The sequence below is a fragment of the Coriobacteriia bacterium genome (assembly GCA_016649875.1).
Lineage (GTDB): Bacteria > Actinomycetota > Coriobacteriia > WRKU01 > JAENWW01 > JAENWW01.
Window position 1 is genome coordinate 57,672 of sequence record JAENWW010000001.1, and the last position, 115,343, is coordinate 173,014.

108 protein-coding genes and 1 tRNA gene (1 of these 109 only partly in view) are annotated in these 115,343 nt (G+C 53.6%); 13 read left to right on the top strand and 96 right to left on the bottom strand.

What is annotated here, in order from left to right; all coding sequences use genetic code 11:
* Positions 1–76: 76 nt before the first annotated feature.
* On the top strand, positions 77–301 hold the full coding sequence (locus JJE36_00285) for a hypothetical protein (protein MBK5210756.1): 225 nt from the start codon (positions 77–79) through the stop codon (positions 299–301).
* Between the two features lie 74 nt (positions 302–375).
* Here JJE36_00285 and xerD read toward each other — a convergent pair whose 3' ends face one another.
* From xerD to JJE36_00315, 6 genes are all read right to left on the bottom strand, one after another.
* The gene (gene xerD, locus JJE36_00290) at positions 376–1,308 is read right to left on the bottom strand and encodes a site-specific tyrosine recombinase XerD (GenBank protein ID MBK5210757.1); all 933 of its coding nucleotides are present in this window, start codon (positions 1,306–1,308) and stop codon (positions 376–378) included.
* 129 nt (positions 1,309–1,437) lie between these two features.
* Positions 1,438–2,550: an alanine dehydrogenase gene (gene ald, locus JJE36_00295; GenBank protein ID MBK5210758.1), complete on the bottom strand. Its 1,113-nt coding sequence runs from the start codon at positions 2,548–2,550 to the stop codon at positions 1,438–1,440.
* Between the two features lie 109 nt (positions 2,551–2,659).
* A complete protein-coding gene (locus JJE36_00300; GenBank protein ID MBK5210759.1) occupies positions 2,660–3,823 on the bottom strand; it encodes a DUF3866 family protein in 1,164 nt (387 codons plus the stop codon).
* A 37-nt stretch (positions 3,824–3,860) separates the two neighbouring features.
* Positions 3,861–5,471 (bottom strand): CTP synthase, encoded by a 1,611-nt coding sequence (locus JJE36_00305; GenBank protein ID MBK5210760.1) that lies wholly within the window; start codon positions 5,469–5,471, stop codon positions 3,861–3,863.
* 36 nt (positions 5,472–5,507) lie between these two features.
* Positions 5,508–6,473: a hypothetical protein gene (locus JJE36_00310; protein MBK5210761.1), complete on the bottom strand. Its 966-nt coding sequence runs from the start codon at positions 6,471–6,473 to the stop codon at positions 5,508–5,510.
* Positions 6,463–8,817 carry a hypothetical protein gene (locus JJE36_00315; GenBank protein ID MBK5210762.1) on the bottom strand — a complete coding sequence of 785 codons (2,355 nt, stop codon included), beginning with the start codon at positions 8,815–8,817 and terminating at the stop codon, positions 6,463–6,465. Before JJE36_00315 ends, JJE36_00310 begins: the two co-directional genes overlap by 11 nt.
* 154 nt (positions 8,818–8,971) lie before the next feature.
* Here JJE36_00315 and murJ point away from each other — a divergent pair, with 154 nt between their 5' ends.
* Positions 8,972–10,561 (top strand): murein biosynthesis integral membrane protein MurJ, encoded by a 1,590-nt coding sequence (gene murJ, locus JJE36_00320; protein MBK5210763.1) that lies wholly within the window; start codon positions 8,972–8,974, stop codon positions 10,559–10,561.
* Between the two features lie 5 nt (positions 10,562–10,566).
* Positions 10,567–11,241: a glycosyltransferase family 2 protein gene (locus JJE36_00325; GenBank protein ID MBK5210764.1), complete on the top strand. Its 675-nt coding sequence runs from the start codon at positions 10,567–10,569 to the stop codon at positions 11,239–11,241.
* A 6-nt stretch (positions 11,242–11,247) separates the two neighbouring features.
* Here JJE36_00325 and JJE36_00330 read toward each other — a convergent pair whose 3' ends face one another.
* From JJE36_00330 to JJE36_00450, 25 genes are all read right to left on the bottom strand, one after another.
* Complete coding sequence (locus tag JJE36_00330; protein ID MBK5210765.1) at positions 11,248–12,129, bottom strand: copper transporter; 882 nt, start codon at positions 12,127–12,129, stop codon at positions 11,248–11,250.
* 24 nt (positions 12,130–12,153) lie between these two features.
* A complete protein-coding gene (locus tag JJE36_00335; GenBank protein MBK5210766.1) occupies positions 12,154–13,281 on the bottom strand; it encodes a hypothetical protein in 1,128 nt (375 codons plus the stop codon).
* Positions 13,282–13,343: 62 nt separating this feature from the next.
* Positions 13,344–14,963: a DNA repair protein RecN gene (locus JJE36_00340; protein MBK5210767.1), complete on the bottom strand. Its 1,620-nt coding sequence runs from the start codon at positions 14,961–14,963 to the stop codon at positions 13,344–13,346.
* A 12-nt stretch (positions 14,964–14,975) separates the two neighbouring features.
* Positions 14,976–15,833, bottom strand: coding sequence for an NAD(+)/NADH kinase (locus JJE36_00345; protein ID MBK5210768.1), 858 nt, complete (start codon positions 15,831–15,833; stop codon positions 14,976–14,978).
* A gap of 75 nt (positions 15,834–15,908) precedes the next feature.
* Positions 15,909–16,721, bottom strand: a complete 813-nt coding sequence (locus JJE36_00350; protein ID MBK5210769.1) for a TlyA family RNA methyltransferase — start codon at positions 16,719–16,721, stop codon at positions 15,909–15,911.
* A gap of 27 nt (positions 16,722–16,748) precedes the next feature.
* The gene (locus JJE36_00355; protein MBK5210770.1) at positions 16,749–18,590 is read right to left on the bottom strand and encodes a 1-deoxy-D-xylulose-5-phosphate synthase; all 1,842 of its coding nucleotides are present in this window, start codon (positions 18,588–18,590) and stop codon (positions 16,749–16,751) included.
* Positions 18,591–18,639: 49 nt separating this feature from the next.
* Positions 18,640–18,894 (bottom strand): exodeoxyribonuclease VII small subunit, encoded by a 255-nt coding sequence (gene xseB / locus JJE36_00360; protein MBK5210771.1) that lies wholly within the window; start codon positions 18,892–18,894, stop codon positions 18,640–18,642.
* Entirely contained in the window at positions 18,894–19,529 is a 636-nt protein-coding gene (gene nusB, locus JJE36_00365; protein MBK5210772.1) for a transcription antitermination factor NusB, read from the bottom strand. Before nusB ends, xseB begins: the two co-directional genes overlap by 1 nt.
* Before the next feature lie 195 nt (positions 19,530–19,724).
* Positions 19,725–20,057 (bottom strand): Asp23/Gls24 family envelope stress response protein, encoded by a 333-nt coding sequence (locus JJE36_00370; GenBank protein ID MBK5210773.1) that lies wholly within the window; start codon positions 20,055–20,057, stop codon positions 19,725–19,727.
* Between the two features lie 32 nt (positions 20,058–20,089).
* Entirely contained in the window at positions 20,090–21,445 is a 1,356-nt protein-coding gene (gene accC / locus JJE36_00375; protein ID MBK5210774.1) for an acetyl-CoA carboxylase biotin carboxylase subunit, read from the bottom strand.
* Between the two features lie 15 nt (positions 21,446–21,460).
* Complete coding sequence (accB, locus tag JJE36_00380) at positions 21,461–23,320, bottom strand: acetyl-CoA carboxylase biotin carboxyl carrier protein (protein ID MBK5210775.1); 1,860 nt, start codon at positions 23,318–23,320, stop codon at positions 21,461–21,463.
* A gap of 135 nt (positions 23,321–23,455) precedes the next feature.
* Positions 23,456–24,016, bottom strand: coding sequence for an elongation factor P (gene efp, locus JJE36_00385; GenBank protein ID MBK5210776.1), 561 nt, complete (start codon positions 24,014–24,016; stop codon positions 23,456–23,458).
* Positions 24,017–24,066: 50 nt separating this feature from the next.
* Positions 24,067–25,158 (bottom strand): aminopeptidase P family protein, encoded by a 1,092-nt coding sequence (locus JJE36_00390; GenBank protein MBK5210777.1) that lies wholly within the window; start codon positions 25,156–25,158, stop codon positions 24,067–24,069.
* On the bottom strand, positions 25,158–25,592 hold the full coding sequence (locus JJE36_00395) for a 3-dehydroquinate dehydratase (protein MBK5210778.1): 435 nt from the start codon (positions 25,590–25,592) through the stop codon (positions 25,158–25,160). The genes JJE36_00390 and JJE36_00395 overlap by 1 nt, the downstream gene beginning before the upstream one ends.
* Positions 25,589–26,734, bottom strand: coding sequence for a 3-dehydroquinate synthase (gene aroB, locus JJE36_00400; GenBank protein ID MBK5210779.1), 1,146 nt, complete (start codon positions 26,732–26,734; stop codon positions 25,589–25,591). The genes JJE36_00395 and aroB overlap by 4 nt, the downstream gene beginning before the upstream one ends.
* Positions 26,712–27,254 (bottom strand): shikimate kinase, encoded by a 543-nt coding sequence (locus JJE36_00405; GenBank protein MBK5210780.1) that lies wholly within the window; start codon positions 27,252–27,254, stop codon positions 26,712–26,714. The genes aroB and JJE36_00405 overlap by 23 nt, the downstream gene beginning before the upstream one ends.
* A gap of 5 nt (positions 27,255–27,259) precedes the next feature.
* The gene (locus tag JJE36_00410; protein ID MBK5210781.1) at positions 27,260–28,159 is read right to left on the bottom strand and encodes a shikimate dehydrogenase; all 900 of its coding nucleotides are present in this window, start codon (positions 28,157–28,159) and stop codon (positions 27,260–27,262) included.
* Between the two features lie 3 nt (positions 28,160–28,162).
* Positions 28,163–28,657 carry a YqeG family HAD IIIA-type phosphatase gene (locus JJE36_00415; protein ID MBK5210782.1) on the bottom strand — a complete coding sequence of 165 codons (495 nt, stop codon included), beginning with the start codon at positions 28,655–28,657 and terminating at the stop codon, positions 28,163–28,165.
* The gene (mltG, locus tag JJE36_00420; protein MBK5210783.1) at positions 28,657–29,742 is read right to left on the bottom strand and encodes an endolytic transglycosylase MltG; all 1,086 of its coding nucleotides are present in this window, start codon (positions 29,740–29,742) and stop codon (positions 28,657–28,659) included. The genes JJE36_00415 and mltG overlap by 1 nt, the downstream gene beginning before the upstream one ends.
* A 3-nt stretch (positions 29,743–29,745) precedes the next feature.
* Positions 29,746–30,207, bottom strand: coding sequence for a Holliday junction resolvase RuvX (gene ruvX, locus JJE36_00425; protein MBK5210784.1), 462 nt, complete (start codon positions 30,205–30,207; stop codon positions 29,746–29,748).
* A 48-nt stretch (positions 30,208–30,255) separates the two neighbouring features.
* Positions 30,256–32,898, bottom strand: coding sequence for an alanine--tRNA ligase (gene alaS, locus JJE36_00430; GenBank protein ID MBK5210785.1), 2,643 nt, complete (start codon positions 32,896–32,898; stop codon positions 30,256–30,258).
* A gap of 111 nt (positions 32,899–33,009) precedes the next feature.
* Positions 33,010–33,522 (bottom strand): hypothetical protein, encoded by a 513-nt coding sequence (locus JJE36_00435; GenBank protein MBK5210786.1) that lies wholly within the window; start codon positions 33,520–33,522, stop codon positions 33,010–33,012.
* A 52-nt stretch (positions 33,523–33,574) separates the two neighbouring features.
* Positions 33,575–34,879 (bottom strand): replication-associated recombination protein A, encoded by a 1,305-nt coding sequence (locus JJE36_00440; GenBank protein MBK5210787.1) that lies wholly within the window; start codon positions 34,877–34,879, stop codon positions 33,575–33,577.
* A 384-nt stretch (positions 34,880–35,263) separates the two neighbouring features.
* Positions 35,264–37,033 carry an aspartate--tRNA ligase gene (gene aspS / locus JJE36_00445; protein MBK5210788.1) on the bottom strand — a complete coding sequence of 590 codons (1,770 nt, stop codon included), beginning with the start codon at positions 37,031–37,033 and terminating at the stop codon, positions 35,264–35,266.
* Positions 37,034–37,115: 82 nt separating this feature from the next.
* Positions 37,116–38,432 carry a histidine--tRNA ligase gene (locus JJE36_00450; protein MBK5210789.1) on the bottom strand — a complete coding sequence of 439 codons (1,317 nt, stop codon included), beginning with the start codon at positions 38,430–38,432 and terminating at the stop codon, positions 37,116–37,118.
* Between the two features lie 196 nt (positions 38,433–38,628).
* Between JJE36_00450 and JJE36_00455 the strand changes: the two genes are divergently transcribed.
* Positions 38,629–39,894 carry a L,D-transpeptidase/peptidoglycan binding protein gene (locus tag JJE36_00455; protein ID MBK5210790.1) on the top strand — a complete coding sequence of 422 codons (1,266 nt, stop codon included), beginning with the start codon at positions 38,629–38,631 and terminating at the stop codon, positions 39,892–39,894.
* Here JJE36_00455 and JJE36_00460 read toward each other — a convergent pair.
* The 11 genes from JJE36_00460 to folD all read right to left on the bottom strand — a co-directional run bounded on the left by JJE36_00460 (position 39,847) and on the right by folD (position 54,703).
* Entirely contained in the window at positions 39,847–41,172 is a 1,326-nt protein-coding gene (locus tag JJE36_00460) for an aminoacetone oxidase family FAD-binding enzyme (protein MBK5210791.1), read from the bottom strand. The genes JJE36_00455 and JJE36_00460 overlap by 48 nt on opposite strands.
* A 5-nt stretch (positions 41,173–41,177) precedes the next feature.
* On the bottom strand, positions 41,178–41,822 hold the full coding sequence (locus JJE36_00465; protein ID MBK5210792.1) for an MBL fold metallo-hydrolase: 645 nt from the start codon (positions 41,820–41,822) through the stop codon (positions 41,178–41,180).
* 11 nt (positions 41,823–41,833) lie between these two features.
* Positions 41,834–44,062: a bifunctional (p)ppGpp synthetase/guanosine-3',5'-bis(diphosphate) 3'-pyrophosphohydrolase gene (locus tag JJE36_00470; protein MBK5210793.1), complete on the bottom strand. Its 2,229-nt coding sequence runs from the start codon at positions 44,060–44,062 to the stop codon at positions 41,834–41,836.
* A 41-nt stretch (positions 44,063–44,103) separates the two neighbouring features.
* Positions 44,104–47,787, bottom strand: coding sequence for a single-stranded-DNA-specific exonuclease RecJ (recJ, locus tag JJE36_00475; GenBank protein ID MBK5210794.1), 3,684 nt, complete (start codon positions 47,785–47,787; stop codon positions 44,104–44,106).
* 107 nt (positions 47,788–47,894) lie between these two features.
* Positions 47,895–48,818 carry a protein translocase subunit SecF gene (gene secF / locus JJE36_00480; GenBank protein ID MBK5210795.1) on the bottom strand — a complete coding sequence of 308 codons (924 nt, stop codon included), beginning with the start codon at positions 48,816–48,818 and terminating at the stop codon, positions 47,895–47,897.
* The gene (secD, locus tag JJE36_00485) at positions 48,811–50,160 is read right to left on the bottom strand and encodes a protein translocase subunit SecD (protein ID MBK5210796.1); all 1,350 of its coding nucleotides are present in this window, start codon (positions 50,158–50,160) and stop codon (positions 48,811–48,813) included. Before secD ends, secF begins: the two co-directional genes overlap by 8 nt.
* 91 nt (positions 50,161–50,251) lie before the next feature.
* Entirely contained in the window at positions 50,252–51,373 is a 1,122-nt protein-coding gene (tgt, locus tag JJE36_00490) for a tRNA guanosine(34) transglycosylase Tgt (protein MBK5210797.1), read from the bottom strand.
* A 58-nt stretch (positions 51,374–51,431) separates the two neighbouring features.
* On the bottom strand, positions 51,432–52,463 hold the full coding sequence (queA, locus tag JJE36_00495) for a tRNA preQ1(34) S-adenosylmethionine ribosyltransferase-isomerase QueA (GenBank protein ID MBK5210798.1): 1,032 nt from the start codon (positions 52,461–52,463) through the stop codon (positions 51,432–51,434).
* The gene (locus JJE36_00500) at positions 52,450–53,052 is read right to left on the bottom strand and encodes an epoxyqueuosine reductase QueH (GenBank protein ID MBK5210799.1); all 603 of its coding nucleotides are present in this window, start codon (positions 53,050–53,052) and stop codon (positions 52,450–52,452) included. Before JJE36_00500 ends, queA begins: the two co-directional genes overlap by 14 nt.
* Positions 53,053–53,143: 91 nt before the next feature.
* Complete coding sequence (locus JJE36_00505; protein MBK5210800.1) at positions 53,144–53,812, bottom strand: TMEM165/GDT1 family protein; 669 nt, start codon at positions 53,810–53,812, stop codon at positions 53,144–53,146.
* 33 nt (positions 53,813–53,845) lie between these two features.
* Positions 53,846–54,703, bottom strand: coding sequence for a bifunctional methylenetetrahydrofolate dehydrogenase/methenyltetrahydrofolate cyclohydrolase FolD (gene folD, locus JJE36_00510; GenBank protein ID MBK5210801.1), 858 nt, complete (start codon positions 54,701–54,703; stop codon positions 53,846–53,848).
* Positions 54,704–54,845: 142 nt separating this feature from the next.
* Here folD and JJE36_00515 point away from each other — a divergent pair, with 142 nt between their 5' ends.
* The gene (locus JJE36_00515) at positions 54,846–55,205 is read left to right on the top strand and encodes a hypothetical protein (GenBank protein MBK5210802.1); all 360 of its coding nucleotides are present in this window, start codon (positions 54,846–54,848) and stop codon (positions 55,203–55,205) included.
* A 97-nt stretch (positions 55,206–55,302) separates the two neighbouring features.
* Here the strand turns inward: JJE36_00515 and JJE36_00520 are convergent, their stop codons facing one another.
* The 11 genes from JJE36_00520 to JJE36_00570 all read right to left on the bottom strand — a co-directional run bounded on the left by JJE36_00520 (position 55,303) and on the right by JJE36_00570 (position 63,269).
* Entirely contained in the window at positions 55,303–55,506 is a 204-nt protein-coding gene (locus JJE36_00520; GenBank protein MBK5210803.1) for a cold-shock protein, read from the bottom strand.
* 164 nt (positions 55,507–55,670) lie between these two features.
* Complete coding sequence (gene ruvB, locus JJE36_00525; GenBank protein ID MBK5210804.1) at positions 55,671–56,594, bottom strand: Holliday junction branch migration DNA helicase RuvB; 924 nt, start codon at positions 56,592–56,594, stop codon at positions 55,671–55,673.
* Between the two features lie 138 nt (positions 56,595–56,732).
* Positions 56,733–57,335: a Holliday junction branch migration protein RuvA gene (ruvA, locus tag JJE36_00530; protein MBK5210805.1), complete on the bottom strand. Its 603-nt coding sequence runs from the start codon at positions 57,333–57,335 to the stop codon at positions 56,733–56,735.
* A 12-nt stretch (positions 57,336–57,347) separates the two neighbouring features.
* The gene (gene ruvC / locus JJE36_00535; GenBank protein ID MBK5210806.1) at positions 57,348–57,821 is read right to left on the bottom strand and encodes a crossover junction endodeoxyribonuclease RuvC; all 474 of its coding nucleotides are present in this window, start codon (positions 57,819–57,821) and stop codon (positions 57,348–57,350) included.
* Between the two features lie 107 nt (positions 57,822–57,928).
* The gene (locus tag JJE36_00540; GenBank protein MBK5210807.1) at positions 57,929–58,687 is read right to left on the bottom strand and encodes a YebC/PmpR family DNA-binding transcriptional regulator; all 759 of its coding nucleotides are present in this window, start codon (positions 58,685–58,687) and stop codon (positions 57,929–57,931) included.
* Positions 58,688–58,702: 15 nt separating this feature from the next.
* The gene (gene pdxT, locus JJE36_00545; protein ID MBK5210808.1) at positions 58,703–59,269 is read right to left on the bottom strand and encodes a pyridoxal 5'-phosphate synthase glutaminase subunit PdxT; all 567 of its coding nucleotides are present in this window, start codon (positions 59,267–59,269) and stop codon (positions 58,703–58,705) included.
* Positions 59,270–59,272: 3 nt separating this feature from the next.
* A complete protein-coding gene (gene pdxS / locus JJE36_00550) occupies positions 59,273–60,163 on the bottom strand; it encodes a pyridoxal 5'-phosphate synthase lyase subunit PdxS (protein MBK5210809.1) in 891 nt (296 codons plus the stop codon).
* 94 nt (positions 60,164–60,257) lie between these two features.
* On the bottom strand, positions 60,258–61,310 hold the full coding sequence (locus JJE36_00555) for a DUF3048 domain-containing protein (protein MBK5210810.1): 1,053 nt from the start codon (positions 61,308–61,310) through the stop codon (positions 60,258–60,260).
* Between the two features lie 71 nt (positions 61,311–61,381).
* Positions 61,382–62,203, bottom strand: coding sequence for a prolipoprotein diacylglyceryl transferase (locus tag JJE36_00560; protein ID MBK5210811.1), 822 nt, complete (start codon positions 62,201–62,203; stop codon positions 61,382–61,384).
* A 12-nt stretch (positions 62,204–62,215) separates the two neighbouring features.
* Positions 62,216–62,773: a LemA family protein gene (locus JJE36_00565; protein MBK5210812.1), complete on the bottom strand. Its 558-nt coding sequence runs from the start codon at positions 62,771–62,773 to the stop codon at positions 62,216–62,218.
* Positions 62,774–62,804: 31 nt separating this feature from the next.
* Positions 62,805–63,269 (bottom strand): hypothetical protein, encoded by a 465-nt coding sequence (locus JJE36_00570; GenBank protein MBK5210813.1) that lies wholly within the window; start codon positions 63,267–63,269, stop codon positions 62,805–62,807.
* A 117-nt stretch (positions 63,270–63,386) separates the two neighbouring features.
* On the opposite strand from JJE36_00570, the gene JJE36_00575 reads away from it, so the two are divergent.
* Together JJE36_00575 and JJE36_00580 are read left to right on the top strand one after the other, a co-directional pair.
* Positions 63,387–64,205, top strand: a complete 819-nt coding sequence (locus JJE36_00575; protein MBK5210814.1) for an AzlC family ABC transporter permease — start codon at positions 63,387–63,389, stop codon at positions 64,203–64,205.
* Positions 64,205–64,561, top strand: a complete 357-nt coding sequence (locus tag JJE36_00580; GenBank protein MBK5210815.1) for an AzlD domain-containing protein — start codon at positions 64,205–64,207, stop codon at positions 64,559–64,561. The genes JJE36_00575 and JJE36_00580 overlap by 1 nt, the downstream gene beginning before the upstream one ends.
* A gap of 5 nt (positions 64,562–64,566) precedes the next feature.
* Here JJE36_00580 and JJE36_00585 read toward each other — a convergent pair whose 3' ends face one another.
* The 11 genes from JJE36_00585 to JJE36_00635 form a co-directional block, all read right to left on the bottom strand.
* Entirely contained in the window at positions 64,567–64,812 is a 246-nt protein-coding gene (locus JJE36_00585; protein ID MBK5210816.1) for a hypothetical protein, read from the bottom strand.
* 50 nt (positions 64,813–64,862) lie between these two features.
* Positions 64,863–65,420: a dCTP deaminase gene (locus JJE36_00590; GenBank protein ID MBK5210817.1), complete on the bottom strand. Its 558-nt coding sequence runs from the start codon at positions 65,418–65,420 to the stop codon at positions 64,863–64,865.
* Positions 65,421–65,502: 82 nt separating this feature from the next.
* On the bottom strand, positions 65,503–67,788 hold the full coding sequence (locus tag JJE36_00595) for a vitamin B12-dependent ribonucleotide reductase (protein MBK5210818.1): 2,286 nt from the start codon (positions 67,786–67,788) through the stop codon (positions 65,503–65,505).
* Positions 67,789–67,970: 182 nt separating this feature from the next.
* Positions 67,971–70,619 carry a DNA polymerase I gene (gene polA, locus JJE36_00600; protein MBK5210819.1) on the bottom strand — a complete coding sequence of 883 codons (2,649 nt, stop codon included), beginning with the start codon at positions 70,617–70,619 and terminating at the stop codon, positions 67,971–67,973.
* Positions 70,616–71,176: a DUF308 domain-containing protein gene (locus tag JJE36_00605; GenBank protein MBK5210820.1), complete on the bottom strand. Its 561-nt coding sequence runs from the start codon at positions 71,174–71,176 to the stop codon at positions 70,616–70,618. The genes polA and JJE36_00605 overlap by 4 nt, the downstream gene beginning before the upstream one ends.
* 77 nt (positions 71,177–71,253) lie before the next feature.
* Positions 71,254–71,865 carry a winged helix-turn-helix transcriptional regulator gene (locus tag JJE36_00610; GenBank protein ID MBK5210821.1) on the bottom strand — a complete coding sequence of 204 codons (612 nt, stop codon included), beginning with the start codon at positions 71,863–71,865 and terminating at the stop codon, positions 71,254–71,256.
* A 156-nt stretch (positions 71,866–72,021) separates the two neighbouring features.
* Positions 72,022–73,359 carry a glutamine synthetase gene (locus tag JJE36_00615; GenBank protein MBK5210822.1) on the bottom strand — a complete coding sequence of 446 codons (1,338 nt, stop codon included), beginning with the start codon at positions 73,357–73,359 and terminating at the stop codon, positions 72,022–72,024.
* A 66-nt stretch (positions 73,360–73,425) separates the two neighbouring features.
* Positions 73,426–74,274 carry a hypothetical protein gene (locus tag JJE36_00620; protein MBK5210823.1) on the bottom strand — a complete coding sequence of 283 codons (849 nt, stop codon included), beginning with the start codon at positions 74,272–74,274 and terminating at the stop codon, positions 73,426–73,428.
* A 13-nt stretch (positions 74,275–74,287) separates the two neighbouring features.
* The gene (locus tag JJE36_00625) at positions 74,288–75,736 is read right to left on the bottom strand and encodes an alpha-hydroxy-acid oxidizing protein (GenBank protein ID MBK5210824.1); all 1,449 of its coding nucleotides are present in this window, start codon (positions 75,734–75,736) and stop codon (positions 74,288–74,290) included.
* On the bottom strand, positions 75,737–76,810 hold the full coding sequence (locus tag JJE36_00630) for a glutamine amidotransferase family protein (GenBank protein MBK5210825.1): 1,074 nt from the start codon (positions 76,808–76,810) through the stop codon (positions 75,737–75,739).
* A gap of 2 nt (positions 76,811–76,812) precedes the next feature.
* Positions 76,813–78,210 (bottom strand): 4Fe-4S dicluster domain-containing protein, encoded by a 1,398-nt coding sequence (locus JJE36_00635; GenBank protein ID MBK5210826.1) that lies wholly within the window; start codon positions 78,208–78,210, stop codon positions 76,813–76,815.
* Between the two features lie 261 nt (positions 78,211–78,471).
* On the opposite strand from JJE36_00635, the gene JJE36_00640 reads away from it, so the two are divergent.
* Entirely contained in the window at positions 78,472–78,936 is a 465-nt protein-coding gene (locus JJE36_00640) for a hypothetical protein (GenBank protein ID MBK5210827.1), read from the top strand.
* A 103-nt stretch (positions 78,937–79,039) separates the two neighbouring features.
* Here JJE36_00640 and JJE36_00645 read toward each other — a convergent pair whose 3' ends face one another.
* The 3 genes from JJE36_00645 to JJE36_00655 all read right to left on the bottom strand — a co-directional run bounded on the left by JJE36_00645 (position 79,040) and on the right by JJE36_00655 (position 82,553).
* Positions 79,040–80,251, bottom strand: a complete 1,212-nt coding sequence (locus JJE36_00645) for a 4Fe-4S binding protein (protein MBK5210828.1) — start codon at positions 80,249–80,251, stop codon at positions 79,040–79,042.
* 90 nt (positions 80,252–80,341) lie between these two features.
* Positions 80,342–81,868 (bottom strand): HAMP domain-containing histidine kinase, encoded by a 1,527-nt coding sequence (locus tag JJE36_00650; GenBank protein MBK5210829.1) that lies wholly within the window; start codon positions 81,866–81,868, stop codon positions 80,342–80,344.
* Positions 81,855–82,553, bottom strand: a complete 699-nt coding sequence (locus tag JJE36_00655; GenBank protein ID MBK5210830.1) for a response regulator transcription factor — start codon at positions 82,551–82,553, stop codon at positions 81,855–81,857. Before JJE36_00655 ends, JJE36_00650 begins: the two co-directional genes overlap by 14 nt.
* A 205-nt stretch (positions 82,554–82,758) precedes the next feature.
* Here JJE36_00655 and JJE36_00660 point away from each other — a divergent pair, with 205 nt between their 5' ends.
* Positions 82,759–83,244, top strand: coding sequence for a DUF2680 domain-containing protein (locus JJE36_00660; protein MBK5210831.1), 486 nt, complete (start codon positions 82,759–82,761; stop codon positions 83,242–83,244).
* A 95-nt stretch (positions 83,245–83,339) separates the two neighbouring features.
* On the opposite strand, the gene rpmE is transcribed toward JJE36_00660, so the two are convergent.
* The 19 genes from rpmE to JJE36_00755 form a co-directional block, all read right to left on the bottom strand.
* Positions 83,340–83,771 (bottom strand): 50S ribosomal protein L31, encoded by a 432-nt coding sequence (rpmE, locus tag JJE36_00665; GenBank protein ID MBK5210832.1) that lies wholly within the window; start codon positions 83,769–83,771, stop codon positions 83,340–83,342.
* A 91-nt stretch (positions 83,772–83,862) separates the two neighbouring features.
* Positions 83,863–85,212 carry a transcription termination factor Rho gene (gene rho / locus JJE36_00670; GenBank protein ID MBK5210833.1) on the bottom strand — a complete coding sequence of 450 codons (1,350 nt, stop codon included), beginning with the start codon at positions 85,210–85,212 and terminating at the stop codon, positions 83,863–83,865.
* Positions 85,209–85,871 carry a transaldolase family protein gene (locus tag JJE36_00675; protein ID MBK5210834.1) on the bottom strand — a complete coding sequence of 221 codons (663 nt, stop codon included), beginning with the start codon at positions 85,869–85,871 and terminating at the stop codon, positions 85,209–85,211. The genes rho and JJE36_00675 overlap by 4 nt, the downstream gene beginning before the upstream one ends.
* 220 nt (positions 85,872–86,091) lie before the next feature.
* A complete protein-coding gene (gene thrB / locus JJE36_00680; protein ID MBK5210835.1) occupies positions 86,092–87,021 on the bottom strand; it encodes a homoserine kinase in 930 nt (309 codons plus the stop codon).
* A 9-nt stretch (positions 87,022–87,030) separates the two neighbouring features.
* A complete protein-coding gene (locus tag JJE36_00685) occupies positions 87,031–88,317 on the bottom strand; it encodes a homoserine dehydrogenase (protein MBK5210836.1) in 1,287 nt (428 codons plus the stop codon).
* A gap of 12 nt (positions 88,318–88,329) precedes the next feature.
* On the bottom strand, positions 88,330–89,691 hold the full coding sequence (gene lysA / locus JJE36_00690) for a diaminopimelate decarboxylase (GenBank protein MBK5210837.1): 1,362 nt from the start codon (positions 89,689–89,691) through the stop codon (positions 88,330–88,332).
* Positions 89,692–89,694: 3 nt separating this feature from the next.
* Complete coding sequence (locus JJE36_00695) at positions 89,695–91,404, bottom strand: arginine--tRNA ligase (protein ID MBK5210838.1); 1,710 nt, start codon at positions 91,402–91,404, stop codon at positions 89,695–89,697.
* An 85-nt stretch (positions 91,405–91,489) separates the two neighbouring features.
* Positions 91,490–91,957 carry a 23S rRNA (pseudouridine(1915)-N(3))-methyltransferase RlmH gene (gene rlmH, locus JJE36_00700; GenBank protein MBK5210839.1) on the bottom strand — a complete coding sequence of 156 codons (468 nt, stop codon included), beginning with the start codon at positions 91,955–91,957 and terminating at the stop codon, positions 91,490–91,492.
* A 123-nt stretch (positions 91,958–92,080) separates the two neighbouring features.
* Positions 92,081–93,544: an NADH-quinone oxidoreductase subunit N gene (locus tag JJE36_00705; protein MBK5210840.1), complete on the bottom strand. Its 1,464-nt coding sequence runs from the start codon at positions 93,542–93,544 to the stop codon at positions 92,081–92,083.
* 4 nt (positions 93,545–93,548) lie between these two features.
* Complete coding sequence (locus JJE36_00710) at positions 93,549–95,012, bottom strand: NADH-quinone oxidoreductase subunit M (protein ID MBK5210841.1); 1,464 nt, start codon at positions 95,010–95,012, stop codon at positions 93,549–93,551.
* 1 nt (position 95,013) lies between these two features.
* A complete protein-coding gene (locus JJE36_00715) occupies positions 95,014–96,915 on the bottom strand; it encodes an NADH-quinone oxidoreductase subunit L (protein MBK5210842.1) in 1,902 nt (633 codons plus the stop codon).
* Positions 96,916–96,918: 3 nt separating this feature from the next.
* Complete coding sequence (gene nuoK / locus JJE36_00720) at positions 96,919–97,230, bottom strand: NADH-quinone oxidoreductase subunit NuoK (protein ID MBK5210843.1); 312 nt, start codon at positions 97,228–97,230, stop codon at positions 96,919–96,921.
* Entirely contained in the window at positions 97,227–97,739 is a 513-nt protein-coding gene (locus tag JJE36_00725; protein ID MBK5210844.1) for an NADH-quinone oxidoreductase subunit J, read from the bottom strand. The genes nuoK and JJE36_00725 overlap by 4 nt, the downstream gene beginning before the upstream one ends.
* Positions 97,723–98,271, bottom strand: coding sequence for a 4Fe-4S dicluster domain-containing protein (locus tag JJE36_00730; protein ID MBK5210845.1), 549 nt, complete (start codon positions 98,269–98,271; stop codon positions 97,723–97,725). Before JJE36_00730 ends, JJE36_00725 begins: the two co-directional genes overlap by 17 nt.
* Positions 98,271–99,269 (bottom strand): NADH-quinone oxidoreductase subunit H, encoded by a 999-nt coding sequence (locus JJE36_00735; protein ID MBK5210846.1) that lies wholly within the window; start codon positions 99,267–99,269, stop codon positions 98,271–98,273. Before JJE36_00735 ends, JJE36_00730 begins: the two co-directional genes overlap by 1 nt.
* Entirely contained in the window at positions 99,266–100,510 is a 1,245-nt protein-coding gene (locus tag JJE36_00740) for an NADH-quinone oxidoreductase subunit D (protein ID MBK5210847.1), read from the bottom strand. The genes JJE36_00735 and JJE36_00740 overlap by 4 nt, the downstream gene beginning before the upstream one ends.
* The gene (locus tag JJE36_00745; GenBank protein MBK5210848.1) at positions 100,495–100,974 is read right to left on the bottom strand and encodes an NADH-quinone oxidoreductase subunit C; all 480 of its coding nucleotides are present in this window, start codon (positions 100,972–100,974) and stop codon (positions 100,495–100,497) included. The genes JJE36_00740 and JJE36_00745 overlap by 16 nt, the downstream gene beginning before the upstream one ends.
* Complete coding sequence (gene nuoB, locus JJE36_00750) at positions 100,946–101,473, bottom strand: NADH-quinone oxidoreductase subunit NuoB (protein ID MBK5210849.1); 528 nt, start codon at positions 101,471–101,473, stop codon at positions 100,946–100,948. Before nuoB ends, JJE36_00745 begins: the two co-directional genes overlap by 29 nt.
* Positions 101,443–101,739 (bottom strand): NADH-quinone oxidoreductase subunit A, encoded by a 297-nt coding sequence (locus JJE36_00755; GenBank protein MBK5210850.1) that lies wholly within the window; start codon positions 101,737–101,739, stop codon positions 101,443–101,445. Before JJE36_00755 ends, nuoB begins: the two co-directional genes overlap by 31 nt.
* A gap of 597 nt (positions 101,740–102,336) precedes the next feature.
* Here JJE36_00755 and JJE36_00760 point away from each other — a divergent pair.
* Both JJE36_00760 and JJE36_00765 read left to right on the top strand, forming a co-directional pair.
* Positions 102,337–102,412 (top strand) — tRNA-Thr (locus tag JJE36_00760).
* A gap of 141 nt (positions 102,413–102,553) precedes the next feature.
* The gene (locus JJE36_00765; GenBank protein MBK5210851.1) at positions 102,554–102,805 is read left to right on the top strand and encodes a hypothetical protein; all 252 of its coding nucleotides are present in this window, start codon (positions 102,554–102,556) and stop codon (positions 102,803–102,805) included.
* Positions 102,806–102,824: 19 nt separating this feature from the next.
* Here the strand turns inward: JJE36_00765 and gshAB are convergent, their stop codons facing one another.
* From gshAB to JJE36_00805, 8 genes are read right to left on the bottom strand one after another with little or no spacing between them, the layout of a single operon-like run.
* Entirely contained in the window at positions 102,825–105,038 is a 2,214-nt protein-coding gene (gene gshAB, locus JJE36_00770; GenBank protein MBK5210852.1) for a bifunctional glutamate--cysteine ligase GshA/glutathione synthetase GshB, read from the bottom strand.
* A gap of 15 nt (positions 105,039–105,053) precedes the next feature.
* Positions 105,054–106,745, bottom strand: coding sequence for an AMP-binding protein (locus JJE36_00775; protein ID MBK5210853.1), 1,692 nt, complete (start codon positions 106,743–106,745; stop codon positions 105,054–105,056).
* 12 nt (positions 106,746–106,757) lie between these two features.
* Positions 106,758–107,309, bottom strand: a complete 552-nt coding sequence (locus tag JJE36_00780) for a cupin domain-containing protein (protein ID MBK5210854.1) — start codon at positions 107,307–107,309, stop codon at positions 106,758–106,760.
* Positions 107,310–107,319: 10 nt separating this feature from the next.
* Positions 107,320–107,856, bottom strand: a complete 537-nt coding sequence (locus JJE36_00785; GenBank protein MBK5210855.1) for a 2-oxoacid:acceptor oxidoreductase family protein — start codon at positions 107,854–107,856, stop codon at positions 107,320–107,322.
* On the bottom strand, positions 107,856–108,671 hold the full coding sequence (locus JJE36_00790; protein ID MBK5210856.1) for a 2-oxoglutarate oxidoreductase: 816 nt from the start codon (positions 108,669–108,671) through the stop codon (positions 107,856–107,858). The genes JJE36_00785 and JJE36_00790 overlap by 1 nt, the downstream gene beginning before the upstream one ends.
* A gap of 2 nt (positions 108,672–108,673) precedes the next feature.
* The gene (locus tag JJE36_00795) at positions 108,674–109,741 is read right to left on the bottom strand and encodes a 3-methyl-2-oxobutanoate dehydrogenase subunit VorB (GenBank protein ID MBK5210857.1); all 1,068 of its coding nucleotides are present in this window, start codon (positions 109,739–109,741) and stop codon (positions 108,674–108,676) included.
* Positions 109,742–109,743: 2 nt separating this feature from the next.
* Positions 109,744–109,953 (bottom strand): 4Fe-4S binding protein, encoded by a 210-nt coding sequence (locus tag JJE36_00800; protein ID MBK5210858.1) that lies wholly within the window; start codon positions 109,951–109,953, stop codon positions 109,744–109,746.
* A gap of 15 nt (positions 109,954–109,968) precedes the next feature.
* On the bottom strand, positions 109,969–110,661 hold the full coding sequence (locus tag JJE36_00805; protein ID MBK5210859.1) for a ParA family protein: 693 nt from the start codon (positions 110,659–110,661) through the stop codon (positions 109,969–109,971).
* Positions 110,662–110,844: 183 nt separating this feature from the next.
* On the opposite strand from JJE36_00805, the gene JJE36_00810 reads away from it, so the two are divergent.
* The gene (locus tag JJE36_00810; protein MBK5210860.1) at positions 110,845–111,423 is read left to right on the top strand and encodes a cupin domain-containing protein; all 579 of its coding nucleotides are present in this window, start codon (positions 110,845–110,847) and stop codon (positions 111,421–111,423) included.
* A 20-nt stretch (positions 111,424–111,443) separates the two neighbouring features.
* Positions 111,444–113,186, top strand: a complete 1,743-nt coding sequence (locus JJE36_00815; GenBank protein ID MBK5210861.1) for an AMP-binding protein — start codon at positions 111,444–111,446, stop codon at positions 113,184–113,186.
* A gap of 13 nt (positions 113,187–113,199) precedes the next feature.
* Here JJE36_00815 and JJE36_00820 read toward each other — a convergent pair whose 3' ends face one another.
* Together JJE36_00820 and JJE36_00825 are read right to left on the bottom strand one after the other, a co-directional pair.
* Positions 113,200–113,952: a polysaccharide deacetylase family protein gene (locus tag JJE36_00820; GenBank protein MBK5210862.1), complete on the bottom strand. Its 753-nt coding sequence runs from the start codon at positions 113,950–113,952 to the stop codon at positions 113,200–113,202.
* A gap of 72 nt (positions 113,953–114,024) precedes the next feature.
* Positions 114,025–115,343, bottom strand: partial view of a hypothetical protein gene (locus JJE36_00825; protein ID MBK5210863.1) — the 3' portion only. It continues 349 nt past the right edge of the window; only the last 1,319 of its 1,668 coding nucleotides appear in the window; its start codon lies off the right edge, out of view — the gene reads right to left on this strand; the stop codon is at positions 114,025–114,027.

Consider the following 115,343-nt stretch of genomic DNA (forward strand, 5'->3'; position numbering starts at 1 on the left):
GAAAAAATAAGTTGCACCGAGCAGCGGGAGTCGGTAGAATTGAGTGCGGATCGGTAACTACGCGAAAGGTTGAGCTATGACACAATGGCTGTTTTCTGAAAATGTACCGGTAGTAATGAACAATTTCTTCTATCTGGTGTTCATTTTGCTGACCGTGATAGCCGTAGTATTCGGTGTTTATGCGGCAAAGGCTGCAAAGCGCAACGAGCAGTTCATTCCCGCAAATGCCGAGTGGGAGGCCAAACACGCCGAAGAGCTTGAGACAAAAGCGACCAAGAAAGCCGCAAAGGCTACCAAGTAATCTCTGTCAGCAGTACTGTTCGCGTTGAGGCACTCTCTACGCCGATAATTAAAAAAGCCCCTCGCAGGGGGCTTTTAACGTTTGCGGGCTCTCGGATGCTTGAGGAGATATTCCTCTTTCATATAGCTCCGATCGACGTGCGTGTATATCTGTGTCGTCGAAAGGTCGGAATGGCCCAGCAACTCTTGCAGGCTGCGAAGATCCGCTCCCCCTTCGAGCATATGGGTCGCATAAGAATGACGGAGCATGTGTGGATGGATATCGTCCATGCCGACGGCTTCGCCGGCCGCTCTCACCATCCGAAATACCACTTCGCGTGAAAGCGGCCTCCCTCTCGTAGACAAGAACACGTTCGATGTCGCAGGCGGCAGACCGTGTTTCGGTTTGAGCAGAGGGCGTCCCGCTTCAAGGTACTTATGAAGTGCTTTAATCGCCACACTTCCGAGAGGAACGATGCGTTCCTTCGAGCCCTTTCCAAACACCCGCATCACTTCTTGATCGAACGCCACGTCGAGCATGGTCAAAGAGCATAATTCACTCACGCGCAAACCGCACCCGTACAAAACCTCCAATATAGCATGGTCTCGCAAAGAGACCGGATCGTCTCTGCCCGCGTACTGGTCGAGTAACAAATCGACTTTTTCAATCGTAAGCACTTCGGGCAGATGTTGAGGTCGTTTGAGTTTTGGCAATTGAGCCGCCGGATGGGTTTTGCTCAGCCCCTCTGAAAGAAGAAATTTATGAAATCCTTTTATGGAGGCGATTTTTTGCTCTATGGAAGCGGATGCATATCCGGAGGTGCGGAGGCGCGCCATGTAGTCGACAATCATATTTTTGGTCACTGCATCGATCGTCGGCACGTTCTTGTCATCGAGATATTCGAGATAATCATCGAGATTACGTTTATAACTCTCGATGGTATGGGGCGAAGACCCCTTCTCCACCGAAATATAGGCGAGATATTCGCGTAAAAGCGATGAAAACTTATGTGACTTTTCTTTGACCATGACACCAGTATAGCGATTAAGGTCGAGCAGAAAAACATACGCTTCGGCACATACCGATGGTGCGCCCCGTCCGACAAAAGACGAAGCGCACCATTTCGTTGCGATGAAACGTTATGAAGCCGGATAGCCTTAGAGGAAATTGGCGACCGGGGTGTACTCGATGCCGTGCGCATCGGCAACGTCTCTGTAGGTGACCTTACCCTCGATGACGTTTGCTCCGAGTGCGAGAGCGGAATCCTCGGCGAGAGCCTTCTTCCAGCCCTTGTTCGCAAGCGCGAGGCCGTAACGAAGCGTCGCGTGATTGAGCGCACGAGTCGAGGTGTTGGGTACTGCTCCCGGCATGTTTGCCACGCCGTAGTGCAAAACGCCCTCGACGAAGTAGGTCGGATCGGCGTGGGTGGTTGCATGAGTGGTCTCGATGCATCCGCCCTGGTCTACGGCGACGTCGACGACGACGGAGCCCTTCTTCATCAAAGGAAGCATATCCTTCGTGAGCAACCAAGGAGTCTTGGCGCCCGGGATGAGAACTGCGCCGATGACGATATCGGCCAAAGGAAGAACCTCGAGAAGGTTTCCGCGTGAGGAGTACAGCGTCTTGACGTTGGTACCCCACATTTCACTGATTTGACGAAGACGGGGAATGTTGACATCGAGAACGGTGACGTTTGCACCCATTCCGAATGCCACCTGCGCCGCATTGGAACCGACGACGCCGGCACCCAAAACGATGACGTTTGCAGGAGTTACCCCTGCGGTACCGCCCATCAAGACACCGCGACCGCCGGCAGTCTTCTGAAGATAGAAAGCAGCCACTTGTGCAGCCATGCGTCCGGCAACCTCGGACATGGGAGCAAGCAAAGGCAGCGAATGGTTAGGCAACTCGACGGTCTCATATGCGATGCAAACCGCGCCCGACTTGATGAGTGCCTTGGTCTGAGCGAAATCAGGTGCCAAGTGCAAATAGGTATAAAGAATTTGTCCGGGACGAATTTTGCCGTACTCGGAAGGAATCGGCTCCTTGACCTTTACGATCATCTCGGCGACTTCCCATACATCATCGGCAGTCGGAAGAATTTCGCAACCGACGGCCTTATACTCTCCATCGGCAAACGAAGAGCCTTCGCCGGCGCCTTTTTGTATGACGACTTTGTGTCCATGTCCCACATAGTCGGCCGCTGCCGAAGGAGTGAGTCCTACGCGGAACTCATTGTTCTTAATCTCGGTAGGTACACCAACGATCATCTTAAAACCTTCCTACTCATCGAAGATGCCCCTATGACATCTTTAGTAATAATTATGCCAGTTTACTCCTACTCCGACTTCTTGTGAACACACGCAAGTTAACAGGTTGTTACGACTCGCATGCAAGGTAAGCTCCGAGCGTACCCGCGGCGAATGCCGCCTCGAAAAATGCCGGATCTTGTTCATAATTTCTCCGCATCGTAGTCACATGAATGCCTTTAAGCGCCCGCTCGTCATAGACCTCTTCTTCAAATACAAAGGCTTCGTGACCGACGGGATTATCCATTTCATCGAGCTTTTTTTCAAGTGCGGCACGCATGGCATCGTCTTTGAGATAAGGAACCGCGATAAGCGCGCGACCCAAAGCGATGTTCTCGAGCGCCGAAATCGTGTGGTGGCTGACGACCCGATGGCGCTCGCGCTCATCAGAAAACGACATCCGTAAGCAGGCGATGGGCAGACCGTGCAAAGCCGTGACCGCATTTATCGCCTCGCCTTGTGCAACGCCGCCGTGCCCGAACGGCGTTCCGGTTCCAGCGACTCCCGGCCCGATGGCGACTATCAACACATCGCATGCGCCGATATGGCACGCGGCAAGCATCCCCGAATGCACATTGATTGCCTCGAGATCGCCTCCGAAGGCTTGCCCGGTGGCAACCGTCACATCGATGAGACCTTTTGCTTTGCACTCACCCACGACTTTGGAAAGGTCGAGCGAAAGCGCAGCCTGATCGGTCATGACGTATCCGACACGTAAGTGAGAAGCCCGTGCTTTGATTGCGGCGGCGACCAAAGGAACTTGGCTGTGCAGACCGCAGCACACAACGGGAATATGGTCGATATCACGCGCATGTTCCATAATTTTATGATGAGGAGATTCTTGCGCCTCCACCGAGAGGACATCTCGCTGCATCGGCGTGTAGCGCAACTTCATGATATGACCGCCGCTCGGTGCCGGGTCATCGAGCGCAATCCCGCTAGGGACGGTATCGGGATCGACGCGAGCGACGATTATATGCTTCCCACCGGTTCCGAGTCCCAAATCGACCGCGGTCGTATTGAGCAAAACGCGGTCTCCGACCGTGACGGTACCGACGAGAGAGACAAAACATAGGGCGATGCCCGATCGATCGTCGTCGAGCGCGACCTCATATTCAAAAACGCGAGAAGCGGCAGCCTCCATGGCAATGACACCAGAATCATCGCCGCGTCCGATTGTCGCGACATCGGCGGATCCCTTAAGGTTTGTAACCGTTGCCCATACGAGTTTCACTGCTTAAATCAGCCTCTTTTTCACACCGGAATACGAGTTAACGTGCATCCTTGTAGGCCACCGAAGCGCCGATGAAATCGCGAAAGAGCGGTGCGGGACGAGTCGGCCGGCTCTTGAACTCGGGGTGTCCTTGGCTTCCGACGAACCATGGATGATCTTTGAGTTCGATCATCTCGACGAGTTTTCCATCGGGTGAAACGCCCGATATGACGAGTCCGGCTTCTTCGAGCCGTGTACGGTAATCATTGTTGATTTCAAACCGATGCCTATGACGCTCGGTGATATTTTCGCTACCGTATGCTTCATAGCCCTTTGTTCCCGGCACCACTTTGCAGGGATACGATCCGAGGCGCATGGTGCCACCGAGGTCTTCGACGCCTTCTTGCTCACGCATGAGATCGACGACGGGGTTGGGCGTGGCAGGATCGAACTCGACGGAGTTCGCTTTATCGAGTCCGGCGACATTGCGCGCAAATTCGGCGACGGCCATTTGCATACCGAGACAAATACCGAGATAAGGTACTTTATTTTCACGAGCATAGCGCGCCGCGGCGATTTTACCTTCAGACCCACGCATACCGAACCCGCCGGGAACGAGGATACCGTCGAAACCGGCGAGCACCGTTTCGACTTCGGTCGGCTCGATTTCCTCGGAGTCAACCCACTGGACATCGACTTTATGTCCGTGGAACACGCCCGCATGGATAAGCGCCTCGTGCACCGACAGATAGGCGTCGGGAAGCGAGACGTATTTGCCGACGAGGGCGATTCGGACTGTGCCGTCGAGTGTCGCCGCACGCTCCACATAACGATCCCAGTCGGTCATCTCGGGCTCGGCGGCCGATAGCCCCAACCTCTTGATGACTTTCTCGTCGAAATGCTGCTCACGCAATGCTTTCGGGATGGCATAGATGGAGGGCATGTCGAGAGCGGTTAGAACCGAATCGTTGTCGACATCGCAGAAAAGCGCGATTTTACGAATGATGTCATCGTTGAGCTCACGCTCGCTGCGACACACGATGAAGTCGGGCACAACACCGATTGAGCGAAGTTCGGCGACCGAATGCTGCGTCGGCTTGGTTTTGAGTTCTTTTGAGGCATTGAGGTAAGGGATCAACGTTACGTGGACATAGCACACGTTTTCCCGACCTTTATCTTTTCGAAGTTGACGAATCGCTTCGATGAATGGCAGCGACTCGATATCGCCGACGGTACCGCCGACCTCGGTAATCACGACATCGGCCCCCGATTCCTCGGCAAGTCGATTGATGCGCGATTTAATTTCGTTGGTGACATGGGGAATGACTTGCACGGTTCCGCCGAGGAAATCTCCGTGACGCTCCTTATTGATGAGCGTTTGATACACGGAACCGGCGGTCACGTTGCTGTCACGCGAAAGAGATTCATCTATGAAGCGCTCGTAATGCCCCAAATCAAGATCGGTCTCGGCGCCGTCGTCGGTCACATAGACCTCGCCGTGCTGAAAGGGACTCATGGTGCCGGGGTCCACGTTGAGATAGGGGTCGAGCTTTTGGAGAGTGACTTTGAGACCACGCGACTTCAGTAAACGTCCGAGTGAGGCTGCGGTAATTCCCTTACCGAGCGAGGAAACGACTCCTCCGGTTACAAAGATGTGTTTAGTCGTCATGGGTAATCAAAATCTCCTTATATATCGGCAAAACATCTATTTCAAATTGTCGGGCGTTTTATCGGAAACACCAGTTTTAAGTCTACCAAGATTATCGAGCTTTGAAAGAAATTTGTTTCCCTCGATAACTTTTGAGAAGGATATTTTTTCGCTCATAAGATTAAGCAGCAAGATGAGAACAAGGTAAATCGCGATAAGCGAAAAATTCAAGCCGAAGCGAGTGAGAATGTAGGCACCGACCAAAACCCCCATGGCGTTCGCCCCCGCGTCTCCGAGCATTCCCTTTTCTCTTACGTCGAGACCGACCACCACAAAAACAGGAACGAGAAGCACTGTCGCATCGGCTATGAAATGTTGCAGCGAAGGCGCAACGGGGGATGTCGGCGACAGCACGGAAAAAGCCAGCCCGATTACCGCCAAAACGCCGTAGACTTTCGACGCACGCCCCGGACGAAGGTCGGTCAAATTCAAAAGATTGCTCGTCAGCGCTATGGCGAAACCGACGAGAATCACATAGGCTATTTTTTCAAACGACGAGGAACCGTTGACGATGAACAGCTTTGCGCCGAGGCGATATGCACCATAAAGAGAGGCGAATCCGATTCCGAAGAGCTTGAGGCCTCCAGTTGTCAATTTTCCCTGAAAAAGGCTTTTGATGTGTCCTTTGAATCCCCGTGACGAACTCGATCCATACGTATCGTCGATGAAACCGAAAACGAAGGCGACGACGACGAGCAAAACGACGACACGTAAATCAATCGTGACGATTGCGCCGAAATCGGGCGCGAAAATGCGGGATATCATTTCAAAAATCCATAAGCCGATCGCCCAAAACAACCAGACGATCCCCAAACCGTAGACGACCGTCCGCCCCGAATAATTTTTTGTATGCGCAGCCGGCGTATCTTGCAACGTCGGCCAAAACAAACGCATACCGATATAGCACGAACCGAGCGTGCATGCAATCAAGGGGATTAAAGAAATAACGGAGCTATCGAACACGCCTGGATACCCCCTTGATCCCATCGAGCATCAGCCATACGATTCCACACCCGAGGTACAGAACCATCAGCGCTGGCAATACCACACCGGAATCCTCGGAAAAATAAGCCACGGCTCCCGCAATTAAAATTGCGGTCATGCCATCGGCGAAGCGCGGGTTTCTTCGCAAAGTCTCGGCAAAATCGCCGGAGGGTCGCCAGCGCATCAATCCGAGATAACCGATGACAGCCAACAATATCCATACGAAGTTCGTGTGGGTGAGCACACGTATATTCGTCTCGATTTTGCGAACGACGATATCCCAAAGTTGTACGATTCCGCCTTGCTCGGCCAAGTCGACTGAACGTGCAAGATGCGTTTCCTGCCCGCCTCCGAACTTGTCCACCAGGATAAATGCGCCGACGACAAAAACCACGAGCGCGACGATAAGCGCGACGTATTTCCACGTGATTTTTTTGTCGTTTGCTAAAATCCAGAGCAACACGAAGCCGGCGGTCGCCCAAATGGCAACGCCGACGTTTGCCCCGAGCATCGGCGACGCCGATACGAACATCACGATGAAGCCGATGAGCGGGATGCCCCATTTTTTCATCGCTCCCACAAACCGTGTGTGCGGCCATTGGTCAAGAGCCATCACGATGGTGATGATTACCGCCCCGAATAAAACCGCCGCCCCCTCATTGCCGATACCGTAAAACCGCGCGGCGGCGATGGGCGAATAACCGAAAAAGCTCGTAAATGATGCAGGAGCTCCTATCAACTGGTCGGCTATGATGACAAAAGATGTCACACTGCCTAAAAATATGACGGGGACGCGAGGACCGAACCGCCTGAAAAACAATACGGTGACTACCCAAAGCGCCAAGGCGACGATGAGAAACTGTGCGGTGACTTGCAGAGGCGTGCTCGGCCAGCGATACACCAAAAACATCAACCAACTCGACACCGGCACGCATAAAACGGCCAATATGAGGAGCCGCAAAGCCCGACTAACGGCTTTAACCGAAGATTCACTCCAGTGCTCCGGTGCGCGGATTATGACGATTGCGCCGATGACCAGAATCAGAACGGTGAATATAATGAAAATGTTGAGCACGATACCTCGGTTATTTTCAACGGCAAGCGCGGTGGCATTCATTTTTTTCAACAAATCAAACCTGTTTGCCACAGTATTTTCGGCATGCCCGAACAAGCGAATCGAAAAATGAGAGGTGGACTGCATCGGCGTGCCGATCACTTCGACCGGCTGCTTAACTTTAAGTATATCGAGAATCGTCGAGGTGAGGTCGAGATTGGTCACCAGTCCCGGACGCTGCGTCGAGGCGGATTCGAGCACTCCCGACGCCATGTCGGAAATGATGATCGGCCCAAACCCCGCCTTGTCGGTTTTCGGGTCGCTTGACGCCTGGGCGGCTAAAATAACCGTGTCGTTCGGGTATTGTTTTTGCGCACAAGCGTACATGTCATCGAGGGATTTCAAAGCATCGTCCCACTGGATTTTCGCCACATTTTCTGTGACGTTGCTTGCGTAGTCGTGCGCACGATAGAGATCTCCCGAATCCACTACGATAAGCCCCGGCTTATCGGAATCCATCTCACCGGCAACTTTAGCGAGTTGTTGTGAAATCGCATCGACATCGGTTCGAACGCCATAGGGAGCAAACAAATCTTGCGTCAACATATCTTCTGAGACAGTGCCGAATTCAACCGTGCCGCCTTCGTTCATCGCAGCAATCGCAGCAGGACGTACCCTGCGCACGGCATTGCTTGCATAGCCCAAATCCGAGTTGCCGATTGCCGCCGTCGAGCCACCCGCCTGTTGAATGGCACTTCCCAATGCACCGGGAACGACTTTAAACGAATTATCCGCATTCGCCGTGATGATTCGCGGCAGGCCGAGATAGACGATTCCGGCGTCGGCGGATTTCTTCCCAAACATCCGCGTATACGCATCTCCGGCATTACCGAACTCGAAACTTTCGTTTACGTTGAATGCACTGTAAGCGGATCTATTGACGAGTGCCGACGAGCCTGAAGATATGGTGAGGGCACCTTCGGCGATCGAAGGCATGCCGTCATATTCTCTGGTGAGAGAGCGCGCGTTTATGTCCCCTATCGCACCGGTTTGTGCAGCTTGAAAGATGTGGGGGGTCGTCTGCGGAGTGATATCCGCCCATGTGAGGAACGGCGCGATAATCAAAACGACGCGCGATGATTTCACGGGGCCGTTGAGACCGACTTTCCCCGTAGCCTCGCTCACCGTCGGAGATAGAGCGATGAAGACGACTAAAGAAAGTGCGAGGAAAAACGAAACAACTCTTGAGGATTTTTTTGAAATATTCATGTACTCAATACTACCTTATCAACCCCGCGTAAGCACTTTGCTTAACTGATAAGCTACAATAGATTGACATAAATCGCATACAGGGAAGTGCCACATTTCTGAAAATCTATCCATAGAAGACGAAACGCCCGACGTAGCTCGTTCGACGGCGATTATGTCGATGGCGACCCTTTTATCACGTATCACGGGATTCGTGCGTATTTGGGCCACGGCCATGGCGCTAGGCGTGGGCGTAATCGCCTCCGGTTACAATATCGCCAATAACGTGCCCAATATGATTTTCGAGCTCGTCGCAGGCGGTATCCTCTCTTCGCTGTTCATCCCGACCTACATGGATGTCAAAAGAGAACGTGGCGAAGAGGGCGCATGGAAATTTGCGAGCCATATCTTCAACATCTTCATAATCATGCTCGGCGTGGTGGCACTCATCGGTACGTTGTTTCCGGGACCTTTCATTTGGACGCAAACATTTCGCGACAGTGCATCTTCGGTACAGGTGCGCCAAACGGCAAGCTTCCTCTTCCGCTTTTTCGCCATTCAAGTGGTTTTATACGGCGGAGGTATGGTCATACAGGCAGTGCTCAATGCCAACCGTAAGTTTTTGTGGCCGGCGCTGGGGCCGGTTTTCAATAACCTCGTTGTAATCGCGACCATGTTCTACGTCGCCACGCAGCCCCTCAATCGGCATACCCTCATCGTCATGGCGGTAGGAACCACCTTGGGCGTGGCTGCGATGTTCATCGTCATGCTTCCCTCGCTCTCGAAGACGAAATTGCGCTATTCGTTCAAATTGGGCCTTCGCGACCCGGCAATTAAAAAAATGATGATTCTCGCGGTACCCGGTCTTTTTTACGTGATCACGAATCTGATTACCGTATCTTTTCGAAATGCCTCCGCGCAAGCCGTTTCCGGCTCGGGCGCATCGGTCATGTCATATGCATGGACGTGGTATCAACTCCCCTACGGCATTCTCGCCGTGGCATTGGCGACGGCCCTTTTCACCGAGCTCTCCGAGCACGCGAGCGCACATGACACCGTGAAGTTCAAGGAAACTCTCTCAAGCGGACTGCGACAAACCGCGCTACTGATCATGCCGGCGGCCGGATTGCTTTATGCCCTCGCCACTCCGTTGGTGACCCTCTACACTACCGGGCGGTTTAAAGCCGACAGTGTCCCCTTAGTCGCCGGTGTCTTGCGCACCTGGGCGCTCGCGCTCACTTTTTATGCGTGTATGATGTTCGTACTTCGCTGTTTTTACTCTTTGAAAGACACGAAAACCCCGGCAATGGCAAACATTCTCACGAGCTTCATCCAAATCGGCGGTTACATGATACTGACAACCGGAATCGGGACGTGGAGAGGATTCGGGCTCAAAGGAATTCCTTTTTCCGATTTGATTTTTTGCCTTTTGCAGTTTTCGCTTCTGCTTTATTTACTGCGCAAAAAAATCGGTGCGTTCGACATCACAACTTTCATTTCGGTCTTTGTGCGGATGGGAATCGCCACTGTCATCGCAACCGCATCCGTCATGGTGTTCGTATCCTACGCCTCACCGTATTTCGCCGATTCGGGCGGAGCGCTCAGTCTCTCCGGTTCGGTTCTCATCATCATCATCGGAGCCGTGCTCGGACTCACGATATCGTTTGGACTGGCAACCCTCTTCCAAGTAAAAGACGTGGTGAAGGCCAAGCAACTTCTCGTTTCGCTGTTCCATAAAATTCTCGGAAAAAGAAAGAGCTCATAACGCCTATGAAAGTCATTGCGCTCGTCCCGGCACATAATGAACAAGATCGTATCGCCAATACCGTCGGCGCGATACTCGGCGTCGCTTCCATTGCAAGTTGCATCGTCATAGACGACGGCAGCCGCGACGACACGGCGCAAATCGCCGAAGAAGCCGGAGCCCGGGTCATACGTCTCGTTAATAATGTCGGAAAAGGAGCGGCCCTCGAGGTCGCCGCAAAACGCTGTGAAGACGCAGACATCATCGTGCTCCTCGACGGAGACCTCGGAATCTCCGCGCAGCAAGCTGATCTCTTAGTGGCCTCCATTCTCAAAGGAGAGGCCGACATGAGCATCGCGCGTTTCCCAACTCCTGCGGGAAAAGCCGGTTTCGGACTTGTGAAGAATATGGCGCGCCGGCAAATCGCGGCCATGGGCAACGGATTCGATGCACAGGCACCGCTCTCCGGGCAACGCGCGATGACGAGAGCGTGTCTCGACGCGATTCGCCCCTTCAGTTCGGGCTACGGTGTCGAGGTCGGGCTCACCATAAGGGCGTTGCGCAAAGGCTATCGACTCACGGAAGTGGAAACGACCATGTCGCATGCGGCCACCGGACGTGACGTTTCAGGCTTCATACATCGCGGGAAGCAGTTCGTCCATATCGGCCTCGCGTTGGTCAAACTCAGATTCGAAAAGTGATTCCTCTTATTTCGTTGTAGTTTTTGCCGTTGTGGGCTCTATCGTCTTGAACTGCGGATAGAGGCTTTTCGCGCCCGCCGGCGTGCCATAAAGGCCTGCGGATGCACCGTTGTTCAGACTGGCTATGGTATAAATACCTATCGAAGATCCGAGCATATTCGTCGAAGATATCTTTTGCTTCCAGCCGGCTTCGGCCAAAATATCATTCCCGTGAAACGTCGAGGCACAAATCGTCGGATAACTCGCCTTATTGAAGGCTCCAGCTATTGCCATTCCCAGCTCATCGACGGTCTTCCCGTCGATGGCGGTATCGATGATTCCCGCCACTCCGTTAAACGAATCGATGTTGTCGATGGTAAGGACACCCTCGTCGACCAGCGCTTTCGTAAGCGGCTTATCGGTCTTTCCACCGAGCACCCACTCTTTTGCCAGTGTGGTGCCGATGGCGGTGTAGGGGTCGGATGTCCCCTCGGCAGTCATTATCGGAGCTAAAAGCTGATTTACTTTCGAAGAGCTGTTTTTCCGGTCGTACTTGACGGCGCTCAAAGTGATCTGCACCGACGTTCCACCGGCCGCGACAATCGCTTTGCGCGCACTATCGTCTGCCTTGACATCCAGTCCGATGACACCGATTGTTTTTCCCGAGAGGGTGCCTTTAATTGCCTGCGCGCCTAAATCACTGGCAAACTCCTGGTATGTGCCGAGGTCGGCGTTAAGCTGTGTGTTCTCTTTTCTGATGGAGGCGAATTCTTGCTTGATACCGTTGACGATTGCAGATTGTCCGAGGGTCGAAGTCTTATCGACAACGAGTCCGCCGAGTATCAATCCCAATGCGAGAGCCAAAAACACCGAGACGAGAGATGCTACATGATAGCGAAGGTTATACATTGAAATATTCTCCTCAAAAGCCTTTTATATGCCGAGTAACAGTCTAATGCGTACGACCAATAATGAAAAATCGGAGCGAATCAGTGGAGACAAGAACACCAGGACGACGACGACCACGAGGGCTGCGACGACGAGTACCATCAGATACCCCGCCGACACGGTGGAACGATACAGCTTGTTCACACCTTTTGCATCCACGAGTTTCGGACCGACCTTAAGACGCACGAGGAAAGAAGATGCCATCCCTTTGCGCCCCTTATCCAGATATTCGACGAGATTGGCGTGCGTCCCCACGGCGACGATAAGGTCGGCTCCGTTCTCCCATGCGAGCAAAAGTGCGAGATCCTCGCTGGTCGCCGCCAACGGCCACACCAGCGTCCTGGCGCCCACACCGAGCTTCTCCAGTCGTTCAAGACCGGGAGCATTGCCGTCGACATAAGCGTGCACCACCAATTCGGCACCGCTCGTCAACGCCTTATCGGTGACAGAGTCCATATCTCCGATTATGATGTCGGGTTTAAACCCGGCTTCGATAATCGCGTCGGCGCCGCCGTCCACCCCGATAAGTACCGGCTTCATTTCACGAATATAAGGTTTAAGCGTCTCGATATCTTCTTTGAAATCATATCCTCGGACGACCACCAGTACGTGACGCCCATACATGGTCGTCTGTATATCGGGAGTCCACATATCGTTGGTCAGAATGTCTTTTTCTTTTTCCAAGTACTCTATGGTGTTGCGGGCGAATCTGTCGAGCTGTACACCGATGTTGTCTTTCGATGCTTCAAGCGCCGCCTCGATTGATGCCACCGACAAATGCGTCCCCGTCGCGACGACGCGCCCTTTGAGAAGTACGTCGTTGCCGTCGACGACGATTTCGTCATTCTCTTTGATGGCATCGAAAATTTCTTTGCCCGTATTGTCAATTATCACAACGCCACCACGAGCTAAAATAAGGGGGCCGATGTTGGGATATGCGCCCGAAATGGAGGTGGCCGCATTGATGACGACCTCGACACCGCTCTCTAAAAGCGTCTCGGCGCTCACACGATCCATATCTTCGTGATCGATGATCGCAATGTCTGAAGCATCGAGCCGTTTGACCAAATCTTTGGTTCGCTTGTCGAGCTTAGCGATACCCTCATAGCGCATGAGCGCACCTTCCCGTAAGATAACTGAAATTGCTGCAACCGTTCAATTTTAACACGTGCAATTTATCTTCCTACCGACTCGAGCAACTCCACCGCATGCGCACACGCGATATCGGTGTCTTCCCCCGAAAGGAGGCGCGCCACTTCTCGGACGCGCTGCGTACCTTTGACCGCAACGACTGCGGTGGTCGATTTCGAGTCTTGCTCCGTCTTCCGAACCACATAATGCGCATCCGCCATGACGGCAACTTGTGCCAAATGCGTCACGACGATGACTTGATGAGTCTTTGAGAGTTCCCTCAAACGTTGACCGACGGCAAATGCCGTGACACCGCCGATTCCGGCATCGATTTCGTCGAAAACGAGGATTTGGGCCCTGTCTTTTTTCCCGATGACGCTCTTCAAACCCAACATCACACGCGACATCTCTCCGCCAGAAGCAATTTTTGCCAAAGGACGAAAAGCACCGTCGGAAACGGGGCTGTACAAAATCTCGACATGTTCACTCGATACGGGTGTCCATTGTTCGAATTCCAAATCCTTGAATTCGATTTCAAATCTCGCATGCTCCAACGCAAGACCGGCAATCGATTCCTGCAACGCATGAACGAAACGGGCAGCCGCTTCGTGACGAGCCGAGCTCAACTCCGTCGCAGCTTTGCGATAACGGCGCTCGCACGTGTTTTTCTGTTCCAGCGCTTCTTCGATGACTTCATCGGACCGCTCAAGCGTGCTCAACTTTTCCTCGAGGTTGCGTTTTTTCTCGAGAACGACATCGAGCGTCGGTCCGAAACGTTTTTCGAGAGACTCGATTTCGCTCAATCTGAGTAGCAAGGAATCCAGGTGAGAGGAATCGCGGTCGAGAGACCCCACAAAACTGCGCAGGGTACCGGCGAGCTCGGATACATCTATGGAGAGAGCGCTGATTTGATCATAATATTCCCTGAAAGCGGGTTGGTACTCCAAAACCCGCTCCAGCGCCGATGCGGCACGCGCCAACGAATCCGCTGCGCCGTCCTCACCTGTCAAGTCTTGCCAAGCAAGCGATGCCGCTTCTTCGATTTCTTGCGCATGTTGCAAGGAGGGCACTTGTCTTTCCAGCAACTCGTCCTCACGAGGTTGCGGATCGACACGCTCGAGCTCCGCCGAGACGAGCCTGCTCATTTCAAGCTCACGTTCATCGTTCTCAAGTGCACTTTTCAGCTCGTCGTAGGTCGCTACGGCAGCTCCATGAGCCTTTTGAGCCTCTCGGTATTCATCGAGAAGAACAGCCGTTCGTTCCTCTGCGAACGCATCGAGAATCGAAAGATGCGTCGCACTTCTCAAAAGAGCTTGATGATCATGCTGCCCGTGCAAATCGATATGTGGACCCAACGCCGAGCTCAAATTCGCAACGGTGGCCATCTCGCCGTCGATTTTGCATGTATTGCGCCCCGCCGATGAAAGCGACCGCGAAACGAGAAGTTCATTATCGAACATGAAGCGACCCTCGACTCTGAGAGAATCGGCGCCGTTTCTGATTGTCCCTAAGTCCGCACGCTGTCCCATCAGTAATTGGAGCGATGAGATGAGCACCGTTTTTCCAGCACCCGTTTCGCCTGTCAACACAGTCAACCCCGGACCGAACTCCAACCGTGCTTCCTCTATGAGAGCCACGTCGCGGATATGTAATTCCTCTAGCATGGCCCTCCCCTCCTATTGCTGCCCGCTGAAAAACTCGTGCGCGACCGTATCGTAAAACAGCCGACTGTCGAGTTTTATGATTTCGACGTAATTTGCAGAGATTTCCGCGGAAAGCGATGTCGGGGGCGCGTCGAACGGAACCGTCACGCCGTCGAGAATAATCTCGGCACGTGCGCGGGCACTGTCGGGAAACTCCACCGAAATGCGGTCTGTGTGTGCAGCTACCACAGCCCTCTGCACGAGCGTATGGGAAGCGAGGGGAACGACGACGAGTCCGCTGTAATCAGGCGACATGAGCGGTCCGCCGGCCGAGAGTGCATAGGCGGTCGATCCCGTCGCTGTGGCCACGATGAGTCCGTCGCCACTCGATGTGTAAATCCTATGCCCGTTTATTTTCAGCGTCGCCGTCAGCACCGGAGTGGCCGATCCTCGTCCTATGACGACTTCGTTGAGCGCATCTTCTGCGAAAATGAGTCGACTGTCGTCATACGCCCGAATGTGGACCATATTACGCTTCTCGACACTGGCGGTACCGGCAAGAGCCGCATCTATTGCCTCGGGAGCATTTTCAAAAGTAGCTCCCGTCAAAAAACCGAGTTTTCCAAACTTGATGCCGAGAAGCGGAGCGAGATTTTCTTTCATTTCACGCACAGCTCGCAATATCGTACCGTCCCCTCCGAGGGCGACGATTAAATCGGGGTGTCCATGGACGGAGTTGTCATACACGGGAAGATTGAGTTTTTCGGCACCGTGAGAGCGTGCGACATACACAGAATCGCCCCGGGAGACACAATACTTCGCCAGCGCCTCCGCAGCGGCAAGCGCTTGGTCGAAGTGCTCATTCGGTATGAATACGATTGTTTTTCCCATTACCGATGCACTCCTTTCCGACACTTTCGTATGCACGTTCACCGGGTCGACCACAACGCTCCCGTCATGTTCATTTTAGCCTAAACGCTCATGGGCTGCGATGACGATATCTTCGATATGACGTTCGTTCACACCGCCCGCATGCACGCCGCCCGGCGCTCGACCTTTGCCCCAAATCCAAAACTCGATGTTACCTTGCGGACCGGTGATGGGCGAATACGTGACATCTACCACGTCCATGTCGCATCGGAGGAACTCTCGTGCCGCATCGGTCAAGACTCTTATGTGGGTATCGGCATCATGTACGACACCTTTATCGCCTATCTCGCACTTTTCCGCCTCGAACTGGGGTTTGACGAGCACTATCATCTCCCCGTCGTCTCCAATCGCCCGTCGCAGGGGATCGAGAACCCGATCCAACGATATGAACGAGAGGTCGGCGACCGCCACGTCGAACGGAGCTCCGATTTCTTCCAAATCGACGGTACGGATATTTTCGCGCTCGCGCACATCGACTCGATCATCGATTCGTAATTTCCACGCAAGTTGTCCGTAACCGACATCGAGAGCGCAGACGCTTCTCGCCCCTTCTTGCAATGCGCAATCGGTGAAGCCTCCCGTCGAGCAACCGACGTCTATAACCCTTTTATGTGAAATATCATAGCCGAAATCATCAAGTGCACCCTTAAGTTTTTTGCCACCCCTACTTACATAATCCTTAGTTTGCGTCACGAGAAACCGCGCGTCGATTGCCACGGGTTGACCGGGCTTTTGCACGCGTTCGTGCGATTCCGTGTCGAATGCGACATCACCGGCCAGAATGGCACGGGTGGCACGTTCCGCATCGGGGAACAACCCCGATTGGACAAGTCGCATATCGGCTCTCATATGATTCAAAGTGGCTCCTTTTAAAGATCAGCCGTCGAGACGTTCCAAGCGATCGGCTGTCTTTTCGGCAATCGATGCAGGATCCAAATGCGCCAACTCGATAAGTTGTTTCATCGAGCCGCATTCGCAAAATTCATCCGGTGTACCGAGATGCAAGACGGGACACAACACATTTTCATCGGAAAGAACTTCGAGCACACCCGAGCCGAATCCCCCGCGTACGGTGTTTTCTTCCACGGTCACAATCAACCGGTGCTTATCGACCGCCGCAAGAATTGCAGCCTCGTCGAGCGGTTTCACCCACCGCATATCGACGACGGTCGCACTGATACCATTTGCTTCGAGAAGTTTCGCCGCTTCGAGGGCGTTTTCAACCATACGACCTACTGCCAAGAAAGCGACGTCCTCACCGGTCCGAAGCTCGAGCGAAGAACCGACGCTCCATACCGAGGCGACCTCGGGAAGAGCGGTTCCGATCCCGCCTCCTCTCGGATAGCGCAACGCCACGGGTCCCTCGATTTCGAGCGCCGTATGAAGTGCGTCGACGAGATCTGCCTCGTTGCGCGGTGCCATGATTTTCATTGTCGGAATCGAGCGCAAAAAAGAGAGGTCGTAGAGCCCGTGGTGCGTCGGACCGTCGTCACCGACAAACCCCGCACGATCGATTGCGAACACCACATGCGCTCCCTGCAAAGCGACATCGCCGATTATCTGATCGTATGCCCGTTGCAAAAAGGTCGAATAGATTGCGACGACGGGGAGTTGACCGCCGAAGGCCAGCCCGGCCGCAAGACCAACCGCGTGCTCCTCGGCGATTCCCACATCGTGGAAGCGTTCCGGATACCGTTCGGAAAAAGCATTGAGCCCGGTACCGGGAGCCATCGCCGCCGTTATGGCGTGGATGCGAGGGTTGCGTGCGGCTTCCTTGAGGAGTGCTTGCGAAAACACTTCCGTATATTTGAGGGGACCCGTCGAAGGTTCGACGATACCCGTCTCGCGATTGAAGGGACCGATTCCGTGAAACCTCTCGGGCTCGGAACTCGCAGGCTCGTAACCTCTTCCTTTTTGCGTTACGGCATGGATGAGAACCGGGCCGTCGGAACCTTTGGCGCTTTCGATTGCCGCCTGCACTTGTTCGATATCATGGCCGTCGATGGGTCCGACATAGCGAAGACCCATCTCTTCGAAGAGCATTCCGGGAACCATCAGCTGTTTCACTGAATCTTTCAGCGTTTTTCCGGCGGAAAGCAACGTCTGTCCGATTGCCCCTTGCGACTCCAATTTCGACTGAAGCGACTCGCGCAGCCCCCAGTAGCGTTTGCTCAAACGAATGCGCCCGAGATAGCTTGCAAGCGCTCCAACATTTTTGGATATGGACATCTCGTTGTCATTGAGTACGACAATCATCCGCGTCTGGGTATGCCCCAGATGATTGAGCGCCTCCCAGGCCATGCCTCCGGTCAAAGAACCGTCACCAATGACGGCCACGACTTCGCTGTTCTGATTTTGAGCATCGCGCGCAAGTGCATAACCCAGAGCAATCGAGATGGAGTCACTCGCATGCCCCGAACCGTAAAGGTCGCATGGAGATTCGCTCCGCTTGGGAAATCCCGACATTCCGCCCAAGGTGCGCAACGTGCAGAATGCATCGCGGCGTCCCGTGAGAAGTTTATGGACATATGATTGGTGACCGACATCGAAAGCGATGACGTCACGCGGACAGTCGAGACTGCGCTCTATCCCAAGCGTCAACTCCACCACGCCGAGATTGGGAGCCAGATGCCCGCCGGTCTTCGAAACCGTCTCGACAAGCTCGTGACGAATCTCGGCAGCCAGCACTTGCATCTGCTCGTTGTCTAATTTTTTCAAGTCACAAGGACTTTGAATGGTATCTAAAATACGTTGAGTCATACGCCGGTTATCCGTTGTGTCGTTCCTGCAATTCTTGCGATCCCTCTTCGAGGTCGAGATCATCGGCCGCAGGGGGATCCGGCTCGACGAGCGCATCCCAATCTGCTTGGTCGATAAGCTCCGTGCAGCGATTCGCAAGACGCACACCCTCCTCGAGAAGATCGAGACTCTTCTCGAGAGAAATGTCTTTCTTTCTGACTTCGACGACGATGTCGTCGAGACGCCCCTTGGCCTGAGAATATGAAAATTGATCATCGCTCACTACTGATCATCCCCTTCGCCGTCGTCATGTCCACCGGAAGAATCCGTCTGTTTATCGAGAGCTGATTCGATTTGTTCGAAATCGGCACGCTCACGCGCCACTTTGCCGAGTACGCCGTTGATGAACTTCGATGAATCATCTCCACCATACTCTTTTGCGAGACGAACCGCCTCATTGATGGCCACCGAGGTCGGAATGTCCTCGTTGTAGAGCAACTCCCAGACTGCGATGCGTGAGATGTTTCTGTCAACGATCGGCATGCGCATCAGAGACCAGTTCTTCGAGGTTTCCTCAAGAACGCGATCTATTTCGAGCATATTCTCCTCAACCCCATAGGCGATTTTCATCGCATAGTCATCCGGGGCTTTGGCGAAAGAATCATAAAACTTTCGGTACCGACAGGTCTCGTATTCCGGACAACGGCATCTGTCGACGGTGGAGTCACCGTCTTGATAGGGGTAGCCCGCAGGCGGGCACTCTTTATGCTCTTTGTAATAACGACGACAAGAGCATGTCGTGGCGCGTCGACACGCCGCCTTGCGTTCTTGCTGCTGCAAATCCAGATGAGGACACGCGTAATCGAGAGGCCACTGCCCGAACTTTTCGAAATAAGCGTGCGGAGTGCACTCATCCATATAGACGCATTCGCACTCCACAATACGATCGTTGTCGATTTCATAGGTTCCGTGTTGCATCATATGACTGATTGTGACCGCGGTCATTTCGCGTTGGTACAACAGACGAAGTGCGTAGACACGTGAATGCATCCGCGGATTGAGTTCGGTCCGTACTTTGCCACTCTTGCTATTTGAAGTCATGAAGTCTGCTATCTATTCGGCAAAAACGAGAGAGTCGATGTACACGTCGATTTTGTCCGCCTTGACGCCGACCTGAACGGCCAAGGCATCACAAACCGCGCCCTGAATGGCCGCACCGAGCTCGTTGAGTTTCGTCCCATAATATGCTTGAACATGAATGCCGATTTCCAACTCTCCGGCATCGTTTGTGGAAATCTCGATATTGCGAGAATTCACCGATTTACGAAGCGATGAACTTTGCTGGATGGCCGCGACTCCCTCGACTTTTTCAGTTGCCAAAGCAACGATGGTGTTGATGACGTTCGGAGCGACCGTGAGCCCCTCGAGTTTAAGTATGTCTGACATGTCAATCTCCTTCGCTGGTCGTATCTATTGTACTATCCCAATACGTCGGGCAACTCAGTTTCGATGAAATCCGTATAAACCTCACCCTGAATGAACGCATCGTTTTCCAAAACACGCAGATGGAAGGGAATCGTGGTCGGCACACCCTCGATGACGAACTCTGAAAGTGCCCGCTTTCCGCGTGCAATCGCCTCTTCGCGAGAGTCACCCCATACGATGAGTTTCGCGAGCAAAGAATCATAGGTCGGTGGAATCTTATAGCCGGCATACACGTGCGTATCGACGCGAACACCGAATCCCCCCGGAACGCGCAATCGTGAAATCGTTCCCGGACACGGTGCGAAATTGCGTGAGGGGTCTTCGGCGTTTATTCGAAACTCGATTGCGTGTGCCAAAATACGTAAGTCTTCTTGGCGCGTCAGGGAAAGAGGCAGTCCTGCGGCGACGCGTATCTGCTCTTTTATGATATCGACGCCTGAAATCTGTTCACTCACCGTATGTTCGACCTGAACGCGCGTATTCATCTCCATGAAGTAAAACTTACCGTCCGTGTCATAAAGAAACTCTATCGTTCCGGCGCCCTCGTAATCCACCGCGCGTGCCAAAGCGACGGCCGCCTCGCCCATTTGTTTGCGCGTAGCCTCATCGAGCGCCGGTGAAGGTGCTTCCTCGAGGAGTTTTTGGTGGCGACGCTGGATGGAGCAATCGCGCTCGAAAAGATAGAGCGCGTTTCCGTGCGCATCCGTCAGAATCTGAATTTCGACATGGCGCGGACGCAACAAGTACTTTTCGATATAAACTTCATCGTTTCCGAAAGCCGCCGCAGCCTCGTTACGCGCGGCGACGAACTGTTTTTTCAAATCCTGCGCATCGATTGCGACGCGCATCCCTTTGCCGCCTCCGCCCGCCGATGCTTTCACGAGCACGGGAAACCCGACCTGCTCGGCAAAAACGAGCGCTTCCTCGGCGGTCTCGACGACACCGTCGGATCCGGGCACGACGGGAACGCCCGCTGCGATTGCGGAAAGACGCGCTTGGGCTTTGTTCCCCATCGAGTCGATTGCCGCAGCCGACGGACCGATGAATTTTATGCCCTCTTCAGAGCAGGCTCGATCGAAGTCCGCATTTTCCGCCAAGAATCCGTAACCGGGATGGATGGCCTGAGCGCCGGTGTTGAGCGCCGCCATGATGATATTGCCCTGCACGAGGTAGGACTTCAGAGATGACGCCGGGCCGACGCATACCGCCTCGTCGGCGAGTTGCACATGAAGCGCATCCTTATCGATTTCCGAGTAAACTGCAACCGTTTCCACGCCGAGCTCTCGGGCAGCCCTGATGACACGAACCGCAATTTCACCTCTATTGGCAATGAGAATCTTTGTAAACATGTATACCTTTATGTCCTATTCGTAATAGAAAAGTATCGTGCCGTACTCGACCGGATTGCCGTTTTCGACGGCTATCTCGGTGATGACTCCATCTTGCGGACACTCTATCTCATTCATGAGCTTCATCGCCTCGACGATACAGAGCGGCTGACCGGTCACGACTTTATCCCCGACCTTACAATAAGGATCCGCACCGACGGAAGGAGTCGCATAAAACGTACCCACCATGGGAGCTGCGACGGTCTTCCACGTCGCCGGTCGTGTGACCGCGCTCTCGAGCATGTCGGAGTTCGCCTGATCGGAAAACGGCACGTGCGCAGCCTCCGACACATTCGACGGAGCCGAAGACGGTGCGAAGCCGCCTCGAGCATCCGGCTTGCGCAAAGTGATCTTGGTGTCACCCTCCTCGATGATGACCTCGGATACTTCGCTTGTTTCAAGCGTACGAATAAGGTCTCTGATTTGTCCTACATCCACGGCGTCTTCCTCTCGCACGACCTGGCCTTCTGTGCCAAGCATGAACACGGCGCTTTCGGCACCTTTTTTATGAGCTTCCAGATACGTACGCGCCTCATTGGGGAAAAGCGCATACATGAGTACGTCCTCTTCACTGCGCGCCAAGTCGCCGATTTCTGCCGCGAAATCATCAAAGGTCGCCGTCACCAACGAACCCGGTCGTGTCGACTCATCGAGAGGCACGGCATTTCCGAGGACTTGCTTGTAAATGTCTTGATTGATCGGGCCGGGCGCTTTACCGTACAGACCCCTGAAGTAATCTTTCATCTCTTGAGGAACAATCGACCAGCGCTTGCCCGTCAATATATTGAGCACCGCCTGAGTCCCGACGATTTGCGACATCGGAGTCACGAGCGGAGGATAACCGACCTCTGCACGAACACGGGGAATTTCGGCGAGCACATCGTCGAGTCTGCTGAGCGCTTTTTGCAGCTCGAGTTGACTTACGAGGTTTGACATCATGCCACCGGGGACCTGATGCGAGAACACCTCCATCGACAGCAATGAGGTGAAGCCTCGCTTGACGTTCTTGCGCGAACGGACGCCCTCCCAATAGTGTGCTATCTCGAAGAGTAAATCGAGATTGAGCCCGGTATCGAATTCGCTTTCCTTAAGCGCGGCAACGATGGTCTCGACGGCCGGTTGGCTGTTGCCGAATGCAAGAGAAACGACCGCCGTATCCACAATCGAAGCTCCGGCTTCGATACCTTTCAGATAATTCATCGGAGCCATTCCGCCGATGTAGTGGCAATGGAGGTGGACGGGCAATCCGATTTCTTTGTTGAGCGCTTCGACCATGCGCTCGGTACGAAACGGTGTGAGCATGCCTGCCATATCTTTTAAGCAAATGGTGTCGGCACCGAGTTCTTTGAGTTGCTGCGCATACTCGAGATAGGCATCGATGGTGTGAACCGGCGAAATCGTATAGCTGATGGCGCCTTCGAAATGCCCGCCACAATCTTTGATGGCGCGAGCAGACGATTCGATGTTTCTGATGTCATTGAGCGCATCGAAAACACGGAATACTTCGATTCCGTTACGCTTCGATGCTGCCGTGAAGCGGTTTACGATATCGTCTGAATAATGGTGATAGCCGACCAGGTTTTGGCCACGCGTGAGCATCTGAAGAGGAGTTTTCGGACAATGCTTCTTGATGGTACGAAGACGTTCCCAAGGGTTTTCGTCGAGAAATCTGAGACACGCGTCAAACGTCGCGCCTCCCCATGCTTCCAAGGACCAATAGCCGACTTCATCCATCTTCGGCAAAATTGGAAGCATATCTCCAATTTCCATACGAGTTGCCCAAAGCGACTGGTGGGCGTCTCGCAGAGTTGTATCGGTAATGTGCACGGGTCGCATAACATCTCCTCATGAGCTTTATTTGTCAAAATTCTGAAGTTATAAGTATATCCCATTCGTACGGGACCGTACAAGAAGCCCCCTCCAAAATCAAAACATCGAAGGGGGCGTCATCCTATATGAAAGTCGTGCGTTTTACACCCGCGTGACGTAGCGCCCGTCGCGCGTGTCGATTCTCAGCTTGTCTCCGACGTTGATGAACATGGGAACCTGCACGACCGCGCCCGTTTCGAGCGTCGCCGGCTTGCCCCCACCTTGTACCGTATCGCCTTTAAAGCCCGGCTCGGTCTCGGTCACTTCGAGTTCCACAAACATGGGCGGCTCGACACCGATGTAGTCACCGTCGGCGGTGATAATCTGAACATCATCGTTTTCCTGAAGCCATTGGGCGGGTCCGCCGATGAAACTCTTTTGCAACTCGACTTGATCGAACGTGGTCGAGTCCATGAAGTAATACGTCTCACCATCGTTGTAAAGATACTGCATGTTCTTGTTTTCGATGTGGACATCGTCGAACTTTTCGCCTGCACGGAAGGTGTATTCCACAACACGCCCCGACTCGAGCGCTTTGAGCTTCGTGCGCACGAAAGCGGCGCCCTTTCCCGGCTTGACGTGCTGAAACTCCACGATGACCCAACGTTTTCCATCGTACATGATGCACATGCCGTTCTTGAAGTTCGCGGTGGTAACTGCCACAGGTATTCCCTTTCTAGTGCGGTCTCGATGCGAATCGTATCGAATCGAAATTATAGGATGATGAGCTCTTTCGAGGAGGTGGACAACACTTTCTCACCCGTCTCGAGCACGATGACTATATCCTCTATTCTAACACCGAGCTGACCGGGCAGATATATACCCGGCTCGATTGTGAGAATATCGCCTGCCTGCATCACGTCTTTCGAGCGCGGTGATGCGTTCGGGCCCTCGTGAATATCGATCCCGACTCCGTGTCCGGTGCCGTGACCGAAATGCTCCCCGAACCCGGCTTCTTCGATGACATCGCGCCCGGCTTTATCGATGTGCACACCGGTCGCTCCGGCACGTACGGCGGCATTGCTCGCTGCGTTTGCGGAAAAAACCGTCTCATACACCTTGCGTTGCAAATCGGTGACGTGTCCGATTGCGACGGTTCGCGTCATATCCGACTTATAACCACCGACTTGGGCGCCGAAATCCATTGTGATGAAATCGCCGTCCTGCACTTTCCTGGAGCCGGGCACACAGTGCGGCAACGCGCCGTTTGCACCGCTTGCCACGATGGTGAGAAACCCCGGGGCATCGGCCCCGAACTTGGCCATCGCATATTCGAGTTCGACGGCGATCTCTTTTTCCGTCACGCCCGGTTCAATGAAAGTGCATATGTGAGCGAACGCTTTATCGGCGATGGCCTGGGCGGCGGCAATGCGCTCGATTTCATTCTCGTCTTTTTCGTGACGAATCTTTTCAACCCACCCTTTCGCCGCAACGACGGCGGAAGGAGCGAATTTTTCCTCACACTCACGATAAATTTTATACGGAACCGCATCTTCGACGGCAACGGCGTTCAACTTGAGCTCGGAGAGGGTATCTGCCACGGCATCAAGCACGGGCGCGCCCGAACAACGCACGCTCCATGGGGTCCCGGCGACCTGAGCTTGCGATACATCGCGATAGCGGCTGTCGGTATAAAAAATCGCCTCATTCGCGGTGATGAGGGCGACATGGGGGTTTTCATCATCGTGGATTCCATCGAATCCGGTGATGTAATCGACATTGCTCGAAAGCATCACGGCGATACCGTCCGCCGACTCGACCTTAAGCTTCTTGCGAAGATTTTCCAAACGTTTTTCTGAGTTCACTACTCTCCCGCTTCCTCTATTAAACGAATGATTCCTTTTTCATAGCCCTCGATACCCATCCCATAATATTGCGCGATACAGGCCGGAGCCGTCACGCTGATTTTACGAAATTCTTCTCGGGCGGTGATATCGCTTAAATGCACTTCGACGACGGGAACATCGATGGCGCGTATGGCATCGTAAAGCGCGTATGAATAGTGCGAATAGGCACCCGGGTTGAAGAGCACGCCCGCATATCGATTGCGCGCCTCATGGAGCGTATCGATGAGCGTCCCCTCATGATTCGACTGAAAGAGCTCGATATCTTTTCCGCTCACTTCGGCGACGCGATGCAAAATGTCGTCTTGCGTGAGCGTCCCGTAAACCGTCGGTTCGCGCTCGCCGAGCAAATTGAGATTCGGACCATGCAGAATCAAGTACGTATCGCTCGTCATTTCGTCTCTTTCGCCGTCTCGGGCATGCCGTCATACGCACGCAGGTGGTCATACAAGACATCTTCGGGCACCGCTTGACACGTCCACTCTCCCGGTTTCGACAAGAGCACCATTCGCACCTCGCCGCTCCGCACTTTTTTATCACTGTGCATGGCTTCTCTGATGTCGAGAGGTCTTGACGGACTTGCAACCGGTGATATGTCGAACATCTCGAGGAGCGCGTCTGTGCGTCGAACCGTTTCCATCGATCCTTGCGCGAGCTGAACGCTCACACGGGATGCGAAGCGCATTCCTTGCGCCACTGCGGCACCGTGTGAAATCTTCCCGTACCCGTACAGCTTTTCCAAAGCATGACCCAACGTATGCCCGAAGTTCAAGCACTCTCGCGCTCCCAAATCGAGGCAATCGGAGGCAACGACCCCGGCTTTGAACTCGATGCAACGCGCGATCATCTCGACGAGTGTCTTTTGGTCGCGTTGCATGATTGCTTCAGAGTTTTCCTCGAGCCACCCGCAAAACTCTTCGCCGGAAAGAAGTGCTGTTTTCACGACTTCGGCAAGACCGCTTTTAAATTCATCGCCGGGCAAAGTCGTCAAAGTGTCGATATCCATGAGAATTGTCTCGGGTTGCTTGAATGCACCGGCGAGATTTTTCCCACTCTCCAAATCGACGCCGGTTTTGCCACCGACCGAAGCATCCACCATGCTGAGCACCGTCGTGGAGATTTGGGCGAATTCCACCCCCCGCTGATAAACCGCCGCCACAAAGCCGGCAAGATCGGATGCGACTCCACCTCCAAGCGATATAACCATATCGGTGCGCTCCAAGCGATTTTCCGCAAGCGCTTCGAGCACTTGCCCCGCGGTGTGCCAATTTTTCACCGCTTCACCGGCTGCCACCGTCAAAGAGATGACTTCGAATCCGGCGGTGATGAGCATCGATTCATAGAGGAGCCCGAACAACTCGCCGGTTGTTTCATCGGCGATTATCGCGACTCGACGCGTTTTATTGTTCTCCGATAACTGTCGTATGAAATGACTCGGTGCGTTTTCTCCGAGAAATATCGGATACGATGCGACCCCCAAGTCGATATCGAGCCGCAAAGTCGTGTCGTCTAGTTCAGTCCTCGTGTACACAGGCATGCGCAGTCTCCTCAAGATGATCGATGATTGCCTCGACAACCGATACGGCACTGCGCCTATCGGTGGAAATGCTGAAATCCGCAGTCGCTTTATACAGGATATCCCGTGCTTTCATGAGAGAAAAAATTTCATCGGACGATTTTGCGGTGGCCAGCAAAGGCCGCGAGGCGAAATCGCCGAAACGTGCCAATGCCTGTTCGGGTTCCATCGTAAGAGAGACTATCAAAGCGCGCTTTTGAAGAGCGGCGACATTGGCGGGTAGGGTGACTATGCCACCGCCGCACGCGATGACGTGGGGTTCGACGTGCGCCAATGCATCTCTAAGCGCCGCGGCTTCGAGATCGCGGAAATATCGTTCGCTGTGTCTTTCGAAGAGTTCGGCCACCGACATGCCTTCGCTTTTTTCCACGTAGTCGTCGGTGTCGATGAAATCAAGCCCGAGTTTTTCCGCCAAAATCTTACCGCACGTGGTTTTGCCTGCTCCCATGAAACCTATGAGCGCAATGTGTTTTACCGACATATATCTCACCTCACCACAGACATCATAGCGCTCCGCACTGAATCTCGGGTGCCTCGATCCCCCCATATGCCGTAAAAATCATTCCAAAGGGAACTCGCGATGACTCCTTGCTCGACGAGCATGAGCCGACCGTCCTGAGCGGGCACGCCGGCTGCTCGTGCCGCCGCAACCAAACGCGTCGTCGCACTCGGCTGGTACACCGCATCGAACAGATAGCGTCCGTGAGCGGCGATTTTTTCCGCATCGACGATCAAGCGATCCGCCGGATTCAAGCCCAGAGGAGTCGCGTTGATCAAAATATCGGCAATCGTGTCATCGATTCCGGTGGCGGCGCGACACCTACCCGCATTTTGAAAATCTGCAGGGCACACTTCTTCTATGAGACGCCGTGCATTCTCCATGCGACGGGAAACGACGGTGATAACCTCTGCATTGCGCGCTATCAACTCATACAGGATCGCACGGGCGACACCCCCCGTACCGAAAATAACGACGCTTGCGCCGTTGATGGAAATGCCCAGGGTATCGTCGAGCCCGCTTTGCAGTGCACGACCGAAACCGGGGGCGTCGGTGTTATCCCCCATGAGCTCTCCGTGCGATGTGCGAGTTATCGTATTCACCGCTCCGATGGCGCGCGCGCGCTGGCTGACCTGCGCACATTCCTGAAGGGCCAGAAGTTTGTAGGGCACCGTCGTGCAAAAACCGCATACGCCTCCCGGAGACTCTGCCGTGCGCACCTGCCGGCACCACATACGATAACCGTTCGCGTCCGCCGGATCGTATGCGAACATCTCGGCACGCGCGCCGCATGCTTCAAACGCGGCATTGTGCATCGCCGGAGAGAGCGAATGGGTGATGGGCGTTCCGATGACGGCGAATTTATATGTGTGAGAAGAATCAACCACGAATCACATACTCGCTTCCGCGTGTCGATCGCCGAGAATTAATTTCTCAAACTTTCGTAAAAACAGCGTGTGTTTCAAGTCATGCGAACTTAACGGCGATACGAGAACCGTCGTTATCCCCAAACAGGACGCACCGAGGATATCGGTGAACACCTGATCCCCGATCATCACGGTATTCTTGCTGCGTGAATTCATTTTACGCATTCCGAAAAAATACGCCGGAGGCAATGGCTTGACGGCTTTGGACACAAGTTCTAATCCGAGATCGCCGGCCACTTCGGTGATGCGATTATGCCAATTATTCGAAAGTATGCAAGCTTTGAAACCTGCATCTTTCAGCGAAAGAGCCCACTTTTTAATTTCTGGGGGAATCTCATCGCTATCGCGTGGAAGCAATGTATTGTCCAAGTCGAGCAGCAAGTGAACTATTCCTCGCTTTTTCAACTCTTCCAAGTCAATTGCCAACACCGAATCGAGGAAAAAATCAGGAAAGGCCATTATTTTCCGAACACCGCCTTCGATTTCGCTTTCGCAGCCACAAACTCATTCTGAGTACTTGCAAATGTTTGGCTTCCGTCTTTGCCTGTCAGCACGAAGTAAAGATACGTCGTTTTTGCGGGCTTCACGGCAGCCTCGAGGGAATTCTTGCCCGGGTTTGCTATGGGTCCGGGGGGCAGCCCGTTATGTAGATACGTATTATAGGGACTCGGGGTGGCTAAATCGGCATTCAGCAGCCTCAGCTTCGACTTTTCCTTGCCCGGAAGCAAGAATTGCACCGTCGAACAAAACTGAAGTCGTCGCCCGAACGCGAGACGATTGTCGATGACGCTCGCCACCAACGGCCGTTCCGATTCGATGCTCGCTTCACGTTCGACCAAAGATGCAATCGTGACGAGTTGCGGCACCGAATAGGCGTCAGAGCGCGATTGTGCGACACCGATGCTCGACCATACTTGCCCGAACCTTTTCAACATCATGGTGATCACATCGTCGGCGGTGGCGTCTTTTCCGACTCGGTACGTATCGGGAAAAAGAAATCCCTCGAGAGAATCATGGTAGGCTCCTTCGAGAAAAGGGTATTCGGCCTTGTACGTCGCCGCACCGTTTTTTGCAATCTCGGTGAACTTATCGGCAGAGATTCCTGTTTTTTTCTCGACTATCGCTGCAGTTTGGGCGCCGGTGAGCCCCTCGGGAATGGTGACTTGCACATAATCGTCCGAAGGCCCGCTCGTGAGAGCTTTAATGGTTTTGGCGTAGCCGAGCCCCACTTCGAGCTTGTACATCCCGGCTTTCAAGGAACCTGTGGCATTGCCCAATCGAGCCCGGAGTTCAAACATCGTGGCATTTGAGACGATACCTTTTTGGACAAGAACGCGCGCAATCTCGATGGGGGTACTTCCTTTGGCGATTTCCACGGATACGACCGTTCCTTTTTTCTGGGAAGTATTTCCCGCGGAAGAAAACAACGTCGAACCGACGACACTTATAACAGCGATGCACAGCACGAAAAGAGCAATGCGCGCAACGCTTCGAGCACTTTTATTTTTCTTTTTTCGCATAGTTCTCGCTATGTGCTCAGTCATGCGTCAGTCCTTTTCCTCATCGTGGGAAAGATGCTCCAGATAACTCTGTAAAAAAATCGCCGCTGCAATCTTATCGAGACTGCCGCGCATCTGCTTTGAGGTGTAGCGCGAATCGGCCATGACCCGTTTTGCTTCGGTGCTTGAAAAGCGTTCATCGAAAAAACTCACTCGCTCATCGGTCGAAATATCATCGTTATGCTCAATCCACCCGCAACCGACGAGAAGTTTTTTTGCAAGTGAACGCACATGACGAGCTTGAGGCCCCTCCTCACCATTTAACGACAGAGGCAAACCGATTACCACATGTTCGACGTCATAATCACAAATAACCCGTTGTAACAAAGACCCGTTCGCGAGGAGTTCTCGAGTTTCAAGAACATCCAGAGGACTTGCTACTGTTCCCCCGGCATCTGAAATCGCAACGCCCGTACGCACATCGCCTATATCGAGTGAAAGAATTCTCAAGGGGAAACCAACTCCTCTATAACTTCTCATCGGCTCGTCCGTCTTCGCCTATCTTTCGCGACTTACTTCGCCGATAACATAAGCGAGCACTTCGGGGATCTTCTCGATGTTCACGCCGCCGCCTTGTGCCATGGTCGGCTTTCCTCCGCCGCGACCGTCGAGCATGCCGGCGACGTGTTTGACAAGTGCCCCGGCGTTGAAACCGCGCGTGACGGCTGCATCGTTACCCGCCGCCATGAAGACCGGTTTGCCGGTTTCTGCATCGGTTCCGATGATGAAGGCCGCATCGATGCCGCGGACACGGATCATGTCCCATCCCGGGCGCAATCGCGCAGCCGTTATGTCTTCGAGCTCGGTGACGACGATCTTGTATCCGTTGACGACATGCGGATGCTCAACAATCGAGTCCAACGCTTCGGAAGCCTGCTCGACATCGCCGCGTTTGGCGACTGCCGCGAATTCTTTGAGTTTCCCGGTAAGTGCCACAGCCCTCTCCGACACGTCGCGCCACGGCGTATTGAACACTGCAGCCGCCCCGCGTAGTTCAGCCTGCTGATCGAGCGAGTAGTTGTACGCATCGAAACTCGTCACAGCCTCGATGCGACGTAAATTGGCGCCCACCGAAGACTCACTGACGATTTTGAAGAAACCGATTTCAGAGGTCCTTCCGATGTGCGTTCCTCCGCACAACTCTTTGCTGAAATTTCCCGCCTCGAGTACGCGAACGAAATCACCGTATTTTTCACCGAAAAGAGCCGTCACGCCGCTCTCTCTGGCGGTATCGAGCGATGTCTCGTAGTTGCGTACCGGATGATTCTCGAATATTTTCGCATTGACGAGACGCTCGATTTTATCGAGTTGTTCTGACGACAATGCTTCGTAATGCGTGAAGTCGAAGCGCAACCGATTGAAAGAGACCAAGCTTCCGGCTTGCGAAGCATGCGAACCCACCACTTTGTGAAGTGCCCAATGCAACAGATGCGTTGCCGTATGGTTGCGGCGAATGCGCTCCCGACGCAAGACATCGATGCGTGCAGTCACACTGTCTCCGACCGCGATTTCGCCCTCCTCGATGTGCGCTATGTGCACACGAAGCGTTTTTTCCTTCATCTTCGTGTCGGTTACCTGCAGAGATCCGATCGTCGAATCCTTTTGAGCTCCGTGAACTCTGAGGGTACCGGTGTCACCGATCTGTCCGCCCTGCTCTCCGTAAAACGGCGTCTTGTCCAAGATGACCTCGACATCGCCGCTCTGCGCGCGCTCGACGCTTTTACCGTCGAGGATGAGGGCGATGACTTTGCCGGTGTCCTCGTCATGGTCATAGCCGGTAAAAATCGTCGGGCCGCCTTTCTTGAGGACTTCGGAATACACACCGCCATACGTACCCCACACATTGTCCTTCACGTGCGAGCGCGCGCGATCTTTTTGCTTTTTCATTTCAGATGTATAACCGGCCTCGTCGACCGCGACGCCCTCTTCTTGCGCGATTTCAAGCGTCAGATCGAAGGGGAACCCGTAGGTGTCATGCAGCGTGAATGCGGCGAGACCGCTGAGAGCCTCTCCCTCTTTGAGCGCGGAAAGCTCCTCATGAAGAAAACTCAGCCCCGTACGAAGTGTGGCGCCGAAACGCTCCTCTTCGGAGCCGATGATGCTCTCGACCAAATCGTGGTGCGTGACGATTTCGGGATATACCTGTCCCATGAGTTCGACGACTTTATCCGACATGCGTGTCATGAACGGCTCGGTCGTTCCGAGCAGCTTGCCGTAGCGAACGGCACGGCGCAAAAGACGACGAAGCACATACCCGCGGCCCTCGTTTGAAGGCAGAATGCCGTCGGCAATCATGAAGGTGACCGAACGGGCATGGTCGGCGATGATACGAAGGGCCACATCGGTCTTGGCATCGACACCGTACTTCTCTCCGGTTATTTCTTCGGCGAGAGTTATCAAATCATGCATTTCATCGATATCGTAGTTCGATTGAGCATGCTGTAAGATTGCGGCGATGCGCTCGAGTCCCATGCCGGTATCGATGTTTTGCCGAGGAAGCGGTGTCAGGTTGCCGTCTTCGTCTCTGTCGTACTGCATGAAAACGAGATTCCAATATTCGAGATAACGGTCGCAGTCGCACCCCACCGCACAGTCTTCTTTCCCACAAGAAAACTCAGGTCCTTGGTCGTAGTACAGTTCGGAACACGGTCCGCAAGGTCCGGTCGGACCGGCGGCCCAAAAGTTATCCTCTTCACCGAGTCGGACTATCCGCTCGGGTTTGATATCCGTCTCCTCGAGCCAAAGGTCATAAGCGTCGTCGTCGTCGGTATAAATCGACACCCAGATACGTTCCTTTTCAAGCTTGAGGACATCGATGGAAAACTCCCACGCCCAACGAATGGCTTCGCGCTTGAAATAATCCCCGAAGCTGAAGTTGCCGAGCATCTCGAAAAATGAAAGATGGCGTCCCGTCGTCCCGATGATGTCGATATCGGTGGTGCGAACGCATTTTTGGACCGTCGTCGCGCGTGTGAACGGGAGCTTTTTCACCCCGAGAAAAACCGGTTTGAACTGAACCATGCCGGCAGCCGTCAAAAGCAGCGAAGGGTCGTCGGGTATCAAAGATGAGCTCGGACGACGGACGCATCCTTTGCTCGCGAAAAAGTTCAAGAAACTTTCTCTGATTTCTGCAGTTTTCATCTAATATCAAGCTCCTTATTTCAAGCGAAAACCATGCTCTTTCAGCTATAAAAACAGTAGCTATAAGGATACCACGAGAATATTTGCGTCGCTGTCATCGAAGGCGCCGTTCTAAGACTCTTTCGGTGCGCCGCCAGCCATACCCTCGCCTGCCTCGATTCCGACTTGATAATAACCCGACTTCGGCTTAGAAGTAGGAGCGTTTAAGACATTGGGATTTGATTGCAATCCTTTTTTGTTGTTTTTAACGGCTCTCTTGACGCGCCATGAATGAATGAACCTGTCGGTGAGGCCGGTGACGATTTCCGTCGGTGCGTTCACAATGCCAGAAATCGTCTCCCCGACCGAGGAAACTCTTTCCGAAGTTTCTTCGAACGAAGAAATGATGCCGTCGATACGCATCAGTTCGGCGTTCACAGCATCCATGGTTATGTCGGTCTTCTTGATGATGGGAACAGAAGCGTCGCGCAATTCAACGATTGCCTTCGTCGCCTCGACCGATGTTTCATTGAGAGAATCCACGAGAACGGTGACATGCGAGAGCACTTTAATCACGTAGATGAGCGCCGCGATGGCGAGAACGATGAAAATCCCGAGCAAAATCGTGATGACTGTTTGGTCCATGAGAACACCTCCGACTAGATATATACCAGTTTATATACCAGTTTGGTATTATTTATGGTTTTTTACAACCCGGATATTTTTCACCGCGCTGCCCTTCCCATCCTCTGACGGTGGGCCGATAGAACTTGTGTGACGAAAGGCCGTCGGGTAGATATTGCTGCCGCACCCAAGCACCCTCGAAATCATGGGGATAGCGGTAGGGACCGTATTCATCGCTGCCCGGTCGATGTCTGTCGCGCAAATGATTGGGGACAAAATGCGGTTTACCCGAACGCACTTCCGCAAGCGCCTCGTCGATGGCGAGATAACTCGCATTGCTTTTGTCGGCGAGTGCGAGATAGGTGGCGGCTTGAGCTAAGTTGATACGGCATTCCGGCATTCCTATTACCTCCGTCGCTCTAAACGCCGCCGTAGCGATGAGGAGTGCGCGAGGATCGGCGTTTCCGATGTCTTCGGATGCGAGAATCATCATGCGTCGTGCGATGAATTTCGGGTCTTCGCCACCGGCGAGCATGTGGGCGAGCCAATACACCGCGGCATCGGGATCGCTGCCCCGCATCGACTTGATGAAAGCCGAGATGACATCGTAATGGTTGTCGCCGCGCTTATCGTAAGGAAGTTGGCGCGTCGGGATGACTTCTTCGATCATATCACGTGTTATAGTCACGATTTTTTGCGGAGTCGTCTGCTCGTTGTTCACGGATTGCGCGAGTTGGGCCACGAGCTCGAGCGTCATGAGCGCGTTGCGAGCATCTCCCGCCGCCATGTAGGATATGTCCTCGAGAACACCGGAATCGACTAGGTAGCCGCCGTTAAGCCCCCGCTCATCGGCAAGCGCCCGTTTAAGAATATCCACCACGGCCGAAGTCGAAAGCGACTTGAGCTCGATGACTCTGGATCGACTGACCAGAGGTGCGTTCACTTCGAAAAAGGGATTTTCGGTCGTGGCACCGATGAGAATGACCGTACGGTCCTCGACGGCATGTAAAAGCGCATCTTGCTGTGATTTCGAAAAACGGTGTATTTCATCGATGAACAATATGGTGCGCATACCCTGAACGCCGAGACGACTCGATGCCGACGCGATGGCTTTTCGCAACTCTGCGACGGTGCCGGTGATAGCTGAAACTTCTTCAAAGTATGCGTTTGACAGGCCGGCAATGATACGGGCGAGACTGGTTTTACCCGTCCCTGCGGGACCGAAGAGAATTATGGAAGAAAGAGTATCGGCGTTGACGGCACGGCGAAGCCACGTGTTTTGTCCGACGACCTCTTCTTGCCCGAGAAAGTCATCGAAAGTCGCGGGGCGCATGCGAACTGCGAGAGGCGCGACTTTTCTTCGATTGGCGTCGCCCATCTGATCGAACAATGAGTTTTGCACGTATGCCCTCTCTTTTATGCGTAACCGCGCCTTGTTCTGAGGTCGTAAGGGTGAACCTGCTGTAAACAGGTGGGTGCTCGCATCAGACATTCCAGCTTCCACAACGTATACGGAGGATCCCTGTCTTGTCTGAAATTAAAGCTCCCTGGTCGAAAGTGTTGGTTCAGCCGCGTTTTATGCGACCCCAGATCAAGACGCGATATTTCAAGGCTATCGAACACAGTCAGTGTACCTCTATATATAACCGATTTTAAGAAGAATACACATTTCTTTTATGGAGATTTAAGTAGATGCTAACCGACTGCACGGGCACTGCGAACACGCATCGATCGACCCGACGAGGAGTGTTTTTTCTCACCATCAGTCGATGCGTATATGCGCTTCCTTAAGTTGGCGAGGTGTGACGTTGCTCGGGGAGCTCGACATGGGATCCCCGCCGCTCGAGGTCTTGGGAAATGCGATGACATCGCGAATCGAATCGGCACCGGCCAATACCATGATCAAGCGATCGAGACCGAGCGCGATGCCGCCGTGCGGTGGCGCACCGAAAGAAAGCGCCTCGAGAAGGAAACCGAACTGGTCGGCGGCCTCCTCCTCCTTCAAGCCTATGACTTTGAGCACGCGCATTTGAAGTTCTTGATTATGGATACGAAGCGTTCCGCCGCCGATTTCAAGCCCGTTCATGACCAAGTCGTAAGAGTACGAAAGGACATCGCCGGGATTGCTCTCGAGGGTATCGAGATACTTCTCATGCGGAAGCGTGAACGCGTGATGCGTGGCAGTCCAGCCGCCGGTTTCTTTGTCGGGAAGGAACATGGGGAAATCCACAACCCACAGCGGCGCGTGGCCCGCACGCTCGATGCCGAGTTCATCTGCCAGTCTGAGACGGATGATACCGAGCACCTCATTTGCCACATTGATTTCATCGGCGATGAAAACGAGTAAGTCTCCGACTTCGACATCGGTTGCTTGCCGTAGGTCCGTGATCTCCTCTTCGGTGAAGAACTTCGCAATGGGGCTCTTGACTTCGCCGGTGCTCGGAAAAGCAATCCACGCAAGCCCTTTCGCCCCGCTGTCGAGAGCGAGCTTGTTGAATGCATCGATTTTGCTGCGACTGAAGTCACCGGCGCCCTTGGCATTGATCGCTTTGACCACACCGCCGCCGGCCACTGATCCGGAGAACACTTTGAAGCCGCATTCTTTGACGATGTCGCTCACATCGACCAGGTTGAGCCCGAAACGGATATCGGGACGGTCCGAGCCGTAATCGTTCATCGCATCATGCCACGTCATCCGGCGAAGCGGAGTTACAAATTCGTGACCGGCCGATGCCATCACATCGCTCATGACATCTTCCATCATCTTGAGAATGTCATCCATCTTCACAAACGACATTTCGATGTCGACTTGCGTGAATTCGGGCTGGCGATCGGCACGCAAATCCTCGTCGCGGAAGCACCGGGCGATTTGATAGTAGCGCTCGATTCCGCCCACCATCAACAACTGCTTAAACAGCTGAGGAGATTGAGGAAGGGCATAAAACTTGCCGGCGTTGAGGCGCGAAGGCACGATGAAGTCGCGCGCACCTTCCGGCGTCGACTTGTTGAGAATCGGAGTCTCGACCTCTAAGAACCCGCGCTGTGCGAGAGCGGAACGAAAGGTCTGCGTCACCTTGTCGCGCAGAACCAACGCACGCGCGACTTCGGGACGACGAATGTCGAGATAGCGCCATTTCATGCGGGTGAGCTCATCGGTGTCAATCCCCTCCTCGATTTCAAAGGGAGGAGTTTTCGAGCTATTGAGCACCTCTATCGAACTTACGACGACTTCGACTTGTCCAGTTATCATGCCCTCGTTGACGGTACCTTCGGGGCGCAGACGCACCGTCCCGGTGACCGCGACCACCCACTCGGGACGAATCTGCTCCGCTATCTTGAACGCTTCGCCGGCATGATCGGGGTTAAAGGTCACCTGGACGATGGCGGAACGATCGCGCAAATCCACGAAAATCAAACCGCCGTGATCGCGACGCTTGCCGACCCATCCGGCAAGGGTCACTTCTCGACCGACGAGATCTGCCGTTACCTGATCATTTACGTGTGTGCGAATCGAATACATACCGTCAAACATCAGTAACCTTCTCTTTCTCGAACCTAGAGAGAAAACTTGTCGCGCCGAAGCGCGAATAAGCATTTTTTATAACTTTGCTATTTTAGCAGGTTTGCCCTTTAATCTCTGCGGCAACCTGATCCGTCGTTATGAGCTTTTCTTCTTTTGTGGCCATATTGCGCAATCGGACCATGCCGTCGGCCTGTTCATCCGGCGCAAAAATAAGCACGAAGCGGGCGCCTGCGTGGTCGGCTTGCTTGAACTGTGCTTTCAGAGACTTATGCGCCACATCCACAAGCGCGCCGAACCCGAGACGACGCAACCGACTCGTCAACTCGAACGCCTCTGACCTGAACGCGTCATCCGCAGTTGCGACATAGACATCTATCGAAGGACCGGAATCGAAAGTAACGCCGGCTGCTTGAAGGACGAGAAAGGTCCTCTCGAAGCCGAGAGCAAACCCGATTCCCGGTGTCGGCTTGCCGCCGAGCGACTCGAAGAGTCCGTCGTAGCGGCCGCCTCCTCCGATGGCATTTTGAGACCCGAGCCCGTTATCGACCTGAATTTCGAATACGGTGCCCGTATAGTAGTCCAAACCGCGAACGAGGGTGAAGTCTTCGACATAGGGGACGTGCGCGCCGTCGAGAAGTGCAAGCACCTGCGCATAGTGATCTGAGCAGTCGCCGCACAGTTCGTCTTTGAACTTCGGCGCCGAGGTGAATACCTGTCGACACGACGGATTTTTGCAGTCGAACGCCCGAAACGGATTGGTGTCGGCGCGCTTGTTGCATTCTTCGCACAACTCCGTACCGTGAGCACGTATGAACGCGGCGACTTTATCGCGATACGCGGGTCGACATGCAGCATCGCCCATCGAGTTCACGAGAAGGCGCATCGACGCGGCCGGAACACCCAATTCGATGAAATAATGCCACAGCATGATGATCATTTCGGCATCGGCCGCAGGCTCGGTCAACCCGAGTGCCTCGGCACCGATTTGATAGAACTGTCGTTGGCGCCCTTTTTGCGGACGTTCGTAACGAAACATCGGGCCGCCGTAGTAGAGTTTAGCCGACTGTCCGTTCGCCGTTAGGGAAGCGTTTATGGCAGCGCGCACGACACTGGCGGTATTCTCAGGACGCAGCGTGAGCGAACGACCGCCCTTATCGTCGAATGTATACATTTCCTTGTTGACGACATCGGCCGCCTCGCCGATTCCGCGCGAGAAGACTTCGGTATTCTCGAAAATAGGCGTGTATATCGGCTCATAGCCGTAACGACTGAAAACCGAATTCGCCGTATCGGTGAGATACTCCCATGCCCGCGCATTGGCGCCGAGCAAGTCGACTGTTCCTTTGGGGGCTGTATACTTGTCAGCCACATCGTGCTCCTTAGTGTGAGAGGGAATGCAAGTTCTCATTATACCGACTTTTTCCCTCCTTTTAACGAAGGGCACCTTTTGAAAAATGGCCCCTTTCGCCTCGAACATTACTTTACGTAAACAACACGCAGGGAAATGACGTCGATGTGCACTTTCCAACGTATACTGTGCCTACTGTTAGCGAGTTGTCTGCATGTTTCTTTTCATATGCAGATTCTTTATGTGGAGAGATGACATGACGCAAGATATAAATGAGGATACCACTGTAGAGACAATACCCGTCAAGACCGCGGATGCTACCGAGAAGGCAGAAGCTGCCGAGGTCTCCGCACCGTCTGATGATGACACAAAAATAGCCTCCTATCTCGATGACATAAAACAGACCGAAACAAGTGGCTCGCCCTTTGCCGATTTAGACGAAGACGAGTCGAAGAAAAAGCACACGGGGCTCAAGGTCGTCATATCCCTCGTTCTCGCGATTCTCCTGGTTGCGGATAGCTTCGTCGGATGGTTTTATTTCAACGATAAGGCACATGCCAGCATCGTCCCAAATGGCGTGACGTTGGCTGGGCGGGATTCTTTGGGCTCGATGGATGAGAATGCCGTGAACTCCGCCATCACCTCGAAGGCGGACGAGCTCCTCAAAACCCCTGTGGTGGTCTCGCTCGATGCTTCACGAACCCAGGAAACCGAGCTGGGCGCCTTCGTCTCGATAAATACCGGCAAAATGGTCGCTGAGGCCATTGGCATTCGATCGAATGCGACCCTAGAGGAACGACTTCGACTCGATGTCCTCAAGACCTCGATCGATCACGATATAGGTATCGACTACACCGTCGACGAGAAGGCCGTGACGAAATATGTGACGAAACTCGCCGAAACATACAATCAGAAAAAGATTTCGTCGGCGATTATACAAAAGAACGGCAAGATCGTCATACCGGAGAGTAAAAACGGATTAGAAGTCGATACCGATGTCACAAAGGCGAGTATCGTCGCAGCGATAACATCGGCGTTCGAGCAAGGCACTTTTCCCGCGAGCTTGTCCGCCACAATTGCAGGTGGCTCCACCAGTCCGAAAACAACCGCCGCAAGCTTGTCAGACACCCCGGCTATCGTCGTCACTCTCTCCAAGCGTCAAGTCGCCCTCTACAACGGGGAAAAACTGATAAAAACCTACAACTGCGCCATCGGTCAACCCGGACACAAAACACCGGTCGGAAACTGGGAAATCGTTCTAAAGCGCACGAACCCCATTTGGAGAAATCCGGGAAGCGAGTGGGCGAAGGATATGCCTGCCACCATAGGGCCGTCGGCGAATTCGCCTCTGGGCCTCAGAGCGCTCAACCTCAACGTCTCCGGAATTCGTATCCACGGAACGGTAGACATCAATTCAATCGGGACCGCCGCAAGCCACGGTTGCATGAGAATACGCAACGCCGATATCATCGATTTATTCGACAGGGTAAACATCGGAACGAAAGTCTTTATCATTCCCTAGACTTGTCGCCGCACTTTTTCCGGCAAGCCGCGCGCTTGAAAACGCCCACTGCAAGTTGAACCCGCCCGTATCTCCGATAACGTCGACGATTTCTCCGCAAAAGTAAAGCCCGGGAATCGCTGATGCCCTCATCGTTTTCATATCAAGTGCACTCAGTGGAACTCCCCCCGAGCTCACCATACCTTGGTTTGCGCCCCCTTTCGTCTCAACGACGAAAGGACAACGCATGAGTCGCCCGGCAAGGAGTCGAATTTCGGCCTTGGAGAGATCGCGAGCTAAAGATTTTGTGATGCCTTCCTCCCCCGGCCATCCTTTGAGCAAACACTCCACGAGACGCTTGGGAAGACTTGCGAAATGAACGACTTCGGTAAACGTTTTTTTCGTGCTCGAGCGCGCCACCTGCTCAAACTTCTCGCAAAAAGAATCAATACTTTTCGCGGTACTTTTCACCAAATTCACTTCGAATCGGTCACCTTTCGATAGATACCGAGAGGCATCCAAAACCGCTGGACCGCTGAGCGAATCGGATCGAAACAACAACCCACCGCTCGAAATCACGGCGTTTTTTGTGTCGGATGAGTGAATTTCGACAGCATCGAGCGAAACGCCGGCAAGCGCGTCGAATGCGTAGTCACGTGGATAGAGAGGAGTGAGCGCCGACTCGAATGGCACCGTCTCGATGTTCTTTCTTCGAAATAGCCCCGAAAAAAGCTTCTCCGCCGAGCCGTCGGATCCCGTTTGAGGATACGTGATGCCACCTGTCGCCACGATCAACCGTCCGCTACGATAGGTCTCTCCGCCTGCGACTATGCAAAAATTCGCTTCATCGTCGTAGTCAACCGAACCTACCTCGCTCCGACATTTGATGGAGCCACCCGCTTTCTGAAAAGTCTTCACAAGCGTTTCGAGTACATCGACCGATTTGAACGAATGAGGAAAAACTTTGCCGTCTGAGCGTGTCACGAGTTTCAAGCCGTGCGCGCAGAACCATTCCGCCAACGCCACGTTGTTGAAGCCGTAAAGTACCCGGCGAACCGTTGAGGATGCATCACCGTAGTGAGACACGAACCGGTTCATCGGAAGTGTGTTGGTGAGGTTGCATTGTCCACCCCCGGTTATCAGCAGTTTCCGCGCAACCTTCGATTTATGCTCGAATATGACAACTCGTGCAGCAGAATTTTCCTCCATTGCGGAAATGCCCGCGAAAAGCCCCGCGGGTCCGCCGCCTATGATGGCGATGTCGAAAGAATCATTCTCGCTATGTCCCGATGGCGCCATATCCCCTAGGGCCAAAACGAGTTGGCGATTTGCTCATCGAGCACCGTCGAAGTCGTCCCGTGCCCGGGATAAATACGCGTGGTATCGGCAAGAGTATCGGATAATTTCTCAAGCGATGCCGTCATGGCGTTTTCATCGCCGCCGGGAAAATCAGTGCGTCCGATTGAACCGGCGAAAACCGTGTCGCCCGAAAAGAGATGATCTATTTCGAGTTCATCATCGTGAATCAGCAGGCACATACTGCCGGGAGAATGCCCCGGGGTCAAAATAACCTTGAATTTCAAGGCACCCACTTCGATTTCGTCGCCATCCTCGACCCTGAAATCAATCAAAGGTACCGGCGTATCGAGCCCGAATTCATGTCCTCCCGTGCCGATTTCACCGGCAATGAACTTTGCTTCGGTAGCCGAAATGTAAGTGAACGCTCCACAATCGTCTGCAACCTCATCGGCCGATCCGACGTGATCGAAATGCCCGTGGGTTAAAATAACCGCCCCGACATGGGGGTTTTCAAAGCCGAGTGAACCGATCTTTGCACAAATTGCGTCGGTGTCGTCACCAGGATCGATGATTGCCACGTCCCCCGCCCGGTTTGACACCACCCAGCAGTTTGCCGAGAGATGACCGACAACGACTCTGTCTATTCTCATATATCCACCGCTCATTTCTTTTTCGAAGTTTTTTCGCCCGGCATCGATCGCCGAGCCTCGAAGACACCGTCGACACCACGAAGATCATTCACGAGAATATCGAGGCGCGACATTTCTCCGATTTCAAACAGGAACCTCATGTCAACGATGCCGTCTTTGTGACATGTCGTGGCCGAAGACAATATATTGACCCCCGATTCGGCGATATGCATCGTCACATCTTGCAAGAGACGAAGCCTATCGACAGCTTGCACGAATACTTCCACGTGGTAGGTCGTCTTCGCCTCGGCATCCCAAAAGACATCTATGAGTCTCTCGGCACTCGAGATGAGATTGGCTGCGTTCGGGCAATTGGCGCGATGGACGGAGACGCCCCGACCACGTGTCACGAATCCGATGATTTCATCACCCGGAACCGGATTGCAACATTTCGCAAGTCTCACGAGCACGTGATCGATGCCCTTGACGACTACTCCGTCGCTCGGTCGGGGACGATGCGCGTGGCGCGGAGGTGCCATCGCAATATCCGGCGTCAGAGGCTGTTTGTCTTGCTGAGAGGCGACCTCGCTCTCATCGATCAGTCCTTCTTTGGTCATATTTTTCAGCACGCGAGTCGCAATCAGCTTTGCCGAAAGTTTCCCTGCTCCGATTTGGATGATCAGATCCTTATACCCGGCGAAGTTCATCTCCTCGGCAAGCGCATCGAGCGTGCGCTCGATTTGTTTGTTGGCTAAACCGAGCCCGTGTTTGCGAAGCGATTTGAGAAGCTCATCATGCCCACGCTGAAGATCGTCTTCGCGCGTTGTTTTAGCCAAATAACTCTTTATCTTGGATTTTGCAGAACTTGTTCGCACGATATTGAGCCAGTCGCGCGAAGGGCGCGCATTCTTGTTGGTGAGTATCTCGACTCGGTCGCCCATCTGCAACTCCGAGGCAAGTGGCACGATTTGCCCGTTCACCTTTGCGCCCACGCAGTGGTAACCGATTTCAGTGTGAATGACGAAAGCCAAGTCCAGGGGCGTCGCGCCACGCTTGAGCGACCGAACGTCTCCTTTCGGGGTGAACACGAATACTTCCTCTTCGAATAAATCGACGCGCAACGCGTCCATGAACTCTTTGGGGTCTTTTAAGTCCGTTTGCCAATCGAGCATCTGGCGCAACCATGCAAGTCGTTCATCAAACGACTGGTCCGGTTGATGATTTCCTTCCTTATATCGCCAATGCGCCGCAACACCGTACTCTGCCATGCGGTGCATTTCCTCGGTACGGATTTGTATTTCCAGGGGACGCCCCGATGGTCCGATGACCGTCGTATGGAGCGACTGGTACATATTGAACTTCGGCATAGCCACATAATCTTTAAAACGTCCGGGCATCGGTTTATATAAACTGTGCACGGTGCCCAAAGCACCGTAGACGTCCTTGACCGAGTCAACGATTATTCGCAGGGCGATCAAATCATAGATTTCGCTGAAATCTTTGCCCTTGTTGATCATTTTTTGATAAATGCTGTACAAATGCTTGGGACGGCCGGCAATTTCGGCCTCGATATGAACGGATCCGAGTTCCGATTGAATCTCTTTCATCACTTGTGCGGCATATGCTTCGCGTTGGTCGCGGCTCTCTCTGACCATACGCGAAACTTGCTCGTATTTAACGGGATCGAGATAGGAGAAAGCGAGATCTTCTAGCTCCCATTTAATCTGTGAAATCCCGAGGCGGTGAGCCAGCGGCGCGAAAATATCCATCGTCTCACGCGCTTTGACCAGTTGTCTCTCAGGCGGTAGCGCGCTGAGCGTCCGCATATTGTGAAGACGATCGGCGAGCTTTACGAGGATGACTCGAATATCGCGTGCCATGGCGATGAGCATCTTGCGCATGGATTCGCTTTGTTGCTCCGAGTGGGTCGCGAAGTCGATTCGTCCCAACTTCGTAACCCCGTCGACCAAAGAAGCCACTTCCTCGCCGAACTCGCGCGTAACATCGGCAAGCGATACATCGGGTGAATCTTCGACCGTATCATGAAGCATCGCAGCTTGAACCGTGACCATATCCATGTGGAGATCGGCGAGAATGAGCGCCGTATTGAGAGGATGGGTTATGAACGGCTCACCGCTTTTGCGCTTTTGCCCTTTGTGAGCATTTTCTGCGAATTCGTAAGTACGCCGCAACAAATCGATATCCGCTGCAGGATTGTTTTCTCGTACCCGTTCTTCAAGTTGTCCGTAAATGGCATTCATAATGAAATTCTAGCTCATTCTCATTCGCATCGGATATCGCCCTACTTGCTCGGCAGAATCGGTTTATTGAATCTTTCGAGAAGTTCTTGGTCTTTTGCCGTCGTCACCCAATCTTTGAATTGGGCGAAACTTTCGATCTCATCTCGACCCTCACTGTAGCGCGTGCTTGAGTTGAGATCGAGTTTCTCATCGGTTGGGACGACTTCAATTCTACGCGCCGAAGAGTGACCTGTCGTCTTCACAAGACCGAGTTCACGAAAAACACCGAGTCCGGTCGACACGGATTGCTCGTCGATTCTTCCCTTGTCCTTTGCAATCCATTGCGCAGCGCGTTCTGCGATGTCGGCGTTGGTCAAGTTGAACGCGGGACCGTCTGCGTCTTGTGTATCTTTGAGTGTTTTGTAGACCGCAGCCAACGCATCCCTTTTCGGCGCAAGTGAGCTCAGTATCGATTCGTTGATTCGGCTGTCGCGGTCACCGAACAGCAGATGAATCGTCGCTTTTCGTCCGTCTCTACCGGCACGACCCGCCATCTGGTTGAATTCGATGTCGCTGAATGGCATATGATACAAAACCACATGTCGGATGTCGGGAATATTGACGCCCTCTCCGAATGCGGAGGTGGCTATACACACGAGCATCTCATCGGTTCGAAAGCGTCGTTCGATTTCGTGCCGCACCGCTTTTTTCAGTCCCCCGTTATAAAACGCCGTCTTCCACGCGAGTTCGGGAACTGCCTTTCGAATGGCACGCGCGAGTTTGACGGATTCTTCGCGAGAGTTCACATACACGACCATTTTTTCGCCGCGATGAGCCAAATCGAGCAAATAGGATTCTTTATGCTCGCAGTTGCGAAAATCGGCAATCACCATATTGTCGCGAACAGTGGGGTCGAGTACACGCTCATGAATATCGAGCACTTCGGCAATCTGGTCGGCAACCTCATCGGAGGCCGTCGCCGTCACCGCAAGCGTCACGGGAGGAGCGGTTGTGCTCAACGATGCGATGGCTTCACCGAGACGTGCGTATGCCGGTCTGTTGCCGGCACGAGCTTGCGCTATATGGTGCGCTTCGTCCACGACGACGAACCCGACTCTGTTCGCTCGTGCGAATTCATCGCTGTGAAACGAGAGAAACTCCGGCGTCGTCAAAATGATATCGAGTTCTCCGCAGCGAAGCTCTTCAAAACTCTGCGCCCGAGTGCTCTCCGAACTCTCGCCGGTGACGACGGCGACTTTCAATCCGAACTCGAGGAAGGCATCCTCCAGGTGAAACGCCTGGTCGGCCACGAGAGCACGAAGCGGATACACGAAGACGCTTGCCCGGTGATGAAGCAGTGCGATTTTGGCGGCATGTATATGGAATATGAGCGATTTTCCGCGCCCGGTTGCCATGACCGTGAGAACATTGCGACCGGCATCGAGCTTACGCAAAGATTCGATTTGCGCACTGTGAAGCTTGTTCTCCCCGATGAAATGATGTCTGAGACATTCTTCAAGCCGATCTTGAGGCATCGTTTCGAATTCGGCTCTGCGGCTGATGCGATACGTATTCTTTTCTTCTTCGAGTACCGAGGCGTCCACCCTCGACAGTCGCACGTTCACACCGAGTGATTGCCTCTCCTCTCGACCTCCGGTGATGTCTGAAAGCTCGATTTCATATTTTTCACCCGCGTCGATTGCCGGAGCGAGTTGAGCTGCGAGATCTTTGTTGAGAAAGCCGATTTGCCGAGCCAGTCGCGGGGAGTACACCCCTATCGCATTGTCATCGAACTCATTGAGGGGGTCGCGTTTGAGCTCGAGGGAATCACCGATTTCAAGCAGTGCGATTGCTTCTTGTCGTCCCTCATAGGTGACACCGGAAAGTTTCGTGAAAAATGCGGCGGCGTCGAGAATGCCGGCATACTCTTTTCGGACGAACGTCTCTTCGGCATGATCGAACAACTCCACCAGAAACTCCCTTTCGGGAACATCCGATTCTCGCTGCACCTCGTGAAGTTCAACGAGGTTTCGCACCATCAGCTGAATACGCTCACGACCCTGCCAATAATCGATTTCGAACCGATAGACGACGTCTGCACAGGTCACGTCTTGCACGACGTGGGAGACTTCCGGGCAGCGAAAGCATATCGCCGGGACCTGACTCCCGTTTTGAGACGCCTGAAACTTCAAGTGTTTGGCATCTTTACCCACGACGCACGCATTTTTGATGTCCACCGCATGAGACATCAAGGTCGGTCGAGGATTGGCCTCGCCGAAGGGTTCGAGCCGCTCGAGTTCGTGCGCAACCGCGATGCTCAACTCATCGATTCCCGAAACTGCATCGATGGTATCGACGGTATCGTAGGCATCGTCGGGTAACGACTCAAGGTGCGAATAAAGCGCACTGCGAAAATCGTCGATGTTCTCAAGCGATACGGCCAGCCCCGCAGCTCCGGCATGTCCCCCGTAGCGCATGAGATGCCCGCTGCACGCCTCCAGCGCTTTAAACAGATCGATGGTACCGACCGAACGCGCCGAGCCCACAGCGACTCCGTCCTCAATCGAGCACAATATCGTCGGGACGTTATAGGTATGAGCGACCCTTGAAGCGACGATTCCTTTGACTCCGTCGTGCCATCCCTCTTGTGCGAGCACGATTGCCGGCTCTCCCCGGTACGATTTTTCTAAAAGATCAAAAACCGCCTTGGACATTTCGCCTTCCACAAATTGGCGGGCCTTATTGTGCTCGTCTAGTATCGCGGCCAATTCAGCCGCTTCGGCCGGTTTGTCGGTCATAAGCAGGCGTAGTGAATCGACCGGACTTGCCACGCGTCCGGCTGCGTTGAGACGCGGAGCGAGATTGAAGCTGATCTTTTCAGCGGTCATGTTTTCATACGAAGAGCGTGCGACGGTACATAGCGCTGCAATGCCGACATTCGGGTCGAGCCGAATCTTTTCCACTCCCGCAGCCACCAGTGCCCGGTTCTCGCCGGTCAAGGGCATGACGTCGGCAACGGTGCCGAGTGCCGCAAGATCGACGAGACCCCGCCAAACACACGGCAACTTGACGAGCCCGCCGACCGCCTGCACGAGCTTGAGCGCCACCCCCGAGCCGGAAAGATCGCCTCCGTCCGCTCTATAGTTTTCATCGAGCTTCGGATCGCATACGGGAATACCCTGCGGAATCAAATCTCCCGGTTCGTGGTGATCCGTGACGACCACATCGATTCCCTTTTTCAACAAAAGATCGACTTCGGGCGCCGCCGAAATGCCACAGTCCACGGTGATAACGAGGTCGGCCCCCGTTTTAGCGATTCTATCGACGGCCGATGCGCTCAAACCATAGCCGTCTTCGAGACGAAGCGGCAACACCGACTCGACATTCGCACCGAAAATCCTCAATCCGCGCTCAAGCGTAGCGGTGGCGCTGACCCCGTCGAGATCGTAGTCCCCGAATATACAGATATGTTCGCCGTTGTCGATGGCGCGCACCACTCGATCGGCGACTTGATCCATGCCCGGAAGCGCGAAGGGGTCTTTCCAGTCACGCTCCAAGGAAGGTGTGGTGAATCTTTCGACCGCCTGCGAGTCGGTGAATCCACGCGCCGCGAGAATACGGGCAAAGAGATTCGATATGCCGAGCTCGGTTTCGAGACGACTTACAACGTCACCTTGTACTGAAGGAGTATTGAAACGAGCACATACGTTCTTTTGCCCGTATACCTTTTTATTTACTTTTTCCATAAGACCACTACGCAATCGGTTTCGCTTATACCACTCCATGATAACCGAGAGGGCCGACATTTGCATGACGGCCCTCTCGGCAAACGATGTTTATAGAGAGAAAAACGCTATACCGATGCCGCGTCCTTTTTGCCGTACTTCTTCCGAAGCGCGACATACTTGGGCTCGGTCTCTTTCCACATGGCATACAGAGGAGCCGCGACGCCGATCGATGAATAAGCCCCGATGAACAGGCCTATCGTGAGCGCAATCGCAAAACCGTTGAGCACCTCGACGTTCATAAAGAGCATGACGAGAACGGGAAGTAACGAGGTGACCGTCGTGTTGATCGAGCGGGCGAACACTTCGTTGATCGAAAGGTTCGCCATTCCCATAAACGACATCTTTTGCAAATTGTCGGTGTTTTCCTTGATTCTTCCGAAGATGACGACGGTGTCGTACAGGGAATAACCAAGTATCGTGAGCAGCGCCGCGATGGTCGAAGTGGAGACCTCCGCGCCTAACAAAGAATAGATGCCGAGCGTGATGAGCACGTCATGGAACAGCGCGGCGACAGCCATCAAAGACATCTTATATTCGAATCGTATGCTGATGTAGATTAAAATGGCGATGATCGATATGGCGAGTGCCGTCAATGCGGAACTCGTCAGTTTCTTACCCCAACCGGCGCCGATGGTCGAAATAGAAAAATCCTTGACATTCATTCCGAGCTTTTCAGCCGCCGCAGTCGCATAGTTGTTCGCCGTATCGGGATCGGTCGTCGTGGACCTCACCAAGTAGCCCGATGCGTTCGCCGACCGAGATGTTTGAACGGCGACGTTGCCGAACTTCGCGCCTTCAAAAGCCGAGCGCACCTCCTCGATGCTCTTTCCCTGTCCGTTGCCAATGGTGATGACGGTGCCGCCTTTGAAGTCGATGCCGAACTGGAGTCCGCGAATCGCAAGCGATCCGATTGAAATCAGTATGAGAACGATTGAAAAAGTGAAGAAAACTTTTCGAAGTCCCATGAAATCAATATGATACTTAGGCATGTGCACCGCCCCCTTTCTCATCCTTAGCAGGTTTTGACAGTCCCCAGACCTTAGGAGCTTTCGACATGAAGTTCGAAGTAAGAATCAAAATCGGCCGCTTGTAAAGAACCATCATGAGAATATCGCAACAAATTCCGATGCCGAGCGTCAAGGCAAAACCTTTGACTGAGCCCGCTGCAAACATGTAGAGCACAACTGCCGAAACGAGCGAAACCATGTCGGCATCGATTGAAGTCTTCATGCCGTGTAAGGTTCCCGAGTCGGCTGCCGCCTGAATCGATTTACCTATGCGCACTTCTTCTTTATAACGTTCGTTAATCAAAATCGAGGAGTCCGCCGCCATACCTATGGTAAGGACGACGCCGGCGATACCCGGTAGTGTCAGCGAGAACACGCCCATTTTCGACATTATAGCTAAAACACCCATGAACAGCGAAGAGAAGACGACAAGCGCACTCGCCGTAACGACTCCCAGCCCACGGTAATAGCCAATCACGTAGAGACCGACGAGAATGAGACCGATCATTCCGGCGAGAACGCCCTTATTCAAGGAGTCTTGTCCGAGAGTCGGGCCGACTATGCGCGCTTCGGATTGAGCCAGTGTGACCGGAAGAGATCCCGAAATCAAAACGGTTCTCAACGACTTGGCTTCGGCAGTGGTGAAACTACCCGATATCTCTGTCTTACCGGTGGTGATGGCGCTTTGCACGGCAGGCGCGGATTTGACCGTCCCGTCCAGCACGACGGCCACTTGCTTGCCGATGTTTTTGGATGTGTAATCCGCCCACACTTTGGTGCCGTCCGAATCCATCGTCAAATCGACGACGATATTTCCTTTGGTGTCTTGACTGACGGTCGAATCCTTGATGGTCCCGCCGTTCAACTTCACGCCGTTGAGCTCGATGGCTTTAAACGTACCGTCTTTGAGTTTCACATTTTTATCCCCGGCTTGAACAGCCGCCAACGTCGTCGTATCGGTAATCGAGGAAACATCCACGAACTCGAGTTGTCCCGTCTCGCCGAGAACTTTCAACGCAGCTTGGGGATCGCTGATACCGGGAACTTGGATGAGAAGCGAATCGGCACCCTGTCTTTGGACACTTGCTTCCTTGACGCCGAGTCCGTCAACGCGATTTCGAATAATCGACTCAGAATTGTCCATCATGTCCGTCGTGAGTGTCTGACCCGCCGAGGGCTGCGCCGTCAAAATGACAGACAGTCCACCTTGTATGTCGAGACCCATGGTTATCTTCTTGGCGGGAGGCGAAAAAAGCGCCCACGAACCCGCGACAAGGACAAGAGCGAGAATCAGCATAATCCAATTCTTTTGCTTCAAATCCATTCTTCTACCTTTCCTGTTGCAGCTGAATTACGCGCAATAACTGTCTCATTATAGCCGTTTTTGCCAGTTCGTCGACCTATTTACCTACCATTTAATAGTCATTGTTCGCCGGCGAAGTGCGCCAAGCGCCCAAAAACTGCGCATACCTGTTCTCTTCGATCGCCTCACGTGCCTTCGCGGTCAAATCGAGCAAGTAGTACAGATTATGCTCGGAAAGCAAAATCGAGGCAAGCATCTCCTTGGACTGGACGAGATGACGAATATAGGCACGTGAATAATTTTTACATGTTTCGCATTCGCACCTGGGGTCGAGCGGCGAAAAATCATGTGCGAATTTCGCATTACGCATATTGAGGCGTCCTTGGCTCGAAAACGCCGTGCCCATCCGCGCGGTTCGCGTCGGCAAAACGCAATCGAACATATCGACTCCCATTCCTATCGCCTCGAGTATGGTCGTCGGGTTCCCCACGCCCATCAGGTAGCGCGGTTTATCCTCAGGCAGCGCATCACACACGGCAGGCAGGGTTTCAAACATCATCTCGTGTGACTCCCCGACGCTGTAACCGCCGATTCCGTATCCGGGAAAATCGATTTCCCTCAGGCGGGCGATCGAATCGAGGCGCAAGTCCTCATGGACACCACCCTGCACGATGCCGAATAGCGCCTGGTCCTCGCGTGTGTGGGCGACCTTGCATCGTTTCGCCCAATCGATTGAGCGGTCGACAGCCCCCTTGACAAATGATTTTTCCGCCGGATAAGGCGCACATTGGTCGAGTTGCATGATGATGTCGGCACCCAGCAACTGCTGAATACGCATATTTTCCTCGGGAGTCCAATAGTGCCAAGAGCCGTCGACGATGGAGCGAAAACGCACACCGTCGGCATCGAGTTTCAGCGTGTCGGCCAGAGAGAATATCTGGAATCCGCCTGAATCCGTCAAAATCGCATGATCCCAATTCATGAATGTGTGAAGCCCGCCGGCCTCGGCCACCAGCTCTACCCCGGGGCGAAGATAGAGGTGATAGGCATTTGCCAGTAGAACTTGCGCTCCCAGTGTTTTAAGCTTGGGCGTTTGAACGCCCTTGACGGTGGCACGGGTGCCTACCGGCATGAAAAGCGGTGTCTGCACGGGGCCGTGTGCCGTGTGCATGACCCCGCGGCGAGCATGTGTGTTCGCATCGGTGGCGATGAGATCGAAAGAAAAACTAGTCACGGATACATTACATCCTTAAAGGGGTTCGAAGGGGCTGTGTCTCTCACTACGTCTTGCGTCAAATGATGAGCATGGCATCCCCGAAGCTCAGCATTCTATAGCGCAACGCAACCGCCTCCTGATAGGCGGACATGATGTTTTCTCTCGTGGAAAAAGCACTCACCAACATCATCAGAGTCGATTTCGGAACATGAAAGTTGGTGATAAGCCCGTCGACTACGCCGAAGCGATAGCCGGGCAAAATGTAGAGCGATGTCGGTTCACCGACCGCGACAAGCCGACCGCCTCCGGTTTTATAGGCACTTTCGAGTGCGCGTGTCGCGGTGGTCCCGACGGCGATGACCCGCCCGCCACTTTGTTTAACTTGCTCGATGATGTCCACGGTTTCTTGCGGAACTTCATAGTATTCGGTATGGATATGATGCTTCAAGGGGTCGTCGACCGATACCGGGCGGAATGTTCCGAGCCCGACGTCGAGCCGGACTTTGGCGATGATTATTCCCTTTTTACGTGCGCGTTCCAACAGCTCCTCTGTGAAATGGAGCCCGGCAGTCGGCGCGGCGGCACTGTGCTCATCACGGGAGAACACCGTTTGATAAAGCTCCGGATCGGCTATCTTTTTAGTGATGTAGGGAGGCAACGGCATCTCCCCGAGTTTGTGGAACGCATCGTTCACACCGATTTCGCCCGTCGATTCAAAGGCAATCTCCCGCGTGCCCTCATCATCGATTTTTCGGACGGTCCCCTTCAAAATGTCGCCGAATTCCAAAACCTCCCCCGGGCGGGCTTTTCTCCCCGGCTTCACGAGACATTCCCACACGCCCTCCTCGAGCTCCTTGAGCAAAAGCACTTCAACGGCCCCCCCGGTCTGCTCACGTCGACCGTGCAACCGCGCGGGAAGCACGCGCGTCTCATTGACCACAAGGCAGTCTCCCGCTTCGGAATATTCGAGGATATCGCAAAATGTCGCGTGAGAAGTTTTTCCGCTTGCGCGATTCAATACGAGCAGCCGACAGGAATCTCGAGGAAACGCCGGCTCCTGAGCGATAAGCTCGGTGGGCAATGCATAATCGAAATCATCCGTGCGCACGATCGCGCTCCTTCTTGGTCTGTTTTTTGAGTTTGTTGAGTTTTGCTTGGGCGGCTCGTTCGGCTTTCAGCATATTTTTTTTGGCGGCAGCCTGTTCGTGCTGCTCCTTTGCCTCGAGTTGCGAATAGTGACACCCACAGTACTTTTGACGATACATGCCGAGTTCCTTTGAGAGCGTCACACCCTCCGCATACAAGTCGACGAATGTACGATTCAAATAAGATATACCGTTTCTTTGTGCCGCCGCTTCTCCTGCCGCGTGTATTTCTTCATGATGTTGATAGGGACTGACGGTCAAAGTGGTTGCGAACACATCGGCGCCCGCTTGTGCAGCCCACCTCGCAGTGTGCTCCAGACGTATCTCGTAGCACGCCTTACAACGATCGAGCCCTCGAGAACTTTTTATGGCATCCTCCCACAAGGCGGGACTATATTCGAGCTCCATGAACTCCACGCCGTGTTCTTCCGCGTACTCCTCGACATACCTTTTGCGCAGTTCATACTCTTTAAGCGGATGTATGTTCGGGTTGAAGTACAGAATGGTCACGTGTTCGAACTCCTCGAGCATTTTTTCGAGAGGTTTGAGCATGCACGGCGCACAGCAAACATGCAAAACGAGATGCGACATCAGCGATAAACACTTCTTTCTTCCCGTAGACTCGGTCGATGCATGGGGAGGATTAGAAAAACATCGACCCTATAGAAAATGCACCGAATACGATAAAAATACAACCGGAGATTCGGCTGATGAGCTTTTGCGGGAGCTTTTCGCCTACAATTCGGCCGATGAATATGGCAATCGCATCGGCGGCGACCATACCGAACGTCGAGCCGAGGGTAACCGCCCAGAACTGATGTGTACGCGTCACCTCGACCGCTTTGATACCCACATCGCGCATCCATGCACCGATGCCCGATCCGAACACATGCAGATACGCATTGAGCGCGGCGCTCGGATCGGCGGCGATGGCCAGCGTCATCAGTTGCGTCTTGTCGCCAAGCTCGGAGATGAAGAACGCGATGAATATCGCGATAATCGGTCCGTATGCGGACGCTCCCCCTTTTTCGACATCCTCCTCGTCGACCTTGTCCCCTCGCAGGGTCCATATACCGAACCCGATGAAAAGAACGCCCGACACCCACGGCATGACACCGGAGGGGATGGCGCTTCCTATCCACTGTCCGAACAGCGCCGTCACGAAGTGCACGGTGAAAGTGGCCGCGGTAATACCGATGAGCACCTGCCACGTCTTGTACTTGGTCGCCAAAATGAGCGCCAACAATTGGGATTTGTCTCCCAACTCACCGATGAATATCAGCAGAAATGCGGTGAGAGCAATGTATATCATCGTTTCACTACGGCGGTATCCATACCTGCGATCCTAAAGCTCGAAGCCGAGTTGGGCGGCAGTCGCCTCAATGGTATTTTGCATCAGCATGGCTCGTGTCATTAAGCCGACCCCGCCTGGAACCGGGGTGATTGCACGCGCGATCGGCTCGACCGCCGAAAAGTCGACGTCGCCGACGAGGCCCTTATCGGTGCGATTGATTCCCACATCGATGACGACCGCGCCTTGCTTGACATAGTCGGCATCTATCATTTCGGGACGCCCGATGGCGGCCACGAGAATATCGGCTCGCTTACAGACTTCGGCTAAATCTTTCGTGCGGGAATGACAAACGGTCACCGTGGCATTGCGCTCGAGTAACATGAGCGCTTGAGGCTTGCCGACTATCGTCGAACGCCCCACCACCACCGCATTTTTGCCGCTTGGATCGATTCCATACTGATCCAAAAGCCGCATGATTCCCCAGGGAGTGCACGCGCGGGGCGCCTTGATTCCACGCACCAAACGGCCCAAATTTTCCGGATGAAACCCGTCGACGTCTTTAGCGGGGTTGATTCGCTCGATGACCTGCTCCTCATCGAGATGTGCGGGCAACGGCATTTGCACCAAGATTCCGTGGATCGAATCATCCGAGTTCAAGGTATCTATGAGCTCATTGAGCTCCTCTTGCGTCGTCGATGCCGGCCTGCGACAGTCGATCGAGCGAATACCGCACTCGACGCAATCGCGTTCTTTACTTTTTACATAGGTTTGCGACGCGGGGTCATCTCCGACCAACACGACGGCAAGGCCCGGAACAACGCCCGTCTCACATACGAGTCGCGCCACCGAGACGGCGACTTCCTCTTTCACCAATTTCGCCGTGAGTTTTCCGTCGATAACAATTGCCATGACAACTCCTTAAATTTTTCGTGAATTTGCTATCAGAAACGGTTACTTACCTATTAAACGAGTATGCTCGTACCTGTAATCAAGTGTAGCATTCTCTCCCTTTTAAGTGCATGTACGAGACGAGAAATAAGGAGGAACCATCATGTCAGAACTTCCCATCACCCAGCCGATTCACAGCGTGGATGATCTCACATCAGCCTCGGATTTCGAGCGCAAACACACCCCGCACATCACCATCGCCACCATCGAGGGACGAACCCACATCACCGTGGAAACCGGGTACTATGGCGAGCACCCCAATGAGCCCGGCCACTTCTTCGACTTCATCGATATCTTGCTCAATGAAGTACCCATCGCCCACTTTCGCGGAGCCGCCGGTCTGGTCGAGCCCCAAGTAAGCATCGTTATCGGCGATGAAATCGGTTCAGAGGTGACCGCGCTTGCAAGTTGCAACCTCCACGGAGTCTGGAAAGCCTCCGAAAAAATCACACCGGAAATTTAGTCGACAAAAAAGAGGAGCGACATATCTGTCGCCCCTCTGTCTGTGATACACTCACGCAGGCTTGCTGCTATCCGTGTCTCACACAACGTATTTCGGGTTATGCCCGGGTTACGCCGCTGGCTTGGTTCTTTCCGTTACGTCCAACGGTTATGTCGAACTGTACTGGAGTTCCCTCATCAAGAGTCTTGAAGCCATCCATCTGAATCTCAGAGAAGTGTACGAAGAGATCTTCGCCGCCCTCTTGCTCGATGAAGCCATAGCCTTTATCCGGGTTGAACCACTTTACTTTACCAATAGCCATACAAATCCTGCTTCCTGCTCCAAACTTTGGAGCCACGTACAACGATAACGCTCACCCTACCGGGGCGGCCTACCGCTAAACAATACAGAAGGCTCTTATTGAGACTTCGGTATTGAGTATCACACGTTTGATGTCATTTGTCGAATAAAAGTACAAATTACTTTTTATTCAAAAGTAATACCGAGATGTTCATACGCCCTTTTTGTTGCCTGCCGACCCTTCGGCGTACGCATAATCAAGCCCTGTTGCAGGAGGAACGGCTCGTACACGTCTTCGAGGGTGTGGGGTTCCTCACCAGTCGAGCTCGCCAATGTGTTGAGTCCCACCGGGCGGCCGGAAAACGTCTTTGCCAAAGTTTTCAATATTTTTATGTCCATCCAATCGAGCCCCAACGAATCGATTTCGAAGAAGGTGAGGGCCTCCGATGCGACATCCCGCGTGATTTTGTCGACATTTTGAACTTGTGCGTAATCTCGAACGCGTTTGAGCAGACGGTTAGCCAAACGCGGTGTCCCCCGTCCGCGGCGTGCAATCTCATTGGCACCTTCCCGTGTGATATCCACATCCAAAATTCGCGCGCTTCGAACAACGATTGATTCGAGTTCCTCATGGGAATAATAGTCGAGCCGGAAGACCATGCCGAAGCGATCACGTAGCGGACCGCTCAGCAGCCCCGTTCGAGTCGTAGCTCCGATGAGAGTGAACCGGGGAATATCGAGTGTGATGGATCGCGCAGCCGGCCCTTTTCCGATGACGATGTCGAGCTTGAAGTCTTCCATTGCCGGATACAAAATCTCTTCAACTGCCCGGTTGAGCCGATGAATTTCGTCGATGAACAAGACGTCGTTAGGTTCGAGGTTGGTCAAAATCGCGGCCAAATCGCCGGACCGTTCGATTGCCGGTCCGCTGGTAGTTCTGATTTTTACGCCCAATTCGTGCGCTATGACGGCGGAAAGCGTCGTCTTCCCCAGCCCCGGCGGGCCCGCCAACAAAATATGGTCCAACGCTTCATCACGTTCTTTGGTGGCCTGAATGAGCACTTCGAGGTTTGTCTTCACGCGTGTTTGGCCCAAGTATTCGCTCAACATCTGCGGACGCAACGTGACATCGATGTCTGCGTCGTCGGTCTTAAGCTCTCGGTCGACCAAACGGATCGGTTCCTCTCGCTTTATGTCGTCGGCTTCCCAGTTCGTGGTCACGTCTACTCCTTTTGTGAACGCCGGTGCTTATGCGCCCAAACGACGCAGGGCATACGCTATCAACTTCTCGGCACTCATGTCATCTGAAGCTCCGAGAAGCGCCTCACTGATTTCTATTGCGGAAAAATCCATGGCGAGTAGCGCGGATTGTGCATCGCTCAGTGCGCTTTGTTCCCCGCCGACGGCTCGATTAGATGGCGCCGCAGCCATTCCGAGCGAACCGTCGAGAGGTGAGAACTTGTCTTTCAAGTCGAGCGCGATACGCTGGGCTGTTTTTTTACCGATTCCGGGAATGCTCGAAATCGTAGCGATATCCTCGAGGACAATCGAGCGAACAAGGGTATCAACGCTCAACGTGGAGAGCGCTGAGAGCGCGACTTTCGGCCCGACGCCGGTCACCTCGATTAATTTGAGAAAAACATCGCGCTCGGATATATCGCTGAAACCATAGAGAGAAATTTCATTCTCTCGAAGTATGAGCTGGGTATGAACTAAAATATCGTCGCCGACGCTTCCGATGAACTCCAATGAGCGCGCAGACATTGCAACCTTATAGCCGACGCCGCAGACATCGATCAGCAGGTAATCGAGACCCTTATACGTCAGTGAACCCGAAAGAAAGGCAATCATGGCAAAACCCTCTCAAAACCCGGCAAGCGTCGCGTGTGTTATGGCAATAGCAAGCGCGTCGGAACAGTGATCCGGCGTCGGAGTGTGATCGAGGACGAGGCGCATTTTGACCATATAGGCCACTTGTGCTTTTTCTGCTCGCCCGTTTCCGACGACAGTCTGTTTGATTTGCGCCGGCGAGTACTCCTGAAGTCCGATTCCCTGTCTCGCCACGGCCAGTATTGCTGCAGCGCGAGCCTCTCCGATTGAAAATGCACTCTTTGCATTGACTCCGAAAAAGATACCTTCGACCGCGGCCGTCTGCGGTTGATAATGCCGCACGACCTCACTTACTTCGGTGTATATCTTGTCGAGACGAATCGAAATCGGGTCCCTCGGGGACGTCGAGATGTGACCGTAGGCGACAGGTTCGAATTCACCTTTGGCTGCGCGAATAACTCCCCACCCGCTATGGGCGAGTCCCGGATCGATTCCCAATACAATCACATGAGCCTCATTAAAATAGCAAACACCCGACTCGTCGAATAATACGAACATTTGTTCTATATTACCCCATTGAGACGGATGTAGTCAAAATAATCGCAGATGATACGCTACATTTCGTCGAGAGCGGCCAGCTGATCATCGGTCAGGTCCATCGTATGGTACACGACTTGAACATCGTCGAGCTCTTCCAGCCGGTCGATGAGACGTTGGACTTTCTTCGCATCGTTTGTTTCGATGGCGGTCGGATTGACGGCTTGCATGACGATGTCGGCGCCGATTACGACATAGCCCGCTTCTTCGAGAGCTTTTTTCACAGTCATCATATCCGACGGGCCGGCCATGACCACGACTTCCTCATCACCGACTTCCATGTCCTCGCCACCGGCCTCGGCGACCGCGAGCATCATCTCGTCCTCGTCGAAATCATCGCTCTTTTCAACGATTATTTCGCTTATTCGATGGAACTGGAACGCAACCGAACCGTCCGTGCCCAAATTGCCGCCGGCTTTGACGAATGCCGCCCTGACATCGGCCGCAGTCCTGTTCCTGTTGTCGGTCAGACAATCGACGTACACGGCGACGCCCAAAGGACCGTACCCCTCGTAAACGACGTCGACCCATGCCGCACCGTCTGCTCCGGTACCGCTCGCCTTTGCGATGGCGGCATCGATCTTGTCTTTCGGCAGAGAATAGGATTTTGCTTTGACAATGGCGGCGGCCAACGCCGCATTGTTGTTGGGGTTGGGATCGCCCTCCTTTGCCGCAACGAATACGACGCGTGCCAGTTTACCGAACAAAGCTGAGCGCTTTTTGTCCTGCGCGGCTTTGCGATGCTTGGTGGTGGCCCATTTCGAGTGTCCCGACATAATCGTGTCCCTTTCTTAAAGTATGCGCTCGATGAAATAACGGTGAATGCTGTCATCCGAAGTAAGCTCCGGATGAAACGCCGTTACCATCATATTACTTTTTCCGGCCGCAACGATATGCCCTTCATGGAAAGCAAGCACTTCAACGCCCGTACCGACCGACTCAATCCACGGAGCACGGATGAACACCCCCGTGTATTCTCCGACACCTTTGAAATCGAGCGGCGCCTCGAATGAGTCTCTCTGTCTTCCGAACGCATTGCGTCGAGCGACCACGTCGATCAAATCCAGCGAACGTTGGTCTTCAATGCCGTCATCGACTTCGTGGGCCATGAGAATCAGCCCTGCACACGTGCCCCAGACGCCGAGACCGTCGCCTGCTGCTGCCGAAATCGCATCGTAGAAGCCGTAGTTCACCATGAGCTTGGAAATCGCCGTCGACTCCCCGCCGGGGATAATCAGGCCGTCGAGCCCTTCCAGTTGAACAGGCAAACGCACAGCCGAGGCGCTCACACCGAGCGCCTCTAGCATAGTGATATGTTCACGAAACGCTCCCTGGAGCGCAAGAACGCCAATCTTCATCGCTTACCAACCACGCTCACTCATACGCTCGTTTGCGGGAATATCTGAAATGTTGATGCCGACCATGGCTTCACCGAGATCTCTGGAAACCTCTGCGAGGATATCGGGGTTGTCATAGTGGGTCGTCGCCTGAACGATAGCGCGAGCACGTTTTTTCGGATCCCCGCTCTTGAAGATTCCCGAACCGACGAATACTCCTTCGCTACCGAGCTGCATCATCAATGCGGCGTCGGCGGGAGTCGCGATACCGCCGGCGGAGAAGTTCACGACGGGCAACTTGCGATTGTCGTGCACCCATTTCACAAGATCATAAGGCGCCTGTAAATCTTTGGCAGCCGTGAAAAGCTCCTCTTCACGAAGGCCGGCTATGCGAGCGATTTCCGCGTTGACGGTACGCATGTGGCGTACGGCTTCGACGACATTACCTGTTCCCGGCTCGCCTTTGGTGCGAACCATGGCCGCACCCTCCGCGATACGACGAAGCGCCTCGCCGAGATTGCGACAGCCACAGATGAACGGCACGTCGAAGTTCCATTTATCCACGTGGTACTCTTCATCGGCGGGAGTCAAAACTTCGGACTCATCGATGTAATCAACGCCGAGAGACTCAATGATTTGCGCCTCGACGAAATGTCCGATACGGCACTTCGCCATGACCGGAATGGTTACCGCCTCGATGATGGCGGCTATCATGGTCGGATCCGACATACGGGCAACGCCGCCCTGTGCACGAATGTCTGCCGGTACGCGCTCCAAAGCCATTACGGCGACGGCTCCTGCGTCCTCGGCGATCTTTGCCTGCTCGGGCGTAACGACGTCCATGATCACGCCGCCCTTCAGCATTTCTGCAAGGCCGGTCTTTACTCGAACTGTTCCTTTTTGTACTTCAGTCATGATTGATGCGTCTCCTCTCGGGGATTGATTGCTATCACTTGCTTACGATAAATTATACCCTACTAAAAAGATATGAATATAGGAAATATATATCTTATTTCCCGGAAGCATTTATTTTTATTCCCGTGTTGGGAACCTCGAACCACGTCTTTCCGGGATTGAGCTTCACCGTATTCCCGTCCTTGTCGGTAAAGTGCGGCGGTGTATTCTTATCCGCCTCCCACGTGACATCGGTGCGCGTGCCGTCTTTGAAAACCGCTGCTTTTCCAGAGCCACCCAACGCAGTGTCATAAGTCACCGACCCCGCATGATCGAGCTTGGTTTGAGTGGTATATTTCGCCCACAGCACAACGACATTCGTCGCATTCACCTGCTCGCCGGTTGCCCCGTCCTTGTGGGCTGCACCGCTATTGAAACGAAGATACGTATTCGTGGAGGTGTCATACTTCCAAGTGATTTTTGCGTAGTAAGAAAACGGAATCGTAATCGTCGTGGCCGTTTTCGTCGCCTCGGTCGACGGAGTTCCGAAATCAAGACCTTTCTTATCAAAAGTCGTGGAGAACCCTTTCGCCTCTGCGAGCTTATAGGCGCTCTTCGTGCTCATATAAAGGTTATGCGGTGCGGATTTGAAAGAAATGCGGTGGTATAACGAAGGCGCTTTCGACTGCGACATGTCATTGATTCCACGGTTTTTGACGCGCGCCGCCACTTGGGAGTTGGCGCCGGAAAAGTAAAACATGGCGCCGTACTGGGGAACGATCCATATATCGGAAAGTCGCGCACTTCGCACGGGACCGAGCTCTTTGGGAAGTTTGCTTTGGAATATGCAGTTGAAGCGCGTTATTCCGCCCTCGACCATCGTTTCATAGACGATGTCGGCCGAGTTCAATCCTTTTTGCGGACGTGCGGGATTCGAGTTTTCGATTTTCACGCTGATGGGGCGCTTCTTTATCGCTTGAGCGCTCGGAGCCTTCAGCCCCGTATACGGCCACACAATCGGCGCGGACGGTTTTGAGATGGTCGGCTCGGTGGAAACAGCAGGATATCCCGTCGTTGTTTTTTTCGCACAACCGCCGAGAACCGGCAACAACAACAATGCGAGCACGCCTGCGACAATCAGCGGACGGCGTCTGAAAAAATCATGCATCGTCTCGCTCCTCATCTTTCCCCCTGTAGCTGAATCTCCTGTGTAGCCAGTATAACGTATCGATATGAACCTCATCGGACCATTTCACCTTGAGGACGTGCGCTTTTTCGTGATTTTATGATGAGCGCAATGCCCACCACCACCATCGGTGCACTGAGAAGCATTCCCATTGTCAGCCAATTCCCGGCAACGAAACCGATTCCGACATCGGGTTCACGCCAAAACTCGATGAAGATTCTGAAGAGACCGTAAAAAAGGGTCAGGTAACCGGAAAGCTCCCCTTGAACCCGCGGAGGTATCTTTGATGCGAGAACAATCATGATAAGCAACAATACGAGGCCTTCGAGAACCGCTTCGAGAAGTTGAGTCGGATAACGCGGCTGAGAGCCGGCGTTTGCAAAAACCACCCCAAGACTTGAAGTGGTCACACGCCCCCAAAGTTCTCCGTTGATGAAGTTGGCGATTCGTCCCAACCCGAAACCCACAGGAGCACCGATCGAGGCCAAATCGGCAAGCGTCCAAAAGGGAATCCTAATACTTCGCGAAGCCAAATACAATCCGATGATGATTCCTATGAATCCTCCGTGAAAAGACATACCGCCGTCCCACGTTGCAAAGACTTGTAACGGATGCAAAAAGTAATACCCGCCCCCGTAAAACAAACAATACCCCAGGCGCCCGCCGATAACCACGCTGATGATTGCATACAACATAACGGTCAACAGGTTATCGGTGGTGAGGGAAAGCTTCCATCGTTTTGAAAATATGCGAATCAAACCGATTGCGACAAGAAACCCGAAAGCATACGCCAGCCCGTACCAATGAACACCGAACGGACCGACACGAAATGCAATCGGGTTTATGTTTTGAAGACTTATTAAAAATGAGTGCACGAGAATCCTAAACTAAAACTCGACTGTGACCGGCTCTTCTTCGACTTTGTCGATCTCAAAATACCCACGTGCGAGAAATCCGAACGGTCCCGACAAGAAATTCGCCGGGAAAAGCTGGATGGCCGTGTTATATGTCATGACCGAATCATTGTAGAACTGGCGCGCATACGAAATTTTATTTTCAGTGTCGGTGAGTTCTTTTTGAAGAGCGAGAAAGCTCTCGTTCGCCTTGAGATCGGGATAACTTTCGGCAACCGCGAAAAGCTGTCGCAGCGATGCCGTCAAAGCATTTTCAGTCTGTGCGCTTTGGGCTATATCGCTCGCACCGGAACCGGCGGCGGCATTTCGTGCGGCTGTCACTGCTTCGAGTGTCTGAGACTCATGCGCCGCATATCCTTTAACCGTCGAGACCAAGTTCGGGATGAGATCCCAACGACGTTTCAGCTGAACCTTCACCTGCGACCATGCGTTATCGATGCGATTCTTCATGCGCACCAATTTATTATAAAGCATAAACGAATAAAATATGAGGGCGGCGACGAATGCCACCAACAGATAAATCACGTTCATGAGAGCCTCCTCGCGCGATAAGTTCGGTGAATTAGTCGAGTTCCTTGAGCAAATCGTCAACAGTCGCCACACCGTCGAGCTCGTGGCGGAAATACTCCAGATGGGACTTATCGGAATCATCCAGTTGTTTCAACTTGATGGGCGTACGGACCTTCCGTCCGTTCATTTCGAAACCGAGCCGAGCGAATTGTTGTGCCTGTTCCTGCATATCCTCGAGTCCGAACGTGATCTCATCACCGTCGGAATCGGGATCGCCGATAACGGTATTGAATAAAATTTTGCCGTCTTCGAGAGGAACACCGAGTTCCTTCGAAAGATTTTCCATGGTCGACATCAGGAATGCGGGAACGGGGGTACTCATGGTGATATGCGTTCCGCAAATCGGGCACACGAAAGTAATATCAGCCTGGCTCTTATCGCGAATCACCATGTTCTCGATATTGTTCAGGTTCACAACGATTTCACCGTCGTTCGGGCAGTTGATGGTAAATTGCATAATGATTACCTCCTTTACGGCTGAACTCATTATAGCGCTGCACACGGACACAAAATATAGAAAGAATGTGCAGAATGTGTTTTAAGAAATACCTAATACTGCTACCATAGCTTTTCTATGAGCACGCCATCATATATAACACAAGAGCAAAAATCAACACAGCGCGTCACGGGCCTTTCAAGGGTCGGTGACCGCAGTGATTTTTTCCGTGGAATCAAACTCGGGCTCCCCATTTTTTTGGGCTATTTACCGGTCGGTTTGGCCTTCGGAATCCTTGCCGCACGGCAGGGCTTCTCTCCTCTGGAAGCGCTCTTATGCTCGGCGACCGCCTTGGCCGGAGCTGGACAATTCATAGCACTCGCGACACTGCTCGCCGGAGGAAATGCCCTCACCACCGTCATCGCGGCCGGCATCGTCAACTCACGCTACGTTTTGTTCGCCGCCACGGTGTCGCCCCATCTGAAAAAAGTCAGTCTCAAAGTCATGACGTGGCTCGGTTTCACGCTCACCGATGAGTCCTTCGCAATCAACATCGCCGATTTGAGGAGCGACACGGCGACCCAATCGTCCATGGGAGGCGTCGGTCTCATCGCTTGGATCGGATGGGTCGCAGGCACCGGAATCGGTGTCACCTGCTCGAGTTGGATCGGCGACCCGAGCAGATGGGGCATCGATTTCGCCATGCCGGCGATGTTCGCCGCACTTTTCGTGACACTCGCCGAGAATCGAGAGCATATCCTGACAGGCGTTTTTTCAGGATGTATCGTGATTGCGCTCGCCTTATTGAATCACTTCGGGACTGCAATCGATTCGAACTGGTTCATCGTGATCGCGGCCCTGGCGGGCGCGACTGCAGCCGCGTTCATCTTCCCCCACGAGCAGGCGACTGAATCCGGCGAAGAAATCACCGTCGTCGCACACAAGGAACCCTTCTGATGATTAATACCGTACCCCAACATACGATAATCGCGGTGATCATCGGCATGGGACTCGTCAACTTCGGTCTACGCTTCATCCCCATGGCCGCGCTTTCGCGCGTTGCGTTGCCGAAGCCTATCATGCGGTGGCTTTCGTTCGTTCCCATTTCTGTGATGGGTGCGCTTTTTGCAAAAGAAGTGCTCCTGCCGAGCGCGAACTATTCCCCCATGGCGGCAAACCCCGGCATTTACGGAGCTCTGGCTTCCATGCTCGTGTTCAAGTTGAGCAAAAGCTTCATCGGCTCCACGTTGGCGGGAGTCGGTTTTTATCTCATATTACGATGGGTTTTCACCTTGATGGGGTTCGGTGTCTAGCACGCTCAGCTTGTCCGACGGGGACCGTGTTTCAGAAAATGCTCACAGTAGAGGCACGACTGCTTACGCGCCGCGTTTCGGTCCACGGTGGGGTCGAACACCAATGCGGGATCGGTCGTCATCACATGTGTTTCGCGATCGCAAATGGAAAATGTGCAGCGTGAAGGACACATATCGCGCTCGGTCACCGCATGCGGACATGCACCGATGATATCGGGTTCGCATTCACGAGTTTGCCAACAAACGGCCATCATTTTCTCCTTACCTCATTCGGACTTTTTCACACCTTAGCACGAATTGCCTATTTGAGGTACATTCTGCTCGGAGTCGTTCCCTCTTGATTTTGATAACGACTTCCCAGTTCGAAGTGTCCGTAGGGGCGATCGACCTCGGTTGTCATGGAGGTAAACGAAATCTGTCCGATTTTCATTCCCGGCGTCAGCAGAATCGGAAGGTTCGCCACATTGGATAACTCGAGCGTGAGGCGCCCTTTCCAACCCGGATCGACATATCCGGCTGTGGAGTGAATCATCAAACCGAGACGGCCCAAAGAGCTTTTTCCCTCGAGACGCCCAACGATATCGTTGGGCAGCTCGATGCGTTCGGTCGTCGAAGCCAACACGAATTCTCCCGGATGGAGTACGAACGGTACCGACGTGGTCGCCGTCACCGTCTCGGTAAGGTCGGTCTGCTGCTCCAAAGGATCGATATAAGGGTAGCGCGAGTTGAAAAATACCGCAAAACCCTCGGCCAAGTGAAGGTCGACGCTCGAAGGCTGGATATCGTCGATCGAGCAAGGATCGATGACGATGCGGCCCTTGGTCATTTCTATTTTTATTGAACGATCAGATAAAACCATTGTGTTCCCCTCCATGCACCCGAAATTCGATTCCGTCATCAACCGATGACGAATGATTTTTTACTTTATTAAGAGGCTACCATCAGGCACACTTGCTGTAACCGCACGTGCGACACACCGCGCAACCGCTTTCGTGCTCGAGCGTCGCGCCGCACTCGGGGCACGCACCGGCATGGTTATCGAGCTGGTCGGTATTCTTGCTCACGATGCTCGCCGTCTGCCCCGTCGAGATGAACTCGAGCGCGTGCTCCATGGCGATTCCTACGGCGTCGGCGCACGAAAGGACTTTTCCGCCCTCGGCCCACGCCGGTGAAGGACAGCGAATCCCGCGAAGGTGCTTGACGAGCGAATCGGGGTTGATTCCCGCACGAAGTGAAGCCGAAATCATGCGGCTGAGCGCTTCGGACTGAGAGGAGGCGCAGCCACCGGACTTGCCCATGCTCGTGAATACTTCGCACATCCCTAGGTCATCCCAGTTGATGGTGACGTAGAGATTGCCGCATCCCGTTTTAATTTTCTCGGTGCGTCCCTGCGTGACCGTCGCACGCGGACGCGGCGCGATTTCGCCGAAAACGGCGGGAGGAACCTCGACGGCATCCTTCTTTTCCGTAGCTCCGGTGGTCAAAACCTGGCAGTCCTTCGAACCGTCACGATAAATGGTCACGCCTTTGACACCGAGTTCGTACGCCAAGTCATACGTGTGACGGACATCTTGCGGAGTCGCCTCGTTCGAGAAGTTGACGGTCTTGGAAACGGCGTTGTCGGTATACTTTTGAAAAGCCGCCTGCATGCGAATGTGCCATTCGGGAACGATGTCGTGGGCCGTCACGAAAGCAGCCTGAACGTCGGAGGGAACGGCCTTAATACCTTGCACGGTTCCGTGTTCGGCGATTTCCTCCATGAGCTCGGCGGTAAAGAACCCACGTTCGGTGGCGATTTTTTCGAAGAGCGGATTGACCTCGACGAGGCGATCTTTGTCCATGACGGTGCGCACATAGGAGACGGCGAACAACGGCTCGACTCCGGATGAACACGAAGCGATTATAGAGAGTGTGCCGGTCGGAGCTATGGTGGTGACGGTCGCGTTGCGAATGGGCTCGGCGCCTTTTTTGTCATAAATCGAACCCTTGAAGTTGGGGAACGCTCCGCGCGCTTGTCCCAAAATACGCGACTCGGCTTTCGCCTCGTCATCAATGAATTTCATGAGCTTTTCGCCGAGAGCGACCGCCTCTTCGGTGTTATAGCCGATGCCGAGGCGGATGAGCATATCGGCCCATGCCATGACACCGAGACCGACCTTACGGTTGCCGCGAACGAGCTTGTCGATTTCGGGCAACGGATAGTTGTTGACCTCGATGACGTCGTCGAGAAAATGGATCGCTCTGTGCGTGACATCTTTGAGCTTGTCCCAATCGACTTCGAGACCTTTCTTGCCCTCTTTAAGCATGCGTGACAGATTGATGGAGCCCAGGTTGCACGCTTCATACGGGAGCAACGGCTGCTCGCCGCAGGGGTTGGTCGCTTCGAATTCTCCGAGTTTAGGCGTCGGGTTTGCGCGATTCATGCGATCGATGAAAATGATGCCGGGGTCGCCTGTCGCCCACGCGAGATTTATGATGAGGTCATAGACCTCGGCGGCGTTCAACGTGCCGGCCGGCTTTTTATCGCGAGGATCGTAGAGTGTGTAATCGGTTCCCGCTTTGACGGCGCGTATGAATTCCTCAGTGATTGCAACGGATATGTTGAAGTTGGCGAAATCACCGTTTTCCTTGCAGGTGATGAACTCCATGACATCGGGATGGTCGATACGCAGTACGCCCATGTTGGCGCCGCGACGAGTGCCACCCTGCTTGACCGCTTCGGTCGCCTGATTGAACACACGCATGAAGGACACGGGACCGCTTGAAACACCTTGGGTGGTGCGAACCGAGGCTCCCGATCCGCGAAGACGCGAGAATGAGAAGCCCGTGCCTCCACCCGACTTGTGGATGAGCGCGGTGTCACGGACGGCACCGAAGATTTCTTCCATCGAGTCGCCGATGGGAAGCACGAAGCAAGCGGAAAGCTGTTGAAGATCGCGACCTGCGTTCATGAGCGTCGGCGAATTGGGGAGGAATTCGAGATTCGACATGAGACGGTAGAAATCCGCGGCGGTTCTCTGGGCGGTTTCCTCATCGGCTCCGAAAAGAATCTCTGCAGAAGCGATATTTTCCGCAACGCGATCGAACATATCGCTCGGTTTTTCCACCGCGTTGCCCTCCTCATCTTTTTTGAGATAGCGGCGTTTTAGAACCGTCAACGCATTCGGAGTGAGCAGCGTATCGACCTCACGTGTGAAGCCGTTTTTCGTTGTTGCTTTTTTAGCCATGTTTCTACCTTCCGCCCTTATCCCGATTCCGTTTCAAGTATAAAAAAGGTCTTTTATCTGTAAAAAAGACTTTTTGAGACGTAGCCGCAAGAACCACTACATCTATTGGTTTCTCCATGGTACTCCACAAGATATTGTGGTGTCTATACCCTGTCTTGAGAAATATGGGATATTTGAAAAGACTATTTCGCCTGAGCCCATGTGGGACCGACGGCATTCGAAACTTTGAGGGGAACGAGAAAATAGGCCACCTGCGCCATGCTGTCGGAGGCCATCGCCGACAGGGTTTCGATCTCTGATTTCGGTACTTCGAAAAGAAGTTCGTCGTGAACCTGCAAAAGGAGGCGAGCGTTGAATTTTTCATCCTTCAAGCGCTTATTCACCGCAATCATAGCCAATTTGATGAGGTCGGCGGCTGTTCCTTGCATGGGATGGTTCATCGCCGTCCGCTCACCGAACGCACGGACGTTGTGCGAAGGACTCGAAAGCTCGGGAATGTGCCGTTTGCGGTGAAACGACGTCTCAACCCATCCCTGCTCCTTGGCGCTCGTCTTCAAACTTTCCAGATAAGTTTTGACACGCGGATACGCATCGTAATAACGATCTATCATCGCCTGTGCTTCGCCGATCGGAATGCCCAGAGAAAGTCCGAGTGCGTGGGCCCCCTGGCCGTAGACGATGCCGAAGTTGACCGCTTTGGCGCGCGAACGCATTCTCGCATCGACGGCCGAAGCATCGATTCCGAAAATCTTGGCCGCAGTCGCCGCATGGAAATCGGCCCCGCTCGTAAACGCTTCGATGAGCCCTTCGTCATGACTCAAGTGGGCCAACACGCGCAACTCGATTTGAGAGTAATCGACGCTCATAATCGACCAGTCTTTTTCACCGGGAATGAACGCTTGTCGAATTCGGCGCCCGAGTTCGGTGCGGACGGGGATGTTTTGCAAGTTCGGATTCGACGAGGACAGCCGTCCTGTCGCCGCCACCGTTTGGTTGAAGCTCGTATGCAGCCGATGATCGGTCGCCAAAAGGCGCGGAAGAGCTTCGATGTAGGTCGATTGCAATTTGTTGTACTCGCGATAGGTTGCAATCTTTCCGACGATTGGGTGTTTGTCGACAAGCCCGTCCAAAACAGCTGAATTCGTCGAGAAACCCGTTTTCGTCTTTTTCCCCGTCGGCAAGCCGAGATCGACGAACAACACTTCGCCGAGCTGCTTGGGCGAGTCGACGTTGAAGTCCCTGCCGGCCAGCTCGATGATTTCACCGCGCAGATCTTCGATGATTTCACGGCCCTCTTTTTGAAGCGTCGCCAAAAAATCGACATCGAGAGCGACTCCCGTACGTTCGATATCGGCCAAAACGAGCGTCAACGGCATCTCGATGGATGTGAACAGTTCATAGCTGTCGTCGACCTTCAAGTCGCGTGTGAGCACGGCTGCGAGACGAGCGATGACATCGGCTTCATAGCAGACCGCCGAGACGCCACTCTCGGCGAGCGGAGCTTCATACTCCACGCCGAGGTAATCCATGCAAAGCGCAGAAAGTGAATAATCGGTGCGACTCGATTCAAGGAGATAGGCCGCCACCGACACATCGAAATAGCGCGACGAGTCGAGTTTATCGCGTTCAACCCGAGCGACAATCGCCGAATCCGGAGGATAGATTTCTTGAAGCAGTGACTTGATATTGAGCGAGGCGATGGTATCCCGTTCAAAAAGTTCGCACAGACGCGTCAAGGCTTCTTCCCCGTTTACCCGGCTATCGCCGGAAACTCCTCCGGTACCGATGCCCAGTTTGATTTCATTGTCGAAAAGAGACTCCCCCGTCTTATCCAACGAGACTCCGATGAAAGGACTCGCCTCGACGAGTTTATCCATTTCTTGTTGCATGTCCTCGGTCAGTTCGGCGACCTCATCTAAAGATCTGTCATCGCGACCGTATGACAACAGTTTCGTCAAAGGTGCGCGCATTCTCAATTTCATAAAGGCATCGGTCATCTTCTGTACGTCCCACGCACCGAAATCGATATTCTTCAAGTCGAGGTCGATGGGTACGTCGCGCGCAATGGTGGCCACGATTCTCGAAGAATAGGCGGCTTGTTTATTTTCCACGAGCGACGCGCCGGCGCGACCCGAAATCTCTCCGGCCTGCGCGGCCTCTATGACCGCATCGAGCGTTTCATATTCCCTGAGTAAACGGGATGCCGTCTTCTCACCGATACCGGGAACACCGGGGATATTGTCGCTCGGATCGCCCTTGAGCCCCAGATAGTCGACCACTTGGCAGGGGTTGAGGCCATAGCGCTCGCACACCCCTTCAGGTGTGACGATATCCAAATCGCCCATCCCTTTTTTCGTGGTCACCACCGAAGTTTTCTCGGTTATCAATTGATACGCATCTCTGTCACCGGTACCGAGATAGACGCGATACTCGTCAAGTTCGCCTCGAAGGGAAAGCGTGCCGAGGATATCGTCGCCCTCCCAATTCTGCACTTTCACAACAGGCACGTTCATAGCGACGAGCAGTTCCTCCATAAGTGCGAACTGAGGTTTGAGAAGAGGATCGGTCGGAGGACGCTGCATCTTATATTGTGCGAGCGCCTCAAAACGAAAAGCCGGTTTTCCGGCGTCGAATGCCACCACCACCGCATCGGGCTTAAGTTCACCGAGTGTTTTGGCCAATATGGACAAAAAGCCGAAGACGGCGTTCGTCGGTTGTCCGTCGGGAGCGCTCAGCGCAGAATTAATCGCGTGAAACGCCCGATGCATCCACGAATTACCGTCCACTATCAGAAGCGAGCGGGATGCTGATTTCAGTCGCGAATCGGTCATTTGGTAAAAATCATCTTTTCGGCTTTACGGGCTTTGACGCCGACGTAAATCGAAGCGATACCGCCGAAAAGTGTTATAAAAGCGAAGATGAGCACCATCGTGTTCAACATGAAATAGACGTTACTTATGAGAAAACAAGCCAGCAGCACTTCTATGAATCCGACGAGCGCCTCTGAGTAATCCTTTACGTTGAGACCTCCGAAGATAGTGGTAACCCCGACGAATAGACCACCGAAAAGCCAGATATAGGCGAGTGTGCTCGTAAGTGCAGCGGTCTTGACGACCATTTCCGCGCCCGAGGCGGGAAAGACTATCCAAGCACCGACAAAAACACCGGCCGCGCCACCGATGAGCTTCAAGCCCCACCGCGTGCGGTCGAAATATAATCCGATGAGTTTGATGATTCCGCCGACAAGCCAAAAGAGACCGATGGTCCAAACTGCCAGCGATATGAGAGGAAGCGGTCGTATGAACAACATGAGTGAGACCAAAACAAGGCACACACCATAAACAACGGGCGCCATCCAAGCGTTTGAGAAAAGTGATGTATCCCTCATCGTGCGCCCTCCATTTTCCTCTCAAAACCCGCCTTGACACGTCACGTCGTCCTTTTTCATATAGTAACACGAAAGGATTAGTGGGAACGCCAGAGATATCCCATGCCACGCACCGTCTCGAGACGTGCAGCCGAGGCCGGATCGAGTTTGGCACGCACACGGCGCACATGAACGTCGACCGTACGCGATCCACCGTAATATTGCCCACCCCACACCCGTCGTAAAAGCTCCTCGCGCGTATGGGCTCTGTCGGCATGGGTGACTAAAAATGCCAGGAGGGCATATTCGAGATAGGCAAAATCGAGAGGCTGTCCGTTCGCGCGGACTTGGTAGGTCGCCGTGTCGATCGTCAGGGAGCCGTCACTGACCATCTCATCGGCGGCGGGAGCCTCTTTCGGCCAGAGGAGAAAGCGCAATCTCGTTGCAACTTCGATTTCGAGTGCCCCTTCCAAAAAGAAGTCGCAACGGATTCGCTCCGGAAAATGCACCGCTTGCACACGCGATTCCGAAATACGTACAAGCGCACACAAACGTCGAGCCCCGGGGATGGCGCTCGCCTGAATACGCTCGATGGTTTCGAGTAGCACGGATGTCTGATCCCCTGCGTCCGATAGCACCGCATCGAATCCACCGAGCGATACTCGGCGTTGGGCATCACTGAGGGAGGACCATGCGACAGTTACAGGCATGGTGCTTGCAACTGTCGCAATCTCGGCACGGAAGAATTCGTCGCTTGAAATCACCAGTACTGTTTTCGAGAGTGCTGCTTTCAAAAGACTTCCCATGCCGACCACCTCCCTATGCTCGTTCTTTACCCTAGAGCACTACCGTATTGCCGCGAAAAACTAGATGACGCTCAAGTATCTGTCGAGCTCCCAAGGAGTGACGCTCTTGATGTAGTCGGCCCACTCGGCTTTGCGGTTCTCGACATAGAACGAGTGGATGTGCTCACCGAGAATCTCTTTCATGGTCTCGGACTTCTCGAACAAATCGATTGCCTCGCCGAGGTCCTTCGGCAACGTCTTGATTCCCGCTGCATCGAGTTCTGCCGGGGTCATTTCGAAGATGTCGTTGGTCGCCTCGGGCATGAGCTCGAGCTCCTCTTCGATACCCTTGAGGCCGGCGCCGAGCATGACGGCGAATGAGAGGTAGGGGTTACACGCGGGATCCGGTGAGCGAAGCTCGATACGGGTTGCGAGTTCCTTGCCGGGCTTGTACATCGGAACGCGAACCATGGCGGAACGGTTACGACGCGCCCATGATACATATACCGGAGCTTCGTAGCCGGGAACGAGACGCTTGTAGCTGTTCACCAACGGGTTGGTGATTGCGCAGAACTCCGGAGCATACTTCAAGAGACCGGCGATGTAGTGCTTGGCGATCTTCGAAAGGTTGTAGCCCTGAGGATCGTTTGCATCGAAGAATGCGTTGCCGTCCTCGGTGAAGAGCGACTGGTGCGTGTGCATACCGGAACCGTTCTCGCCATCAAGCGGCTTAGGCATGAAGGTTGCATAAACTCCGTTGTGGAGGGCGACTTCTTTAACCGTCAAGCGATAGGTCATGACGGCGTCTGCCATTGCGAGAGCCTCACAGTAACGAAGGTCGATCTCGTGCTGCGAAGGAGCAACCTCATGGTGGCTGTACTCGACCGGAATACCGAGCTTCTCAAGAGTGAGCACGGTATCGCGACGAAGGTCGCTGGCTAAGTCGAGAGGAGTCAAATCGAAATAACCACCCTGGTCGAGAGGCTCACATGACTTGTCATCTTTGAAGTAGAAAAACTCGAGCTCGGGACCGACATACATGGTGTATCCCCTATCCGCGGCTTTTGCGAGCATGCGCTTGAGGGCGAAACGAGGATCGCCGGCAAAGCTCGAACCGTCGGGGCGGACGATGTCGCAGAACATGCGTGCGACGCCGTGCTCATTGGGGCGCCAAGGGAGGATTTGGAAGGTATTCGCATCGGGATACGCAACCATGTCGGACTCTTCGATACGAGTGAAGCCATCGATCGATGAGCCGTCGAAGCCCATTCCCTCTTCAAACGCACCTTCGATTTCAGTCTCGGTCACGGCAAACGACTTCATGACACCGAGAACGTCGGTGAACCAAAATCGTACGAACTTCACCCCGCGCTCTTTGATGGTGGTCAGTACATAATCTTTATCTAATCCTGCTGCCATGTTTTCCTCCTAAACAAATTTCCAACTCTTTTGAATACGGATTTTTCTGTTCCGCAGGTAGAGCCGTTATAGCGGTGCGTACAAATTGCCATACGGCCGCGAAGACGTCGGGGAAAGTTTCGTCCATTTCGACGACAAAAGTTCCTCGAGAAGCTCGGCGGGATCAGAGCCGAAATCGGTCGCAAACAACTCGACGTATTTTTCCAGATGCTTTTTGATAGAGGCGAGGTCTTTTTCCTCCGCCGCAAAGATTCCGACTTCTTTTCCGCACTGAAAGGGCTGAATTTCTCCGCGAAGATAGATCACACCGCCGTGCATCCCCGTGCCGATATAATTGCCGACGAGCGGTTGATCGGAGCGTTGGCCTTGGCTGTCGAGGCCGAGCAAGATGAGCTCCCCTCCGGCCATGTACTCACCGAAGAAATCGCGCGCGCAACCGCCTGCGACGATGAGCGGCTTGTGCGATTTGAACTCCTTCATGTGAATGCCGACGCGGTAACCCACATCGTCTCTGATGTATACAGCACCGCCGCGCATACCGTAACCGATGACATCGCCGGCGTGCCCATGAATATACACTTCACCGGAATCCATGGTGTTTCCGACACCGTCTTGTGCGTTCGCGAGCACTTCGACGGTGGCACCGCCCATAAACATCGCGAGATCTTGACCGGCTACTCCCTCGACGATGATGGTGACGTCTTTGGCAACGATTCCGTCTCCGATATAGCGTTGTCCGTTGATACCTTGCAAGACGATGCGATGGGCGCCTTCTTCGATTGCAGCCCGTACCGTCTCGTTGACCTGCTTGTAATAGATGGACTTACATTGAACGATCGCTGTTTTCTCAGCGCCTTCACCGGAAAAAGCGATGCTGGGTTGTGTCTGATAATATCCTGTGATTACTTCTGACATAGTCTCTTCTCCCCTACATTCCGGCAGGCTTGACGCCGAGAATTTTACAGGTCTGCTCATCGAGGTCGACCGCACGAAGTCTCTCACGCGAACCGCGCAACGATTCGATGGCGTTCACGCCGAGGGCTCCCAATATCTCTTGAAGCTCGTGACTCCACGCATTGACGAGGTTCACCAGACGCTGCGCGCCCTCTTCCGGATCGAGGCGTCGCGTGAGCTCGGGCTTTTGCGTAGTCAAGCCCCAGCTGCAGCAACCCGTATGACATCCTTGGCACAAGTGACAGCCGAGCGCGATGAGCGCCGCACTGCCGATTGCACACGAATCCGCGCCCAATGCGATGGCCTTTGCGAGATCTGCCGAGGAACGAATGGAGCCGGCGGCGATGATACTCGCCTGTTGGCGGATCCCCTCGTCGCGAAGCCTCTGGTCGACGACCGCGATGGCGATTTCAAGAGGAATACCGACGTTATCGCGAATGACGGCGGGAGCAGCTCCCGTGCCGCCTCTGAAACCGTCGAGATATACGTAGTCCGCACCGGCGCGAACGACGCCCGATGCGATTGCACCGACATTGTTGACGCAGGCGATTTTAACGCCGACCGGCTTGTAGCCGCTCGCCTCTTTCAGCGAATAGATGAGCTGGCGCAAATCTTCAATCGAATAGATATCGTGGTGAGGAGCCGGGCTGATGGCATCGGTTCCCTGCGGAATCATGCGCGTCACCGACACTTCTTGGTTGATCTTCTCACCAGGGAGGTGCCCGCCGATTCCCGGCTTTGCACCTTGTCCCACTTTGATCTCGATGGCAGCACCGCGGTTGAGATACTCGGGGTCGACGCCGAAACGTCCCGACGCGACCTGTACGATGACGTTGTCTTGATAGGGATAGAGGTCGGCGTGCAATCCGCCCTCACCGGTGTTCATCAAAATACCCAAGCGCGAAGCTGCCATCGCCATGGACTTGTGGACGTTGAGGCTGACCGCGCCGTAGCTCATCGGCGCAAAGGTCAACGGAGTCTCGATCTTGATGGCCGGGCCCTTTTCCGCGTTGCCCAGATAGGTACGCAATTCCATCGGCTCACGGAGCGGATCGATGGAAGGGTTGGTGACTTGGCAGGCGTCGAGCACAAGGTGATCGAAAATCGACTGCTGCGGACGCGAAGCACCCATCGACGTCAGGAGGACGCCGCCGGTTGCCGCCTGCCTCCATATGTTTTTACGCGTCTGAGGCTCCCAGTTCGCGTTCTCGCGATAGGCGAGCTCGCTCTTTTTGATGGTGATGCAGTGCGCGGGGCAAAACGTCACGCAGCGGTGGCATGCGCGGCACTTCGAGTCATCGGGAATCGGGCGTTCATTGAACTTGTAGACGCCCCACCCGCACTGACCGACGCAGCGACCGCACTTATGACACTTGCTGTAATCGATATCGACATGAAATTCCGGCTGTGTGTAGTCCTTCATTTATGCCACCTCCGCCTTTCTCGAAACCCTGTCGAGACGAACGACGACCGCCTCGCCTGCACGCGGAGTCCAGACGCGATCGGGGTCCGGGCAGACCTCGCGAATGGACGATTCTTCACTGGCGACATACACGATGCTGCCTGATTCGGCGGCAACGAGCGGACGCAGTTTGATGCGATCGCTGAGAGCGATCATGCCTTCGCTGGTGCCGAGCACGATGGCGAAGGGGCCGTTGAGCATAGCCGAACCGTACTTACGACGAAGTGCCGTGTAATACGCCTTGTCGGCCTCATCCATGCGGTCGATTTCACTCCAAAGCGGCGCCGCCAAAGCGCGACACGCCTGCTCGACGGTCAAACCGTCTTTACGCATGAGCTTGTCGAACAGATAGGCGACGACTTCGGTGTCGGTACCCATGGTGCAGTGATAGCCGAACTGCTCGACATAGCGCGAGTTGATGCCGTAGCTGGAAAGCTCACCGTTGTGCACGATGGAAAAATCGAGCAATGCGAACGGGTGCGCACCGCCCCACCAGCCCGGCGTGTTGGTCGGAAAGCGGTTATGCGCGGTCCACGTGTGGCCTTCGTACTCGTCGAGGCGATAGAAGTGGCCGATTTCTTCGGGGAATCCGACGCCCTTGAAGACGCCCATGTTCTTGCCCGATGAAGCGACGAACGCTCCGTCTATCGCCGTGTTGATGTGCATGACGGCATCGACGACGTAGTCTTGCTCGGTCGTATCTTTTTGCTTGATGATGCGGTCGTCCACGGTGACGAAATAGCGCCACAGAATCGGACCGGCATCGATACCGACGGTCTTTTGCGTGGGCAAAGGCTCGTTTCTGTCGACTCGGAAGTTGCGCTCGAAATAGATATCGCACGCTTCCTTGGCCTCGGTCGAGTCATACATCATATGAAAACAATAATGATCGGCGAACTCGGGATAAATTCCGTATCCCGCGTATCCGGCACCGAGGCCGTTTCCGCGATCGCGCTGGACGGCCATCATCTTCATGATGACTTCTCCGGGAATCAGAGCTCCGCTCTTATCGCAAATTCCTGCTAAACCGCACATGATTATTCCTCACTCTCGGCGTTGGTTTCGACTTTATTTTCAAATTCTGCGTCGAGTGCAGCCAGCACGTCGCGCAAAGCGTGTCCACCGGATTTCGGGACATCGGCCAGACCGAGCTTTTTTCGTGCCGAGGCACGCGGCGCTCCGAGCACTCCTTGATCGAGAATCATCTCGAAGCCCGTCTTGACCGCCTCGGGCCCGATTCCGCGCGCAACACCGAGTTCTTTGAGTGTACGCATGGTGTCGGCCATACCGATTCGCGAATGACAAAGCTCTTGGCAGTTGTAACACTCGACGCACTTGAATGCCTCGGCGCTCTCGATCGCCTCGTCCATGCGTCCTTCGACGAGTGCTTGAATCAAGTCGTTGGGGCGGAAGGTCGGATCGATTTTGCCGACCGGGCAGTCATCTTTGCAGGCGCGGCATCCGTTGCACTTGTTGAGAAGCGACACATCGAAATGACGTGCGAGATGCTCGTTATAATCTTTTGTGGCATCCCACTTCTCAAAAAAGCTGTCGGTCGACACTTTGTGTCCGTCAAGTCCGAGTTCCTCTTTATCGACGCCGAACGAAAGAGCCAAAATCTCGCTCAAGAAAAAGACCGGAATATCGAACTGCTCCTTGGCGCGCTGCATCGCCGCTTGATTCAAATCGAACTGCAAGAAGCATGATGGGCACGCGACGATCAGGGCATCGACATCGTTGATTTTGAGGTCGTCGAGCTTGCGACGTGCAAACGCAAGGGAGGAGTCACGGGCACCCACGCGGTCGAGTGCGCCTCCGCAACATTGCATCTTGCTCGGATAGTCGACGACGGTCGCGCCGAGAGCGGTGATCAAGCTCTCGAACTTAGTCGGGTGCAACGCATCGTCCCACCGAATCGCAGGTTGCGGGCGCAACATGTGGCAGCCGTAGTGCACGGCGATGCGCATGTTGTTCAAAGGACGTTTCACATGTGAGGCTACCGCCCCGATGCCGACTTCGTCGCAGAGGTACTCCGCCATGTGGTAGACGCGCGCACTCCCGGTGTACTTCATCGGGTTTTCCGCGTACTCAGGATTGCTTTCCCCGGCCGCCTCGAGAGCGGTGTTGATGCGATCGCGGTCGCGCCACGAGGTGGTCAAATGGCTCTGCGTTTCTTTGAACGTCGAATAGCACCCGTTACACGGCGTGATGACATCGCGACCCTGGCGCTCACAAAGTGCCAAGTTACGCGCGGCGCCGGCGTAGAATGCATCCTCCGAGTTAGCTTTTGCAAGCACACCTTCGGGGCAACACGTAAAGCCGTCGACATCGTGGATTTTAGTCGAAAGCACATCGAACACGATGCGCGTCGACTTCTCGATGTAGGGCAAACGCAAAGGAATCGTGCATCCCCAAAATACGGTATATTCGCTCACAGCAACCTCCTTTTTCTCATTAAAAAACGCCCACGCGCTTTCCCTTACGGGAGAGTAGGTGAGCGCCGTTGCTCGATATAGATTTTCGCACAACACCGTGCGATGGGTAAACTATACATCATTTACAAAGTCGTTACAATACAATTTTTTACGCTGATTCGTCTCAAAACGAACTGCACGCATCTCGAAGAGTCGTCCGAACAAACGTTCAGGTCCATGTCCTCCTTCTTCGTATACTGACTATATTAAAGGAGGAACGAAATGTCTGAAATGAAAAAGATCTCGAGAGTCGACGGCTTTCAATTCGTCAACGATCGAAAGCGCAACCTTCAAACGCCGCATGAGCTATGCGCCGAAGGGACAACAATTGTAAGCGGACATTTTGCACTGCAAACCGCCGACAAGGGACAGGCGGAAGTCTGCCACAAGCTGAAAAACGGTGCCCTATTGTCAATCCATCGTGAAAGCGGGCTCCTCATCCCCCCTTCGATGGAGGACATCGCTTCAAAGCACGGGATTGATGTCGAAAATCTCCGTCAAAAAACTGCTTTGATACGCCTTAAAGATGCAGAAGGTAACATTCTCGATATTCTTGGACAGGAAGCAAGCTCTGCTGTCGTCGATTCATTGAGTGCCGGAATGCATGTGGAAGCGCGTGTTTGTAGCTCCGAGGATATGTTCGACGGGTGGAGAATCATTCGATACCGCATTATTCAGGTGGAATAGGACTCCCACACAATGCGTCCAATACGAATGAGACCGTGCATTTTCGACAACATATGCTCCGAGACCGAACTGACCTCGGAGCATATGTTTAAAGAAATTTACCCTATTTCCCTTTAACTCCCGTGAGCGCGGCTTTCACCGCATCAAATTCATAACCCGGAACATATTCCGAAATAAGCTTCAACTGTGTATCTGATGGAACATCTTGCGAAATGCCCATTTTGGAATAGAACTCATTTAGTTCAAAACCGGTATAGGAAGCGCCCTCTTCGATAGTCATAGAACCTCGAAGCGTGTCTATCGTAATATATTCGTTTGATTTCTGAACCTGTTCGACGCTCGGAATAGACACCTTGTACACTCCTGTTGCATCCATCACAAAGAGCACACCGAAGAATATCACCACGCCGGCAGTGACCAGAAGCAAGGGGGAAATCGACTTCTTGAAGAAGGACACTGAAACAGAGCTCTTCTTCGTCGGACAGACTGTCACACATTTCCCGCACATGATGCACTCGGGGCTCGTCACCACGTTACGCTCGACGACTCGATCAGTCGATGCACCGATGTTTTCCCTATCGCCCTCGGAAGATGGTGTATCGCAAAGCCCGCCTCCGCTCTCTTTCTTGTTTACTCCATATACATCGATATTCATCGGACACGCTTTGTTGCACTTGCCGCACTCGACGCAAGTTGAAGAAACACGCACTTTAGTCGGACTCAGAAATCCCAGAAGCCCATACATCGCCCCTGCCGGACAGAGATACTTACAAAAGAACCTATCGTAGAGAATCGAACCGACCAACGACACGAACAAAACTATATAACCGACCAGGTACTGAGATCTTTCGGGAGAAGCTAAGTGCGAATAGGCGGTCCAAGGGTCATACGGTGCGATGAAAAGCGACGCTGTTTTCCATGCCATGTATGTAATGAAAATAAGAACTACATATTTCCCATACCTCAGGAACACATCAACTTTTTGAGGAATGACCAGTTTATTCTTTCGATTCAATTTCCCAAAAAACTCTTGCAGTGCACCGAATGGGCAGATACTTCCACAAAACGATCGATTCAAAAAAAGTGCGAATATCAGCGTGAACCAAAACAGGATGATCGTTCCGGTGAATATCTTTTGTATCGTAGAGTGTGCGGTGAGAAATGACCAAAAGCTCTCCAGCCCCCCGACCGGACAAATGGCATGCACAGACGGTAATGCATTCCCTCCTTGCGTATGCATTACAAAAAGCCACGTCACCCATACGAGAATGCCCGCCAAAACCCCATATCTCACAATGCTATACCACTTTTTCATGCGTATCCTTTCCCTTTTGTATAAAGAACGTCCTACAAAAGTACTACGCACAAAAGAGCAATGAGTGACATTTTCGTGTCATATTACGCACTATTCCATGTGTTCAGGATAACCAAGGATCTCGGGCTTTGAATTCTCTTTTTGGCGGACGCTGAACGTTATCGAATCCTTCTGTGCGCTATGCACCGATATGTCCATATCATGCCTATGGGCAATCTCTTGGGCAATCGGTAAGCCGAGCCCGGTTCCTCCACCCGTGCTTACTGCACTGGAAGTGTAAAATCTGGTAAACATGTGCTCGGCATCTTCAAAAGATACCCCCTCCGCATGGTTTGATACATGGATTTCATCGCGAGCAAACTCGACATCGACCGTATCGCCGGGCTCGGAAAATTTAACGGCGTTGTCCAATAGGACCATCAGCATCTGTCGCAGGCGGCCATAATCTCCCGTGACGGCATAGTGGTCATAGGCGCATTCGGACGCGAGTATGACTCCCTTTTTTTGGGCTACATATTCAAATGAGGTTACCGCATCACGGAACACTTCACACAAATCGACCGTTGATTTCTCTATGGAAAAATTCACGTTTTGAAGCGTCGAAAGATCCAACAGATCTCCGACCAGGCGCTGAAGGACAAGCACCTCCTGAAGCATTTTTTCATACACCTCACGCACAGCGTCGGGCTCGGTCACAACGCCGTCTCGCAGCAACTCTATCGATCCACGCAAAACGGTTATCGGCGTCCGCAACTCATGTGAAACGTTCGATATAAAATCACGACGCATTTTTTCGAAGTTTGCGTGTTCCTCCTCGGCATCTTGAAGATGCACTGCAAGTGTGTCCATCGCCCGTGCAACATCGCCGATTTCATCTTCTTGCGCTATCGTCGCAACACACTCATACTCGCCGGAAGCCATATGCAATGCACGCTTCTGCAAAGCTGTAAGAGGTTTTGTGAATTTAACAGAAAGGCTCTTTGATGCAAGAAACGCTACAAATAAAGCCACGATTACGCACAACAAAAGAAGGAACAGATTTTGGTTGATGCTTTCGGCATATCCCCTCACGGGCGCATGTAGCAAAACGACGCCGACGACCACGCCCGAGCTGTCTTTTACAGGGGCGCCCACGGTAAGTGTCGGCGCATGCAAAAGCCCACTGAATTCTTCGCTGAATGCGGTTTCTCCTTTGAATACTTTCGCGACGAGCTCATCGGCACCTGCCGGAATATCTTGATACGTATAAGAGACCCCCGCCCCGACTGTCGAAGCGGCATTCATGCCCATGGATCCTGAGGCATGCGTAGGAGTTATCAAATCGAGATTTTTGTCTACAATCCAAACATCTGCAAGCGATATGGCATTTACCAAATCGATGTAGTTGGCATAATTCCCCTTACCCATGCCTTGACGCATGTCACCTTGTGCCGAGGAAATATAGCTTGCTGCCGTCTGAGCAATCGCTTGCGCTTTCGACACCATGTCATCACGATAGGCACGCTTCATATGCAGGTCGAAGAGTACGGAGAACAGCCCGCCGACGATGAGGGCGAAGAGAACCAACACCACAACGAAGTAGACGCTTAGGCGTCGTTCAATTTTACTCTTCGCCATTTTGAAAACCTTCAAACTTATACCCTACGCCCCACACCGTTTTTATCTCCCAGTCTTCATGTTTTACAACATCGGTCTTCGCTCTGAGACGTTTGACGTGCGAATCGACGGTGCGCGTGTCACCAAAATAGTCATATCCCCAAAGCCGTTGCAGAAGATCTACGCGCGAAAAAACTTTCCCCCTGTTAGTCATCAAAAGCCACAGGAGTTCGATTTCTTTTTTTGTAAGCATCATAGGTTGCTCGACGATTTTCGTCGTATAGGTTGTGAGGTTAACGGTAAGTGAACCGTATGTCGCTTCCTCACCGTTTTCTTCATTCTCAGGTTCGAGTCTACGCAATACCGCCCGTACCCGTGCCATTACCTCGGAAGGAGAAAATGGCTTGACAATATAGTCGTCGGCACCGATATCAAGCCCCATAATCCTCTCGAAGTCCTCTCCCCGTGCCGTAATCATGATTACGGGGGTCGAGGATATCCGCCGTATCTCTTTGCACACCGCAAACCCGTCCATCTTCGGCATCATGACATCGAGAAGCACTATGCTGGGCTGATGGGCCTTCAAAAGAGCAAGAGCTTCTTCGCCGTCTTTCGCTCGATAGGTCCGATATCCGTCACGATGCGCATATTGTTCCAAAATCTCTGCTATTTGTATATTGTCATCGGCAATGAGTATCGATTGCATCGATTGATCGGGCCGCATATGAATGCCTTTCTCTTATATGTATGACTGAATTACACCACAGATTGCAGACATGTCACACCTTTTCTGACAACTTGTCATGTAAAGACACACGAAAAGACATAGTTATGACACAGACACTGAGTACTATTGCACCATACCCACCAGACAGGTGGGGGTCTCGCACAAACGACAGAAAGGACTACTCATGAAAAAGAAACGTATTACCATCATTGCAACGGCTTTAGCCGCCACTTTGATCTTCGCATCGGTCGCCTATGCGGCAACTGCTCCGCAAAGCATGGCTGAAATCGCAGCCTCAGTGATGGGAAAATCAGTCGATGAAATGACCCAACAAAGGACAAATGGGAATGTTACGTACGGTTCGCTTGCAAAAGATGCAGGCAAGCTTGAGGAATTCCAAGCTGCAAAGCTGGAAAATACAAAGGCTATTCTCGACCAGCGAGTCGAGGCCGGAACAATCACACGTGCTCAAGCAGACACAACCTTGTCAGCCATTGAGGATAATCAGAGTGCATGCGACGGCACCGGATCGGCAGCTATGGGAAGAAATAATGGCGGCGGATTCGGCGGCGGCACAGGCCTTGGCTCAGGTAATGGAGCCGGCCGTGGCTCAGGTAATGGCGGTGGCCTAGGTCAAGGTGCCGGCACAGGAGAGTGTCTCAACCAGTAATATCAGAAAAATAAAGGTACAAAAAAGCACCCCTTTTTAAAAAAAGGGGTGCTTTTTATATCCGTAAGGATCGTTGTTCACCGGAGCCAAGAAAACTACTCTGCAGCAGGTGCCTCTTCGGCAACCGGAGCTTCTGCGGGAGCGACAGCTTCCTCGGCAGGTGCCTCGGGAGCAGGAGCCGGTGCAGCAGCTTCGTACTCGGCAGCCTTCTTCGCCTTCTCGGCGGCCTTGACTTCACGCGCGACCTTCTTCTCGGCCTCGGCAGCCTCGGTAGCGATACGGTTTGCCTCTGCAACCTTCTTCTCACGCTCGAGTGTAGTCGCGGCAGCTGCGCCGAACTTATCTGAGAAGCGCTGTACGCGTCCACCGGTATCAATCAGTTTTTGCTGACCGGTGAAGAACGGGTGGCATTCGTTGCAAAGTTCGATGCGAACATCGCCACCGTGAGTTGACTTAGTCTCGAAACGATTACCACATGAACAGATATATGTGGTCGTCTCGTATGTAGGGTGAAGACCCTCTTTCATAGTTGAACACCTCCGATAGTGCCTTGGTTTCCGACCAAAGCGAGGACATAGACATTAGATAATACCAGCGTGTATACGTTTAGGCAAGCAATCAGCGGCTCGCCCTCAAGCTGCCTCCACTTTGCTCGGCCTTCTTGGCCATCTTGATGAGGAGCTCTTCGTTGGTCTCCGATTGATTGAATCCTCGAATGAGTTGTTGCATGGCAAGCTCGGGGTCGACGTTATGGAAGATACGGCGAACGCCCCAGATGAACGGTGCCCACTGTTTATCGAGCAGGAGTTCTTCTTTGCGAGTTCCCGAAGCAACGACATTGATTGCCGGGAAAATACGCTTGTCCGCCAAGGAACGATCCAACACGAGTTCCATGTTGCCGGTACCCTTGAACTCCTCGAATATGACGTCGTCCATTTTCGAACCGGTATCAACGAGAGCCGTCGCAAGGATGGTGAGAGAGCCGCCGAATTCGATGTTTCGAGCCGCACCAAAGAACTTTTTGGGCGGATAAAGCGCGCCTGAGTCGACGCCACCGGAAAGAATACGTCCCGATGCGGGTGTCGCCAAGTTATAGGCGCGTGCAAGGCGCGTGACGGAATCGAGCAGAATAACGACATCGGCGCCGGTTTCGACGAGGCGTTTCGCGCGCTCAATGACGAGCTCGGAGACTGCGATGTGATTTTCACTGGGCATGTCGAATGTCGAAGAAATGACTTCGCCGTGAACAGAACGCTCCATATCGGTGACTTCTTCGGGGCGTTCGTCGACGAGCAGACACATCAAATGCACTTCGGGATTATTCTCAGAAATCGATGCGGCGATATCTTTGAGGATGGTGGTTTTTCCGGCTTTCGGAGGAGATACTATCAAACCTCGCTGTCCCTTACCGATGGGAGCCATCAAGTCGATGGTGCGGGCGGTGAATTCTTTTTGGCCGCGCTCCATCACAAGGTGCTCTTCGGGATAAATCGGTGTGAGCGCAGAAAACTTAGGACGATCGCGCGCCTCTTCGGGTGATTGCCCGTTCACCGCATCGAGACGATGGAGCGCACCGTACTTTTCGGTTTCACGAGCCGGACGAACCTGGCCCTCGATAAAGTCTCCGCGACGAAGACGATTGCGTCTGATGGTCGACATCGATACATACACATCGTCGGGACCAGGGAGATAACCGCAGGTTCGCAAGAACCCGTATCCTTCGGGCAGGAGGTCGAGAACTCCCTTTACTTCGACAAACCCCTCGGATTTTACTTTCGCCTCGAGAACGGCATCGATGATTTCATCTTTCTTTTTGAGAGCTTTGACATCTATCTCGAGTTCGGCGGCCATTTCGCGGAGCTCGGCGACTTTGAGCTTGGTTAACTCTTCGCGCGTCACCGAAGGCTTGACTTCGGCTTGTTGGGCTGTACGCGGACGCGTTTTCCGATTGCGGGGACGAGCACTCATGCGTTGACTACCTTCTCCCAGTCCTTGGCAAATGAAGCGAGCCCACGGTCGGTCAAAGGATGACTGGCCAGACCCTTGAGCACCTTGAAGGGCACCGTTGCGATATCTGCGCCCATCAACGCCGACTGGGTCACGTGGTTGGCCGAGCGAATCGAAGCGGCGATGATTTCAACCTCATGTCCGAAATCATAGTTACCGACTGCGGCGATGATATCTCCGAGTTGCGTCAGTCCGTCTTCACCGATGTCATCGAATCGTCCGACAAACGGAGAAATGTAAGCAGCTCCGGAACGAGCTGCCAAGATTGCTTGCGGAACACTGAAGCACAGTGTCATGTTCACCTTTATGTTCTCACCGGCAAGCGCTTTTGTTGCGGCAAGACCCTCGATTGTCGTCGGAACTTTGACGACGACGTTGGGAGCGATACGCGAAAGCTCACGGCCTTCGGCGATAATCTGATCTCGGGTCGAACCGACGGCTTCTGCCGAAACCGGCCCGTCGGTCAGCGCACAAATACGCCCGATGTGCTTTTGAAAATCACCGAGTTTGCCACCGATACGTGAATACAGTGTCGGATTGGTGGTGACGCCGGCAACGACTCCCCAACTCGTCGCTTCCTCAATTTCTGCCAAATCAGCAGTGTCTAGGAAAAACTTCACTTTTACTTTGTTCCTTTCTCTAAAAACACCCCCCTTTAGGGATGTTTACTCTTAAAAAATACGGAAAAATGCGCTCAAGACCGAAAATATCGCATACTTATGTCATTAAATGTGAATTTCTACGTGGGATTTTTTAGATTAGTTTCTCTCAAGAAAATGAAAATGTTGCACACCTAATATACCACTGCAAACTACCGGATGCACAAAAAGATGGGGACGACTACAAGCGAATGCTCCCGACACGTGAAAACTCGAGAGGCAACGGAGGTCTGCGTGTTCCGAGCTCTCGCACCTCGTCTGCGGCCGCGGCGGCCACCCGAACAGCCCGCTCGTAGGCCTCATCGTCGGTGTCGGCGGCGAGCAGTCCGATAATCGTCGGGCCGGAACCGGACAGCGCAACCCCGTCGCATCCGGCCTTCCGCACTATCGCTTGAATTTCCTCGATATCTCCGATGACTTGCGCACGATACGGCTGGTGCAAACGATCCCGCAAAGCATCACCGAGTAAATCAGGTTGACCGCTCACGATGGCTGCGGCCAAAAGGCCGGCGTGGGCGACGTTGAACGCTGCATCCTTATGAGTCACATCGCGAGGAAGCAAGTCTCGTGATTCCGCCGTGGAAAGTTCTCCGTTTGCCGGGACTACGACCGCCGCCAAGCCACGTTGCGGCTCGAAGCGCGCATAGCAAGGCACACCTTCGCGAGAATAGCACACGGTAAAACCACCGAAAAGCGCCGAGGCGACGTTGTCGCTGTGACCCTCCAGCTTCGTCGTGATTTGGAATATTTCTCCGTCGGACGGGGCCTGGAATCCTTCTTGGATGAGCAGCGCGCGCGCGAGGAGCGCCCCGCCCACGATTGCCGTGCTCGAAGAACCGAGCCCGTTTCCGGTGGGAACGCGATTTTGACACCAAATATGGGCGCGCAGCTCGGGATGTCCGGCGATTTCAAGCACCGTCGCCATGGCCACGGCAACTTGGTTGTCCCCTCCAGTCGAAAGGTAACCTTCACCTTCACCTTCGACTTCGACAAGCCAATCCGCGGCGAGTTCGGCCTCGAACTTATTGTAAAGTTTGAGCGCGATGCCGAAGCTGTCGAAGCCGGGTCCAAGGTTTGCCGAGGTGGCGGGAATGCTGAAACCGACGCACATATGCGCTCCTTAAATATCTTCTACGCGGATGAGTGCGGCGATTTCAATGACGGAATCGAGCGCACGGATTTCTTCGAATGCCGCACGAATCGAAGCCTCGCCCGCTTTATGCGTCACATACACGAGTTCGGCCAAGTCAGCCTCGCCCGGAGCACGTTGAATCAGCGACTCGACGGAAACGCCGTGCTTTGCGAATGTCGCTGCGGTCGCAGCCAATACGCCCGGCTTGTCGTGGACGACCATGCGAACATAATAGCGATCTTGGAGTTCGTCGATCGGACGAATGCGGAGGTTGTCGACGCACGTGCAGCCTATGACGCTGTTTCCGGCGTCGATTGCACGGGCCGCCTCGATGACATCTCCCATGACCGCGCTTGCGGCAGCTCCGGCTCCCGCTCCCTCGCCGAAAAACATCGTCTCTCCGACAAAATCACCGACAACGTAAATGGCATTGAATACGCCGTTGACCGAAGCCAACGGATGTCCCGAGGGAATCATCGTGGGATGGACGCGTATGTCGATGCCTTCATCGGTACGACGCGCGATGGCGAGCAATTTGACGGTGTAGCCGATTTCTTTGGCGTAGTCGATGTCGCTGGGCGCCAATGAACGAATGCCCTCAGTGTAAACCTGGTCGATGGTCACGCGAGAATTGAAGGCGATGGAGGCGAGGATGGCGATTTTCGCCGCCGCGTCAAACCCGTCGACGTCAGCGGTTGGGTCCGCCTCGGCAAAACCTTTCTCCTGCGCTTCCTTCAATGCGGTGTCGTAATCGAGACCGTTTTCGGTCATGCGGGTGAGCATGTAGTTCGTCGTACCGTTGACGATACCCATGACGCTTGAAATCTCATTTGAGATAAGGGAGTGCTTCAACGGCTCGATGATGGGAATGCCACCGCCGACGCTCGCCTCGAAACGGATGTCGAGACCCTTGGCCTCGGCAAGCCCCAAAACTTCTTGCCCCGCCGACGCCATGAGCGCTTTGTTGGCCGTCACGACGACATTGCCCGCCTCAAGCGCGGCGATGACGATGTCGTGAGCCACACCGGTTCCGCCGATGAGCTCGATGACGATATCGAGATTCGGGTCGGTGGCAACGGCGAACGCGTCCGTCGTGCAGATTGCAGGATCGAGTCCGAGTTGCTCGAAGCGAGCGGTGTTTCTATCGGCGGCGGCGGCCAGCGCGATATCGACTCCGGCACGTCGCTTGAAGTCTTCACGATGATTCTTGAAGATTTCGACGACGCCACCTCCGACGGTGCCCAGACCTATGAGTCCGACTTTGATTGTACGCATGGGTTTACTCCTCTATTCCACTTCGCAACGCATGAGATCGTCATAGGTTTCTCGCCTGACGACCCACCGCCACGTACCGTTATCGACAAAAATGACTCCCGGGCGCACTTGCTTGTTGTAATTGTTCGACATCGACTGACAATATGCCCCGGTAGCAGCCACGCAGAGGATATCCCCCACCTCAGTCTCTTGAATCGGACCGTCGGTGACGACGATGTCTCCGCTTTCACAATGCTTCCCGGCGACCGTACCGACCATTGTACGCGGTTGATCGGCCTTATTGGCTATGAGTGCTTCATAATGCGCATCGTAAAGTGACGTACGGATGTTATCGGTCATTCCCCCGTCGACGGCGATATATGTTCGAATACCCGGAATCTTTTTGATCGTACCGACCGTATACAGTGTCACTCCTGCGTTGGCCACAATCGAGCGTCCCGGCTCGACGGCCATGCGCGGAACCGTGAGTCCGTAGCGCTCGCACTCTTCCTTGATGCCGTCGATGACCACTTTGCCGTAGTCTTGAATGGTGGAAGGCTCGTCGGGCACACCGTAGGCGACTCCGAGTCCGCCACCGGTATCAAGCACGCGGACCTCGACGCCCGTTTCCTCTTTGATGGAGGCAATGAACTTGACGATGACATCGATTGCCGCACGAAAACTCCGCAGGGCGAAAATTTGGCTTCCGATGTGGATGTGCACACCTTTGAAATCTATCCCGGGTGCCGCAATGGCTTTCTTGATGGCGTGCATCGCAAGCCCTTGGTTGAGGCCGAAACCGAACTTGGAGTCTTCTGCACCGGTTTTAATGAAATCGTGCGTATCGGCTTCGACACCGGGCGTCACACGAACCAAGGCGCCTTGCACCTTTCCCAGTTCGGTCGCGATGCGAGAAATACGCTCTATCTCCTCGAAGCTGTCGATCACGATTTGACCGACTCCGGCTGAAATCGCCTCACGCAGTTCGACTTCCGTCTTATTGTTGCCGTGAGCATAGACGCGCTCCATCGGTAGGCCGGCTCGAATGGCATAGGCCAACTCGCCACCACTCGATACGTCGAGGCAACATCCCTCTTGATTGACGATGTCGACCATGGCAAGCGACATGAACGCTTTTCCGGCATACACGACATCGACGGCATCCCAATGAAAATGCGTCCATTTGACATAGTCTCGCAGTTGTCGACGTATATGGTTTTCGTCCATGACGTAGAGGGCGGTTCCCGCCTCACGGGCGAGCTTTACCATATCGACTCCTCCGATATGGAGGTTCCCGTCGATGAACTCGGTCGAATACGGCAAAATGGCGGCCAAGTCACGACCGGTTTTATAGTCCGCCTCGCGACGAACATCAAGAGCTGAAGAATGTCCCACAGCTTACATCCTTTCCGGGGCCTGGATACCGAGAAGTGAAAAGACGTTGCGGAGCGTACGGCGCGTGGCATCCACCAAGAACAAGCGCGCGTCGGCAATGGACGTATCATCGTGCATCACGCGACACTGCGAATAGAAATGGTGGAATGTGGCCGCGAGATCTTCCGCATAACGGGTGAGCTTACTCGGTGCGAGTTGTGCAGAGGCCGCCTCGACGACTTCGGGAAACTCGGTGAGTTTGCGAATGAGGTCGAGCTCAGCTGCCTCGGTGATGAACGACAGGTCGGTATCGGGCGCGATTTTTTGTGAGAGAACATCGACGGCCGCATCGCCGGGAGCGTTAAACGCCTTGCGGATTATAGAGCAAATACGTGCGTGCGCGTATTGAACGTAATATATCGGGTTGTCGCTTGACTGCTCGCGCGCCAAATCGATATCGAAATCGACCTGCTGGTCGGTGGAGCGGCGTAAAAACCAATAGCGGGAGGCATCGGCGCCGGTTTCCTCGACGAGTTCCTCGAACGTGACCATTTCGCCGGTACGTTTCGACATGCGCACAAGCTTGCCCGAACGGAACAAATTGACGAGCTGACCGATGACGACATCGAGCTTTCCCTCATGTCCGAGAGCTGCACAAGCTCCCTTCATGCGTGCGACATACCCGTGATGATCGGCACCCCATATATCTATGACGCGGTCGAAGCCGCGGTCGAATTTATTTTGATGGTAGGCGATGTCCGCGGCGAAATACGTATAATCCCCGTCGGCCTTGACCAGTACGCGGTCTTTATCATCTTTGAAATCGGTCGAGCGAAACCAAAGCGCTCCATCCTTTTCATAGATGAAGCCGGCCGCGGTCAACGCGGCGATGGCCTTCTCGATCGCAGTGGCGCCGTCGGCCTGTTTTGCGCGCAGCGTGCGCTCGCTGAACCACACATCGAAATCCACGCCGAAATCGTGAAGCACCTTTTGCAGGTGAGCGAGAACCTGTTTGTAAGCGAGTTCCTTGAAGTGATGTTGACGCTCTTGCGGGGTCGCCTCAGCCCACGAGGCGCCCTCTTCATTAAAAATTTCTTGCGCGATGTCTTTGATGTAAGCGCCTTGATAGCCCTCTTCGGGAAACTCGACCTCGATGCCGCAAAGTTCGAGATAGCGTGCTGAAACGGACCGGCCGAACGTATCCATCTGGACACCGGCATCATTGATATAAAACTCTCGCTGAACTTCATGTCCGGTAAAAGACAAGACACGAGCCATGGAATCGCCGAGCGCCGCCCACCGACCGTGCCCTACGTGCATGGGCCCCACCGGGTTTGCGGAAACGAACTCGACTTGGACTTTTTGTCCTCGACCGTTTTGAGACGAACCATAGGCCGTGTCAGCGAGACGAATCGCTTTGAGTTGCTTAGCAAGCGCAGCCTGTGAGAGATGCACGTTGATGAAACCGGGACCGGCGATGTCTACACTTTCGATATCGTCCGTGTCGGTCAGGTGCGCGGCGATGATTTCTGCAACGGCGCGCGGTGTCATGTTCGCTTCTTTCGCACAACGCAGGGCAACCATCGTCGCCCAGTCGCCGTGGGACACATCGCGCGGACGCTCGATTGCCGGGTCCGGAACGGAGCCGAGTGTGAGTTCGCCTTTATCGATTGCGGCTGTCAATGCATCATAGACAAGCCCGGAAACAGTGCTTTTCACGAAGTAGCCTTTCATTTGTGTACTCTTTGAATACCTTTTAGGATACCGAATATTGAACGGCAATTAAACAGCAATACCGATAAAGGGAGCCCATTTTAAGCTATTTGTGGTATGGTTCGCCTCTGTTAATTCGAAATGCACGGTAAACCTGTTCGACGAGCACCACGCGTGCGAGATTGTGTGGGAGCGTAATGGCACCGAATGACACACTCTCTTGTACCGCCGATCGTACCGCCGAACAAACACCGAGCGACCCGCCGACGATAAACGTCACAGAAGATGTCCCGTGCAATCCGAGCTCCGCGATTCTCTCGGCCAAACCGGGGCTCGACAAAAGTTTGCCTTCGATAGCGAGTAACACCACATGCGAGCCTGAGGGAATCGCTCTTATGATATCCGCACCTTCTTGCTCCAGCACACGATCATCGGACAGCTTATCGGAATCTCGATCGGCGATCTCGATGATACGGACATCGGCATAGGACTGCAGACGTTTCATGTACTCGGCGACGGCCTCACGCCAAAAACGTTCTTTCAGCTTGCCGACCGCGATGATGGTGATCTTCATGTCGTTCCCGTCTCAGTAGCCGGTTTTTCGTTTTCCTCCTTCATCAGAATAACAAACGCCGCCCGAAAAACTCGAGCGGCGTCATTAAAAACAGCTACCGAAGTCATTGTCACACGCGTTCGATTACCACGAAGGACTGTTCAAAACCGCCATGAGCAGTCCCGACAGGGGACCAAACACCACCGTCAGCACCACACACGTGGCTATCGCAACACTCGCAAAGACCGTGGAGGCGCCCGACTGCCCGGCGACTGCCGATTTCTCGGCCGTACCCGTGCCGACATCGAACGCAGACTCGCCTTCGATCGTCACGTTGATATCGCTTGCCGTCTCCTCATCGAAGAATGCGGCTTTGACGAAGCGCAGATAGTAAAATGCCGAGACCACGGAGGCGATCGTCGCTATGATGACAAGCCACACGTGGCCGCCGCGCACGGTTGCGGTAAACATATAAAACTTGCCGAAGAACCCGGCCATCGGGGGTACACCGATGAGAGAGAGCGCGAAAATCGCAAGCCCCCACGCCGCCGCCGGCCGCCGCTTCGAAAGTCCGGCGAGATCTGAAATCTTTCCGCCTTCACTTGCCGTGACGAGCAAGATACCCATTGTGGCGGTGGCATAAAAGAGCGCATAGAGCACAATCGAAGTGACCGAAGAATCCGACATACTCACAAGTGGAATGAGCATGTAGCCGGCGTTCACCACGCCGGAATATGCCATGACGCGACGGGTGTCTTTCTGAGTAAGCGCCGCGAATGAACCTAAAATCATCGATGCGACTGCGGCGATAGCCAGCACGGTGCCAAGCGAAGATGTCGCCGCGGTTTTTGCCGAAAAGGTATTGATGACGGCGACCAAACGAACCGCCAAAACGATACCGGCGATTTTCGGCACGCTTGCGACGAAAGCGACTATCCAGGACTCGGCACCTTCATAGGCATCGGGCGCCCAGTAGTGAAACGGCGCAGCCGAGAGTTTGGCGAAAATACCGACGAACAGTAAAAGCACGCCGACGAGACCGATCGTTCCGGCCTTCGCCAGATTGAAACCGGAAAAACTCGAAGTACCCATGATGCCGTAAAGAAAGGTTACGCCGTATATCATCACGAGAGACGAAAGAACCGAGAGCAAGAAATACTTTATCGCTCCTTCAAGTCCGTTGAGATGATCCTTGCGATAGCCTATCAAAACATAAGCAGGCATAGTTGCGAGTTCGATGGCAAGTACCATGACGACCAAGTCGAATGCTCCGACCATCAGACAACTGCCCATCGCCGAGAGCATCCCGAGCGCCGTCGCCTCGCGAACACGCCCTGTTGCACGGCTCGCAACCCAGAACAACCACAGTGCGGTAAGCAGGCAGATGCCCATGCTCGCCACGCGGGAATCATACGTGAACCAAATTTTCATTCCGAAGACTTTCTGCCCGGCACTACTCCACAGGAACAACGCACCTGCGGCAAGCGTCAGTATTCCACCGACCAGCGCCGCCCCCCTATCACCTCCGGGAAGCTTCTCTGCAAACAAAGCCCACGCAACTCCGACGAGAAGCAATGCATAGGGCAGAAATGTCATATATCCCGTCATCGGACTAGCCACCAATCAGCTTTCCGATGGCGTTTGCGACCGGATCGGTAAAGTTTAAGAGCAAGAACCACGCAACTCCTATCGCAAGCGTCAGCGCCGCCAAAGGCACGACGGTTATAACTTCACGCACGGAGATATCGGATTGTGCCTCGACAGCCGGGCTCGGCGTCCCGAAAATGACGCGTTGTATGAGCCACAACATGTACGTCGCCCCGATCAGAATTCCGATGCCGGCGATGACCACGAGCCAATGAGGGATGGCCGGGCTCGTCCATGCTCCAACAATCGAGAGGAACTCTCCTATAAATCCGGAAAGCAACGGAATCCCCATACCGGCAAATCCGGCGAAGCAAAAGATTCCCGCATAGACCGGCATTTTGGAGGCTATTCCCGACAACTCGGAAATCTGACGCGTATGCGTACGATCGTAGATCATACCGACGAGGAAGAAGAGCATACCGGTATTGAGCCCGTGAGCGATGTTGACCGCCATAGCGGCGTTAAGCCCCACCACCGTTCCCGAAGCGATACCGAGCATTGCAAAACCCATGTGTGCGACCGACGAATAGGCGACGAGCCGCTTCATGTCGGTCTGCGCGAAGGCGACGAGTCCTCCGTAGACTATCGAAATGACACCGAGGATGGCGATCGCGTACTGCCAATGGTGAAACGTCTGAGGCAAAATCGGCAGGGCGATACGCAAGAATCCGTACGTTCCCATCTTCAGCATGACGCCGGCGAGGAGCACCGATGCGGCGGTCGGAGCTTCGGTATGGGCATCGGACAGCCACGTGTGCAACGGCCATATAGGCACCTTGACCGCAAATCCGATGAAGAACGCGGCAAACACCCACCATTGGAAGCCGAACACCGCTCCGGAGCCCAGATGCGCCGACTGCATTGCAATCATATCAAACGTGCCGGTCTTCAAGTACAGGGCGATGATTCCGACGAGCATGAAAACCGATCCGAAAAACGTATAGAGGAAGAACTTGATGGCAGCATATTGACGACGTTGGCCGCCCCACTGCGAAATGATGAAATACATGGGGACGAGAACGATTTCCCAAAATACATAGAAGAGTACGAAATCGAGCGCAGAGAAAACGCCGTTCATTCCTGTCTCGAGCAGCAAAATCATCGCGAAATAAAATTTCGGCTTCACGTCGATTTTCCAGCTTCCAATCACCGCCAAGAAACACAGAAGCGATGAAAGCGCGACGATGGGCAATGAGAGACCGTCGACACCGACATAATATTGAATGCCAAGTTGATGAATCCAGTCGAACTGAACGACATATTGCATGCCGGCGCCCGTTTTGAACTGAACCAGCGCGATGGCGGCCAAAATGAGATCGATGCCCGTTATGACCAAGGCAATCCATTTCGCAGCGCCTTCGCGTCTTTTAGGCAGAATTGCACAAAGCAAAACGCCTACCAGTGGAAGTAACATGATGAGCGTGAGCACGTTATGCCCCCTTCATAATAACAACGACGAACAATAACAAGACGACAGCACCGATAACCAGACGCTGATAATTGAGAACACGACCGCTTTGAATCTTACGCAATCCGTCGCCCAACTTTTTCGAGCCGGCCGCGGCGGCGTTTACCGCCCCGTCGATGACGGAATCGTCGAACTTCCAACTCATCGCCGAGAGAGCCGTGAATCCCGATGCGACTCCGTTGACGATTCCGTCAATGACGTGCGCGTCAAAATACCAAAGCGCATCCGCGAGTCTCATATAGGGGGTGATGATGAGAAGTTCGTAGGCGTAATCGAAATAGAGTTTCTGCTCGAGCGCCGTCGAAAGCCCCTTGAAACGATTGGTGAGTTTAACCGTATCGATGGCACCGGAATACATGAGGAAACCGATGAGACCGCCGGCAAGCGTGACAATCGTTGAAACAGTCGCGAGGGAAACTTCGGGCCATTTGCCCACCTCGCCCAAATACCGGGCGAAGGTCGGACTCAAAAACCCGAGCACGAGTGTGATGACCGCAAGAATGCCGACCGGAACGAGCTCGAGTGCGGTGCCTTCATGAACACCTTTCGTGCGCGGCTTGCCGAAAAAAACGGTGAGCCACGATTTGGCGACGTAAATCGCCGTGAGCATGCCCATGAGCAGAGCAAGCACGAACACCGTCCAGTTCCCGTTCCGAAACACGGCAGCGAAAATCTCGTCTTTTGAGAAGAAGCCCGACAGGGGCACCAAACCGGCCAGTGAAAACGCACCTATCGAAAACACAATCATCGTGGCGGGCATTTTACGTGCCAGTCCGCCCATTTTGCGCATATCTTGCGTATGCGTCGCATGGATGATGATACCTGCCGCCAAGAACAGCAGCGATTTGAAAAACGCGTGCGTCGTCAAATGGAACAATGTCGCCACCTGCGCGTTCGCTCCGAGCCCGACGAACATCAGACCGAGCTGACTGATCGTCGAATAGGCGAGCATCTTCTTGATGTCAGTCTGAAAACATGCCAGCAATCCGCCGATGAGGGCGGTGATGATACCCACCCATGTCAAAACACCGAGCGCGAATGCGGACAGCGCGATGACGGGGAGCATGCGAGCGAGCACGAAAACGCCGGCGGCGACCATGGTAGCCGCATGGATGAGGGCCGATGCCGGAGTCGGACCGGCCATGGCATCAGGCAGCCACACCATCAAAGGCCATTGCGCCGATTTGCCCATTGCCGCCCATATCAAGCCGAGCGACACCACGAGAAGCGTCGCCGGGGTCCAGCTGCCCGCGCTTCCCAAAATCGTATCGATGTTAAATGTGCCGCAGGTCATATACACCGCAGCCAAAGCGATGATGAAACCGATGTCTGCCGCGCGCGTCACCAGGAACGCTTTTTGCGATGCCTTTCGCGGTGCCTCGTCTTGGTACCAAAAGCCGATGAGCAAATAGGAACACAAGCCCATGATTTCCCACATTGCGAACGTGAAGAGCAAGTCTCCCGAAATAACCAAAAACAACATCGCCGCGGTGAAGAGCGATAATACGCTGAAGTACCACCCGCGACGGTCGTCATCTTTCATATAAAACAGTGAAAACACCTGTACACACGCGCCCACGATACTGACCATTGCAAGTATCAGAACTCCGAGCGAATCAAGCGAAAGCGTCAACGTCAGGGGCTTGCCGGCCAAAGGCGCCAGCGCCCACGTTGTCGACCACAGGACACGTCCCATCTCACTTCCGGGGAAGACGCGTACCACGGCGACGACTGCAAGTATCGCCGAGACCAACATGCCGATCACCGGGATGAAGCGCACCTTATTGCGAAGCGAACGCGGCAGACACACCGTGAGGATAAACGCGATGATCGGAAGACTCGGTATTGCTATAATCCAGCCCATTGCCTATCCCTTCAACTCGGTGAGATCGCTGACTTCGCTTGTTTTCCCCGCACGGAATATCGCAATGACGAGGGCGAGACCTATGCCGATTTCGGCGGCGGAGGTAACCATCATGAACAACGCGAAAAACCAGCCGGTCATTGCGGCGGGTGTGACGAACCGATCGATTGCGACAAGATTGAGCGTAATCGCAATCGACATGATTTCCAGAGACATCAAAATGCCGATGGTCGATTTTTTCGATATCGCACCGTATATGCCGATGGAAAAAAGCGCCGCCGAGAGGAGAAGAAATGCATCCAGTCCGACTCTCATTCGGTATCACCGTCCCTCGTCCACCAAACCGCCGCTATCAAGGCGACGGTGAGCACGAGTGAGGCGATTTCGAAAGGCAGCGCATAGCCGTTCATGCTGAACATGGCTTTCCCCAGTTCCACAACCGACGGCATGGATGTCGGCAAAGCAGCTCGGACGAGCGACGGGCTGGTGAGAATCGCATATGCCATCAAGGCGAAAAACAGTAGGGCTCCGATGAGGGCAGCCGGTGAAAAATCGAGTGAGCGGACGGCGTCTTGTCGCGACCGCGTGGTTATCATGATGGTGAATACGACCAAAATTCCCACGGCGCCGGCATACACCATCAGTTGCATGACCGCAATGTAGTCCGCACTCAAGAAATAGAACAACCCGGCCGAGGCCAATGCCGCCTCAAGGAGCCAGTAGGCAGCATGCATGACATTTCGTGAGGTCATTACCGAAAAAGCTCCCAATAACAACGCAAAAGCCAGCACGACGAATGCAATGCCGTTAACTGTTGTCGCCATCTGCTCCTCCTTCCTCTTTCGTCGATTTCCCCGTTTTTCCCGCTCCGTCGTGTGCCGCTTCCTGTGAAACGGGCTCCGATTTTGCAGTCGGCGCCGGACGTTCCTTGCGAGGAGGCTTTACCGCATCGGTGTCGGTCAGCAAGTCGTCGGTGAGATCTTCTTTATCGAAATACGCAAGCTCGATGTTTTTGCCCATATGTATCGCACCGAACGGGCACGCTTCGACGCAAAGCCCGCACATCATGCACGCACCGCGCTGATACAGCCAGTGGTTGATGTGCTTATTGCGCTCCTCGTCGACCGATACATCTATATTGATGATGTAATCCGCGCACGTGTTTTCACATATCTTGCACCCGGTGCATGTGTGATGCCCGTTTTCATCGAGCGTCATTTCAACGGACCAACGTGCACGCTCGGGGAGCTCATAACGCTCATGGGGATATTGGATGACGATATTCTTGCGCCACAGGTTTATCCACGCAATGCGCATGGCTTTGAATATGCCGACGGGAAACTTCCAGCGAGCCATTACAGACCACCCCCCGTCTTCATCGAAATAAGTTTGACGAAGAAGGCGACGACGACGGTGTACACAAGCGCGATCGGCATGAGTTTTTTCCACCCGAATGCCAACATCTGGTCGACTCGATAACGTGAGAACGTTCCGCGTATGAACATGAACGCGAAAATCACCAGATAGGTTTTGATGATGAAGACGATCGGAGCAAACGCCCCCATCGTGTTCGGGTTGATGAACGGCAAGGACCAGCCTCCGAAGAACAGGCTCACCATGATTGCCGCCATGATGAAGTTATTGGAAAATTCGGCGAGATACATGAATCCGAAACGCATCGCGGAATACTCCGTATTGAAGCCGGAAACGAGTTCGCTTTCCGCCTCCGACATATCGAACGGCGACTGGTTCGTCTCCATAATCGAGCAAATGAAAAATATAATCATGGCAGGAAACGCGGGAAGCCAATACCACACCGATGTCGTCTGAGCCATCGTGATCGCCTTGAGACTGAAACTACCGGTGAGCATTATAGGAATGAGCGCCGACAGCAACAAAGGTATTTCATAGCTGATGGCCCCACCGACTGCACGCGTCGCTCCGATGAGCGCATATTTGTTATGGCTTCCCCATCCTGCCGCAAATATCCCGAGCGGAATGACGGTGAGGAATCCGAACAGCATCAAAACGCCGAGGTTGACGTCGAAACCGATTAATTTATCGGAAAACGGAATGGCGATATAGGCCATCAGCGCAGGAACGAACACGATGACCGGTGCGATGATGTAGAGCCAGCGATCGGTCTTTCCCGGATGACGATCCTCTTTGACGAGGAGCTTCACGATATCGGGGACCAACTGCAAAATGCCGCCCGGCCCAAGCTCGGTCGGTCCGAGACGCAAATGCAAGTGACCCAATACTTTACGAAGCATATAGATAATCAGGGAACCGTTGAGCAACATGACTACGATGAGCAACAACGTGTGAAGAATTCCGGTAGCCCAAGGATTCATCGGTCAACCTCCCCGAAGCAGAAGTCGAACGATGCCATCGTCACGATGGCGTCGGCGATCATACCGCCGGGCAGGAGCGTGTCGGCCATGGCCAAATGGTACAAAATAGGCGGACGATAGCGAACGCGGTAAGGCTTGGTGCCGCCGTCTGAATAGATATGGATACCGATTTCTCCTCGGCAGCCTTCGACGCAACCGTAGCTCTCGCCCTTCGGAACGTGAAGCACGCGCGGGAGTTTGGCCATATAGGGTCCTTCGGGCAGACCATCGAGAAGCTGGCGAAGCATCCTTATGGATTGGCGAAATTCGTCATAACGCACGACGACGCGCGACCAAATGTCGCCATCTTGTGCGATTTTCACATCGAAGTCGAGCTTTGAATACGGGCCGTAAGGACGGTCGCGACGCAAATCCCAATCGATTCCGGATGCGCGTGCCACAAAGCCCGTGGCGCCCATCGAAAGAGCCATCTCTTTTGAGACCACACCGATTCCCTTGACACGTTGCTGGAACAACTCGGATGCGGCCAAAATATCCCAGTGCTCGTCCATACGTTGATCGGCCTCTTTGAGCCATTTACGCAACTTCGCCTCGGCATCCGGTGTCATATCACCGAAAACACCGCCCGGACGCACATAGTTGAACATTACGCGTTGTCCGGTGAGCGATTCGAGTATTTCTTGCAGGGTTTCACGATCGCGAACCATATAAAGGAACGGACCCATGGCACCCGAATCCAAACCGAGTGGTCCCAACCACAAAAAGTGGCTGGCAATCCGATTGACCTCGGCGGCGATGGCGCGCAGCCACTGCGCGCGCTCCGGCACCTCTATTTCGGCGAGGTTTTCAACCGCATGCGCAAGCGCGGTCTCAGGTAAAATACCGCCCGCATAATCCGCACGATCCATCAAAGGAGCAAGATGGGTATACGGTCTGCTCTCACAAAGTTTTTCGATACCGCGATGGAGGTAGCCGACATGGGCCTCACTCGACATGACGGACTCGCCGTTGAGCTCGAGAATTTCACGCAACGCCCCGTGAGTCGAAGGGTGCGAAGGCCCGACGTTGAGCAAAAAGTGCTCGGTGCTCATCTTGTTCGGGTCATCGGCGATACGACGAAGGTTTCGCGGTACGGGAATACCGGCGGGAGGCTCTTTGGAAAGCCAGCCCTGGTTGTCATAGCCGACGAACTGATCGTTCGTCATGCCGTCGAGATCGAAATCTCTCAGTACCGGCTCCATATCTCCTCCTTTCCGCGAAGTTGAACGGATTTGCGCAACGGTGTCGTAAGCTCCGGATTGGTCAGGAGTCGCTTGGGATTCGGATGATCTTCAAGGAAAAGACCGAACATCTCGCAAAGCTCACGCTCAGGTAGGTAGACACTTTGAAATATATCGATGACCGAGTGATACTCACCGTCATAGGGCAAACATATCTTCACGCGAATATCGATATCGTTGGTAAGCGAACGCAAATGATAGGTGACCTCGATAGGCAGTTCTGCTTCGGCGCCCAAGTCGGCTCCGAACGTATCGAGGAGCATCTCGAAGGAAAGGTCCCCGTCGCGCAACGCAAGCAATGTCGGATGGACCTGCTCGGGCATGACACGAACGACCATGCCGATTTTCGATTCCTCTTCCACCGACAGCGTTTCGACTCCGGCCGCCTCAAGGAGGCTATTTACGTGCGTCTGCTCGAGCTTCAAGGCGCGCCTCCGTATTCTTATATATCTTCTCGCGAAGTTGCAAGAAAGCGTATTGGACTGATTCCGGCCGCGGCGGGCAACCGGGAATATACACATCGACCGGGATGATTTCATCGACCCCTAAAACCACGTTGGGGTATTCGCGAAACGTTCCGCCCGAATTGGAGCAGGCGCCCATGGATACGACGTATTTCGGATCGGGCATCTGGTCGTAGAGAGTTTTGACGACCTTGGCCATCTTGAGGTTGACGGTGCCTGCCACGATCATGACGTCGGACTGACGAGGGACTCCGCGAAAAAAGATACCGTGACGGTCAAAATCGAAGCGAGGGCCCGACGCGGCGATCATACCCTCGAGCGAACAGCACGCGATACCGAACGCCATATACCAAAGACTGCGCGCACGTGACCAATCGAAAAACTGTTCGCTTTTAATGAAAATCAATGAGTTTTCACCGAAAATTTTATCTAGTGCCACTCGAGCGCCCCTTCCTTCCATGCATACGCGAGACCGCCCAGTAAAATGGCGACGAAGAGAAGCATCTCGATGAAAATGAACCAACCCGTGCCCTCGGCACCGAAAGATACGGCCCACGGATACAAAAACACCGTCTCGATGTCGAATATGACATAAAGAATCGCGAACACGTAGTAACCGGCGCGAAACCGGACCCACGGCTCCCCGATGGGGGCGACACCGCTTTCAAAGGTTACCTTTTTCCCCTCGGTCGGATTGGTCGGCGACAGTAGCCATGATGCCCCCATGCCGATGCATGCGAATACAACACCAAGAATGAGAAAGGCAGCAACAACAATCTGCTCTGTCAAGATTACCTCCTAATATAAAAGAACACGACGTCTGGCGCAGACATCTATATTACCAATTTATCGGAGGTTACCCCCCAAATACGAAGACATAGGGCGAAAGGGAATCGTCATTCCTGTGAATGGCAAATAGAGGCTGAAATTACGGTTTAGACGATCTTGCTCCCGATAAACCGCAGTGCATCTGAGATTGATATGTTCACACTTCCCGCACATTTACTCTATAAACTCTTTACGCGCCTTTCATTATGACTCCACAGCCCATCTGTATAGTAAACAGTGTAGAAATGGAAATCAATCCAGCTCCCGACCAAGCAGGTGGTGCTGCCTGGAAAAGAGATCGAGCAGGTGGTGCTGCTCGAAAGCCCCTTGCCTGAGGCGAATGTGGTGATTCACCTCAGGACATTTTCTTCATAGTATTGCCGGAAAAACGCTGCCAAGAGACGGGCGGCGTTTTTCTTTGTCTGTGAAGTTAACTTTTCAAAAAGGTTACAGCGCTAGCGCGTATGGCGCTTCTTTGCTAGAATACTCCTTCGTGCCGATGTAGCTCAGTTGGTAGAGCACTTCACTCGTAATGAAGGGGTCAGGAGTTCGAGTCTCCTCATCGGCTCCATGTTCTTTCTCAAGCACGCGGCTGCCGCCTAGTCGTGATATAGGCGAGGATTATCAGACAATCTTAAGCAAGAAATGGCGAGGAGAGGTCCGACGACAGCTGAAAGCCCAGCATGTTTGGACCAAGAGTCGGGAAAACACCGTGCTTCGCATTATCACTCGTGAAAGCGGTGGAAACCAGACGGCACGCAACGGAAGCTGCGTGGGGCTCCTCCAGTTCAACAACGGCTGGAAACATACCTATTCGAAAGCGTATTTCAAGAAGAAACATATCAAAGGTGCGTACCGCAAAGACGCACGACTCAGTGGCTCTTGGAGCATCCGCAGAGTGGCGCTCGTGTATAAAGTGGGCGGCAACGCGGCGGTTCGCAGGCACTGGATAGCAACCATTTAGCACGACGCGGCGAATGGAATCAGAATCCGATTGCGTCCAGCACTAAACGGGCGATATTTCGTTCCTCGCCGACTGCAGGAAAGCTGTGAATATGAATCGCCGGATTGAAGTTGGCTTCGATGATCGCATAGGCGGATTCAGAGTTCGTGCAATCTGCGATTATCATATCGATTCCGCAGAAAACGGCATCGAAAACACGGGACGCCGAAACGGCGATATCTTTGAAAATCGGTGAGACGGCATCGGTCATGTCGATACTGTCCCCACCCGTACTGATATTCGAGTTCGACCGTAAAAATACCGTGTCCCCGGCAAAGGGGACACTCGCGGGAGTCAAACCGCGACGTGCCAAGAATTCAATCTCCACCGAGCTCAAAGTGATATTTATCAAAGGCGTTTTATAGCCGGTGCTTCGATACGGATGCTCGTTCTTTCTCTCGACAAGTTCGGCAATCGTCGATTTCCCATCGCCCTCCACTTGCGCCGGGCTCCTCTGCAAAACTCCCGCCACGGCACCGTCGATGACTAAAAACCGATACTCCGGCCCCTCGATAAACTCCTCCACCAGCACGGTTCGGTCATACCCGAATGCCGAACCGGCCGCTTCGAGCAAATGCACGAGTGAAGTTCCCTTCGGAAACATGATGACTCCGAGCCCGAAGTTCGTCGACTTCGGTTTGACGACGCAGGGTAATCCCACATAATTCCGCAACGCCGCGCGAGCGTGCTCCTCGTCGAATTCGGCACCTGCCGGTACCCTGATACCGGCTTCGGATAACATTATTTTCGTAACCGATTTATTGTTCATGAGAAGCGGCGTGATGTAGGAATCGGCGCTCGTCTTCGTACATTGCTCGACATACTCCGTACGGTTCGAGGTGGACAGCCGAATTATATTGTCGTCTTTGTCGAGCGACTCGACTCTGATACCGCGCGTCAGGGCTTCCTTTATCAAAAGTTGCGTCGACATTTCCCACTCTTCAAATCCCGAAGTCAACCAGCGCTCATCGAAAGCAGCCTGCCTGTGCTCGAACGCGAGTTGCATGCCGGCTTCGATACATGAAGATTCCTCGGCGAGTTTTTTATACTGATAGGCGTACGTGAGGCGTGGCTCCAAAACACGGGCGATTGCCATTTCGATTGCGGAATAAACATCATAGCCGAGCGAGAGTCCCTGCGCCATCGTGCGCATATCGGAAAGAATATCTTGCGCCCAAATACGCATCGAAACCTCTTGCCCGTCACGCGACAAGGCCAAGTGAGGAGCCAATCCCCGCCCCGCCACGGTGGAAATGTTGTCATCGCCTGTAACCTGATACTCATCCGAAGAAAAATCTTCGTCCGCGAGAAGCAGATATAAAACAAACGCATGCAAGAAATCGAGATCGTACTCGGCGATGCCCGCCTCATCGAACGGGTTGAGGTCGAGCGCCCGAATTTCAAGATACGATACGCCGTCTTTGCGCAAAGAGTCCAAAAGGTTTTCGACATCGTGCGGTTTGATGCGTATCTTCGAGTAAAGTTCCTTCGCCTCGGCGATATCTCCTCGATCGATGAACCGTTCTATACTTTCGATGTAGTTCTCAAGCGTTGAATAATCGGGGCAGAGCGTAATCGGGTTACAGTACCCGCAATCGCTGTTACGGACGGAAATTACCTCGTTGCGAGGAGTGGCGCCGGTCAAATAGACGAGGAGCCATCCGTATCGCAAAAAATTCCGTGCAACCTTCATGTATGCCACCGACGAACCGCCGAACGCATCGAGAAGGCGATTGTCGAATGAGAAATTATAATGAACGCCGGACAGCATCTGACGCGCCTTGCCGTACTTGACCCCGAGCGCCTCGCGATATGCGTGTGCCGCCCTACCCTTCTTTGTGTCGGAGTAGCGTGCCACCTCGATATCTTCGGGATTGCCCGGGAGACCGCAGGGAAGCGACTGCGGCCAGAGAAGTTCATCATTTTTTTTGCATTCGAGATTGACGATGCGTCGCAGGGCTCGGGCGAACATATACGTCTCATGAGCCGAGCTCGACGGAGGCGTGATAATCTCGGTCTGCTGCTCAGCATAGTCGACGGTGATATAGGGGTTTTCGAGTTTATCGCCGAATACGCTCGGATGGGGTGTTTTGGCGATTTCTCCTCGCGTCGTCACGCGAATGCCTTCACACTCAATGCCAGTTTTAATTTCGAGGAAACTCAAAAGTTCTGAGGGTAATTTTTTCGTAGTCATACGAGTATTATAATCCTATTTTCTTGCTTCGTTTTCCGCCTGCTCAATGTTTTTCGCACGAATTTCGGCACGTTTTATCTTGCCGCCGACGGTTTTAGGCAATTCCTCGACGAACTCGACGATGCGGGGATATTTGTAGGGCGCCGTGGTGTGCTTGACGTGATCCTGCAGTTCTTTGACAAGCGCGTCGCTCGGTTCATATCCCTTCGCAAGAACGATCGTCGCTTTAACGACAAGGCCGCGTACCGAATCGGGAGCGGCGGTAACCGCACACTCGACGACCGCATCATGAACGACGAGCGCACTCTCCACCTCGAAGGGTCCGATACGATAGCCGGAACACTTGATGACATCGTCGTTTCGACCGATGAAGGAGTAATAGCCGTCGCTGTCGCGCCACGCCATGTCGCCGAGGTTGTAGACATCCCCGCCGACCGCCTCTTTCGTGCGCTCGGTATCGTGGTAATAACCGGTGAACAAGCCGGGAGGATATGCCTCCTTGAGCTTCGTGACGCAGATGGCGCCTTCCTCACCGTCTTCTGCGACGGAGCCGTCTTCGGTGAGAAGCGCGATGTTTTGCAAAGGTGAGGGCTTGCCCAAGGATCCGGGGCGAGGCTCGACCCATGGAAATGTCGCAATCAAGACGATTGACTCACTTTGGCCGAACCCTTCACGAATTTTCTTTCCCGTCAGCACTTCCCATTTCTTGGTCACCTCGGCGTTGAGGGGCTCGCCGGCCGCGACGAAATTCTCCACGGAGGAAAGATCATATGCGGCGACATCTTCTTGCAGCATGAAGCGATACATGGTCGGAGGAGCACAAAACGTCGTGAGTTTGTAATCTTGAATCATTTGCAACAGCTTGGCGGGAATAAACTTATCCATGTCATAGCCGAAAACGACCGCCCCGCAAATCCACTGACCGAAGATTTTTCCCCAACCGAACTTCGCCCAACCGGAATCGCTGACGCTCAGATGCAGCTTGTCCTCTTGCACTTGTTGCCAATAACGGGCGGTGATGATATGCCCGAGCGGATGAAGGTGGTTGTGGCGGACCATCTTCGCCAGACCGGTCGTTCCCGACGTGAAGTAAATCATCAAAGCATCATCATTGGTCGTGGCACCCTCGCCCGTGGGGCGATTCCATGCCGGCGAGCCCTGTTCGATGAGATCGGCGATATCGATCCAACCCTCGCGCTTCCCGCCTGCGATGATTTTCGTGATCGGCGTACCGATTTCTTCTACGGCTTGTGAGGCTTGGCCGATGACATAATCGTCATCGACGCAAATGACCGTCTGAATCTCCGCACTTTTCATACGATAGACGATATCTTTGGTGGTGAGTTGAATGCTCCCCGGAATGACGACGGCGCCGATTTTCCAAAGTGCGCACGCAGCAATCCAATACTCCCACCGACGACGCAGAATAAGCAGGATGACATCGCCCTTTTTGACGCCGCGTTCGGCAAGAGAACTTGCGAGACGATTCGAATACTCCGAGATTTCCCCGAATGAAAACGTGCGTTCACTGCCATGATCGTCACACCAGACCAGTGCCCGTTTATCGGGCTCGACGCGCGCCCATTCATCGACGACATCGTAAGAGAAGTTGAAGTTTTTCGGCATCTCGATTTTAAAGTTTTCAAAATAGTCCTCGTAAGAGTCGAACTCAGTACGTGGACAGTATTTATTCAATATGTGATCCATGGCGTTATACCCCTACTCTGCGATGACGGTGACGAATTTGGCGGGTGCCGTACTTGCGCATGCTTGCCCATGCGGATGCATGGGGTTGAAGTACGCGCTGTCTCCCGTCTCCAGCACAATCTCCTTGCCATCGAATGTGAGCGTTATCGCCCCTTCGAGCACGAGATTGAACTCTTGACCGCGGTGAGTCACAAGCTTTGCTTGGTCATCGCTGGGATCGAGTGTCACGAGTAGCGGTTGCATGATTTTTTTGTTATAGCGCCATGCGAGATCTTGGAAGTGGTACCCCGGATAACGGTCCACCACAAGACCGGCACCTTGCCTGACCACTTGAAACGTATCGAGCTTCGCATTCGAGCCCGTGAGAATCTCCGTCAGGTCCACACCGAATTTATGGGCCACATGGTAAAGCACGGAAATCGGCACATCGGCGCCGCTCTCCTCGTATGATGCATACTTTTCCACAGTGACGTCAAGATCGCTTGCCATCTCCTGCACCGATACGTCGCAGGCTTCGCGAAGGCCTTTCAAACGTAATCCCAACTGCTCGAATTCGAGTGTCATAATCGTTATCCTAACTGTTGTAGCCGATGTTGAAAGCTTTTCGGTTCGGTTCAAGCAAATGTACGCGCTTGGGCGGAATGGACTTCACGATGGCGGCATCGAGTGCCTCGACGCTTACACACTCCGTCTCTTTGAGCACCTTTCCCACGAGCAACACGTTCGCCAAGCCTTTGAGGCCGGCTTCATCGCACGTTTCAGTCGCAGGCAACGAGAACACGGTCACGTCATCACGCTTCGGAACATCGGGCACCAGCATGCTATCGACAAACACTTTCCCCCCGGGAGCGACCTTATCGAAGAACATATCGAGGGAAGGCTGATTGAGGGCGACAAAAATATCGGGCTCGAGCACGAGTGGAGAGCCGATCGGAACATCGGAAAGACAAACACTGCAGTTGGCGGTGCCTCCGCGCATTTCCGGCCCGTAGCTGGGGAGCCACGTCACTTGGTCTTCTTCAATGAGACCCGCATATGCCAAAAGCTTGCCGGCGAACAGTACACCTTGGCCACCGAAACCGGCAAGAAGAATATTATATGATTTCGCCATCACTTCTCATCCTTTCCGCAGCTCAGACGCTCGCGCTTATCTGCAGCGCGGTCGTGAATGTTGTCGAACCCTTCAGCTTTGACATCGCGATACACTCCCAGCGGATAGTACGGAAGCATATTATCCCGCATCCACTGAAATGCATCTTGGGGGGATAGCCCCCAGTTCGTCGGACACGTCGACACGATTTCGACGATGCTGTAGCCGACACCGGCGATTTGGTACTCGAACGCTTTCTTGATGGCGCGCTTGGCTTCATGGACGTGTTTGGGCGTATCGAGCGTGACGCGTTGCGCCAAGGCGACACCGTCGAGTTCGGAAAGCAGTTCGACGACACGGATGGGATAGCCCGCCTGCATGACATCTCGCCCGAACGGAGAAGTCTGCGTGACTTGACCGGGAAGCGACGTCGGCGCCATTTGCCCGCCGGTCATACCGTAAATCGCGTTATTTATGAAGATGACGGTGATATTCTCACCGCGTGTAGCCGCATGAACCGTCTCGGCCATTCCGATTGACGCGAGGTCGCCGTCGCCCTGATAAGCGAAAACGACGTTGTCGGGATTGACGCGCTTGATACCGGTCGCCACCGCGGGAGCACGCCCGTGGGCCGCCTCGAACATATCGCAGGTAAAGAAGTCACAGGCCATGACCGAACAACCGACGGGAGCGACTCCGATGGTAGTGCCCTCTATACCGAGCTCGTCGATGATTTCGGCAATGAGCCTATGGGAAATACCATGTGTACACCCCGGACAATAAGAAAATACCGTGTCTTCGAGCGCATCGGGGCGCTTGAAAATAATTTCACTCATGGTTACTCATCTCCCTTCTCGACTGCAATTCTTTCAATCTGCTCGAATACCTCGGTCGGTGTCGGAATGATCCCGCCCGTGTGTCCGAAGAAGTCGACGGCTTTTCTGCCGGCGACGGACAGGCGCACATCATCTACCATCTGCCCCATGTTCATCTCGACCACGAGGAACTTTTTCGCCCGGTCGACGACACTCTCGATGGCTTTAGTCGGATACGGCCACAAGGTAATCGGACGAATCAAGCCGACCTTGATTCCGACAGAACGCGCACGATCGACGGCACTCCGAGCCACACGTGCGCTCGCACCGAAGGCGACGATGATGATTTCGGCATCGTCGGTTACATACATTTCCGCCCTCTGCTCATTTTCCTTAATGATTTCATAACGCTCGAAACGTTCGATGTTTTTGTCTTCAAGCTCCTGAGTCTTGAGGAACAAAGAGTTGATTACATTCTTTTTACGCTTGTTCCGGTGTCCGTCGGCAGCCCAAGGCTTATCGGTCTTCTCCGTTTTTTCTTGCGGTAGCGAAACGGGCTCCATCATCTGCCCGAGCATGCCGTCACCCAAAATCATGACGGGCGTACGATAGCGATCGGCGATCTCGAAAGCGTTGTAGACTTCGTCGGCCATTTCTTGCACGGTCGAGGGAGCCAAAACGATCATGTGGAAGTCGCCGTGACCGGCCGCGCGGGTCGCCTGCCAGTAATCTGACTGGGCGGGCTGAATGCCGCCGAGACCGGGACCTCCGCGTGTGATGTTGACGATGACTCCCGGCAAATCGGCACCGGCCATATAGGAAATGCCCTCCGACTTGAGTGAAATTCCCGGAGATGACGAAGAAGTCATGGCACGTGCGCCTGTGCCGGCCGCGCCGTAGACCATATTGATAGCCGCGATTTCACTCTCGGCTTGAAGATACACACGCCCCAGCTTGGGCATCCGCTTGGACATGTAAGCCGCGAGTTCGGTCTGGGGGGTGATGGGATACCCGAAGAAACACTGACAGCCCGCACGAAGTGCGGCTTCGGCGATGGCTTCGTTACCTTTCATTAATACTTTCTCGGACATGACTACTCCTTAACTACCGTAATCGCCACGTCGGGACACATGGTCGCGCACATTGCGCACGCGGTGCATTTCGACGCATCATCGAGTTTTGCAGGACGATACCCTTTGGGGGTAAGTTTTTCCGCATCGAGAGAAATCAACGAACGAGGGCATACGTCGACGCACAGTCCGCATCCCTTGCAATAGGTTTCATCGATAATGATTTTTGACATCGAATGGTTCCTCCTTTATCCACCGAGGACGGATTCGTCTTCGTCCCACGGGGTCCGAACGTATATCTTTACAGGATACAAAGCCCCGCCCGGCGGCGCAATCGATTCTTGCAAACTCGCCTCTTCGAAAAGGTCGGTCGGCACAGTAGCGCAGACAAGTGGCAAATCGAGCATCTCCGCCGTGCCGACGGCGAAGTCGAAGGCATCGAGAAGAGTCTTGAGATTCGTCAGTTCTTGCAAATGGGAATTATGTATCACTCCGGTTGCTTTCAGATGCGACGCCTCTTCGATTTCATGGAGGATTTCAGCCGCCTCCTGCGCCGTAGTCGTTAAGTTCCGGTATTTGTTGATGACATAGACAAGGTCGTATTCGTGCTCGGTGAAGTTGTGCGCATAGCGGCCGAGCGCAGTCGCACCGGCGTCGTCCCCGCCCACGTCGAAAATCACATATCCCGTCTTTTGTTCGAAGGCCGAATACACTTCGGCGGGAAGCGAGGGCGATTCGAGTGTCGAGCGTGCAAATGTCGGTCCGATGACACGGATACCGCGTTCTTCGAGCAGCTCGATATAATCGGAGCTTCGAAAATACGGATTGACGATATCGAGGTCGACAAGTGTCACCGCCTCGTCCGCATCGGCCAAGTCGATTGCCATGTTCAGGGACAAATTCGTCTTACCGCTTCCGTAATGACCGGTCACAATCACCATATGCTTTAGCGTCTCAGGGCTCCATTTTGTATAGTTCACGAGCTTTTTTCGCCTCCACTTTTGCAATTCGTATTCAATGTTGTACCCTATACCATACTAAAGCATAAGAAGGCGTGGGGAAATTCACCCACATTTCTTATACACTGAAGTGGTAATGTCCCTCGTTTACACAGAAAGGCCCCCATGGAACTCGACATGAAAGAGATTTCAAATCGCATCAAGTCTCTGCGCGAGGATTCCGATTTATCGGCCGCTGAGTTGGCTGAAGCCATCGGTGTAAGTGAGCAAGATTACATTATCCACGAGGATGGGGCGAAAGATTTTTCGTTCACCTTCCTGTATCGCGCAGCTGAAAAGCTCGGCGTCGACATGATCGACCTTTTGACGGGCGAAGAGCCCCACCTCCAAAGCTATTCGCTCGTGCGCGCCGGCGAAGGCCTCGATATCAAGCGTCGTGAAAGCTTCGAGTATCTTCACCTCGCGCCGACCTTCCGTCACAAACTGTGTGAGCCGTTCTTGGTGACGGCACCCTATATCGAAAAAGAGCAAAACACGCCTATCGCGACATCACAGCATGTCGGGCAGGAGTTGGATTACATAATTAGCGGTCGTCTGCGCTTTGTCTATGAGGACCACACTGAGGAACTCGGCGCAGGCGATGTATTGCTTTACGATTCTTCGCACGACCATGGCATGATCGCCATCGGAGGAGAACCGTGCAAGTTCCTCGCAGTGGTGTTAAAAGGAAACCACGACTCATAGACGTTAGGAACATAACCACCATGCAGAATCTCAACTTGAAGTACATGCGCGAGACATATGACGATAACGGTATACTATCCGACTTGAAGCTCGAGTATCCCGACGACTTCAACTTCGCCTACGATTGCGTCGATGCGCTCGCAACAAGTGACCCCGACCGCCCAGCGATGGTGTGGTGCAATCCCGAGGGCGAAGAACATCGCTTCAGTTTCGCCGATATGAAAGAGTGGTCGGATAAGACCGCTCACTACTTAAGCGACCTCGGCATCGGCAACGGAGATGCGGTGCTCGTCATCGTGCGTCGTCATTACCAATTCTGGTTCATCGCCACGGCGCTTCACAAACTCGGTGCGCTTTTGGTCCCGGCCACGTTCATGCTCAAAGAGCATGACCTCGAGTACCGGCTCAAAGGAGCGAGCGCCAAGGCGGTCATCGCCACGAGCTTAGGCGACATCGCGCAAGTCGTCGACAATGTCGCGCCTTCTTGTCCCGAACTCGAAATGAAAATCTTGGTCAACGGCGGCGGAGGCGGGCTCCTTAACGGCGAGGATGGATCGTTGGGCGAAAAGCTCTCGGGACCCGAGAATGTCTGCATTCTTCCGGGCGTACGAGAGGGCTGGCACGACTTCAACTCACAAGTCCGCGCAACCGATGCCGAATTCGCACGACGTGACACTTCGGTGCACGATCCGGCAATCTTGTATTTCTCTTCGGGCACGACCGGGGATCCGAAGATGGCCTTGCACGATATGACCTATGCACTCGCACATATCGCCACTGCGAAGCATTGGCACAACGTCGTAAGCGACGGCGGGCTCCATTTCACCATCGCCGACACCGGATGGGGCAAGGCCGTATGGGGAAAATACTACGGACAATGGCTCATGGAGGCCTGCGTGTTCACCTATGACTTCGACCGCTATGCGCCCCATGATATCCTCGAACTCATCAAAAAGTATGACATCACAAGCCTTTGTTGCCCACCGACCATGTATCGTCTCATGATGCTGGATGGTATCGAAAAATACGATCTCTCATCACTTACATACTGCACGACCGCCGGCGAGGCGCTCAATCCCGATCTCTATGCCAAGTGGCTCGACCAAACCGGCTTGCCCCTGGTCGAAGGATTCGGGCAGACCGAGACCGTTCTCAGCATTTTCAACAGCGTCGGCATGAAATGCAAGCCGGGTTCGATGGGCAAGCCCTCCCCGCTTTTCACCTTGAGCCTGTTCGACGGAGAAAAGTTCCATGTGACTCCCGGACAGAGAGGCGAAATCTGCATCAAGTTGGACCCCTATCCCGAAGGAATCATGGTCGAGTATTATCGCGATGCGGAAAAGACCGCCGAGGCCGTCGAGGGTGGCTGGTATCATACGGGTGATACGGCGTGGGTCGATGAGGACGGTTACTACTGGTATGTCGGCAGAAACGACGACGTCATCAAGTCATCGGGCTATCGAATCGGACCTTTCGAGGTCGAAAGCGTTCTGCTCGAACACGAGGCGGTCGCCGAATGCGCCGTCACCGGAATACCCGATCCCGTGCGCGGCTTTGCCGTCAAAGCGACACTTGTTTTGGCAAAAGGGTACGAAAGAAGCAACGAGTTGACAGTGGAACTGCAGTCGTGGGTAAAGACGCACACGGCTCCTTATAAGTTCCCGCGTGTCATCGACTACGTGGATGCACTACCGAAAACCGTCAACGGCAAAGTGCAACGTAAGCTCATTCGCACCGCCGATAGGGAAAAAGCATCCGAATAGACCGAGGTCGCTCTTAACTTTTCGGATGCTTGGATTCGATGATTGAATAAAACGTAAAACCCTGCTTTTTCAGCTTGTCTATGACCCACTGTAGGGCTTTCACGGTCTGGCTTCTGCTTCCTCCACCGTCATGCATCAAAATTATCTGTCCGTTTCTGACTTTATGTGTTGCACGGCCGATGATTTTTTTGACACCCGATCGCGACCAATCCCGTGGATCTTTATCCCAGTAGATGCGAATCAATTTCATCGCTCTTACTTTTTTGCGCACCCGCTTGTTCGCATTGCCGTAAGGAAGACGTACATAGCGTGTATCGATGCCGGTAACTCGGCAAATCTCTTTACGGGTAGTCTCGAGATCTTTCTCGATATTCTTATTCTTGGCCTTATTCATGTTTTTGTGATTCCATGAATGATTTGCGACTTGGTTTCCTTGCACCGCCTCGGCTTTTACGATATCGCTGTGCCGTTCGGTTTGATTTCCCAAAACGAAAAAGGTCGCCGGAACGTGCTCCCTCTTGAGAATGGCAAGTATTCGATGTGTGTACACGGGACTCGGGCCATCGTCAAACGTCAGTGCAACATATTTGGCAGGCTTGTTATAGGGGAGTGGCTTACGCGCCTGAGATATTTTTCCTGTCGTGGCTGAGGGGCGCGATGCCGACTGTTTCGAACTGTTTGACGAAGCCTCACTCCTCCACGATACAGAACAAAATAGAATGCCGGACACGATGAGCACCCAATTGATCCGTGGTAATCGGACCACCTTGCGCGGTATGGCACGAAGTATCGGTAAGCATCAGCTTGGATGTAATCAGTATTGCTCGGCGCATAAGAATTATAAGCCGGGCGCAATGTCGAGCGGTCCGAGCGAGGGACTTATCTTCGTGGAATACGTCGAAATCAAGTGCAGTGTACTGGCGCTCGGCACCGATAGAGTCGCTTCGGTGCTACCCTGTACTACGGGCGAGGAGGCTGCTGCGGACGTGTATTCACCGGAAGCAACGGGATCGTGGGCGCTTCCGTGACAAGCCGAACAGGTCTGAGTGCTGTCTTCGGAATGTCCGAGGTTGTTATCGGGGAGAATGGGGAGCTTCATTCCGTTCGTCGTATCGTTACGATCGAGACCGAGTATCGTCTGTTTCGAAGCGGGCAAATCGGCGTAAAGGACATATTTTGTGGCACCGTCGACGCATGCTGTTCCGCTACTTGTGAGATGGCACGTAAAACAGATGTCATTCTTCCCATTCTTATCCATTAAATTCACACCGCGCGTATCGGCAAAGTTATGATCGTTGGTCGAAGAACCGTGGGCGTTATGGCATTCATAACAAGGGATCGCCGAATTTTGGGGAATCGTTGCACCGGCCGCGGTCACCTTGTGCCCGGCATTCGACTGCAAGAAGGCGGTGCGACTCGCTTCGGTCGAACCGAGCGGCAACGAAACGGTATCGGCGATGTTGGCCGCTGCACTCCAGGGCTGCCCGGAATTACTCCCGTTATGGCATGAAAGACAAAATGATGCATATGCTCCACTTGTTTTTTCCTCCTGCGTCACGGTTCCTTCCATGCTGATCATGGCGCGGAGTTCACCACGGTCGGACAAAAGACCGCTGTACGGTGAAGTGCTTCCGTGTGAGCTATGGCAATATCGACAGTCGCCTTTGTCGTAGCCGTTACTTGCGGAAATATTCGCATGAACGTTTTTCGTAGTTGAATTGGCAACCGTGGAGCCGGGATAGGTCCCTGCTTTCGGATAGCCCGCATAGCCCGTCGTTGTTGCCTCGGTGACGAGCGTGGGGTTCGAAGTTGACGGATATGTTTTTCCGAAAGCTGTGACCCACGTATCATCGTCATCGTGACAGGCTACGCAACGAGCATTTGCTTTGTTTGTGTCAACCACGATGCCTGCGGTTAAATTCCCGAATTTCTTGATGGTCGAAGGTTGCAGTGCCGAATCGGTCGAAGAGTTATTATGCGGGTCATGACACATCGTGCACTCTAATTTGCCATCTTCTGTCGACGCACTGTTCACTACATGGCCGGACTTTGATCCCGAGAGCACGGACTTGGTGAAGGTGCGCTCCGCGGCCGAACCCTTCGCGTGGCAATCGAGACAAACGGCAACCGCCTGGTTCTTCTGAGTTTGAGCACCGG

Excerpts from the sequence above, each read along its gene's own strand:
- JJE36_00800 (MBK5210858.1), bottom strand. The coding sequence starts at position 109,953 with ATGTCAAAAATCATTATCGATGAAACCTATTGCAAGGGATGCGGACTG.
- JJE36_00345 (MBK5210768.1), bottom strand. The coding sequence starts at position 15,833 with ATGGGAAAAACAATCGTATTCATACCGAATGAGCACTTCGACCAAGCG.
- JJE36_00515 (MBK5210802.1), top strand. The coding sequence starts at position 54,846 with ATGTCAGAACTTCCCATCACCCAGCCGATTCACAGCGTGGATGATCTC.
- JJE36_00655 (MBK5210830.1), bottom strand. The coding sequence starts at position 82,553 with ATGCAATCGATACTCATTGCCGATGACAATATACAAATAGCAGAGATT.
- aspS (MBK5210788.1), bottom strand. The coding sequence starts at position 37,033 with ATGTTTGACGGTATGTATTCGATTCGCACACACGTAAATGATCAGGTA.
- murJ (MBK5210763.1), top strand. The coding sequence starts at position 8,972 with ATGTCGATGGCGACCCTTTTATCACGTATCACGGGATTCGTGCGTATT.
- secD (MBK5210796.1), bottom strand. The coding sequence starts at position 50,160 with ATGGATTTGAAGCAAAAGAATTGGATTATGCTGATTCTCGCTCTTGTC.
- JJE36_00620 (MBK5210823.1), bottom strand. The coding sequence starts at position 74,274 with ATGTCAGAAGTAATCACAGGATATTATCAGACACAACCCAGCATCGCT.
- JJE36_00705 (MBK5210840.1), bottom strand. The coding sequence starts at position 93,544 with ATGACGGGATATATGACATTTCTGCCCTATGCATTGCTTCTCGTCGGA.
- JJE36_00775 (MBK5210853.1), bottom strand. The coding sequence starts at position 106,745 with ATGGATCACATATTGAATAAATACTGTCCACGTACTGAGTTCGACTCT.
- JJE36_00585 (MBK5210816.1), bottom strand. The coding sequence starts at position 64,812 with ATGGCCGTTTGTTGGCAAACTCGTGAATGCGAACCCGATATCATCGGT.
- JJE36_00780 (MBK5210854.1), bottom strand. The coding sequence starts at position 107,309 with ATGACACTCGAATTCGAGCAGTTGGGATTACGTTTGAAAGGCCTTCGC.
- ald (MBK5210758.1), bottom strand. The coding sequence starts at position 2,550 with ATGATCGTTGGTGTACCTACCGAGATTAAGAACAATGAGTTCCGCGTA.
- JJE36_00735 (MBK5210846.1), bottom strand. The coding sequence starts at position 99,269 with ATGAATCCTTGGGCTACCGGAATTCTTCACACGTTGTTGCTCATCGTA.
- rpmE (MBK5210832.1), bottom strand. The coding sequence starts at position 83,771 with ATGAAAGAGGGTCTTCACCCTACATACGAGACGACCACATATATCTGT.
- JJE36_00810 (MBK5210860.1), top strand. The coding sequence starts at position 110,845 with ATGGAACTCGACATGAAAGAGATTTCAAATCGCATCAAGTCTCTGCGC.
- JJE36_00570 (MBK5210813.1), bottom strand. The coding sequence starts at position 63,269 with ATGCAATTTACCATCAACTGCCCGAACGACGGTGAAATCGTTGTGAAC.
- ruvB (MBK5210804.1), bottom strand. The coding sequence starts at position 56,594 with ATGTTGAGCGAATACTTGGGCCAAACACGCGTGAAGACAAACCTCGAA.
- JJE36_00520 (MBK5210803.1), bottom strand. The coding sequence starts at position 55,506 with ATGGCTATTGGTAAAGTAAAGTGGTTCAACCCGGATAAAGGCTATGGC.
- JJE36_00645 (MBK5210828.1), bottom strand. The coding sequence starts at position 80,251 with ATGAAAAAGTGGTATAGCATTGTGAGATATGGGGTTTTGGCGGGCATT.
- JJE36_00325 (MBK5210764.1), top strand. The coding sequence starts at position 10,567 with ATGAAAGTCATTGCGCTCGTCCCGGCACATAATGAACAAGATCGTATC.
- JJE36_00450 (MBK5210789.1), bottom strand. The coding sequence starts at position 38,432 with ATGAGAACTTGCATTCCCTCTCACACTAAGGAGCACGATGTGGCTGAC.
- JJE36_00435 (MBK5210786.1), bottom strand. The coding sequence starts at position 33,522 with ATGGACCAAACAGTCATCACGATTTTGCTCGGGATTTTCATCGTTCTC.
- thrB (MBK5210835.1), bottom strand. The coding sequence starts at position 87,021 with ATGTGCGTCGGTTTCAGCATTCCCGCCACCTCGGCAAACCTTGGACCC.
- pdxS (MBK5210809.1), bottom strand. The coding sequence starts at position 60,163 with ATGACTGAAGTACAAAAAGGAACAGTTCGAGTAAAGACCGGCCTTGCA.
- JJE36_00755 (MBK5210850.1), bottom strand. The coding sequence starts at position 101,739 with ATGGGGGCATCATGGCTACTGTCGCCGACCAATCCGACCGAGGGGAAA.
- nuoK (MBK5210843.1), bottom strand. The coding sequence starts at position 97,230 with ATGAGAGTCGGACTGGATGCATTTCTTCTCCTCTCGGCGGCGCTTTTT.
- JJE36_00695 (MBK5210838.1), bottom strand. The coding sequence starts at position 91,404 with ATGAAAGGCTACTTCGTGAAAAGCACTGTTTCCGGGCTTGTCTATGAT.
- JJE36_00660 (MBK5210831.1), top strand. The coding sequence starts at position 82,759 with ATGAAAAAGAAACGTATTACCATCATTGCAACGGCTTTAGCCGCCACT.
- JJE36_00715 (MBK5210842.1), bottom strand. The coding sequence starts at position 96,915 with ATGGGCTGGATTATAGCAATACCGAGTCTTCCGATCATCGCGTTTATC.
- JJE36_00815 (MBK5210861.1), top strand. The coding sequence starts at position 111,444 with ATGCAGAATCTCAACTTGAAGTACATGCGCGAGACATATGACGATAAC.
- JJE36_00335 (MBK5210766.1), bottom strand. The coding sequence starts at position 13,281 with ATGCGCTATGAGGGTATCGCTAAGCTCGACAAGCGAACCAAAGATTTG.
- xerD (MBK5210757.1), bottom strand. The coding sequence starts at position 1,308 with ATGGTCAAAGAAAAGTCACATAAGTTTTCATCGCTTTTACGCGAATAT.
- JJE36_00805 (MBK5210859.1), bottom strand. The coding sequence starts at position 110,661 with ATGGTGATTGTGACCGGTCATTACGGAAGCGGTAAGACGAATTTGTCC.
- JJE36_00395 (MBK5210778.1), bottom strand. The coding sequence starts at position 25,592 with ATGACGAGCGATACGTACTTGATTCTGCATGGTCCGAATCTCAATTTG.
- JJE36_00605 (MBK5210820.1), bottom strand. The coding sequence starts at position 71,176 with ATGAGGGATACATCACTTTTCTCAAACGCTTGGATGGCGCCCGTTGTT.
- folD (MBK5210801.1), bottom strand. The coding sequence starts at position 54,703 with ATGGCAATTGTTATCGACGGAAAACTCACGGCGAAATTGGTGAAAGAG.
- pdxT (MBK5210808.1), bottom strand. The coding sequence starts at position 59,269 with ATGAAGATTGGCGTTCTTGCGCTCCAGGGAGCGTTTCGTGAACATATC.
- JJE36_00595 (MBK5210818.1), bottom strand. The coding sequence starts at position 67,788 with ATGGCTAAAAAAGCAACAACGAAAAACGGCTTCACACGTGAGGTCGAT.
- JJE36_00555 (MBK5210810.1), bottom strand. The coding sequence starts at position 61,310 with ATGCATGATTTTTTCAGACGCCGTCCGCTGATTGTCGCAGGCGTGCTC.
- accC (MBK5210774.1), bottom strand. The coding sequence starts at position 21,445 with ATGTTTACAAAGATTCTCATTGCCAATAGAGGTGAAATTGCGGTTCGT.
- gshAB (MBK5210852.1), bottom strand. The coding sequence starts at position 105,038 with ATGACTACGAAAAAATTACCCTCAGAACTTTTGAGTTTCCTCGAAATT.
- JJE36_00405 (MBK5210780.1), bottom strand. The coding sequence starts at position 27,254 with ATGTCGGTAAAACACATTGCGCTCATAGGTTTCATGGGAGCAGGCAAA.
- JJE36_00285 (MBK5210756.1), top strand. The coding sequence starts at position 77 with ATGACACAATGGCTGTTTTCTGAAAATGTACCGGTAGTAATGAACAAT.
- JJE36_00685 (MBK5210836.1), bottom strand. The coding sequence starts at position 88,317 with ATGCGTACAATCAAAGTCGGACTCATAGGTCTGGGCACCGTCGGAGGT.
- JJE36_00330 (MBK5210765.1), bottom strand. The coding sequence starts at position 12,129 with ATGTATAACCTTCGCTATCATGTAGCATCTCTCGTCTCGGTGTTTTTG.
- JJE36_00795 (MBK5210857.1), bottom strand. The coding sequence starts at position 109,741 with ATGTCCGAGAAAGTATTAATGAAAGGTAACGAAGCCATCGCCGAAGCC.
- JJE36_00580 (MBK5210815.1), top strand. The coding sequence starts at position 64,205 with ATGATTAATACCGTACCCCAACATACGATAATCGCGGTGATCATCGGC.
- accB (MBK5210775.1), bottom strand. The coding sequence starts at position 23,320 with ATGCGACCCGTGCACATTACCGATACAACTCTGCGAGACGCCCACCAG.
- JJE36_00785 (MBK5210855.1), bottom strand. The coding sequence starts at position 107,856 with ATGGCGAAATCATATAATATTCTTCTTGCCGGTTTCGGTGGCCAAGGT.
- mltG (MBK5210783.1), bottom strand. The coding sequence starts at position 29,742 with ATGACTGAGCACATAGCGAGAACTATGCGAAAAAAGAAAAATAAAAGT.
- JJE36_00625 (MBK5210824.1), bottom strand. The coding sequence starts at position 75,736 with ATGAAGGACTACACACAGCCGGAATTTCATGTCGATATCGATTACAGC.
- JJE36_00470 (MBK5210793.1), bottom strand. The coding sequence starts at position 44,062 with ATGAATGCCATTTACGGACAACTTGAAGAACGGGTACGAGAAAACAAT.
- ruvA (MBK5210805.1), bottom strand. The coding sequence starts at position 57,335 with ATGATTGCCTTTCTTTCGGGTTCACTGACGTATAAGGGTCTCGATTAC.
- JJE36_00350 (MBK5210769.1), bottom strand. The coding sequence starts at position 16,721 with ATGAGAGCCGATATGCGACTTGTCCAATCGGGGTTGTTCCCCGATGCG.
- rho (MBK5210833.1), bottom strand. The coding sequence starts at position 85,212 with ATGAGTGCTCGTCCCCGCAATCGGAAAACGCGTCCGCGTACAGCCCAA.
- JJE36_00725 (MBK5210844.1), bottom strand. The coding sequence starts at position 97,739 with ATGGCGACAACAGTTAACGGCATTGCATTCGTCGTGCTGGCTTTTGCG.
- JJE36_00630 (MBK5210825.1), bottom strand. The coding sequence starts at position 76,810 with ATGTGCGGTTTAGCAGGAATTTGCGATAAGAGCGGAGCTCTGATTCCC.
- recJ (MBK5210794.1), bottom strand. The coding sequence starts at position 47,787 with ATGGAAAAAGTAAATAAAAAGGTATACGGGCAAAAGAACGTATGTGCT.
- JJE36_00500 (MBK5210799.1), bottom strand. The coding sequence starts at position 53,052 with ATGCTCAAACCTCTCGAAAAAATGCTCGAGGAGTTCGAACACGTGACC.
- secF (MBK5210795.1), bottom strand. The coding sequence starts at position 48,818 with ATGCCTAAGTATCATATTGATTTCATGGGACTTCGAAAAGTTTTCTTC.
- aroB (MBK5210779.1), bottom strand. The coding sequence starts at position 26,734 with ATGCCTGTGTACACGAGGACTGAACTAGACGACACGACTTTGCGGCTC.
- JJE36_00575 (MBK5210814.1), top strand. The coding sequence starts at position 63,387 with ATGAGCACGCCATCATATATAACACAAGAGCAAAAATCAACACAGCGC.
- JJE36_00540 (MBK5210807.1), bottom strand. The coding sequence starts at position 58,687 with ATGTCGGGACACTCGAAATGGGCCACCACCAAGCATCGCAAAGCCGCG.
- JJE36_00505 (MBK5210800.1), bottom strand. The coding sequence starts at position 53,812 with ATGATATACATTGCTCTCACCGCATTTCTGCTGATATTCATCGGTGAG.
- polA (MBK5210819.1), bottom strand. The coding sequence starts at position 70,619 with ATGACCGATTCGCGACTGAAATCAGCATCCCGCTCGCTTCTGATAGTG.
- alaS (MBK5210785.1), bottom strand. The coding sequence starts at position 32,898 with ATGAAAACTGCAGAAATCAGAGAAAGTTTCTTGAACTTTTTCGCGAGC.
- JJE36_00610 (MBK5210821.1), bottom strand. The coding sequence starts at position 71,865 with ATGCCTGTAACTGTCGCATGGTCCTCCCTCAGTGATGCCCAACGCCGA.
- JJE36_00440 (MBK5210787.1), bottom strand. The coding sequence starts at position 34,879 with ATGGGCGACGCCAATCGAAGAAAAGTCGCGCCTCTCGCAGTTCGCATG.
- nuoB (MBK5210849.1), bottom strand. The coding sequence starts at position 101,473 with ATGGAAGGAAGGGGCGCTCGAGTGGCACTAGATAAAATTTTCGGTGAA.
- JJE36_00455 (MBK5210790.1), top strand. The coding sequence starts at position 38,629 with ATGACGCAAGATATAAATGAGGATACCACTGTAGAGACAATACCCGTC.
- JJE36_00565 (MBK5210812.1), bottom strand. The coding sequence starts at position 62,773 with ATGAACGTGATTTATCTGTTGGTGGCATTCGTCGCCGCCCTCATATTT.
- JJE36_00315 (MBK5210762.1), bottom strand. The coding sequence starts at position 8,817 with ATGAATATTTCAAAAAAATCCTCAAGAGTTGTTTCGTTTTTCCTCGCA.
- rlmH (MBK5210839.1), bottom strand. The coding sequence starts at position 91,957 with ATGAAGATCACCATCATCGCGGTCGGCAAGCTGAAAGAACGTTTTTGG.
- JJE36_00640 (MBK5210827.1), top strand. The coding sequence starts at position 78,472 with ATGTCTGAAATGAAAAAGATCTCGAGAGTCGACGGCTTTCAATTCGTC.
- JJE36_00790 (MBK5210856.1), bottom strand. The coding sequence starts at position 108,671 with ATGAGTGAAATTATTTTCAAGCGCCCCGATGCGCTCGAAGACACGGTA.
- JJE36_00370 (MBK5210773.1), bottom strand. The coding sequence starts at position 20,057 with ATGTCAGACATACTTAAACTCGAGGGGCTCACGGTCGCTCCGAACGTC.
- JJE36_00740 (MBK5210847.1), bottom strand. The coding sequence starts at position 100,510 with ATGGAGCCGGTACTGAGAGATTTCGATCTCGACGGCATGACGAACGAT.
- JJE36_00615 (MBK5210822.1), bottom strand. The coding sequence starts at position 73,359 with ATGGCAGCAGGATTAGATAAAGATTATGTACTGACCACCATCAAAGAG.
- JJE36_00590 (MBK5210817.1), bottom strand. The coding sequence starts at position 65,420 with ATGGTTTTATCTGATCGTTCAATAAAAATAGAAATGACCAAGGGCCGC.
- JJE36_00460 (MBK5210791.1), bottom strand. The coding sequence starts at position 41,172 with ATGGCGCCATCGGGACATAGCGAGAATGATTCTTTCGACATCGCCATC.
- JJE36_00340 (MBK5210767.1), bottom strand. The coding sequence starts at position 14,963 with ATGCTAGAGGAATTACATATCCGCGACGTGGCTCTCATAGAGGAAGCA.
- JJE36_00465 (MBK5210792.1), bottom strand. The coding sequence starts at position 41,822 with ATGAGAATAGACAGAGTCGTTGTCGGTCATCTCTCGGCAAACTGCTGG.
- nusB (MBK5210772.1), bottom strand. The coding sequence starts at position 19,529 with ATGGATGAGTGCACTCCGCACGCTTATTTCGAAAAGTTCGGGCAGTGG.
- JJE36_00730 (MBK5210845.1), bottom strand. The coding sequence starts at position 98,271 with ATGGCTCGCTGGAAGTTTCCCGTCGGCATATTCAAAGCCATGCGCATT.
- JJE36_00305 (MBK5210760.1), bottom strand. The coding sequence starts at position 5,471 with ATGACGACTAAACACATCTTTGTAACCGGAGGAGTCGTTTCCTCGCTC.
- JJE36_00415 (MBK5210782.1), bottom strand. The coding sequence starts at position 28,657 with ATGGCCTTTCCTGATTTTTTCCTCGATTCGGTGTTGGCAATTGACTTG.
- JJE36_00650 (MBK5210829.1), bottom strand. The coding sequence starts at position 81,868 with ATGGCGAAGAGTAAAATTGAACGACGCCTAAGCGTCTACTTCGTTGTG.